The organism is Pseudomonas anguilliseptica, from assembly GCF_900105355.1.
Taxonomy (GTDB): Bacteria; Pseudomonadota; Gammaproteobacteria; order Pseudomonadales; family Pseudomonadaceae; genus Aquipseudomonas; species Aquipseudomonas anguilliseptica.
Genome location: NZ_FNSC01000001.1, coordinates 857,369 through 971,110 on the forward strand (window position 1 = coordinate 857,369; position 113,742 = coordinate 971,110).

105 protein-coding genes, 6 pseudogenes and 2 riboswitches (2 of these 113 only partly in view) are annotated in these 113,742 nt (G+C 61.5%); of the genes and pseudogenes, 47 read left to right on the forward strand and 64 right to left on the reverse strand.

The genetic code is table 11. The features are described from left to right. On the forward strand, positions 1-893 hold the end of the coding sequence (locus BLW24_RS04095) for a TonB-dependent siderophore receptor (RefSeq protein WP_420875025.1). Its footprint begins 1,066 nt before the window's first position; the window shows 893 of its 1,959 coding nt (coding positions 1,067-1,959); its start codon lies beyond the left edge, outside the window; it ends in the stop codon at positions 891-893. A 17-nt stretch (positions 894-910) separates the two neighbouring features. Then, positions 911-1,615, forward strand: a complete 705-nt coding sequence (locus BLW24_RS04100) for a DUF4198 domain-containing protein (protein ID WP_090377043.1) — start codon at positions 911-913, stop codon at positions 1,613-1,615. 65 nt (positions 1,616-1,680) lie between these two features. Here BLW24_RS04100 and hisC read toward each other — a convergent pair whose 3' ends face one another. From hisC to BLW24_RS04150, 10 genes are all read right to left on the reverse strand, one after another. Continuing rightward, complete coding sequence (gene hisC / locus BLW24_RS04105; protein WP_090377046.1) at positions 1,681-2,733, reverse strand: histidinol-phosphate transaminase; 1,053 nt, start codon at positions 2,731-2,733, stop codon at positions 1,681-1,683. A 58-nt stretch (positions 2,734-2,791) separates the two neighbouring features. Then, on the reverse strand, positions 2,792-4,102 hold the full coding sequence (gene hisD / locus BLW24_RS04110; protein WP_090377049.1) for a histidinol dehydrogenase: 1,311 nt from the start codon (positions 4,100-4,102) through the stop codon (positions 2,792-2,794). 124 nt (positions 4,103-4,226) lie between these two features. Further along, positions 4,227-4,862, reverse strand: a complete 636-nt coding sequence (hisG, locus tag BLW24_RS04115) for an ATP phosphoribosyltransferase (protein ID WP_090377052.1) — start codon at positions 4,860-4,862, stop codon at positions 4,227-4,229. Positions 4,863-4,866: 4 nt separating this feature from the next. After that, positions 4,867-6,132 (reverse strand): UDP-N-acetylglucosamine 1-carboxyvinyltransferase, encoded by a 1,266-nt coding sequence (murA, locus tag BLW24_RS04120; protein ID WP_090377055.1) that lies wholly within the window; start codon positions 6,130-6,132, stop codon positions 4,867-4,869. A 12-nt stretch (positions 6,133-6,144) separates the two neighbouring features. Next, positions 6,145-6,384, reverse strand: a complete 240-nt coding sequence (locus tag BLW24_RS04125; protein WP_090377058.1) for a BolA family protein — start codon at positions 6,382-6,384, stop codon at positions 6,145-6,147. 121 nt (positions 6,385-6,505) lie between these two features. Continuing rightward, positions 6,506-6,814 carry an STAS domain-containing protein gene (locus BLW24_RS04130; protein ID WP_090377060.1) on the reverse strand — a complete coding sequence of 103 codons (309 nt, stop codon included), beginning with the start codon at positions 6,812-6,814 and terminating at the stop codon, positions 6,506-6,508. Next, complete coding sequence (locus BLW24_RS04135; RefSeq protein ID WP_090387625.1) at positions 6,811-7,443, reverse strand: MlaC/ttg2D family ABC transporter substrate-binding protein; 633 nt, start codon at positions 7,441-7,443, stop codon at positions 6,811-6,813. The genes BLW24_RS04130 and BLW24_RS04135 overlap by 4 nt, the downstream gene beginning before the upstream one ends. Positions 7,444-7,457: 14 nt before the next feature. Continuing rightward, positions 7,458-7,928 carry an outer membrane lipid asymmetry maintenance protein MlaD gene (gene mlaD, locus BLW24_RS04140; protein WP_090377062.1) on the reverse strand — a complete coding sequence of 157 codons (471 nt, stop codon included), beginning with the start codon at positions 7,926-7,928 and terminating at the stop codon, positions 7,458-7,460. After that, positions 7,928-8,725: a lipid asymmetry maintenance ABC transporter permease subunit MlaE gene (mlaE, locus tag BLW24_RS04145; protein ID WP_090377065.1), complete on the reverse strand. Its 798-nt coding sequence runs from the start codon at positions 8,723-8,725 to the stop codon at positions 7,928-7,930. Before mlaE ends, mlaD begins: the two co-directional genes overlap by 1 nt. After that, positions 8,725-9,534, reverse strand: coding sequence for an ATP-binding cassette domain-containing protein (locus BLW24_RS04150; protein ID WP_090377068.1), 810 nt, complete (start codon positions 9,532-9,534; stop codon positions 8,725-8,727). Before BLW24_RS04150 ends, mlaE begins: the two co-directional genes overlap by 1 nt. 246 nt (positions 9,535-9,780) lie before the next feature. On the opposite strand from BLW24_RS04150, the gene BLW24_RS04155 reads away from it, so the two are divergent. The 10 genes from BLW24_RS04155 (at position 9,781) to BLW24_RS04200 (ending at position 16,919) form a co-directional block, all read left to right on the forward strand. Further along, on the forward strand, positions 9,781-10,755 hold the full coding sequence (locus tag BLW24_RS04155) for a KpsF/GutQ family sugar-phosphate isomerase (RefSeq protein ID WP_090377071.1): 975 nt from the start codon (positions 9,781-9,783) through the stop codon (positions 10,753-10,755). Then, positions 10,755-11,294 (forward strand): KdsC family phosphatase, encoded by a 540-nt coding sequence (locus tag BLW24_RS04160; RefSeq protein ID WP_090377074.1) that lies wholly within the window; start codon positions 10,755-10,757, stop codon positions 11,292-11,294. Before BLW24_RS04155 ends, BLW24_RS04160 begins: the two co-directional genes overlap by 1 nt. Positions 11,295-11,301: 7 nt before the next feature. Next, a complete protein-coding gene (lptC, locus tag BLW24_RS04165) occupies positions 11,302-11,871 on the forward strand; it encodes an LPS export ABC transporter periplasmic protein LptC (RefSeq protein WP_090377077.1) in 570 nt (189 codons plus the stop codon). Next, positions 11,858-12,400, forward strand: a complete 543-nt coding sequence (gene lptA, locus BLW24_RS04170) for a lipopolysaccharide transport periplasmic protein LptA (RefSeq protein WP_090377080.1) — start codon at positions 11,858-11,860, stop codon at positions 12,398-12,400. The genes lptC and lptA overlap by 14 nt, the downstream gene beginning before the upstream one ends. Before the next feature lie 2 nt (positions 12,401-12,402). After that, complete coding sequence (gene lptB, locus BLW24_RS04175) at positions 12,403-13,128, forward strand: LPS export ABC transporter ATP-binding protein (RefSeq protein WP_090377082.1); 726 nt, start codon at positions 12,403-12,405, stop codon at positions 13,126-13,128. 139 nt (positions 13,129-13,267) lie between these two features. Then, on the forward strand, positions 13,268-14,782 hold the full coding sequence (locus BLW24_RS04180) for an RNA polymerase factor sigma-54 (protein WP_090377085.1): 1,515 nt from the start codon (positions 13,268-13,270) through the stop codon (positions 14,780-14,782). A gap of 194 nt (positions 14,783-14,976) precedes the next feature. After that, on the forward strand, positions 14,977-15,285 hold the full coding sequence (gene hpf, locus BLW24_RS04185; protein WP_090377088.1) for a ribosome hibernation-promoting factor, HPF/YfiA family: 309 nt from the start codon (positions 14,977-14,979) through the stop codon (positions 15,283-15,285). Positions 15,286-15,300: 15 nt separating this feature from the next. Then, positions 15,301-15,774 (forward strand): PTS IIA-like nitrogen regulatory protein PtsN, encoded by a 474-nt coding sequence (gene ptsN, locus BLW24_RS04190; RefSeq protein WP_090377091.1) that lies wholly within the window; start codon positions 15,301-15,303, stop codon positions 15,772-15,774. Between the two features lie 2 nt (positions 15,775-15,776). Then, positions 15,777-16,634: an RNase adapter RapZ gene (gene rapZ, locus BLW24_RS04195; RefSeq protein WP_090377093.1), complete on the forward strand. Its 858-nt coding sequence runs from the start codon at positions 15,777-15,779 to the stop codon at positions 16,632-16,634. Between the two features lie 12 nt (positions 16,635-16,646). After that, entirely contained in the window at positions 16,647-16,919 is a 273-nt protein-coding gene (locus BLW24_RS04200; protein ID WP_090377096.1) for an HPr family phosphocarrier protein, read from the forward strand. A gap of 66 nt (positions 16,920-16,985) precedes the next feature. Here BLW24_RS04200 and pmbA read toward each other — a convergent pair whose 3' ends face one another. Further along, positions 16,986-18,332: a metalloprotease PmbA gene (gene pmbA / locus BLW24_RS04205; protein ID WP_090377098.1), complete on the reverse strand. Its 1,347-nt coding sequence runs from the start codon at positions 18,330-18,332 to the stop codon at positions 16,986-16,988. A gap of 103 nt (positions 18,333-18,435) precedes the next feature. On the opposite strand from pmbA, the gene yjgA reads away from it, so the two are divergent. Then, positions 18,436-18,954, forward strand: coding sequence for a ribosome biogenesis factor YjgA (gene yjgA / locus BLW24_RS04210; protein ID WP_090377103.1), 519 nt, complete (start codon positions 18,436-18,438; stop codon positions 18,952-18,954). Positions 18,955-19,104: 150 nt separating this feature from the next. Here the strand turns inward: yjgA and tldD are convergent, their stop codons facing one another. The 8 genes from tldD to mreB all read right to left on the reverse strand — a co-directional run bounded on the left by tldD (position 19,105) and on the right by mreB (position 30,139). Further along, positions 19,105-20,562: a metalloprotease TldD gene (gene tldD, locus BLW24_RS04215; RefSeq protein ID WP_090377105.1), complete on the reverse strand. Its 1,458-nt coding sequence runs from the start codon at positions 20,560-20,562 to the stop codon at positions 19,105-19,107. Beyond that, positions 20,559-21,428 carry a carbon-nitrogen hydrolase family protein gene (locus BLW24_RS04220; RefSeq protein WP_090377108.1) on the reverse strand — a complete coding sequence of 290 codons (870 nt, stop codon included), beginning with the start codon at positions 21,426-21,428 and terminating at the stop codon, positions 20,559-20,561. Before BLW24_RS04220 ends, tldD begins: the two co-directional genes overlap by 4 nt. 85 nt (positions 21,429-21,513) lie before the next feature. After that, positions 21,514-25,347 carry a YhdP family protein gene (locus BLW24_RS04225; RefSeq protein WP_090377111.1) on the reverse strand — a complete coding sequence of 1,278 codons (3,834 nt, stop codon included), beginning with the start codon at positions 25,345-25,347 and terminating at the stop codon, positions 21,514-21,516. A 31-nt stretch (positions 25,348-25,378) separates the two neighbouring features. After that, positions 25,379-26,836, reverse strand: coding sequence for a ribonuclease G (gene rng, locus BLW24_RS04230; RefSeq protein ID WP_090377115.1), 1,458 nt, complete (start codon positions 26,834-26,836; stop codon positions 25,379-25,381). Positions 26,837-26,897: 61 nt separating this feature from the next. Beyond that, positions 26,898-27,518 (reverse strand): Maf family protein, encoded by a 621-nt coding sequence (locus tag BLW24_RS04235; RefSeq protein WP_090377118.1) that lies wholly within the window; start codon positions 27,516-27,518, stop codon positions 26,898-26,900. Between the two features lie 45 nt (positions 27,519-27,563). After that, positions 27,564-28,049 (reverse strand): rod shape-determining protein MreD, encoded by a 486-nt coding sequence (gene mreD, locus BLW24_RS04240; RefSeq protein WP_090377121.1) that lies wholly within the window; start codon positions 28,047-28,049, stop codon positions 27,564-27,566. Next, positions 28,049-29,014, reverse strand: coding sequence for a rod shape-determining protein MreC (gene mreC / locus BLW24_RS04245; protein WP_090377124.1), 966 nt, complete (start codon positions 29,012-29,014; stop codon positions 28,049-28,051). The genes mreD and mreC overlap by 1 nt, the downstream gene beginning before the upstream one ends. Positions 29,015-29,101: 87 nt before the next feature. Further along, a complete protein-coding gene (mreB, locus tag BLW24_RS04250) occupies positions 29,102-30,139 on the reverse strand; it encodes a rod shape-determining protein MreB (RefSeq protein ID WP_090255536.1) in 1,038 nt (345 codons plus the stop codon). Between the two features lie 266 nt (positions 30,140-30,405). On the opposite strand from mreB, the gene gatC reads away from it, so the two are divergent. The 6 genes and pseudogenes from gatC to pcaC all read left to right on the forward strand — a co-directional run bounded on the left by gatC (position 30,406) and on the right by pcaC (position 35,746). Beyond that, entirely contained in the window at positions 30,406-30,693 is a 288-nt protein-coding gene (gene gatC / locus BLW24_RS04255; protein ID WP_090377128.1) for an Asp-tRNA(Asn)/Glu-tRNA(Gln) amidotransferase subunit GatC, read from the forward strand. Positions 30,694-30,708: 15 nt separating this feature from the next. Further along, positions 30,709-32,160 carry an Asp-tRNA(Asn)/Glu-tRNA(Gln) amidotransferase subunit GatA gene (gene gatA / locus BLW24_RS04260; protein ID WP_090377131.1) on the forward strand — a complete coding sequence of 484 codons (1,452 nt, stop codon included), beginning with the start codon at positions 30,709-30,711 and terminating at the stop codon, positions 32,158-32,160. Positions 32,161-32,171: 11 nt separating this feature from the next. Then, positions 32,172-33,620 (forward strand): Asp-tRNA(Asn)/Glu-tRNA(Gln) amidotransferase subunit GatB, encoded by a 1,449-nt coding sequence (gene gatB / locus BLW24_RS04265; RefSeq protein WP_090377134.1) that lies wholly within the window; start codon positions 32,172-32,174, stop codon positions 33,618-33,620. A 165-nt stretch (positions 33,621-33,785) separates the two neighbouring features. Beyond that, positions 33,786-34,156, forward strand: a pseudogene (locus BLW24_RS04270) (septal ring lytic transglycosylase RlpA family protein). Positions 34,157-34,256: 100 nt separating this feature from the next. Then, on the forward strand, positions 34,257-35,345 hold the full coding sequence (locus BLW24_RS04275) for a calcium/sodium antiporter (RefSeq protein WP_090377138.1): 1,089 nt from the start codon (positions 34,257-34,259) through the stop codon (positions 35,343-35,345). Positions 35,346-35,368: 23 nt separating this feature from the next. Further along, positions 35,369-35,746, forward strand: a complete 378-nt coding sequence (pcaC, locus tag BLW24_RS04280; RefSeq protein WP_090377140.1) for a 4-carboxymuconolactone decarboxylase — start codon at positions 35,369-35,371, stop codon at positions 35,744-35,746. Positions 35,747-35,801: 55 nt separating this feature from the next. On the opposite strand, the gene BLW24_RS04285 is transcribed toward pcaC, so the two are convergent. The 3 genes from BLW24_RS04285 to BLW24_RS04295 all read right to left on the reverse strand — a co-directional run bounded on the left by BLW24_RS04285 (position 35,802) and on the right by BLW24_RS04295 (position 38,741). Further along, positions 35,802-36,743: an AEC family transporter gene (locus BLW24_RS04285; RefSeq protein WP_090377143.1), complete on the reverse strand. Its 942-nt coding sequence runs from the start codon at positions 36,741-36,743 to the stop codon at positions 35,802-35,804. Positions 36,744-36,914: 171 nt separating this feature from the next. After that, positions 36,915-37,475, reverse strand: a complete 561-nt coding sequence (locus BLW24_RS04290; RefSeq protein ID WP_090377146.1) for a response regulator transcription factor — start codon at positions 37,473-37,475, stop codon at positions 36,915-36,917. A 12-nt stretch (positions 37,476-37,487) separates the two neighbouring features. Beyond that, positions 37,488-38,741, reverse strand: coding sequence for an ATP-binding protein (locus BLW24_RS04295; protein ID WP_090377150.1), 1,254 nt, complete (start codon positions 38,739-38,741; stop codon positions 37,488-37,490). A 257-nt stretch (positions 38,742-38,998) separates the two neighbouring features. On the opposite strand from BLW24_RS04295, the gene BLW24_RS04300 reads away from it, so the two are divergent. Further along, positions 38,999-39,712, forward strand: a complete 714-nt coding sequence (locus BLW24_RS04300) for an SIMPL domain-containing protein (protein ID WP_090377152.1) — start codon at positions 38,999-39,001, stop codon at positions 39,710-39,712. A gap of 364 nt (positions 39,713-40,076) precedes the next feature. Further along, positions 40,077-41,666 (forward strand): ABC transporter substrate-binding protein, encoded by a 1,590-nt coding sequence (locus tag BLW24_RS04305; protein ID WP_090377155.1) that lies wholly within the window; start codon positions 40,077-40,079, stop codon positions 41,664-41,666. Between the two features lie 59 nt (positions 41,667-41,725). Here BLW24_RS04305 and BLW24_RS04310 read toward each other — a convergent pair whose 3' ends face one another. After that, positions 41,726-42,952, reverse strand: a complete 1,227-nt coding sequence (locus BLW24_RS04310; protein WP_090377159.1) for a M24 family metallopeptidase — start codon at positions 42,950-42,952, stop codon at positions 41,726-41,728. A gap of 168 nt (positions 42,953-43,120) precedes the next feature. Here BLW24_RS04310 and BLW24_RS04315 point away from each other — a divergent pair, with 168 nt between their 5' ends. From BLW24_RS04315 to BLW24_RS04345, 7 genes and pseudogenes are all read left to right on the forward strand, one after another. Next, positions 43,121-43,684 (forward strand): cupin domain-containing protein, encoded by a 564-nt coding sequence (locus BLW24_RS04315; RefSeq protein ID WP_090377162.1) that lies wholly within the window; start codon positions 43,121-43,123, stop codon positions 43,682-43,684. Positions 43,685-43,952: 268 nt separating this feature from the next. After that, complete coding sequence (locus BLW24_RS04320; RefSeq protein ID WP_420875026.1) at positions 43,953-45,524, forward strand: ABC transporter substrate-binding protein; 1,572 nt, start codon at positions 43,953-43,955, stop codon at positions 45,522-45,524. Between the two features lie 212 nt (positions 45,525-45,736). Then, positions 45,737-47,329: an ABC transporter substrate-binding protein gene (locus tag BLW24_RS04325; RefSeq protein WP_090377168.1), complete on the forward strand. Its 1,593-nt coding sequence runs from the start codon at positions 45,737-45,739 to the stop codon at positions 47,327-47,329. Between the two features lie 130 nt (positions 47,330-47,459). Beyond that, positions 47,460-48,470, forward strand: a complete 1,011-nt coding sequence (locus BLW24_RS04330; protein ID WP_090377171.1) for an ABC transporter permease subunit — start codon at positions 47,460-47,462, stop codon at positions 48,468-48,470. A gap of 10 nt (positions 48,471-48,480) precedes the next feature. Continuing rightward, positions 48,481-49,383 carry an ABC transporter permease subunit gene (locus BLW24_RS04335; protein ID WP_090377173.1) on the forward strand — a complete coding sequence of 301 codons (903 nt, stop codon included), beginning with the start codon at positions 48,481-48,483 and terminating at the stop codon, positions 49,381-49,383. 10 nt (positions 49,384-49,393) lie between these two features. Next, positions 49,394-50,015: pseudogene (locus BLW24_RS04340) on the forward strand (ABC transporter ATP-binding protein); the annotation flags it as partial. A gap of 76 nt (positions 50,016-50,091) precedes the next feature. Further along, positions 50,092-51,183, forward strand: coding sequence for an IS630 family transposase (locus BLW24_RS04345; RefSeq protein ID WP_090375546.1), 1,092 nt, complete (start codon positions 50,092-50,094; stop codon positions 51,181-51,183). A 48-nt stretch (positions 51,184-51,231) separates the two neighbouring features. Here BLW24_RS04345 and BLW24_RS04350 read toward each other — a convergent pair whose 3' ends face one another. The 3 genes from BLW24_RS04350 to BLW24_RS04360 all read right to left on the reverse strand — a co-directional run bounded on the left by BLW24_RS04350 (position 51,232) and on the right by BLW24_RS04360 (position 56,029). Next, a complete protein-coding gene (locus tag BLW24_RS04350) occupies positions 51,232-53,964 on the reverse strand; it encodes an EAL domain-containing protein (RefSeq protein WP_167360320.1) in 2,733 nt (910 codons plus the stop codon). 51 nt (positions 53,965-54,015) lie between these two features. Next, positions 54,016-54,909, reverse strand: coding sequence for a tripartite tricarboxylate transporter substrate-binding protein (locus BLW24_RS04355; protein ID WP_167360321.1), 894 nt, complete (start codon positions 54,907-54,909; stop codon positions 54,016-54,018). A gap of 214 nt (positions 54,910-55,123) precedes the next feature. Further along, positions 55,124-56,029 carry a tripartite tricarboxylate transporter substrate binding protein gene (locus tag BLW24_RS04360; RefSeq protein WP_208600136.1) on the reverse strand — a complete coding sequence of 302 codons (906 nt, stop codon included), beginning with the start codon at positions 56,027-56,029 and terminating at the stop codon, positions 55,124-55,126. Between the two features lie 192 nt (positions 56,030-56,221). Here BLW24_RS04360 and BLW24_RS04365 point away from each other — a divergent pair, with 192 nt between their 5' ends. Continuing rightward, entirely contained in the window at positions 56,222-57,343 is a 1,122-nt protein-coding gene (locus BLW24_RS04365) for a GGDEF domain-containing protein (protein WP_090377182.1), read from the forward strand. Between the two features lie 33 nt (positions 57,344-57,376). On the opposite strand, the pseudogene BLW24_RS04370 reads toward BLW24_RS04365, so the two are convergent. From BLW24_RS04370 to pbpC, 8 genes and pseudogenes are all read right to left on the reverse strand, one after another. After that, a pseudogene (locus BLW24_RS04370) lies at positions 57,377-57,607 on the reverse strand (chemotaxis protein); the annotation flags it as partial. Positions 57,608-57,752: 145 nt separating this feature from the next. Continuing rightward, complete coding sequence (locus BLW24_RS04375; protein ID WP_090375326.1) at positions 57,753-58,733, reverse strand: IS5 family transposase; 981 nt, start codon at positions 58,731-58,733, stop codon at positions 57,753-57,755. Positions 58,734-58,773: 40 nt separating this feature from the next. Continuing rightward, complete coding sequence (locus tag BLW24_RS27365) at positions 58,774-59,307, reverse strand: methyl-accepting chemotaxis protein (protein ID WP_477742883.1); 534 nt, start codon at positions 59,305-59,307, stop codon at positions 58,774-58,776. 180 nt (positions 59,308-59,487) lie between these two features. Then, positions 59,488-60,048, reverse strand: a pseudogene (locus BLW24_RS27370) (cache domain-containing protein); the annotation flags it as partial. A gap of 179 nt (positions 60,049-60,227) precedes the next feature. After that, the gene (locus tag BLW24_RS27375) at positions 60,228-60,491 is read right to left on the reverse strand and encodes a hypothetical protein (RefSeq protein ID WP_430736453.1); all 264 of its coding nucleotides are present in this window, start codon (positions 60,489-60,491) and stop codon (positions 60,228-60,230) included. Positions 60,492-60,622: 131 nt separating this feature from the next. Continuing rightward, a complete protein-coding gene (locus tag BLW24_RS26350) occupies positions 60,623-61,006 on the reverse strand; it encodes a type 1 periplasmic-binding domain-containing protein (protein WP_244161081.1) in 384 nt (127 codons plus the stop codon). After that, on the reverse strand, positions 61,007-61,537 hold the full coding sequence (locus BLW24_RS26355) for a type 1 periplasmic-binding domain-containing protein (RefSeq protein WP_244161082.1): 531 nt from the start codon (positions 61,535-61,537) through the stop codon (positions 61,007-61,009). 206 nt (positions 61,538-61,743) lie between these two features. Then, the gene (gene pbpC / locus BLW24_RS04390) at positions 61,744-64,113 is read right to left on the reverse strand and encodes a peptidoglycan glycosyltransferase PbpC (protein WP_090377185.1); all 2,370 of its coding nucleotides are present in this window, start codon (positions 64,111-64,113) and stop codon (positions 61,744-61,746) included. Positions 64,114-64,461: 348 nt separating this feature from the next. On the opposite strand from pbpC, the gene BLW24_RS04395 reads away from it, so the two are divergent. After that, positions 64,462-65,949: a M4 family metallopeptidase gene (locus tag BLW24_RS04395; protein WP_090377188.1), complete on the forward strand. Its 1,488-nt coding sequence runs from the start codon at positions 64,462-64,464 to the stop codon at positions 65,947-65,949. Between the two features lie 154 nt (positions 65,950-66,103). Continuing rightward, on the forward strand, positions 66,104-66,397 hold the full coding sequence (locus BLW24_RS04400) for a hypothetical protein (protein WP_090377189.1): 294 nt from the start codon (positions 66,104-66,106) through the stop codon (positions 66,395-66,397). 194 nt (positions 66,398-66,591) lie between these two features. Here the strand turns inward: BLW24_RS04400 and BLW24_RS04405 are convergent, their stop codons facing one another. Then, positions 66,592-71,514 carry an alpha-2-macroglobulin family protein gene (locus BLW24_RS04405; protein WP_090377192.1) on the reverse strand — a complete coding sequence of 1,641 codons (4,923 nt, stop codon included), beginning with the start codon at positions 71,512-71,514 and terminating at the stop codon, positions 66,592-66,594. A 185-nt stretch (positions 71,515-71,699) separates the two neighbouring features. Between BLW24_RS04405 and BLW24_RS04410 the strand changes: the two genes are divergently transcribed. The 5 genes and pseudogenes from BLW24_RS04410 to ispA all read left to right on the forward strand — a co-directional run bounded on the left by BLW24_RS04410 (position 71,700) and on the right by ispA (position 75,856). Then, positions 71,700-73,073 carry an MATE family efflux transporter gene (locus BLW24_RS04410; protein ID WP_208600137.1) on the forward strand — a complete coding sequence of 458 codons (1,374 nt, stop codon included), beginning with the start codon at positions 71,700-71,702 and terminating at the stop codon, positions 73,071-73,073. Next, positions 73,060-74,079, forward strand: a pseudogene (locus BLW24_RS04415) (sensor domain-containing diguanylate cyclase). Before BLW24_RS04410 ends, BLW24_RS04415 begins: the two are co-directional and overlap by 14 nt. A gap of 27 nt (positions 74,080-74,106) precedes the next feature. After that, entirely contained in the window at positions 74,107-74,562 is a 456-nt protein-coding gene (locus BLW24_RS04420; protein ID WP_090377198.1) for a DUF2214 family protein, read from the forward strand. 164 nt (positions 74,563-74,726) lie between these two features. Then, positions 74,727-74,972, forward strand: a complete 246-nt coding sequence (locus tag BLW24_RS04425; protein ID WP_090377201.1) for an exodeoxyribonuclease VII small subunit — start codon at positions 74,727-74,729, stop codon at positions 74,970-74,972. Then, on the forward strand, positions 74,969-75,856 hold the full coding sequence (ispA, locus tag BLW24_RS04430) for a (2E,6E)-farnesyl diphosphate synthase (RefSeq protein ID WP_090377204.1): 888 nt from the start codon (positions 74,969-74,971) through the stop codon (positions 75,854-75,856). Before BLW24_RS04425 ends, ispA begins: the two co-directional genes overlap by 4 nt. Before the next feature lie 564 nt (positions 75,857-76,420). On the opposite strand, the gene BLW24_RS04440 is transcribed toward ispA, so the two are convergent. The 3 genes from BLW24_RS04440 to BLW24_RS04450 form a co-directional block, all read right to left on the reverse strand. Beyond that, positions 76,421-76,681 (reverse strand): polysaccharide deacetylase family protein, encoded by a 261-nt coding sequence (locus BLW24_RS04440; protein WP_090377208.1) that lies wholly within the window; start codon positions 76,679-76,681, stop codon positions 76,421-76,423. Positions 76,682-76,691: 10 nt separating this feature from the next. Further along, complete coding sequence (locus BLW24_RS04445) at positions 76,692-77,399, reverse strand: polysaccharide deacetylase family protein (protein ID WP_167360322.1); 708 nt, start codon at positions 77,397-77,399, stop codon at positions 76,692-76,694. Between the two features lie 174 nt (positions 77,400-77,573). Beyond that, positions 77,574-79,217 (reverse strand): VWA domain-containing protein, encoded by a 1,644-nt coding sequence (locus BLW24_RS04450; RefSeq protein ID WP_167360323.1) that lies wholly within the window; start codon positions 79,215-79,217, stop codon positions 77,574-77,576. A gap of 298 nt (positions 79,218-79,515) precedes the next feature. Between BLW24_RS04450 and dxs the strand changes: the two genes are divergently transcribed. Continuing rightward, a complete protein-coding gene (gene dxs, locus BLW24_RS04455; RefSeq protein ID WP_090377217.1) occupies positions 79,516-81,411 on the forward strand; it encodes a 1-deoxy-D-xylulose-5-phosphate synthase in 1,896 nt (631 codons plus the stop codon). A gap of 66 nt (positions 81,412-81,477) precedes the next feature. Next, a riboswitch (cobalamin riboswitch) is annotated at positions 81,478-81,689 on the forward strand. Positions 81,690-81,789: 100 nt separating this feature from the next. After that, positions 81,790-83,694, forward strand: coding sequence for a TonB-dependent receptor domain-containing protein (locus BLW24_RS04460; RefSeq protein ID WP_090377220.1), 1,905 nt, complete (start codon positions 81,790-81,792; stop codon positions 83,692-83,694). An 85-nt stretch (positions 83,695-83,779) separates the two neighbouring features. Here BLW24_RS04460 and BLW24_RS04465 read toward each other — a convergent pair whose 3' ends face one another. The 13 genes from BLW24_RS04465 to nrdR form a co-directional block, all read right to left on the reverse strand. Then, complete coding sequence (locus BLW24_RS04465) at positions 83,780-84,577, reverse strand: cobalamin-binding protein (protein ID WP_090377223.1); 798 nt, start codon at positions 84,575-84,577, stop codon at positions 83,780-83,782. Then, complete coding sequence (locus BLW24_RS04470; RefSeq protein WP_090377226.1) at positions 84,577-84,993, reverse strand: MFS transporter; 417 nt, start codon at positions 84,991-84,993, stop codon at positions 84,577-84,579. The genes BLW24_RS04465 and BLW24_RS04470 overlap by 1 nt, the downstream gene beginning before the upstream one ends. Further along, positions 84,990-85,610 carry a GTP cyclohydrolase II gene (gene ribA / locus BLW24_RS04475; RefSeq protein ID WP_090377229.1) on the reverse strand — a complete coding sequence of 207 codons (621 nt, stop codon included), beginning with the start codon at positions 85,608-85,610 and terminating at the stop codon, positions 84,990-84,992. Before ribA ends, BLW24_RS04470 begins: the two co-directional genes overlap by 4 nt. 122 nt (positions 85,611-85,732) lie before the next feature. Further along, positions 85,733-86,380, reverse strand: coding sequence for a retropepsin-like aspartic protease family protein (locus BLW24_RS04480; protein ID WP_090377232.1), 648 nt, complete (start codon positions 86,378-86,380; stop codon positions 85,733-85,735). Positions 86,381-86,397: 17 nt separating this feature from the next. Then, a complete protein-coding gene (locus BLW24_RS04485; RefSeq protein WP_090377235.1) occupies positions 86,398-87,126 on the reverse strand; it encodes a substrate-binding periplasmic protein in 729 nt (242 codons plus the stop codon). Positions 87,127-87,142: 16 nt separating this feature from the next. Further along, positions 87,143-87,673, reverse strand: coding sequence for a phosphatidylglycerophosphatase A family protein (locus tag BLW24_RS04490; protein ID WP_090377238.1), 531 nt, complete (start codon positions 87,671-87,673; stop codon positions 87,143-87,145). After that, entirely contained in the window at positions 87,666-88,634 is a 969-nt protein-coding gene (thiL, locus tag BLW24_RS04495; RefSeq protein ID WP_090377241.1) for a thiamine-phosphate kinase, read from the reverse strand. Before thiL ends, BLW24_RS04490 begins: the two co-directional genes overlap by 8 nt. A 234-nt stretch (positions 88,635-88,868) precedes the next feature. Continuing rightward, on the reverse strand, positions 88,869-89,360 hold the full coding sequence (nusB, locus tag BLW24_RS04500; RefSeq protein ID WP_090377244.1) for a transcription antitermination factor NusB: 492 nt from the start codon (positions 89,358-89,360) through the stop codon (positions 88,869-88,871). Then, positions 89,357-89,833 carry a 6,7-dimethyl-8-ribityllumazine synthase gene (gene ribH, locus BLW24_RS04505; protein WP_087515564.1) on the reverse strand — a complete coding sequence of 159 codons (477 nt, stop codon included), beginning with the start codon at positions 89,831-89,833 and terminating at the stop codon, positions 89,357-89,359. Before ribH ends, nusB begins: the two co-directional genes overlap by 4 nt. Before the next feature lie 51 nt (positions 89,834-89,884). Then, positions 89,885-90,979, reverse strand: a complete 1,095-nt coding sequence (gene ribBA / locus BLW24_RS04510; protein WP_090377247.1) for a bifunctional 3,4-dihydroxy-2-butanone-4-phosphate synthase/GTP cyclohydrolase II — start codon at positions 90,977-90,979, stop codon at positions 89,885-89,887. Positions 90,980-90,991: 12 nt separating this feature from the next. After that, on the reverse strand, positions 90,992-91,654 hold the full coding sequence (locus BLW24_RS04515; RefSeq protein WP_090377249.1) for a riboflavin synthase: 663 nt from the start codon (positions 91,652-91,654) through the stop codon (positions 90,992-90,994). A gap of 167 nt (positions 91,655-91,821) precedes the next feature. Continuing rightward, positions 91,822-91,981, reverse strand: a riboswitch (FMN riboswitch). 117 nt (positions 91,982-92,098) lie between these two features. Then, positions 92,099-93,214 (reverse strand): bifunctional diaminohydroxyphosphoribosylaminopyrimidine deaminase/5-amino-6-(5-phosphoribosylamino)uracil reductase RibD, encoded by a 1,116-nt coding sequence (ribD, locus tag BLW24_RS04520; protein WP_090387627.1) that lies wholly within the window; start codon positions 93,212-93,214, stop codon positions 92,099-92,101. 2 nt (positions 93,215-93,216) lie between these two features. Next, positions 93,217-93,681 (reverse strand): transcriptional regulator NrdR, encoded by a 465-nt coding sequence (gene nrdR, locus BLW24_RS04525; RefSeq protein WP_090377252.1) that lies wholly within the window; start codon positions 93,679-93,681, stop codon positions 93,217-93,219. Between the two features lie 116 nt (positions 93,682-93,797). Here nrdR and BLW24_RS04530 point away from each other — a divergent pair, with 116 nt between their 5' ends. The 3 genes and pseudogenes from BLW24_RS04530 (at position 93,798) to trxA (ending at position 95,840) form a co-directional block, all read left to right on the forward strand. Beyond that, complete coding sequence (locus BLW24_RS04530) at positions 93,798-94,253, forward strand: YbaY family lipoprotein (protein ID WP_090377255.1); 456 nt, start codon at positions 93,798-93,800, stop codon at positions 94,251-94,253. After that, a pseudogene (locus tag BLW24_RS04535) lies at positions 94,250-94,896 on the forward strand (class I SAM-dependent methyltransferase). The gene BLW24_RS04530 and the pseudogene BLW24_RS04535 overlap by 4 nt, the downstream one beginning before the upstream one ends. A 71-nt stretch (positions 94,897-94,967) precedes the next feature. Next, positions 94,968-95,840: a thioredoxin gene (gene trxA / locus BLW24_RS04540; protein ID WP_090377258.1), complete on the forward strand. Its 873-nt coding sequence runs from the start codon at positions 94,968-94,970 to the stop codon at positions 95,838-95,840. Positions 95,841-95,969: 129 nt separating this feature from the next. Here the strand turns inward: trxA and BLW24_RS04545 are convergent, their stop codons facing one another. Continuing rightward, a complete protein-coding gene (locus BLW24_RS04545; protein WP_090387628.1) occupies positions 95,970-96,308 on the reverse strand; it encodes a hypothetical protein in 339 nt (112 codons plus the stop codon). Between the two features lie 126 nt (positions 96,309-96,434). Between BLW24_RS04545 and BLW24_RS04550 the strand changes: the two genes are divergently transcribed. From BLW24_RS04550 to BLW24_RS04565, 4 genes are all read left to right on the forward strand, one after another. Further along, positions 96,435-97,010, forward strand: a complete 576-nt coding sequence (locus BLW24_RS04550; RefSeq protein ID WP_090377261.1) for a DUF2796 domain-containing protein — start codon at positions 96,435-96,437, stop codon at positions 97,008-97,010. Positions 97,011-97,057: 47 nt separating this feature from the next. After that, positions 97,058-97,768, forward strand: coding sequence for an ABC transporter ATP-binding protein (locus BLW24_RS04555; RefSeq protein WP_090377264.1), 711 nt, complete (start codon positions 97,058-97,060; stop codon positions 97,766-97,768). A 145-nt stretch (positions 97,769-97,913) separates the two neighbouring features. Further along, the gene (locus BLW24_RS04560) at positions 97,914-99,179 is read left to right on the forward strand and encodes an ABC transporter permease (RefSeq protein ID WP_090377268.1); all 1,266 of its coding nucleotides are present in this window, start codon (positions 97,914-97,916) and stop codon (positions 99,177-99,179) included. Positions 99,180-99,187: 8 nt separating this feature from the next. Then, the gene (locus BLW24_RS04565; RefSeq protein WP_090377271.1) at positions 99,188-99,709 is read left to right on the forward strand and encodes a DUF3299 domain-containing protein; all 522 of its coding nucleotides are present in this window, start codon (positions 99,188-99,190) and stop codon (positions 99,707-99,709) included. 266 nt (positions 99,710-99,975) lie between these two features. Here BLW24_RS04565 and BLW24_RS04570 read toward each other — a convergent pair whose 3' ends face one another. From BLW24_RS04570 to BLW24_RS04595, 6 genes are read right to left on the reverse strand one after another with little or no spacing between them, the layout of a single operon-like run. Beyond that, positions 99,976-101,073 carry a tetratricopeptide repeat protein gene (locus tag BLW24_RS04570; RefSeq protein WP_090377274.1) on the reverse strand — a complete coding sequence of 366 codons (1,098 nt, stop codon included), beginning with the start codon at positions 101,071-101,073 and terminating at the stop codon, positions 99,976-99,978. 1 nt (position 101,074) lies between these two features. Continuing rightward, positions 101,075-101,758: an energy transducer TonB gene (locus BLW24_RS04575; RefSeq protein ID WP_090377277.1), complete on the reverse strand. Its 684-nt coding sequence runs from the start codon at positions 101,756-101,758 to the stop codon at positions 101,075-101,077. Then, on the reverse strand, positions 101,758-102,168 hold the full coding sequence (locus tag BLW24_RS04580; protein WP_090255761.1) for an ExbD/TolR family protein: 411 nt from the start codon (positions 102,166-102,168) through the stop codon (positions 101,758-101,760). Before BLW24_RS04580 ends, BLW24_RS04575 begins: the two co-directional genes overlap by 1 nt. A 10-nt stretch (positions 102,169-102,178) precedes the next feature. Further along, positions 102,179-102,727, reverse strand: a complete 549-nt coding sequence (locus BLW24_RS04585) for a MotA/TolQ/ExbB proton channel family protein (protein WP_090377279.1) — start codon at positions 102,725-102,727, stop codon at positions 102,179-102,181. Then, positions 102,720-104,066: a MotA/TolQ/ExbB proton channel family protein gene (locus BLW24_RS04590; RefSeq protein WP_090377281.1), complete on the reverse strand. Its 1,347-nt coding sequence runs from the start codon at positions 104,064-104,066 to the stop codon at positions 102,720-102,722. Before BLW24_RS04590 ends, BLW24_RS04585 begins: the two co-directional genes overlap by 8 nt. Next, positions 104,063-104,833: a DUF3450 domain-containing protein gene (locus BLW24_RS04595; RefSeq protein WP_090377284.1), complete on the reverse strand. Its 771-nt coding sequence runs from the start codon at positions 104,831-104,833 to the stop codon at positions 104,063-104,065. Before BLW24_RS04595 ends, BLW24_RS04590 begins: the two co-directional genes overlap by 4 nt. 241 nt (positions 104,834-105,074) lie before the next feature. Between BLW24_RS04595 and BLW24_RS04600 the strand changes: the two genes are divergently transcribed. Continuing rightward, positions 105,075-105,764: an OmpW/AlkL family protein gene (locus BLW24_RS04600; RefSeq protein WP_090377287.1), complete on the forward strand. Its 690-nt coding sequence runs from the start codon at positions 105,075-105,077 to the stop codon at positions 105,762-105,764. A gap of 56 nt (positions 105,765-105,820) precedes the next feature. Here the strand turns inward: BLW24_RS04600 and BLW24_RS04605 are convergent, their stop codons facing one another. Genes BLW24_RS04605 through BLW24_RS04620 form a run of 4 tightly spaced genes read right to left on the reverse strand, consistent with a single transcriptional unit; the run spans position 105,821 to position 109,556 of the window. After that, a complete protein-coding gene (locus BLW24_RS04605) occupies positions 105,821-106,756 on the reverse strand; it encodes an NAD-dependent epimerase/dehydratase family protein (protein WP_208600138.1) in 936 nt (311 codons plus the stop codon). Then, the gene (locus BLW24_RS04610; RefSeq protein ID WP_090377293.1) at positions 106,749-107,633 is read right to left on the reverse strand and encodes a sugar nucleotide-binding protein; all 885 of its coding nucleotides are present in this window, start codon (positions 107,631-107,633) and stop codon (positions 106,749-106,751) included. Before BLW24_RS04610 ends, BLW24_RS04605 begins: the two co-directional genes overlap by 8 nt. Before the next feature lie 22 nt (positions 107,634-107,655). Continuing rightward, complete coding sequence (locus tag BLW24_RS04615; protein WP_090377296.1) at positions 107,656-108,150, reverse strand: single-stranded DNA-binding protein; 495 nt, start codon at positions 108,148-108,150, stop codon at positions 107,656-107,658. Between the two features lie 17 nt (positions 108,151-108,167). Next, positions 108,168-109,556, reverse strand: a complete 1,389-nt coding sequence (locus tag BLW24_RS04620) for an MFS transporter (RefSeq protein ID WP_090377299.1) — start codon at positions 109,554-109,556, stop codon at positions 108,168-108,170. A gap of 135 nt (positions 109,557-109,691) precedes the next feature. Here BLW24_RS04620 and uvrA point away from each other — a divergent pair, with 135 nt between their 5' ends. Then, positions 109,692-112,526, forward strand: coding sequence for an excinuclease ABC subunit UvrA (uvrA, locus tag BLW24_RS04625; protein ID WP_090387629.1), 2,835 nt, complete (start codon positions 109,692-109,694; stop codon positions 112,524-112,526). A gap of 57 nt (positions 112,527-112,583) precedes the next feature. On the opposite strand, the gene bfr is transcribed toward uvrA, so the two are convergent. Both bfr and BLW24_RS04635 read right to left on the reverse strand, forming a co-directional pair. Further along, entirely contained in the window at positions 112,584-113,048 is a 465-nt protein-coding gene (gene bfr / locus BLW24_RS04630; RefSeq protein WP_090377302.1) for a bacterioferritin, read from the reverse strand. A gap of 161 nt (positions 113,049-113,209) precedes the next feature. Continuing rightward, positions 113,210-113,742: the 3' portion of an IS5 family transposase gene (locus BLW24_RS04635; protein WP_090375775.1), read on the reverse strand. Its footprint extends 448 nt past the window's final position; the window shows 533 of its 981 coding nt (coding positions 449-981); its start codon lies beyond the right edge, outside the window — the gene reads right to left on this strand; the stop codon is at positions 113,210-113,212.

Genomic DNA, 113,742 nt, shown 5'->3' on the forward strand with positions numbered 1-113,742 from the left:
CCAAGCCGGCCATCGTCAATCCCAACGATTTCTTCGAGCATACCGAGAGCTATGCCCTCAACCTGCAGGATCAGATCCGCTTCAGCGAGCGCCTGAGCGGTTTGCTTGGCGCGCGCTTCGAACGCTATGAGCAAACCGCGCTGAACCGCAGCACGCGGGTCAGCAATGAGCAGAACAAGGATGTTGCCACCGCCCGCTCGGGCCTGCTCTATCAGCTGACGCCACAGGTCGGGGTGTTCGCCAACGCCTCCACCTCGTTCAAGCCCAACAGCATCAGCAGCCGAGGTACGGTGTTCAAGCCGGAGAAGGGCCTGGGCTATGAAACCGGGTTCAAGCTCGACCTGCTTGATAGCCGCCTGGGTGCAACCATTGCGCTGTTTCATATCGACAAGGAAAACGTGCTGACCGCCGACCCGGCCAATCCAGGCGACAGCATCGCGGCCGGCAAAGCGCGTAGCCAGGGCCTGGATATGCAGTTCAGCGGCCAGCTCAGCGATGCCGTGCGCATCATTGGCGCCTACGCCTTTATCGATGCCGAAGTCACCGAAGACAACAGCCTGCCGGTGGGTAGCAAGCTGCTCGGCGTCGCCCGCCACAGCGGCAGTTTGCTCACTGTCTACCAGTTTCAGGACGGCGACCTACGCGGCTCGGATATCGGCGCCGCATTCAACTATGTAGGGGATCGCTCGGGGCAAGCCGGCAGCGACTTCGAGTTACCGGCCTACAGCACCGTCGACCTCTTGGCCCGCTACCAGGCCATTGAAGCCCTGAGCATCGGCCTGAACCTCAATAACCTGTTCGACCGCGAGTACTACGAGCGCGCCTACAACAGCGTCTGGGTCATGCCCGGTGACCCGCGCAACCTCAGCCCCAGCCTGACCCTCAATCTCTAAACCACAAGGAACCCACCATGCATATTGCCAAGCCCGCCCTGCTCTCCGGGCACGTCCAGGCCCACGACCTGTGGATCGAACAACGTCTCGGTCATATCGAAGCCATCTACGGCCACGGCGCGGAAGACAACGCCTTCAAGGCCGAGAAAATCAGCGGTGCCTGGGCTTATAACCGCGCCGGCAAGATGATTCCGGTCACCGTTCAGCGCCTGGAGGATCATGCCCGCCTGCAACCGCTGAAAACCCCGGCGGTACTTGGCGTGGAACTGGACAACGGCGCCTGGTCACTTACCCCGGACCAGCAGTGGATTAACCAAGGCCGCAGCCAAGTACCGAACTCGACCGAGTCGTTGCACACCTTCAAGTACAGCCTGGCGATCTACCAGGAAGGCGCCAAGTTGCCGAAGCTGGATCAGTTGAAGATGGTCATCCTGCCGGAAGTCGACCCGCTCAAGGTCGGCCCCGGCAAGCCGCTGGCGGTACGTGTGCTGGTGGATGGCAAGCCAGCTGCCGGGGTCGAGCTGGTCGGTGACTACCGTGGTGCGCCGCACCAGGTCAGCGCCACCACCGATGCCGACGGCCGCGCCCAGGTGCTGGTGCGCAACGAAGGGCTGAATATCATCAGCGCCTCCATCAACCTGCCAATCAAAGGCGACAAGGATATCGAGACGCGCGGCTTGTTTACCTCGCTGACCTTCCTTGGCCAGGCGCACCACGAATAACCCGCGCGGTTAAACTGCAGGCCATAAAAAGCCGGAGCACTGCTCCGGCTTTTTATGGCGCCGAATTACAGGCCCTGCAGGGCATCCAGCAGCGCCTGGTTCTGCTCCGGCGTACCGATGGTGATGCGCAAGAACTGGGCAATCCGTTGCTGTTTGAAGTGACGCACGACCACCCCCTGCTCACGCAAACCGGCAGCCAGGGTCGCGCCATCCTTAGCCGGATGGCGGGCAAACACAAAGTTCGCCTTCGAGGGCAGCACCTCAAAGCCCAGCTGCTCCAACCCGGCCACCACCGCCTCACGGCTGTCGATTACCCGCTGGCAGGTCTGCTCGAAGTACGCCCTGTCCTCGAACGCCGCCGCCGCGCCGGCAATCGCCATGCGATCCAACGGGTAGGAGTTGAAGCTGTTCTTGATCCGCTCCAGAGCCTCGATCAAGTCAGGATGACCCACTGCAATCCCGACCCGCAGCCCGGCCAGGGAGCGTGACTTGGACAGGGTCTGACCAACCAGCAGGTTCGGGTATTGAGCCACCAGGCTGATCGCCGTCTCTCCACCGAAGTCGATATAGGCTTCGTCCACCAGCACCACGCTATCCGGGTTGACCTTGAGCAACCGCTCGATCGCCTCCAGCGCCAGCCCACAGCCGGTCGGGGCATTGGGGTTGGGGAAGATAATGCCGCCGTTGGGCCGCACATAATCTTCAACGCGAATCTGGAACTGCTCATCCAGTTCAATCGCCTCAAAGGGAATGCCGTACAGGCCGCAGTACACCGGGTAGAAGCTGTAGGTCACGTCCGGAAACAGCAGAGGCTGGCCGTGCTGGAACAGACCGTGGAAGGCGTGCGCCAGCACCTCGTCGGAGCCGTTGCCGACAAATACCTGGGCGGTGCTTACACCGTAGTAGTCGGCCACCGCCTGCTTCAGGCGATCGCTGTTGGGGTCCGGATACAGACGCAGGTTGTCATTGACCTCGGCCTGCATGGCGGCAATCGCCTTGGGCGACGGGCCATAGGGGTTTTCGTTGGTGTTGAGCTTGACCAGCTTGGCCAGTTTCGGCTGCTCACCCGGCACATAAGGCACCAGGTCTTTGACGAAGGGGCTCCAGAATTTGCTCATCTGCCCTTCTCTCCTCGAATTCGATTCTGGGGTGGCGCGCCTCGCGCGCCCTGAAAACTCAGTTCTTGATGCGGTATTCGGCGCTACGGGCGTGAGCGGTCAGTGACTCGCCACGGGCCAGCACACTGGCCACCTTGCCCAGCTCCGACGCGCCCTCGGCCGAACAGTGAATGATCGACGAGCGTTTCTGGAAGTCGTACACCCCCAGCGGCGAGGAGTAGCGCGCGGTGCCAGAGGTCGGCAGCACGTGGTTGGGGCCGGCGCAGTAGTCACCCAGAGCTTCAGCGGTGTAACGGCCCATAAAGATCGCCCCGGCGTGACGAATCAGCGGCAGGTACTCGTCGGGGTTTTCCACCGACAGCTCCAGGTGCTCCGGCGCAATGCGATTGGCCACTTCAATGGCCTGGGCCATATCGGCCACCTGAATCAGCGCACCGCGACCTTCCAGTGAAGTGCGCGCAATAGTTTCGCGCTCCAGGGTTGGCAGCAGTTTGGCGATGCTCTCGGCGACACGACCGAGGAAGGCGGCATCCGGACTGACCAGAATCGACTGGGCGTCTTCGTCGTGCTCAGCCTGGGAGAACAAATCCATGGCGATCCAGTCCGGGTCGGTCTGGCCGTCACACACCACGAGAATCTCCGATGGCCCAGCGATCATGTCGATGCCGACCTTGCCGAATACATGACGCTTGGCCGTGGCGACGTAGATATTGCCGGGGCCGACGATTTTGTCCACCGGCGGTACGCTCTCGGTGCCATAGGCCAGCGCGGCCACGGCCTGGGCACCACCGATGGTGAATACCCGGTCGACGCCAGCAATGCAGGCGGCGGCGAGGACGATTTCATTGATCTCGCCACGCGGGGTCGGCACCACCATCACCACTTCCGGCACACCGGCGACCTTGGCCGGGATGGCGTTCATTAGCACCGAGGACGGATAGGATGCTTTGCCACCCGGAACGTACAGACCGGCGCGGTCCAACGGGGTGACCTTCTGCCCCAGCACTGTGCCGTCGGCTTCGGTGTAGGTCCAGGAGTCCTGTTTCTGCCGTTCGTGGTAGCTGCGCACGCGCCCGGCGGCTTTCTCCAGAGCGCTGCGCTGCTCCGGGGTGATGCGGGTCAGGGCCAGCTCCAGGCGCTCGCGCGGCAGGATCAGATCGGCCATCGAGGCGACATCCAGGCCGTCAAACTGCTTGGTGAACTCGACCAGCGCTGCATCGCCACGCTCACGCACCGCCTTGATGATATCCAGCACTCGCTGGTTGACCGCGTCATCCGAGACACTTTCCCAGCTCAGCAGATGATCCAGATGCTGGGCAAAGTCCTGGTCAGCGGCATTGAGTCGGCGAATAGCGATAGGAGCGGTCATAGCGGGCCTCTTAAATTGGCAAATGCTCGGGCGTCGCTAGGCTACCAAGCCCACCGTATGGACGCCCGAGATAATTGGCTATGACACGGATAGGCAGACGCGGCGTAATGCCGCGTTGAGGGTATTAGCGGGGGTGTCGCGCTTCAACTGCATCACGCAGAGTGTCGATCAACGCCTGAATGCGCGCATGCTGCATCTTCATCGACGCCTTGTTGACGATCAGTCGCGAGCTGATCATGGCGATCAGCTCCTGAGCTTCCAGACCGTTGGCGCGCAGGGTGTTGCCGGTGTCGACCACGTCGATGATCTTATCAGCCAATCCCACCAGCGGTGCCAACTCCATCGAGCCGTAGAGCTTGATGATGTCGACCTGACGGCCCTGCTCGGCGTAATAACGCTTGGCCACGTTGACGAATTTGGTGGCAACCCGCAGCCGGCCTTTCGGCTCGGGCGCGCCAACTGCACCGGCGGTCATCAGCTTGCACTGGGCAATACGCAGATCCAGCGGCTCATAGAGGCCCTGGCCACCGTATTCCATCAGCACGTCTTTGCCGGCCACGCCGAGATCGGCCGCGCCGTGTTCGACATAGGTCGGCACATCGGTAGCACGCACGATCAGCAGACGCACATCGTCCAGCGTGGTGGAGATGATCAGCTTGCGACTTTTATCCGGGTTCTCGGTCGGTTCGATTCCCGCCGCAGCCAGCAGCGGCAGCGTGTCATCGAGAATCCGGCCTTTGGAAAGAGCAATAGTCAGCATGGTCTTAGCCCGGCACGCGGCGAATCTTCGCCCCCAGCAACTGCAGCTTCTCTTCGATGCACTCGTAACCACGGTCGATGTGGTAAATGCGGTCGATCAGGGTGTCGCCCTCGGCGACCAGCGCCGAAATCACCAAGCTGGCAGATGCACGCAGGTCAGTGGCCATAACAGGCGCGCCTTTGAGGGTTTCGACGCCGGTGACGATGGCGGTGTTGCCTTCGACCTGGATCTGCGCGCCCATACGAATCATTTCATGCACATGCATAAAGCGGTTTTCGAACACGGTTTCGATCACCGTGCCGGTACCCTCGGCAATTGCATTGAGGGCGATAAACTGTGCCTGCATATCGGTGGGGAACGCCGGGTAGGGAGCAGTACGCAGGTTGACGGCTTTCGGCCGCTTGCCGTGCATGTTCAGCTCGATCCAGTCGTTGCCGCAGGTGATTTCTGCACCAGCTTCCTGCAGCTTGGACAGCACCGCTTCCAGAGTGGTCGGGGCGGTGTCCTTGACCTTGACCCGGCCGCCCGTCACAGCAGCAGCCACCAGGTAGGTGCCGGTTTCGATACGGTCAGGCATCACGCTGAAGCGAGCACCGTGCAGGCGCTCAACACCATCGATGGTGATGGTGTCGGTGCCGGCGCCGCTGATTTTTGCGCCCATGGCGATCAGGCAGTTGGCCAGATCGACCACTTCCGGCTCGCGCGCGGCGTTTTCCAGCACGCTACGGCCTTTGGCCAGGGTCGCGGCCATCATGATGTTCTCAGTACCAGTCACGCTGACGGTATCGAAGAAGAAGTGCGCGCCACGCAGACCGCCTTCTGGGGCCCTGGCCTTGATGTAACCGGCTTCGACATCAATGATCGCGCCCATGGCTTCCAGGCCACGGATGTGCAGGTCAACCGGACGCGAGCCGATGGCGCAACCACCTGGCAGAGCCACTTCGGCATAACCGAAACGCGCGACCATCGGGCCGAGTACCAGAATCGAAGCGCGCATGGTTTTCACCAGCTCGTAGGGCGCAACCAGCGTCTTGATCGCCCGCGCGTCAACTTCCACGCTGAGCTTCTCGTCGATGATCGGCTCGATACCCATGCGGCCGAACAGCTCGATCATGGTGGTGATGTCGTGCAGGTGCGGCAGGTTGCAGATGGTGACCGGCGCATCACCAAGCAGGGTGGCGGCGAGAATCGGCAGGGCAGAGTTCTTCGCCCCGGAAATGCGGATTTCGCCATCAAGGCGCACACCGCCGGTAATAATCAGTTTGTCCATGATTCTCTCGGTTTAGGAGCGCGCGGCCCAATCGGCACGGCTGAAGAATTTCATACTCACGGCGTGGATACTTCCATCGGCGATCCAGGCATTGAGGTGAGCGTAGATCTGCTGCTGGCGCTTGACCGGGCTAAGAGCGGCCAATTCGTCACTGATCAGGTTCAGCTGAAAGTTGCAGCCTTCGCCTTCAACTTCCACCTTGGTATCCGGCAATATAGCCTCAAGGAGACTCTTTACTTCTAAGGCCTGCATGCTCAACCTCGATCAATGCATATATTAACGACAGCCGAGCAGACGCTCGCGGGTCGAGCATCATACAAAAAAGCCCCCTGCCTGCGAACCCCGCATTACTGCCAGCCGACCGAAGCCCTGCTCAAGCCTGCAACGGGAGGATTTCCAACAAACCGCAAACGCTGGCGATTTCACGCATGTCTTTGGGCAGGTTACTCACTCTCAGGGTCTTGCCCGCTGCATTGGCGTCACGCATAAACGCCAACAACAGCGACAGCCCGACGCTGCTGGATTTCTCCACACCCGCGCAATCAATCACGCACGCCACCGCCGGACTGACCCTAAGCAGGCGTTCACCTTGCTCACGCAGCGCCGGCGCGCTCAGGTAATCGAGCACGCCGATCAGGCTAAAAACGCCAGGCGACGCCTCACGGATACTGGCTTGACTCACGATGCATCGGCCCCTTGGCGGGCTTTGGCAACGGTCTCGGTCCAGTTGTCGATGACCTTGTCCAGATCGTTACGATTGTCCTGCATGGCCTGGGAGAACTGATCACGGAACAACTTGCCGACGTTGATGCCGTTGATGATCACGTTGCGCATCTTCCAGCTGCCATCGAGGCTGACCATGGTGTAGGACAGCGGATAAACCGTACCCTTGCCGTCCTTGATCTCCATATTTACCGAGGTGCGCTCAGGGTCCTGCTGGCCGCTGACCGGCAGCACGCGAATATCCTGGTTGTTGTATTCCAACAGGGCATTGCCATAGAACTGCATCAGGCTGCGCTTGAAGTTTTCCTGAAAGCGCTGCATCTGCTCGGGCGAGGCCTGACGCGAATAGCGCACCGTCATCACACCACGGGAAATCCCATCGACATCCACAACCGGACCGAGAATGTTGTTCAGGGCGTTGTAAAACGCGCCTGGATCGGTGCGGTACTGCTCCTTGTTAGCCTTGAGGTCGGCCAGCAGCGCAGTGGTGGTCTGCTGCACCACTTCATGAGCAGCCGGAGCTGCCAACGCCTGGAATGAGATGATGGCCAAGCAGATAAACAAACCGTTACGCAGCGTTTTGAACATGTCCATTACCTCTATTAATTAGCCTGGTCTTTGTTGACCGAATTGAGCAGGAACTTGCCAATCAGGTCTTCCAGCACCAATGACGACTGCGTGTCGTGAATGGTGCCACCATCGCGCAGCACTTCTTCTTCGCCGCCCACGCTAATCCCGATGTATTTCTCGCCCAGCAGACCTGCGGTCAGAATCGACGCAGTGGAGTCTGACCGCAGGTTATCCACGGCATCATCCAACACCATGGTGACGCGCCCCATATAGCTGTTGCGGTCCAGATCAATCGCCGTGACCTTGCCGATTGTCACACCAGCCATGGTCACTTTAGATCTGACAGTCAAACCGGCGATATTCTCAAAGTGCGCATACACCTTGTAGGTATTGTCGCTGCTGCCGACAGTCAAACCGCTGACACGCAAGGCCAGCAGTAACAAGGCCAACAACCCGGCCAACAGGAACAAGCCGACACCAATTTCCAGCGTGCGGTTCTGCATCAGAAATCTCCAAACATCAAAGCGGTCAGAATAAAGTCCAGCCCCAATACGGCGAGCGAGGCGTACACCACGGTTTTGGTGGTGGCACGACTAATCCCTTCCGAAGTCGGCTCACAGTCATAGCCTTGGAACACTGCGATCCAGGTCACGACAAACGCAAAGACCACGCTCTTGATCACACCATTGAGCACATCTTCGCGAAACGAAACACTGCTTTGCATATTGGCCCAGAACGAGCCCTCATAAACCCCCAACCAGTCGACGGCGACCATCGCACCGCCCCAGATACCGACCACGCTGAAGATCATCGCCAACAACGGCATCGAGATAAAACCGGCCCACAGCCGCGGGGCGACAATATATTTGAGCGGGTCGACGCCGATCATCGCCAGACTCGACAGCTGCTCGGTGGATTTCATATTGCCGATTTCCGCGGTCAGCGCCGAGCCGGCGCGACCGGCAAACAGCAAGGCTGTGACCACCGGCCCCAGTTCACGCAATAGAGTCAGAGCGACCATCTGCCCCACCGCCTGCTCCGAGCCGTACTTGGCCAGGATGCTGAAGCCCTGCAGCGACAGCACCATGCCGACAAAGATGCCGGACACAACAATAATGGCCAGGGACATCACCCCAACCGAATACAGCTGCTTGATCAGCAACTGAAAGCTATTGCCGGTCGAGCCACGACCAAACAGCGCGCGCAGCAGAAACAGCCCCGACCGCCCCAGCGTGGCGACTACATCAATACCGGCGCGACCGAACAGGCGCACCCGCTCGAGCACAGATGTCTTGCGCATCAGCGCCCCCCCAGAAGATCGTCGCGGTAATTGGCCGCAGGAAAGTGGAACGGTACCGGGCCATCGGGGATGCCCTGCATAAACTGACGCACACGTGGGTTATCCGACGCCATCAACTCAGCCGGCGTGCCCTGACCAAGCACCTGAGTGTCACCGACTACATAGATGTAGTCGGCAATGCTCGCGGTCTCCGCCAGGTCATGGGACACCACGATACTGGTGATCCCCAGCGCATCGCTCAGCAGACGAATCAGGCGCACCAGAACGCCCATGGCTATCGGGTCCTGGCCGACGAAAGGCTCGTCATACATGAGTATTTGCGGATCAAGAGCAATCGCTCGAGCCAATGCCACGCGCCGCTTCATGCCGCCCGACAGCTCATCAGGCATCAGCTCAAGGGCACCACGCAGCCCAACAGCCTGCAGTTTCATCAGCACGATGTCGCGAATCATCTCTTCCGGCAGCTTGGTGTGCACCCGCAGCGGAAAAGCAACGTTCTCGAACACGTCCAAGTCAGTAAACAGCGCACCACTCTGGAACAGCACACCCATCTGTTTGCGCATGTCGAACAAATCGTTGCGCGACAACGTCGGCAAATTCAGGCCATTGACCCAAACTTCACCCTGGCTCGGCTTGAGCTCGGCAGCGATCAAACGCAGCAGCGTGGTTTTGCCACAACCAGACGGCCCCATGATCCCGGTGACCTTGCCACGGGGAATGCGGATATCGATGTTTTTGAAAATATCCCGCTCGCCGCGTTTGAAGCTGACGTTCTTCAGCCCAACTGCATACGGGTTCTCGGCGCTCATCTGGACTCCTTGCTCAACGCTTGCCTGACTGACGTATCGCCCCGAACAAAGGGCACTACTGGTCGTCGAACGTACCGAAAATGGCCGCGAACTATACCATCGCGGCATTCCTCGCCCAAGACGGAAGGTGTTGCCGAAGATAAGCGCCGCACAGTTTCTGCAACCAACTCGCCACTGGAAATACTGGGCAGGCGCACCTTTACCGTTATAATCGGCAGCTTTTAGCCCGTACGCCGCAGAGAAGTCATGAGCCAGCCAACCGATCTGATCCAGTCAGCACAGCGCACCATCCGCCTGGAGCTCGAAGCCATCCAGGATCTGCTGGCGCGCATCAACGGTGATTTCGTACATGCCTGTGAGCTGATTCTCGCCAGCAAAGGCCGCGTGGTCGTGGTCGGCATGGGCAAATCCGGCCACGTCGGCAACAAGATTGCCGCCACCCTGGCCAGCACCGGCACCACGGCTTTCTTTGTGCATCCGGCCGAAGCGAGCCACGGTGATATGGGCATGGTCACCCGCGATGACGTGGTGCTGGCCCTTTCCAGCTCCGGCTCTACCGCAGAAATCGTTACCCTGCTGCCGCTTATAAAGCGCCTCGGCATCACCCTGATCAGCATGACCGGCAACCCGGAGTCGCCACTGGCCAAGGCCGCCGAAGTCAACCTGGACGCCCGCGTATCCCAGGAAGCGTGCCCGCTGAACCTGGCCCCGACCTCTTCCACCACGGTATCGCTGGTACTGGGCGACGCCCTGGCCATTGCACTGTTGGAAGCCCGCGGCTTTACCGCAGAAGACTTCGCGTTCTCCCACCCAGGCGGTGCGCTGGGCCGACGCCTGCTGCTCAAGGTGGAGAACGTCATGCACGCCGGCGAAAGCCTGCCACGCGTCAAGCGCGGCACCTCACTACGCGATGCGCTGCTGGAAATGACCCAGAAAGGCCTGGGCATGACCGTGGTGACCGAGGAAGACGGCCGCCTGGCCGGGATATTCACCGACGGCGATCTGCGCCGCACCCTGGATCGCAACATCGACGTGCGCCAGACCATTATCGATGACGTAATGACCGCCCATGGCAAGACCGCTCGCGCGGAAATGCTCGCGGCAGAGGCTTTGAAAATCATGGAAGACCACAAGATCAGCTCGCTGGTGGTGATCGACGACAACGATCTGCCAATTGGCGCACTGAACATGCATGACCTGCTCCGCGCTGGAGTGATGTAATGAGTACTGACCTGACCAGCCCCGACCTGCTACAACGCGCCCAAGCTATCAAGCTGGCCATTTTCGATGTCGACGGCGTACTTACCGACGGCAAGCTGTACTTCCTCGTCGACGGCAGCGAATTCAAGACTTTCAACACTCTCGACGGCCACGGCATCAAGATGCTGATCAACTCCGGCGTGCGTACCGCGATTATCAGCGGCCGCAAAACTCCAGTCGTAGAGCGCCGGGCGCAAAATCTGGGGATTCAACACCTGTATCAGGGCCGCGAAGACAAGCTGGTAGTTCTTGATGAGCTGCTCGGCGAACTGGGCCTAGACTATGCACAGGCTGCATACCTCGGTGACGACCTGCCCGATCTGCCAGTGATCCGCCGCGTAGGCCTGGGCATGGCAGTCGCCAGCGCCGACGGCTTTGTTCGCCAACATGCCCACGGGATTACCCGCGCTCGCGGTGGCGAAGGCGCAGCCCGTGAGTTCTGCGAACTGATCATGCACGCCCAAGGCACCCTTGAAGCCGCTCAAGCCGCTTACCTATAGGCCCACCATGCCCCGCAAGTTATTCAATATTGTTCTGTTCGCCTTTGTAGCACTACTGGTGGCGGCGCTCGGCTACTGGAACCTCAACCCGGATGGCTTTAACGAGCAATCCCGCAGCACTGGGGCTGATAACGCCATCGACTTTTACGCCACCAACACCTACACCGTGCAATACCAGGCCGACGGCAAGCTGCACTACGAACTGACCGCCGACAAGGTCGAGCACGGCAAGGCCAGCGACATCACCCTGATGACCAGCCCGAATATGAACCTGTTCCGCGGCACTGAGCTGCCCTGGAAAATCCGCAGTGAGCGCGGTGAAGTGTCGCCAGGGGGGGCTGAGGTCGAGTTGATCGACAAGGTGCGCGTCGAGCGTACCGACGCCAAAGGCCGCCCGACCATCCTCACCACCAGCCGCCTGACCGTATTCCCCGAGAAGGAATATGCGCAGACCCAGCAAGCCGTTAGAATCGACGCGGCCAATGGGGTGACCACGGCAAAAGGAATGAAAGCGTACATGAATGACGGCAGGATGCTCCTGCTGTCCAACGTAAGAGGTCAGCATGAGGCTCGTTAACACCCTCCCCCTACTACTCAGCCTCAGCGCCGCACTCGGAAGTGTCAGCGCCTGGGCTCTGCCATCCGACCGCGAACAGCCAATCCGTATCCAGGCTGACAGCGCGGAGCTGGATGACAAGCAAGGCGTTGCTGTCTATCGCGGTGACGTAGTTATCACCCAGGGCACCATGAAGGTCACCGGCGACACCGTGACCATCACCCAGAATGCCCAGGGCGATGTCGAGGTATTTACCTCCGTCGGCAAGCCGGCCTACTACGAGCAACTGCCGTCAGCCGACAAGCAGATCGTCAAGGCCTACGGCCTGACCATCCAGTACTTTATGGCCAACGAGCGCGTGGTACTGATTGATCAGGCCAAGGTGATTCAGGAAGGCAACACCTTCGAAGGCGAGAAAATCGCCTATGACACCCAGCGCCAGATCGTCAACGCCGGCCGCGCCACAGGCACCAATGTCACTGCGCCACGTCCGCGCATCGACATGGTGATCCAGCCGAAGAACAAACCAGCCGACCAGCAGGCGCAGTAATAATGGCCACATTGAAAGCCCAGCACTTGGCCAAGAGCTACAAAGGCCGTCAGGTCGTGCGCGACGTCAGCTTGAGCATCGACAGCGGACAGATCGCCGGCCTACTTGGCCCCAACGGGGCCGGTAAGACCACCTGCTTCTACATGATCGTTGGCCTGGTTCAGGCCGACCAGGGCCGCGTGCTGATCGACGATCTCGACGTCAGTCATCAGCCCATGCATGGCCGCGCTCGCGCCGGTATTGGCTACCTGCCGCAGGAAGCCTCGATATTCCGCAAACTAAGCGTGGCCGACAACATCATGGCCATCCTGGAAACCCGCAAGGACCTAGATGGCGCTGCACGCCGCAAGGAACTTGAGGGGCTGCTGCAGGAATTCCATATCAGCCATATCCGCGACAACCTTGGCATGAGCCTGTCTGGTGGTGAGCGCCGCCGCGTGGAAATTGCCCGCGCTTTGGCGACCAACCCCAAGTTCATCCTGCTCGACGAACCCTTCGCCGGTGTCGACCCGATTTCCGTGGGCGATATCAAGCAGATCATCCATCACCTCAAGGCCAAGGGCATCGGTGTATTGATCACCGATCACAACGTGCGCGAGACCCTGGATATCTGCGAAACCGCCTATATCGTCAGCGATGGTCAACTGATTGCAGAGGGTGATGCCGAGACTATTCTGGCCAACCAGACAGTCAAAGAAGTTTACCTGGGGCATGAGTTCCGGCTGTAACCACAGCTTTTCTCAAGCCGGCTGCAGCCAAGGCTAGGCAAAACCCTTAAAGTCAGGCATATAATTTGCTTCCTAGTGGCGCTTTTTTGAAAACGCCCTGTAGTGGATTGCGCACAGACGCCGGTAAATAAGGTCTGCAATGAAACCATCGCTAGTCCTGAGAATGGGCCAGCAGCTGACGATGACGCCGCAGCTGCAACAGGCCATCCGCCTGCTCCAACTGTCGACCCTGGATCTGCAGCAAGAGATCCAGGAGGCCTTGGAGTCCAACCCGATGCTCGAACGCCAGGAAGATGGCGATGATTTCGACAATTCGGACCCTATGGCCGATGGTGCAGAAAGCGCCAGCCCCAGCGAACAGCCCGAAGCGCCCTATCAGGAAACCAACTACCAGGAAGCCACGCAGACCGTGGACAACCTGGAAGAAGGTGATTGGGGCGAACGTATTCCTAATGAGCTGCCCGTCGATACCGCCTGGGAAGACATCTACCAAACCAGCGCCAGCAGCCTGCCCAGCAGCACCAATGACGACGACGAGTGGGATTTCACCACACGCACCTCCAGCGGCGAGAGCCTGCAAAGCCACCTGCTATGGCAGCTCAACCTGGCGCCTATGTCCGACAAGGATCGCCTGATTGCGGCCACCCTGATCGACTGCATCAATGACCAGGGCTACCTGGAGGAAAGCCTGGAAGAAGTCGTCGAAGCCTTCGATCCGGAACTGGATATTGAGCTCGACGAAGTCGAAGCCGTGCTGCACCGCATCCAGCAGTTCGAGCCTACCGGCATCGCCGCGCGCAACCTGGGCGAGTGCCTGCTCCTGCAACTGCGCCAGCTGCCGGCGAAAACCCCATGGCTGAGCGAAGCCCAGCGTCTGGCCAGCGACTACCTTGATCTTCTCGGCAGCCGCGACTACAGCCAGCTGATGCGCCGCATGAAGCTCAAGGAAGATGAGCTGCGCCAGGTTATCGACCTGATTCAAAGCCTCAACCCGCGCCCTGGCTCGCAAATCGAATCCAGTGAGCCGGAATACGTGGTGCCCGATGTAATCGTGCGCAAACACAACGAACGCTGGCTGGTGGAGCTCAACCAGGAAGCTATGCCACGCCTGCGGGTCAACGCGCAGTACGCCGGTTTTGTGAAGCGCGCCGACTCCAGCGCCGACAACACTTTTATGCGTAACCAGCTGCAAGAAGCGCGCTGGTTTATCAAAAGCCTGCAAAGTCGTAACGAAACTCTGATGAAGGTTGCCACGCAGATCGTCGAACATCAGCGTGGTTTCCTCGACTACGGCGATGAGGCGATGAAACCCCTGGTGCTGCACGATATTGCTGAAGCTGTGGGCATGCACGAGTCGACTATTTCGCGGGTGACCACACAGAAATTTATGCACACCCCGCGCGGTATTTACGAGCTGAAATATTTCTTTTCCAGCCACGTCAGCACCTCCGAAGGCGGCGAATGCTCGTCCACGGCGATCCGCGCCATCATCAAAAAACTGGTCGCCGCGGAAAATGCGAAAAAGCCGTTGAGTGACAGCAAGATCGCTGGTTTACTGGAGGCACAGGGCATTCAAGTAGCCCGCCGCACGGTCGCCAAGTACCGTGAATCCCTCGGAATAGCGCCTTCCAGTGAGCGCAAACGATTGATCTAAGGCGGCACGAAGAAGGAAGACAGATCGCACTGCACAGAACACTCCCGGCCACGCCTTTTCGCAAAAGCAGCCATACTGCCAACAAGCAATTAGCGGCCGTGCCAGGCTCGTTCTGTCAGAGTCTTCCACGCCAAAGTGTTCCGGCGGCAGGCCTCTCGCCTGCCTCTTACACACGGCAACAAGGAGAAAGCGGTATGCAAGTCAACATCAGTGGACACCAGCTGGATGTGACCGACGCCCTGCGCGACTACATCGCCGAAAAACTCGGCCGATTGGAGCGCCACTTCGACAAGATTACCAACGTGCAAGTCACCATGGAGGTCGAGAAGCTCAAACAGAAAATCGAAGCGACCCTGCACATTGCCGGCGGCGAAGTCGTCGCCAATGCCGAACATGAAGACATGTACGCAGCCATCGATCTACTGACTGATAAACTCGACCGACAACTCATCAAACACAAGGAAAAACAGCTCGACCGTCAACAGGGCGCTATGGCCCGCTGACATCGTCTATCTCCTATGATCCGACTTGAAACCATCCTGCCCCCCGGCCGTTCCCTGGTGAACGTGCCGGGCGGCAGCAAAAAACGTGTCCTCGAACAGATTGCCAACCTGGTGGCGCGCGAGCTGCCTGACCTGGATGGCCAAGACATCTTCGAAAGCCTGATTGCCCGGGAAAAACTAGGCTCGACCGGTTTCGGTAATGGCATTGCCATTCCGCACTGTCGCCTGCCCGGTTGCACCGCGCCGATCAGTGCCTTGCTGCGCCTGGACTCCGCCGTAGACTTCGACGCCATCGACGGCGCGCCTGTGGACCTGCTGTTTGTCCTGCTGGTGCCCGAAGCGGCCACCGATGCTCACCTAGAGCTGCTTCGGCAGATCGCCAGCATGCTAGACCGCAGCGATGTGCGCGCCAGCCTGCGCCAAGCCGAAAGCAGCGAAGCCCTGTACCAGGTGGTCGTGGACGTACAAAGCCAACTCAACCGAGCCTGAGCATGCGCCTGATCATCGTTAGCGGTCGCTCCGGCTCCGGGAAGAGCACCGCCCTCGATGTACTTGAGGACAACGGTTTCTACTGCATCGACAACCTACCGGCCGGCCTGCTACCTGAACTGGCCGAGCGTGCTCTGCTGCACACAGAGCTACTGCACCCACAGGTCGCAGTGTCGATTGATGCACGCAACCTGCCGAGCCATCTCAAGCGCTTTCCCGAGCTGCTTGACGAAGTTCGCGCACGGCATATCAAGTGTGATGTGATCTACCTGGATGCTGACGAAGAAACCCTGCTCAAGCGTTTCTCGGAAACCCGCCGACGTCACCCACTGACCAACGAGAGCCGCTCGCTGGCGGAAGCCATCGCCGATGAAAGCCTGCTGCTCGGGCCGATAATCGATCTGGCCGACCTAAAAATCGACACCACCCACCTCAATCTGTATCAGCTGCGCGACAGCCTCAAGTTGCGCCTGCTCAATCAACCTGAGCCCGGCACTGCGTTTCTGATTGAGTCCTTTGGCTTTAAACGCGGCATGCCGGTGGATGCTGATCTGGTATTCGATGTGCGCTGCCTGCCCAATCCCTATTGGAAGCCGGGCTTGCGCGATTTCTCTGGGCTCGACCAGCCGATAGTCGACTACCTCTCGGCCCAGGCCGATGTCGAGGACATGTACCAGGACATCCTCGCCTACCTGACCAAATGGCTACCACGCTTTGCTGCCAGCAACCGCGCCTACGTTACGGTGGCGATTGGCTGCACCGGCGGCCATCACCGCTCGGTGTACCTGGCCAACCGCTTGGGCGAAACCCTCAAACCCATCCTGAAAAACGTTCAGACTCGCCACCGCGACCTCAGTTAAGGAATTGCCGCGATGCCCGCCTGCGAAATCACCATTATCAACAAGCTTGGCCTGCACGCCCGCGCAGCGGCCAAGTTTGTCGGCGTCGCCGGGCGTTTTCCCTGCCAGGTCAAGGTCGGCCGCACCCCTGAGAGCCTGGTCGACGGCAAAAGCATCATGGCGGTGATGATGCTCGCTGCAGGCAAAGGCACCGCCGTGTACCTGCACACCGAAGGTGAGCAAGACGACGAGGCACTGCAAGCCCTGAGCGAGCTGATCAACAACTACTTCGACGAAGGCGAATAGCTGATCGAGAGACAATAAAAAGGGGCTGAACGCCTACGCGACAGCCCCTTTTTCATACACGCGGAATCAACTGCCAGCCACCGTCATCCGCTCGATCAGCACTGAACCGGTGCGGATATTGCTGCGCAGCTCCAGATCATTACCGACTGCAACAATCTGCTTGAACATGTCACGCAAGTTGCCAGCGATGGTGACTTCCTGCACCGGGAACTGGATTTCGCCGTTCTCCACCCAGTAACCACCGGCGCCGCGCGAATAGTCACCGGTGACCATATTCAGCCCCTGGCCCATCAGTTCGGTCACCAGCAAGCCACGCCCCATACGCTTGAGCAGCGCCTTCTGGTCTTCATCGCCATGGCTGACAAACAGGTTATGCACGCCGCCGGAGTTGGCGGTGCTGGGCATACCCAGCTTGCGCCCGGAATAGGTGCCGAGCACATAGGACAACAGTTCACCGCGCTCGACAAATGATTTGGCGTAAGTCGCCAGACCGTCACCATCGAAGGCTGCACTGCCAAGCGCACGAGGAATATGCGGGCGCTCATCGATCTTCAGCCACTCGGGGAACAGCTGTTGGCCGAGGGAACCTTCAAGAAAGGATGATTTACGGTATAAATTGCCGCCGGAAATCGCCGCCAGGAAACTACCAAACAAACCTGTCGCCAACTCGGCGGAGAACAGTACTGGCACTTCACAGGTCGGCACCGGACGCGCGCCCAAACGACTTACCGCACGCTCGGCAGCGCGGCGGCCAATGCTGCCGGCATCGGCCAGCAACTCGCCCTGGAGATTAACGTCGTACCAGTAATCGCGCTGCATCTGTCCGCCATCCTCGGCGATCATCACGCAGCTCAGGCTGTGCCGCGTGCTGGCATAGCCGCTGACAAAGCCATGGCTATTGCCGTAGACCCGGCAACCCTGGTGGGTATTCAGCGTGGTGCCATCGGCGTTCTTGATCCGCTGATCGACCGCAAAGGCCGCTGCCTCGCAGCTCAAGGCCTGCTCGATGGCCTGCTCCGGCGTGATCGACCAGGCGTGATACAGATCCAGCTGCGGCAGCTCACGGGCCATCAGCGCAGCATCGGCCAGGCCAGCGCACTCATCTTCGGAGGCATGCTTGGCAATCGCCAGGGCCGCCGCGACGGTTTCGCGAATCGCTGCCTCGCCACTCGCCGAGGTGCTGGCCGAGCCCTTGCGCTGACCGACATACAGGGTGATGCCAAAACCCTGATCGCGGTTGAACTCGACCGTTTCCACTTCACCCTGGCGCACCGTGGTGGACAAGCCCTGTTCCACCGAGACGGCCACCTCGCAGGCACTCGCGCCCTGTTTTTTGGCCTCGGCAATAATCTGCTCCACCTGCGCCTGCAAATGCGGCACAGCCTGGGGGCCGACGATGTCTACTGCACTCATAAGAACTCCTGAACGATAAGCGGCAAACGCGGCCACACAGGCCAGACGCTTACAGCTGGAAACTTGCTGCTATCATGTTGGCGTTTTCCACTGGACCGCCACCATGTCTGAATACCTTGACGACTTCTCCGGCGAGAAGAGCAAAACCCAGGTCAAGCGCGAGTTACATGCGCTACAGGATCTGGGGCAACGCCTGACCACCCTGAAACCCGACCTGCTAAACAAGCTGCCGCTGACCGACGAGCTGCGCCGCGCGCTGGCCGAAGCGCCCAAACACACCGCCAACTCCGCGAAGAAGCGCCATGTGCAGTTTATCGGCCGCTTGATGCGCGACCAGGATATCCCCGCCATCCTGACCCTGCTTGACCAGCTGGACGCCTCAACGCGCCAGTACAACGAACGCTTTCACAACCTGGAGCGCTGGCGCGACCGCTTGCTCAACGGCGGCGACGACACTCTGGAAAAATTCGTCGGCGAATACCCCGACGCCGACCGCCAGCACCTGCGTCAGCTGATCCGTCAGGGCCAGCACGAACTGGCGCAGAACAAAGCGCCGGCCGCTTCCCGCAAAATCTTCAAGTACATCCGCAAGCTGGACGAAACCCAGCGCGGCTTGCGCTAACTCCATTCCAGACCGCAACCCGTAGGTTGGGCTGAGCTCCGCGAAGCCCAACATTGCAATCGCAAACAACCACAACGCATACAAGCGTGACCGCCGAGCGGAGCGCTACGCGCTCCATGTTGGGCTTCGTCGCATGCTCCTCAACCCAACCTACGCCCCTGTCCCGCCTACCGTAATCGCATCAATCCTCAGCGTCGGCTGGCCCACGCCAACCGGTACCGACTGGCCGTCCTTGCCGCAGGTGCCCACGCCGCTATCCAGCGCCAGATCGTTACCAACCATCGACACCTTGCTCATGGCTTCCGGGCCATTGCCGATCAGGGTGGCACCTTTGACCGGCGCGGTGATCTTGCCGTCCTCGATCAGGTAGGCCTCGCTGGTGGAAAACACGAACTTGCCACTGGTGATATCGACCTGACCACCGCCAAGGTTGGCGCAGTAGATGCCTTTCTTCACCGAGCGAATGATTTCTTCCGGGTCGCTCTCACCGGCCAGCATGTAGGTATTGGTCATGCGCGGCATCGGCAGGTGCGCGTAGGATTCACGGCGACCGTTGCCGGTGCACGCCACGCCCATCAGGCGGGCATTCAGCTTGTCCTGCATATAGCCCTTGAGCACGCCGTTCTCGATGAGGGTGGTGCACTGAGTCTGGGTGCCCTCATCGTCCATGCTCAGGGAGCCGCGACGCTCGGCCAGGGTACCGTCATCGACGATGGTGCACAGGCTGGACGCCACCTGCTCGCCCATACGCCCACTATAGGCCGAGCTGCCCTTGCGATTGAAATCGCCTTCCAGGCCATGGCCGACCGCTTCGTGCAGCAGCACGCCAGACCAACCGGCGCCCATCACCACCGGCATCGTGCCAGCCGGTGCCGGAATCGCGTCCAGATTGACCAACGCCTGGCGCAGGGCCTCACGGGCATAGCCCATGGCGCGCTCTTCGTTGTTGCTGGTCTGTTCGAGGAAGTAGCGGTAATCGGTACGTCCGCCGCCACCATGGCTGCCGCGCTCGCGGCGACCGTTCTGCTCAACGATCACGCTGACGTTAAAGCGCACCAGCGGGCGGATATCCGCACCCAGGCTGCCGTCGTTAGCCGCCACCAGAATGCGATCCCAAACCCCAGCGAGGCTAACGGAAACCTGCTTGATTCGCGGATCGAGGGCGCGAGTGGCGACGTCGATGCGCTTGAGCAGCTCGACCTTTTCCGCTCGACCCAGCACATCCAGCGGATTGTCCTGAGCATACAGCGGTTTGACCAGGGGGCTGCTGAACGCTTGCACGCGGCCGTTCTGCCCCGCGCGGGCAATCGAACGGGCGGCACGTGCCGCCTGGCTCAAAGCATCGGCGGTGATCGCATTGCTGTAGGCAAAACCGGTTTTCTCACCGGACTGGGCCCGCACGCCGCCCCCCTGATCGAGGTTGAAACTGCCTTCCTTGACGATGCCATCCTCCAGCGCCCAGGTTTCCGAAACCTGGCTCTGGAAGTACAGGTCAGCCGCATCGATTCCCGGCCCGGCCAAGTCAGCCAGGACCGCGGGCAGATGCTCAATGGTCAAACCGCCCGGCCCCAGCAGATGTTCACTGACGGATACCAACATAGTGCTCATTGTTCAATCTCATTTATGACTGTTGCGCCTGGCAGCCGTGGTTCGGCTGCCGCAAAAAATCGTTTATGCCGTGCCACCGGCATGCGCTGGCGGATCGCCGCCTGTTCGGCCGCATCACGCTCGGCCAGCAGTACGCCCGACCCCTGCGGCAGTTCGGCAAGCACGCGCCCCCAAGGGTCGACCAGCTCCGAATGGCCAAAGGTCTCGCGCCCACCTGGATGAGTACCGCCCTGCCCGGCCGCCAGCACATAGCACTGGGTTTCGATGGCCCGTGCACGGGTCAATATCTGCCAATGCGCTGCGCCGGTAACCGCAGTAAATGCCGCCGGCACGCTGATCAGCTCCGCTCCCTCAGCGCGTAGAGCGCTGTACAGTTCAGGAAAGCGCAGGTCATAACACACCGTCATGCCCAACCGCCCAACCGGTGTATCGGCTACCACCACCCGGCTGCCGAAGGCGTAATCATCAGACTCGCGATAGCGGCCGTGGCTGTCGCTGACATCCACATCAAACAGGTGCAGCTTGTCATAGCGGGCCACGCGCTGGCCGGCATTATCGATCAGCAGCGAGCAGGCGTGAGCCTTGGTGTCGGGCTCGCCATCCGGCGGTAAGGCCAAGGTGCCTGCGACTATCCACAGACCCAGGTCGCGAGCAGTTTGCTGCAGCCAGGGCAGAATCGGCCCCTCACCCAGCGCTTCGGCACGCCCCAGCGCGGCCTGATCACGCCGGCCCATGGCGGCGAAATTTTCCGGCAGCACCGCCAGCCGCGCACCTTGCTCAGCGGCCTGCTCGAGCAACTGCCGAGCCTGCGCCAGATTGGCCAGTACATCGGCCTGGCTGACCATTTGAATGACTGCGAAGGTCATGACTGCCTTTATCTCAATGCCGGTATGGCTTCAGCTTACAAGCCATACCGGCAGACTGCACGGCTGCATATCAGCCGCGCGGGGATTACTGAGGTTTTTCGAAGGGTTTGTCGAAGCTGATATCTGGGTTCTGCCAGGCGCCCTTGACGTCGTACTGCACACTGGCAAAGCGCGCCACGCGGTCACCCAAGAGCTTATCGGCAATAAACAGCGCCCCGCCGATGGCCGGTGCACCGACTATCAGCGCAGCCAGTGGCAGGTTGTTGGTCACCGGCAAGGTCACCAATAACTTGGCATCAATCCGATCATTGGCCATATCCAGGGTGCCATTGAGTTCCAGATTGCTCGACGGCCCGGTCAGGGTGATTGGCTCGCGAGTAACGAAGACGCCGTTATCAGCTACCAGCAACCCCTTGACCCGGTCATAACTCAAGCCTTTGCCGAGCAGATCGGAGAAGTCCAAACGCAGGCGCCGGCCAATAGAGTTGAAGTTCAGCAGACCAAATACGCGCAACGCCGACGCGGGCCCCTCCACCTCAGAGAACTGACCTTTGCGCAGCGAGGCATCCAGCGTGCCGCTGAAACGTTTCAGGCCGAACCAGGCAGGCGAGCCTGGCCAATTACCATCAACATCCATATGAAATTCGCGGCTGCTGGCGGTCGGCGCAAAGCCCCAGGCGATCAACACATCGGCCAGATCGGCGCCTTCCATGCGTCCCTTGTAGCTCGTGCGCACGCCACTTGCGGCGTTTAGCCAGGTGGCGCGGCCGCCAATCTTCAGGCCTTTGAGATTGAGGTCCAACTCACTGAAATGCACACCGGAGTTGACCGGGCGCGCCTTGAGTGCCCAACTGCCTAGCGGCTCAATGCCCTGATAGACCTCGGCAATACGCACGTCCAGCGCCGGGAAGCTGCTCGGATCGACACTTGCCAGCGGATCAGGGGCCTCGACCACTGGTTCGCCTGCGGCCTTCTTCTCTGCCGCCGGGAAGCGCAGATAGTCGAGCGTCAGCGCAATCGGCAGCTCACGGGCATCCGGCAAGCCGACCTGGCCTTTGAGCTGCGGGCTGTCGAGGCTGACCGCCCAGGTTGCGGCATCGCGCTTAAGTGCCACGTCCAGCGCATCCAGGCTGATGCCAAAGCCGGTGAAGCGGCCGATGCGCAACTGGGCATCCTTGAACAGCCGCTGCGCATCACCGATTGGCACGCTGGCATAGGGCTGCAATACCTGCTGCCAGGCCGACCAGTCCAACTCTGCCACGCGCCCGCGCAGACGCAAGCCCTGACTGGTGGGCAGGCTGGCCGGGCCGTCAGCCAGGCGAATCTCGCCACGCCCCTGGTTGAACTGGCCGGGGCTGGCGGCGAAGGTCAGGCTCAGCAACTCGGCGTAATCCAGCCAGTAGCGCTGCTCACGGCTCCCCAAGGTCATGCGCCATTGCGTCGCGCGCTCCTCGGCAGCGGTCTTGCCGAACGGCGCCGGCAACGCCAGCGTCGCGCCTTTAAGGCTGGAATTGACCAGCATCTGACTGTCGGCGCCGTCCAGGGTCAGACTGAGGCTATATGGCAGGTTGCCACTGACCGGCAGCGGCTGAGTCACGCCCAGCCAGGTACTCAGCTCCTTGACGGCGATCTGCCCATTGGCCTCGATGCGGCTGCGCGCTTTGCCGCGCGCACCCTCGGCCAGGGCCTTGGCACGTACTGCGTGCCCCAGCACCTGGGCGCGAATATCCGGAGCACTGAGCCCACTGGCGGTGTTGTAGCGGAATGCGCCCTTTAGCTGACTGAATTGCAGCGGCGGACTAGGCAGGCTGAGCTGCGCGCTTTCAGTCGCGAAATCCACCACCACTGCCGGAGCCAAGCCCTTGCGCAGCGGCAGATCGAGCTTGAGCTTGCCAGCCAGCGCCCCTGCGCCAGTCCAGCCTGCGAAAGTCTCTGCGGTGCCAATCGGGGTCTGCTGCAGGATATGCAGGGCATCATCCACGTTGCTGATCAGGTCACTGGTCAACAGTAGTCGCGGCGGCTGACCCGGCAACGAAGTGGCAATCAGCGCCTGGGCATTGCTCACCTGGCTATCGAGGATACGCCCTTCAGCCAGTTCGACGCGCACACCGCTGTCCTCGATCAACACCTTGCCACGGCCCTTGCGCAGCGACGGCCAACCGGGCTGAAAGGCCAGCTCCGCGTCATGCACGGCGAAGAACAGACTGATGCTGCGCGAGGCATTTTCCGCGCCCTTGTTCAGCGAGCCCTGGTACTGGAAATAGCCTTCATCAACCGCGCCACCACGGATGGCACTTTTCAGCCAGGCATCCAGATCGGCACTCATTCCCGGCGCGCGACTTGGCAGGTATTTCTCGGTGAAACGCGCATCGCCGTTACGCAGACCGACGCGCAGGTCCATATAGTCTTCTTGCGTCGGGTCGAAGCGCAGGCGAATCAGGAAATCACCAGCGGCCGACCCCTCCTCACCCAGTACCTGCAGATACGGGCTGCGCAGGGTGAAGGCCTCCTCATTTATCTGCCAAGTCAGCAGGGCATTGGCTTTCTGGTAGTGCCAGGGTTTGGGAAACAGAGTGTCGAGGTGCAGGGAAAAGTCTTCGCTATCGACGCGCAGTTCACCCTGGCTTAGATCACCACTGACACTGCCACTGACATTCTCTGCGGCAGGCGAGCCGTGCCATGCAGCAAAGCCGATGCGCTCCAGATTGGCCGAGAACTGCAGACGCTTGCTATCGGTCAGGCGCGGCCGGTAGTCGAGCTGAATATTGCGTAGCGCGCCATGCGGCTTGAGCTGCTCAAGCAATGCCAGAGCTTTTTCCGGCAATGGCGCAAGCCCCGCCACCAGAGGCTGCAGCGGCGCCAAGTCGATGTGATCAGCATTCAGCAGCCATTGCTCTTGCACTTCTGTGTTTTCCGCCTGCTGGGTCAGCGCCAGGCGCACTTCGCCCCAGCGCTGCTCGCCACGGCTGAAGGCCAGGTCATCCAGCACCAGCTTGAAACCGAGATCGGTACGGCTGAAATAGGCATTCAGCGCCAGATTACTCAGCTCTGCCGACTCGCGCTCGGCGTAGCCGGCCTTGAGCTGCGGCACGTGTAGACGGCTAACAGCACGCTGCACGCCGCCCTTAGCCCAACTCAGCCAGACCTCACCACCCAGCTGCAACTGCTCAAGCCGCCATTGCGCCAATAGGCTCGCCGGCATCCAGGCAGCCCAATCGCTCTGAGGCAGGCTCAAGTACAGCTCGGCTTCGGCCTCTTGCCAGCGTTTGGCATTGATCCGCGTGCGCAACTGCAGGGCCAGCGGCTGGCCATCGGGCAACAGCAAACGGCCATCCAGACGCTGTCGAGCGCTGCCGTTGCGCAGCGTGAGGTTTACATAGGTCAAGGTTCGCGCGGGGTGATCGAAGGCCTGCACGGTCACCTGGCTGTTAAACAGCGACAGGCGCTTGACCATCTGCGACTGCGTCAGCACCTGATTCAGGTCGAGCGGCGCCCGATCACTGCGTTGCGGCAAGCCCTTGAGCGACCAACGACCGTCCTCGCTCTGCTGCACCACCAGCTGCACGCCATCCAGCTCAAGCCGGGCGATGCGCAACTGCCGCGCCAACAGGCTGGCCAGTACATCCGGCACCACGCGCACCTGATCCAGCTGCAAGGCACCAGCCCCCTCACCGACCGCCACATCATGCGCAGTCAGCACCGGGGAGAAGCCTTGCCAGAGCCCTTCCAGCGCACCGATCTGCACCGGCATGGCCAGCGCTTCACGAGCCTTGTCTTCGGCTTCCAGGCGGTATTCGGCGACCAGCGGCACAAGCTCGCGGCCAAGGCTGACATACAGCGCCGCCAATACCAGCGTCAAAGCACATAGCCCCAATGCCATACGCAGCAGCAGGGTAACCCAGCGCGTCAACGCTGCCATTCAGTTCACGTCCAGGCGATAAGCGCGCATATCAGAGCAACACCACATCGTACTGCTCCTGGGAATACATGGTTTCAACCTGGAACTTGATGGTGCGGCCAATAAAGGCTTCGAGATCGGCGACGTTACCCGACTCTTCATCGAGCAGGCGGTCGACCACTTTCTGATTGGCCAGCACGCGATAACCTTCCGGCTGATAGGCCCGCGCCTCGCGCAGAATTTCGCGGAAGACTTCGTAGCAGGTGGTCTCCGCCGTTTTCAGCTTGCCACGCCCCTGGCAGGCGCTGCATGGTTCGCAGAGCACCTGCTCGAGACTTTCGCGGGTGCGCTTGCGGGTCATCTGCACCAGGCCCAGCTCGGTGATGCCGATGATATTGGTCTTGGCATGGTCACGCTCCAGCTGCTTCTCCAGGGTGCGCAGAACCTGGCGCTGGTGCTCTTCATCTTCCATGTCGATAAAGTCGATGATGATGATCCCGCCGATATTGCGCAGGCGCAGCTGCCGGGCAATCGCGGTGGCGGCTTCCAGGTTGGTCTTGAAGATGGTTTCTTCCAGCGTGCGATGGCCGACGAACGCGCCGGTATTCACATCGATGGTACTCATCGCCTCGGCCGGATCGATGATCAGGTACCCGCCGGACTTGAGCGGCACCTTGCGCTCCAGGGCCTTCTGGATTTCATCCTCGACGCCATACAGATCGAAGATCGGCCGCTCACCGGGATAGTGCTCCAGGCGGTCGGCGATTTCCGGCATCAACTCATCGACGAACTGGGTGATCTTGCCGAAAGTCTCCCGCGAGTCGACGCGAATCTTCTCGATCTTCGGGTTGACCAGGTCACGCAGGGTGCGCAGCGCCAGGGACAAATCCTCGTAGATCACCAACGGCGTAGGACCAACTTTCATCTGCGTGGCAATCTGCTCCCACAGACGGCGCAGGTAACGGATGTCGGCAAGGATTTCATCCGCACCAGCGCCATCAGCCGCCGTACGCAGGATAAAACCGCCGCTTTCCTCGATACCTTCGGCCGCCACGCAATCGGCCACCACCTGCTTCAGGCGCTCGCGCTCGGCTTCGTCCTCGATCTTCAGCGAGATGCCAACGTGGGCCGTGCGCGGCATATACACCAGATAGCGCGAAGGGATCGACAGCTGGGTGGTCAGGCGCGCGCCCTTGCTGCCAATCGGGTCCTTGGTGACCTGCACCACCAGGCTCTGGCCTTCATGCACCAGGGCGCTGATGCTTTCCACGGCTGGGCCTTCGCGGCTGGAGATCTCCGCGGCATGAATAAACGCCGCACGCTCCAGGCCGATATCGATAAAGGCCGCCTGCATGCCCGGCAGCACGCGCACCACCTTGCCCTTGTAGATATTGCCGACGATGCCACGCTTCTGCGTGCGCTCAACGTGCACTTCCTGCAATACGCCGTTTTCCACCACCGCCACGCGCGATTCCATCGGCGTGATGTTGATCAGGATCTCTTCACTCATGCGCTCATCTCTTCTGAGATAAAGCTGAAAGCCCAGGGACTGCGCCGATAATGGCGGTCACTCACCCGCGACCCGCAACCTCTTGACTGTGATCTGACAGCGACTGCCAGCACGGAATAGCAAATTCTGCGAGCAACGCAGCAGTTTCACACAGCGGCAACCCCACCACTGCCGAATAACTGCCTTGCAACTGGCTGACAAACACTGCGGCCAGGCCCTGAATACCGTAACACCCGGCCTTGTCCTGCGGCTCGCCGCTGGCCCAGTAGGCCTCGACTTCGACCTGAGTCAACGCGCGGAAGGTTACCTGGCTTGTGACCACCCGCGACTCCAGCCGTTCGCGACTGACCAGCGCCACGGCCGTCAGCACCTGATGGCTACGTCCGGACAGAGCATTCAAAGTCGCCAACGCATCGTCGCGGTCGACAGGCTTGCCGAGAATCCGCCCATCGAGCACCACCGCCGTATCGGCGCCGAGCACCACGGCATCCGCAGTATCGCTCAATGCAGCCAGCCCGGCTTGCGCCTTGGCGCGAGCCAGTCGCTCTACATAGGCGATTGGCGACTCATCTGGCAATGCATTTTCATCGACGGGGGCGATTTGCGTGAGGAAGGGCACAGCAACTTGCGTCAACAGTTCACGCCGACGCGGCGATCCGGAGGCGAGATAGAGGGTGGCCATGCTGACTTCTCCCTGTCGGATAAACGCAAGGCCCAGCGGCCTCGCTTAATTGACGCCCAGACGCTGATGCAGCCCGCGCCGCAACGTGCAGACCCAGGGCCAGAGCAAGGCGCTGACCAGCGCCGGCAAGACAAACGCCAGGGTTGGCGGGCGACTGCCGGTCAAGGCGTTCAACCACAGCTGCACCAGCTGCGCCAGACCGAACACCACCATTAGCACGGTACTTTGCTGCCACATGGGGAACATGCGCAAACGCTGATGCAGAGTCAGCACCAGAAAGGTAATCAGGGTCAGGATCAGTGCATTCTGACCCAGCAAACTGCCATTCAGCACATCTGCCAACAAGCCAATGACCCAGGCCGTGGTCATACCCACGCGATGCGGCAACGCCAGCACCCAGTAGGTCAGAAACAGCGCCAACCAAAGCGGTCGGCCCAGTTCCATGAACTTGGGCATGCTCGACACGCTAAGCAGCAGCGCCAGGGAAAACGTCAACCAGACCACCCAGATATTGCTTGATCGTGCGGCCATTATTGCGCTGCCTCCGGCGGATTGGCGGGCGCCACTGGCGCGTCAGCCGCAGGTTGCGAGGGTTGCGCCTGCTGCAGAATTTCACGATCCAGGGCTTCCTGCGCCTGCGCCTGCGCCGATTCGGTCGCGCGCTGCTCCGGCGTACGCGGATCAGTAAACACCAGCAGCATGTAGCGACTGCGGTTCAACGTAGCGGTGGGCACCGCACGAACAATCGCAAAAGGCTGGCCAGAGTCGTGGATCACCTCGGAAACCATGGCCACCGGATAACCGGCCGGGAAGCGCTGACCGAGACCGGAACTGACCAGCAGATCACCTTCCTTGATATCCGCCGTATCGGCAACATGGCGCAACTCCAGACGTTCCGGGTTACCGGTACCGCTGGCGATGGCGCGTAAGCCATTGCGATTGACCTGCACGGGAATGCTGTGGGTGGTGTCCGTCAATAACAACACCCGCGAGGTGTAGGGCATGACCTCGACCACCTGGCCCATCAGGCCACGGGCATCCAACACTGGCTGGCCCAGAACTACGCCGTCCTTCTCACCTTTGTCGATCAGGATGCGGTGGGTAAAGGGGTTGGGATCGATACCAATCAGCTCGGTGGCCAGCACTTCGTCATCGACCAGGGCGGCCGAATTGAGCAGCTCGCGCAGACGCACGTTCTGCTCGGTGAGGGCTGCGAGCTTCTGCAGGCGGCGCTGCATCATCAGCTGCTCAGCCTTGAGCCTCTCGTTCTCGGCGGTCAGCTCGCTGCGCGTGCTGAGTTCCTGAGTCGCGCTCTCCCATACCCGCACCGGCAAGCGACCGACCCAGTAAACCGGCTCGACAATCAGACCCAGCTGCGCGCGCAGCGGCTGCAACAGAGTGAAGCGCGCATCGACCACCATCAGCGCAGCCGACAGCACAGTGAACACCAGTAGGCGCACACCCAGCGAAGGACCTTTGGCAAATAGTGGTTTGATCGGCAGCTCCTCACAGCGTCAGGCAGCAAAACAAAAGCTGCAAGCGGGGAACCCCGGCTTGCAGCTCAAGACTTGGAGCGGTCGCGCTTATTCCGAGGACAGCAGGTCCATGGTGTGGCGATCCATCATTTCCAGAGCCTTGCCGCCACCGCGTGCTACGCAGGTCAGCGGGTCTTCGGCGACGATAACCGGCAGGCCGGTTTCCTGCGACAGCAGTTTGTCCAGATCACGCAGCAGCGCGCCACCACCGGTCAGCACCAGGCCACGCTCGGCGATGTCGGAGGCCAGTTCTGGCGGCGATTGCTCCAGCGCGCTTTTCACCGCCTGGACGATGGTCGCCAGGGATTCCTGCAGCGCTTCCAGCACTTCATTGGAGTTCAGGGTAAAGCTGCGCGGAACACCTTCGGCCAGGTTACGGCCACGGACGTCAACTTCACGCAGTTCGCCACCGGCGTAGGCGGTGCCGATTTCCTGCTTGATGCGCTCAGCGGTGGATTCACCGATCAGCGAACCATAATTGCGGCGCACGTAGGTGATGATTGCTTCGTCGAAACGGTCGCCACCGACGCGTACAGACTCTGCGTAAACGACACCATTAAGGGAAATCAGCGCGATTTCAGTGGTACCACCACCGATGTCGACGACCATCGAACCGCGGGCTTCTTCAACCGGCAGGCCGGCACCGATGGCAGCCGCCATTGGCTCTTCAATAAGGAACACTTCACGGGCACCGGCGCCGAGGGCCGACTCACGGATGGCGCGACGCTCTACCTGAGTGGATTTGCACGGCACACAGATCAGCACGCGCGGCGATGGCTGCAGGAAGCTGTTTTCGTGAACCTTGTTGATGAAGTACTGCAGCATCTTTTCGCAGACGCTGAAGTCGGCGATCACGCCGTCTTTCATTGGGCGGATAGCGGCAATGTTGCCCGGGGTACGGCCGAGCATGCGTTTGGCTTCGGTTCCGACCGCCACCACGCTTTTCTGGTTACCGTGGGTGCGAATAGCAACGACCGACGGCTCGTTCAGCACAATGCCGCGCTCGCGAACATAAATCAGGGTATTGGCAGTGCCCAGGTCAATCGACAGATCGCTGGAAAACATGCCACGCAGTTTTTTGAACATGGGATAGGGACCCTAGGCAACGCGTGGGTAAAGGCGAAGCGCGGTAAAGGCGCTGCTAAAAAGTGCGGCAAACTCTAACAACGACAGGGATTTTGAGCAAGGCACCAATATGTTAGATTGCCGGCTTTTCCGGGCTTTAAGGTCCATCATCGCGGCCTTTGACCGCCACCTGTCACGATCTGTTCCCTGCGCACCCGTGCATGGCGACCCGTTCACATTTCCAAAGGCGGCCAGCGACTGCGCTGCTTTATATAGGGAGAAACCTGATGGCGCTTGAACGCTCCGACGTGGAGAAAATCGCTCATCTGGCCCGACTGGGCCTGAATGAAGCCGATATCCCGGCTACCACCGAGACCCTCAATAACATTCTCGGCCTGATCGATCAGATGCAGGCCGTCAACACCGACGGCATCGAGCCACTGGCTCACCCGCTGGAAGCCACTCAGCGCCTGCGCGCCGACCAGGTCACCGAACACAACCAGCGCGAGGCCTATCAGGCTATCGCTCCAGCCGTGGAAAACGGTCTGTACCTGGTTCCGAAAGTCATCGAGTAAGGGAAACGCCCAGCCATGCATCAACTGACTCTGGCAGAGATCGCCCGCGGACTCGCCGACAAGCAATTTTCCGCCGAAGAGCTGAGCCGCAGCCTGCTGGCGCGCATCAAGCAGCTCGACCCGCAGCTCAACAGCTTTATCAGCGTTACCGAGGAGCTTGCGCTGGAGCAAGCCAAAGCGGCCGACGCACGCCGCGCGGCTGGCGAGAGCGGCGCCCTGCTCGGCGCACCGATCGCCCACAAGGATCTGTTCTGCACCCAGGATGTACTGACCAGCTGCGGCTCGAAAATCCTCAGCGGTTTCAAGGCCCCGTACAACGCCACGGTGGTGGAGAAGCTCGCCAGTGCCGGCGCCGTAACCCTGGGCAAGCTGAACATGGACGAATTCGCCATGGGCTCGGCCAACGAATCCAGCCACTACGGCGCGGTGAAAAACCCCTGGGGCCTGAGCCGCGTCCCCGGCGGCTCCAGCGGTGGTTCGGCCGCTGCAGTGGCCGCACGCCTACTGCCGGCTGCCACCGGCACCGACACCGGCGGTTCGATCCGCCAACCGGCAGCGCTGACCAACCTCACCGGGATCAAGCCAACCTACGGCCGCGTCTCGCGCTGGGGCATGATCGCCTACGCCTCCAGCCTCGATCAGGGCGGCCCACTGGCTCGCACCGCAGAAGACTGCGCCCTGATGCTGCAGGCTATGGCTGGTTTCGACAGCAAGGACAGCACCAGCGTCGATCAGCCGGTCGACGACTACCTCGCCGCACTAAGCCAGCCCCTGACTGGCCTGCGTATCGGCCTTCCGAAGGAATACTTCGGCGCCGGCCTCGACGCGCGTATCGGTGAGAAGGTGATGGCCGTGGTCGAAGCGCTGAAAAAGCTCGGCGCGACCGTCAAGGAAATCAGCCTGCCGAATATGCAGCACGCGATTCCGGCCTACTACGTGATCGCTCCTGCCGAGGCCAGCAGCAACCTGTCGCGCTTTGACGGCGTGCGCTTTGGCTACCGCTGCGAGAACCCGGTGAACCTCGAAGATCTGTACAAGCGCTCACGAGGCGAAGGTTTCGGCGCAGAAGTGAAGCGCCGGATTATGGTCGGCACCTATGCGCTGTCCGCCGGTTACTACGACGCCTATTACCTCAAGGCGCAGAAGATTCGCCGGCTGGTCAAGAACGATTTTGTCGCCGCCTTCAATGACGTCGACGTGATCCTCGGCCCTACCACGCCAAACCTGGCCTGGAAGCTCGGCGAGAAAAACAACGATCCAGTCGCCGCTTATCTGGAAGACATCTACACCATCACCGCCAACCTGGCCGGCATCCCCGGCCTGTCGATGCCTGCCGGCTTCGTCGATGGTTTGCCGGTCGGCGTGCAACTGCTCGCCCCTTACTTCCAGGAAAGCCGCCTGCTCAACGTCGCCCACCAGTACCAACAGGTCACTGACTGGCACACCCACGCACCGAGCGGATTCTGAGGACGACTGATATGCAATGGGAAACCGTAATCGGGCTGGAGATTCACGCTCAGCTCAGCACCCAATCGAAGATTTTCTCCGCCAGCGCTATCGCCTTTGGCGCCGAACCCAACACCCAGGCCAGCCTGGTTGACCTCGGCATGCCCGGCACCCTGCCGGTGCTCAACGCCGAAGCGGTGCGTATGGCCTGCAAGTTCGGCCTGGCGATTGATGCCGAAATCGCCCCGCACAACATCTTTGCGCGCAAGAACTACTTCTACCCGGACCTGCCCAAGGGCTACCAGACCAGCCAGATGGACCACCCCATCGTCGGCAAGGGCTTCCTCGATATAACCCTGGAAGACGGCACCAGCAAGCGCATCGGCATCACCCGCGCGCACCTGGAAGAAGACGCCGGCAAGAGCCTGCACGAAGACTTCCACGGCATGAGCGGCATCGACCTGAACCGCGCCGGAACTCCGCTGCTGGAGATCGTTTCCGAGCCGGACATCCGTTCGGCCAAGGAAGCCGTAGCCTATGTGAAGGCGATCCATGCTCTGGTGCGTTACCTCGGTATCTGCGACGGCAACATGGCCGAAGGCTCGCTGCGCTGCGACTGCAACGTCTCGGTACGGCCCAAGGGCCAGGCCGAGTTCGGCACCCGCGCCGAGATCAAGAACGTCAACTCGTTCCGCTTTATCGAAAAAGCCATCAACCATGAAGTGCAACGGCAGATCGAGCTGATCGAGGACGGCGGCAAGGTGGTGCAGGAAACTCGCCTGTACGACCCGAACAAGGACCAGACGCGCTCCATGCGCAGCAAGGAAGAAGCCAACGACTACCGCTACTTCCCCTGCCCGGACCTGCTGCCGGTGGTGATCGAGCAGAGCTTCCTCGACGAAGTGCGCGCCAGCCTGCCGGAACTGCCGGTGCAGAAGCGCGAGCGCTTCGAGGCGCAGTTCGGCCTGTCCGCCTACGACGCCACGGTGCTGGCCGCCAGCCGCGAACTGGCCGACTACTTCGAGGCCGTGAACGCGGTGTGTGGCGACGCCAAGCTGGCCGCCAACTGGGTGATGGGCGAGCTGTCCAGCCTGCTCAACAAGGACAACCTGGAGATCGAGCAGTCGCCAGTCTCCGCCGACCAGCTGGGCGGCATGATCCTGCGCATCAAGGACAACACCATCAGCGGCAAGATCGCCAAGATGGTCTTCGAGGCCCTGGCCGCCGGTGAAGGCGCAAGCGCTGACGAAGTGATCGAGAAGAAGGGCCTTAAGCAGGTTACCGACTCCGGCGCCATTGAAGCCATGCTGGATGAAGTGCTGGCCGCCAACGCCGAACAGGTCGAACAGTACCGCGCCGCTGATGAAGCCAAGCGCGGCAAGATGTTCGGCTTCTTCGTCGGCCAGGCCATGAAGGCCTCGAAAGGCAAGGCCAACCCCGGCCAGGTGAACGAACTGCTGAAGAAAAAGCTCGAAGGCTAAGCCCCCGGCTGCTCTAAGAGCATGCCAACGCATGCGTAGGCCCGGCGAGCGACCGACCATGGATGGTCGGGCCGGCACTCCCTACAAGCCAAGGATGGCTTGCTCTATCAACGCCGGGTCAGCCCGGCGTTGTTTTGTCTGCCGCCAATCTGCCCAGGAGCCACCATGCGCCTGTTACTGATCGCCATCACCAGCCTGCTGCTCAGCGCCTGCGCCAGCCAGGGCCAGGTCGACCCGCAGGGCTACCGTGCCGAGGGCCAGGCGTCCTATTACGGCGCGCGCCACCACGGCAACAAGACCGCCAGTGGCGAACGTTCGACCAGAATGCGCTGACCGCCGCGCATCGCAGCCTGCCGTTTGGCAGCCGGGTACAGGTGACCAACCTGCGCAACGACAAACGTGTGGTGGTGCGCATCAACGACCGCGGCCCCTATGCCAAGAAGCGCATCATCGACCTTTCGCAAAAAGCCGCCGAACAGCTGGATATGCTGCGCGACGGCGTGGTGCCGGTGCGCGTGGAACAACTGGCCGACTGAACACATCTGTTTACAAAGAAGCCGTAGACAGCACCGCTCAGCCTCTGGCGCCGCGCAAGCCGATGATTAAACTAGCGCGACTTTTATGGAACCCCTAGCAATGACCCTGATGACCTTTGTTTATCTGATCGCCGGCCTGGTGCTGCTGGTCGCCGGCGCCGAGGTACTGGTACGCGGCGCGGCCAAACTCGCCGCACAGTTTGGTATTCCACCGCTGATTATCGGCCTGACCGTAGTGGCGTTCGGTACCAGCGCCCCGGAAACCGCCGTCAGCGTGCAAGCGGCATTCAACAATAGCGGCGACCTGGCCATTGGTAACGTAATCGGCAGCAATATCGCCAACGTGCTGCTGATTCTCGGCCTGACTGCAGTGGTTGCGCCGCTGATCGTCTCGCGCCAGCTGATCCGCCTGGACGTGCCGATCATGATCGGTGCCAGCCTGGTGGTTTATGCCCTGGCCTGGGACGGTAGCCTCAGCCGCCTCGATGGCGCCCTGCTGTTTGCCGGTGTAGTGACCTACACCGGCTTTCTGATTGTCAGCTCACGTCGCGACAAGAGCAGTAATGAGGATGACGAGTTTGCCAAGGAGTTCGGCCTCAACGAGCCGGCCAAGCCCTACGCCTGGGCCATCAATCTGGGCCTGATCATTGCCGGCCTGGTACTGCTGGTCAGCGGCTCCAACTTTCTGGTCGAGGGCGCGGTGACCATGGCCCGCGCCCTGGGCATTTCGGAGCTGGTGATCGGCCTGACCGTGGTCGCCATCGGTACTTCGCTGCCAGAACTGGCCACCTCGATCATGGCGGCCATCAAGGGCGAGCGCGATATCGCCGTGGGCAATATCGTCGGCAGCAATATCTTCAACCTGCTCTGCGTACTGGGCCTGGCTTCGCTGGTTTCGCCGCAGGCGATCAACGTCGCCGCCAACGCCCTGGCCTTCGACTTCCCAGTGATGATTGCAGTAGCCGTGGCCTGTTTGCCGATCTTCTTCGCCGGCTACCGCATCAACCGCTGGGAAGGCCTGCTGTTCCTCGCCTATTACGTGGCCTACACGGTCTACCTGGTGCTGTCGTCGACTGGCCGGCCGTTCGCCGAAGTGTTCGGTGATGCCCTGCTCGGTTACGCCCTGCCACTGACCGCCGTGACCCTGGTGATCATCGCCGGCCGCGCCTGGCACAAGCAGAAAGCCTGACGGCCCACTGGGAGGAAAGCCGCATGAGTGACAGCCACGAGCAAGGCCTGAAAGTCCGCCGTGAGGTGATGGGTGACGCCTTTGTCGACCGCGCCCTGGGTAACGCCACGGACTTTACCCAGCCGCTGCAGGACTTCGTCAACGAGCACGCCTGGGGCGGCGTATGGACCCGCGACGGGCTGGACCGCAAGACCCGCAGCCTGATCACCCTCTCGGCACTGACCGCGCTGAAATGCCCACAGGAACTCAAGGGCCACGTGCGCGGTGCGCTGAACAACGGCTGCACAGTCGAGGAAATCCGCGAAACCTTGCTGCATTGTGCGGTGTATGCCGGCGTGCCGGCCGCCATTGATGCCTTTCGTGCGGCCCAGGAAGTGATCGCCGAGGTTCAGCAGGCCTGATTGCAAGCAAACAGAAAGCCCGGCATTGCCCGGCTTTTGTATGCCCGCGCGACGGCTAGATCCAGCCCGCCCACTGCAGCACGAACAGCCCGAGGTTGGTGGTCACCACCGTGGCCAGAGTGGTCAGCACAATGATCGCCGCCGCCAACTGATGGTTGCCGCCCACCGCCTTGGCCATGACAAAACTGGCTGCCGCCGTGGGACTGGCAAAGTAGAGAAAGAGAATCGCCAGATCAGCATCGCGAAAGCCCCACAACCAGGCGCCCAGGGTGGCCAGCAACGGCAGCCAGAGCACCTTCATCAGGCTTGAACTGATCGCCATGCCACTGCTCTCACGCAGCGATTCCAGAGTCAGGGTGCCTCCAATGCAGATCAACGCCAGCGGCAGGCTCATCTGCGCAAAATATTCCCCGGAGGTCAGCAACCAGTCCGGCAGGGGAATCTGCCAGGCGGCAAAGGGAATGGCCGCCAGCACGCCAATGATCAGCGGATTGCTGAGGATGTTCTTGGTCAGACTCCAGACATCGGTCTTGGCCTCCGGGCTGTAGATCGCCAGAACAATCGCCGACAGGGTGTTGTAGCTGAGGATCACCACCCCGCCGAGCACCGCGCCGACCGACAGGCCGTAATCACCGTACATGCTGGTGGCCAGCGCCAGGCCGATAATGCCGTTGTTGCCGCGAAATGCGCCCTGGGTGTAGATGCCGCGATCCGCCTCTGGGCAACGCAGGATTGCCCACCCCCAAGCCAGCAGAAAGCAGCCCAGGGTCGCCAACACGAAGTACAGCAACAGCGCCGGCTGTAACGCAGTATTCAGGTCGGCCTTTACAATCCCGAGAAACAACAGGGTGGGCAGCGTGCCGCGAAACACCAGCGCCGATGCGGTATTGATAAAGGCCGTATCAATCAAGCCCAGACGCTTGAGCGCCACGCCAAGAAACAGCATGGAGAACACCGGGGCGGTAACGCTGATGGTTTGCTGAACGACGGCGAGCATGGCAGCCCCTGACCAGTTAGATAGGGGGCTAATGTAACAAGGCTTACCGGCGGAAAGCTTTCAGCAACCTTTCATGCAAGAAAAAACCGCTGAGCGCGCTTTTCAACGCAGCGCAGCGCAGCGACGGCCCGCAGGGTGGCCATCACTAGAAGACAGGCTTAAAAACAGCCTTTAACGGCGTACCGGACGCTTCTGCAACTTGCGCTGCAAGGTGCGCCGATGCATGCCCAGGGCGCGGGCGGTGGCGGAGATATTGCCTTCGTGCTCACTGAGCACGCGTTGAATATGCTCCCACTGCAGGCGATCCACCGACATCGGATTTTCCGGCACCAGGCTTTCCAGATCGGCATGCTGGGTCAGCAGCGCGGCCAGCACATCATCGGCATCGGCCGGTTTGCACAGGTAGTTACAGGCGCCACGCTTGATCGCCTCCACCGCCGTGGCAATGCTTGAATAGCCGGTCAAGATCACCACGCGCATTTCGGCGTCCAGCTCCAGTAGCTTGGGCAGTAGCACCAGACCGGAGTCGCCTTCCATCTTCAGGTCAACCACGGCGTAATCCGGCAGATCCTGCTCAGCCAGAGCCAGGCCTTCCTCCGCCGAACCGGCGGTGGACACACGCAGGCCGCGCCGACTCATGGCGCGAGCCATCACGCGGGTGAAAGTCGGATCGTCGTCGACCAACAGCAGGTGCGGTTGTTCTTCGCCTTCGAACAGCACTTCGTCGCTCATTCGCGTAGTTCCTTAAGCTCGGCCATAGGCGCGCGGCAATTTCAGCTCGGTGAGCGTGCCGCCTTCTTCGTGGTTATACAGTTTAACCGTGCCGCCGGCACGGGTGACGCTGGCCTGGCTGAGGAACAGGCCCAGACCAAAACCCTTGCCCTTGGTGGTGAAAAACGGCCGCCCCAGTTGCTCGGCAATCGCCAGCGGCACACCGGCGCCAAAGTCACGAATGCTCAGGCGCAGCCACTGGTGATCCCAGTCCAGGCGAATGTCCAGCTTGTCCGGGCAGGCGTCGGCCGCGTTATTCAGCAGGTTGAGCAGAGCCTGAGTCAGATCGGCCGGCGGCATCATCTTGGGCGGGGCGCCACGGCCCAGGCACTGGTAGCGATAACTGGCTTCCGGGCGCATCAGGTGCCAGCGATTGAGGGTGGTTTCCAGCCACTCGACGGACGACAGCTCGATCACCGCCTGACGGCGATCTGCTTCGGCGGCACGCACCAGGTGTTGCAGGGTTTCCTTGCATAGCTTGACCTGCTCCTGCAGCACCGCCAGGTCCTCTTGAAGGGTCGGCTCCTGATGCTCGCGGCGCAACTCCTTGATCAGCACGCTCATGGTCGCCAGCGGCGTACCCAACTCATGCGCAGCTCCAGCGGCCTGAGTCGCCACGGCGAGCAGCTGCTGGTCACGCAAGCCTTCTTCACGGCGCTCGGCGCGCAGTTCTTCCTGATGGCGCAACTCCTCGGCCATCTTCGCCACGAAGAAGGTGATCAGCCCAGCGGCCAGGGCAAAGCTCAGCCACATACCGTAGATCAGCAGGCTTTCCCGTGGCCCCGCCGGCAACTCCAGCGGGTGCGACCAGACCAGCAGAAAGGTGTACCCACCCAGCGCCAGGCCGGACAGGGTGATGGTGTAGAGCCAGGGTAAGGTCGCTGCGGCAATCGTCAGCGGCACCAGGTAATAGGAGACAAAGGGGTTGGTCGAGCCACCCGAGTAATACAGCAGCAGGCTGTGGATGATCAGGTCGCAGCCCAGCTGCACCGCATATTCCTGCTCGGTCACCGGCCAGGGCCCACGCAGACGCAGGGCGGTCAGCAGACACAGCACCAGGGAAATACCGAGGGTGACACTCAGCTCCAGCCAGGGCAGCGGCAACGCGCCAGACTTGTAGGCCAGCCCCACAGAACCGGCCTGCGCGGCCAGCACCAGAATACGGATCAGGGTCAGGCGCCAGAGGTTTTGCCGGCTCGCCGACAGTAGCTGCACAGGTGCGAGCATAGAATCTCCAAGTTGCTCATTCAGCGAGCCGCAGGAGTATAACCAAGCCTCTGTACAGCCAGCTGCGGCAACACGCCGCAGCAAGCCAGCTGCAAGGCAAATTGCACGGAGCCACGTTCAATAGCGTGCAAGGTGACCGCTATAAATAACCAGCCGTAAAAATGTGGAACCGGATTTAACCCGTTCAGTCTGATAGCTACGTCTACCCTCTGGAAAGCCGCGCATACCCCATGCGCCCAACATATAAAGGAATCGTCATGCTGCCATTGTCTCGCCTCGCCACCGCCCTGCTGCTGAGCACCACCACCCTGCTGAGCGCCACGGCCATGGCCGAAGAAGCGCGCTATAACCAGGTCGCACTGCGCGCCGAGGTCACTCAGGAAATTGCCCACGACCTGATGCACGTCACCCTCTACAGCGAAGCCCAGGACAGCGACCCAGCCGCCCTCGCCGCGCAGATCAGCAAGACCCTGAATGCCAGCATCGCCCAGGCGCGCAAGGTCAAAGGCGTCAGCGTCGCCTCCGGCAGCCGCAACAGCTACCCGGTGTACGACGACAAAGGCCAGAAAATTACTGCCTGGCGCGAGCGCGCCGAGCTGCGCCTGGAAAGCGCCGATTTCAGCGCACTGTCCAAGCTCACCGGGGAAATGCTGCAAACCCTGAAGATGGGCGGAATGAACTTCAGCATCGCCTCGGACACCCGTAAGACCCACGAAGACGCCCTGCTCAAGGACGCCGTGGCAGCCTTCAAGGCCCGCGCGCAACTGGCCACCGAAGCGCTCGGCGGCAGCGGTTACAAGCTGGTCAGCCTGAGCCTCAACACCGGCGGTTTCCAGCCTCCGATGCCGATGCGTATGGAGGCCATGAAAGGTGCGGCGATGATGGATGCGGCGGCGACACCGGAGATCGAAGCCGGCACCAGCCAGGTCAACATCAACGCCGATGGCGTAATCGAAGTGCAGATGCCCTGAGGATCGCTGCGCGTCGGCCCTGCTGCGTTAAAAACAGGCTCGGAATGCTCATGTACAGCTCGTACACTCCGCGTCCTCACCTGTTTTTGCCTTGCATGACTCTAGCTCGCAAGACTTTGAGCAGGCCCCAAAGAAAAGCATCAGCTGCTACAAACAGAAGCAGCGCCGTTATCCGACGATAGCGGCGCCTTGCCATGTTTTTCTCGTACTTTTATAGATATGCGACACCAACATACTGTTGCGTCGTCATTCCTGTTCTCTCTGCGACATGCCACTTGCCTACGGCATACGCCCTGCATAGCTTCTTCCAAGGCCTCCATAAGAGGCTCCTCAGGATCACAACCACAATAACCATGAGGTCACTATGCGTAAGAACGCCGTCATCCAGGCTTTACTCGCCGCTGGGCTGATCGCCAGCACGCCACTTGCCAGCGCCGCCGGCAACCTGGTGTTCTGCTCCGAAGGCAGCCCTGACGGGTTTGACCCGGGCCTGTACACCACCGGTACCGATTTCGATGCTGCAGCGGAAACCGTGTTCAACCGCCTGAGCCAGTTCGAGCGTGGCGGCACTGCAGTCATCCCCGGCCTGGCCGAGAAGTGGGACATCAGCGAAGACGGCCTGAGCTATACCTTTCACCTGCGCCCGAAGGTGAAATTCCACACCACCGAATACTTCACGCCGAGCCGCGACTTCAACGCTGATGACGTGCTGTTCACCTTCCAGCGCATGCTCGACAAGGATCACCCGTTCCGCAAAGCCTACCCGTCGGAGTTCCCCTACTTCACCGACATGGGTATGGACGCGAACATCGCCAAGATCGAAAAACTCGACGACATGACCGTCAAGTTCACCCTTAACGAAGTCGACGCCGCCTTTATCCAGAACCTGGCGATGAGCTTCGCCTCGATCCAGTCCGCCAAATACGCCGATAGCCTGCTCAAGGCCGCCGATATCAACCAAAAGCCCATCGGCACTGGCCCGTTCGTGTTCAGCCGCTACCAGAAGGACGCGGTGATCCGCTTCAAGGGCAACAAGGAATACTGGCAACCAGATGAGGTGAAAATCGACAACCTGATCTTCGCCATCAACACCGACGCCTCGGTGCGCATGCAGAAGCTCAAGGCCGGCGAATGCCAGGTCACCCTGTTCCCACGTCCGGCGGATCTGGATGCGCTGAAAAAAGACCCGAACCTGGACATGCCCGAGCAGGCCGGCTTCAACGTCGGCTATATCGCCTACAACGTCACCCACCCGCCGTTCGACAAACTCGAAGTGCGCCAGGCGCTGGACATGGCGGTGAACAAGCAGGGCATCATCGACGCGGTGTACCAGAGCGCCGGCCAGCTGGCGGTCAACGGCATGCCGCCGACCCAGTGGTCCTACAACGACAGCATCAAGGACCCCGCCTACAACCCGGAGAAGACCAAGGAACTGCTCAAGGCCGCCGGCATTAAGGAAGGCACCGAAATCACCCTGTGGGCCATGCCGGTGCAGCGCCCGTACAACCCCAACGCCAAACTGATGGCCGAGATGCTCCAGGCCGACTGGGCCAAGGTCGGCGTCAAGGCCAAGATCGTCACCTACGAGTGGGGCGAGTACCTCAAGCGCTCCAAGGCCGGCGAACACGACGCCATGCTGATCGGCTGGAGCGGCGACAACGGTGACCCGGACAACTGGCTGGGCACTCTGTACGGCTGCGACGCAGTGGACGGCAACAACTTCTCCAAGTGGTGCTTCGAGGACTACGACAAGCTGATCAAGGCCGCCAAGCGCACCACCGACGTGGCCGAGCGCACCGAGCTGTACAAGCAGGCTCAGGTGATTCTCAAGCGTGAAGTGCCGATCACCCCGATCGCTCACTCCACGGTCTATCAACCAATGAGCAAAACGGTTGAGGACTTCCGCATCAGCCCGTTCGCGCTGAACTCGTTCTACGGCGTCGGCGTCAAGTAACCACCTCGGCAATAAAAACGGCGGCCAATGGCCGCCGTTTTTATTTACTGCAACAGCACTTATCCCAGACCGAACGGATCATCCAGCGAATGGCTCGGCGCAGTGAACCAGCGCGGCCCATCGGCACTCATGTAGAAGTGATCCTCCAGACGCACGCCGAACTCGCCCGGCACGCAAATCATCGGCTCATTGCTGAAGCACATGCCCTCGGCCAACGGCGTCAGATCGCCGCGTACCAGATACGGCCCCTCATGGATATCCAGGCCGATACCGTGGCCAGTGCGATGCGGCAGCCCCGGCAATTTGTAGTCAGGCCCCAGGCCCGCCGCTTCCAGGGTGCGCCGCGCCGCTGCATCCACCGCCTGGCAGGGCTGACCGAGCTGCGCGGCCTCGAATGCCGCAAGCTGCGCGGCTTTCTCAATATTCCAGAAGTCGCGCTGACGCTGGCTGGGCTCGCCGAAGACATAGCTGCGGGTGATGTCCGACAGATAGCCATGCACCTGGCAACCGGTGTCGATCAGCACCATGTCGCCCTGCTTGAGGGTCTGCGCGTGTTTGACCCCATGGGGAAAGGCACTGGCCGGGCCAAATAGCACGATGCAGAACGTCGAACCTGCGGCGCCGACAGCGCGATGCGCCTGCTGGATAAACTCGGCGACCGCCGTGGTGCTGATACCTTCATGCAGCATACTGGCGACGGCTTTATGCACCTCGAGAGTCATATCCTTGGCACGCTGCATCAGGGCCAGCTCCGCCGCTGATTTGCGCTGCCGGCAGTAAGCGCTGACCACCGCTCCATCGACAAACTCGTAGCCTCTGGCCAGGCGGCGTATGCCGTCGACCATAAAGAACGCCAGCGTCGGACAGAGGCCGATTTTCACTGGCTGCTCTGGATCGGCCGTGATACCCATCCGCTGCAGGGTGTCGAGCAGCAACTGATAGGGGCTTTCGTGCTCCTGCCAAGTATTAATGTCGCCAGCAAGCACCTGAAAATCGCGAATCGTCCCGACTTCGAACGCCGGGGCCAGATATTCCAGCGGCCCATCAGCGGGAAGGATGGCCCCCACCATGCGCTCACTGGGATGCCAGCGCACACCAGTGAAATACTGCAGATTGCTGCCTGCGTTGATAAACATCGCGGCAATACCTTCGGCCTGCATCCGCGCCTGGGCACGACTCACTCGTGCCTGGTATTCACCAAGCGCGATGGGTTGCGCGCCATCCATCATGTTGTGCAGCCCGGCAAGCGCCTGTTGCGGCGTACAACCTCCGACACCGAGGGTCATCTCGCGCTCCTTTGTATGGATTGTGATTTGGCTGCGCGAAATTTAAGTCCAGCTTAAATAGAGCGCAACGATTATTTTAGTAACACTTAAATTCCAAAGCATTGTCCGACGACTTTTCTGCACGATGCCAAACGGTATACTGGCGCTCTTTCAGCATGAGCCAGGGTTATGACCGCAGATCGCATCGGAGAACGTTTGCGCCGCTATCGGCGGGCCGCGAAGAAGACCCTGAATGAAGTCGCGAGCGAGTCGGGGCTTACCGCCAGCTTCCTCTCCCAGGCCGAGCGCAACCTGACCGGCATCTCGATTTCCTCATTGGCCAGCATCGCCAAGTCACTCGATATTCCGCTCAATGTGCTGTTCGACCAACCGCCTCAACCCGAGCCCGACTCCCACCAGGGCGAGCGGGTGCGCTACACCATCGAAGGCCAGCCCCTGGCCTATGAACGGCTGTCCAGCAGCTTTCCAGGCAACCAGTTGAACGCGGTGAAAATGAGCATGCCTGTCGGCTATCAATCCGAACTGATCGCCCATGAAGGTGCCGAATTTGCCTACGTGTTGTCCGGCAAGATTCTCTACACCATCGACGGCCGCCAATACCCATTGAGCGCCGGCGACTCGGTGCACTTCGATGCCGGCAAAGCCCACCGCCTGGCCAATGTCGGCAGCGACGTAGCGGAAATGCTGGCCATCACCACCCTGAGCCTGTTCGACGACCACAGCACGCCCTGACCCCGCACACTGCTACTGCTCTAGCACAATGTCGCGACAACCGATGTTAGTGGCGCTTAATTTTTGTTGACCTCAATTTCAGCATGACTTAATTTCGAGCGCGACAGGTTGCTGAGCGATTTCGCTCCACCGCAGCTCTGGGCCGGCCTCTTCACCCAACAGGCCGGAACGCAGCGGTGCTGATCACAGCCCACGAGGCTGGCCCTCAATGACGCCCAAAAAAAGAATAAATGAGGTATTCATGCGCACTCACACGTCCATCCAGGCCATGCTCGTTGCCGGACTGCTTCTCGGCTCGACATACGCATCCGCCAGCAACCTCGTGTACTGCTCCGAAGGCAGTCCCGGCGGTTTCGATCCCGGCCAATACACCACTGGTACCGACTTCGACGCCGCCTCGGAAACCCTGTTCAACGGCCTAGCCCAGTTCGAGCGCGGCAGCACCCTGGCCGTACCGGCCCTGGCTACCGAGTGGCAGGCCAGTGAAGACGGTCTCAGTTACACCTTCAAGTTGCGGCCTGGGGTGAAATTCCACAGCACCGAGTACTTCACCCCCAGCCGCACCTTCAATGCTGATGACGTGGTGTTCACCTTCCAGCGCATGCTCGACAAGGATCATCCGTTCCGTAAGGCCTACCCGACCGAGTTCCCGTACTTCACCGACATGGGCCTGGACAAGAACATCGCCAAGGTGGAGAAGGTCGACGACCTCAGCGTGCGCTTCACCCTGAACAATGTGGACGCGGCCTTTATCCAGAACCTGGCGATGAACTTCGCCGCCATCCACTCCGCCGAATACGCAGACCAGTTGCTCAAGGCCGGCAAAGCCGCCGACATCAACCAGAAGCCAATCGGCACCGGCCCCTTTGTCTTCAACCGCTACCAGAAAGATGCGCAGATTCGCTTCAAGGGCAACAAGGACTACTGGCTGCCGGAAGATGTGCAGATCGACAACCTGATCTTCGCCATCAACACCGACGCCTCGGTGCGCGCGCAGAAGCTCAAGGCCGGCGAATGCCAGATCACCCTGAACCCGCGCCCGGCGGATCTCGCCGCACTGCAGAAAGACCCTAACCTGCAGGTGCCCAGCCAGCCTGGCTTCAACCTGGGTTACATCGCCTACAACGTGACCCGCGCGCCATTCGACAAAGTCGAAGTGCGTCAGGCGCTGGACATGGCCATCGATAAACCGGCGATCATCAGCGCGGTCTACCAGGGTGCCGGGCAACTGGCGGTCAACGCCATGCCGCCGACCCAGTGGTCCTATGACGAAAGCATCAATGCCATCCCGCAAGACATCGAAAAAGCCAAGGCCCTGCTCAAGCAGGCTGGCGTGGCCGAAGGCACCAAGATCACCCTGTGGGCCATGCCCGTACAGCGCCCGTATAACCCCAACGCCAAACTGATGGCCGAAATGCTCCAGGCCGACTGGGCAAAGGTCGGCATCCAGGCAGAGATCGTCAGCTACGAGTGGGGCGAGTACATCAAGCGCGCCCATGCCGGCGAGCACGACGCCATGCTGATCGGCTGGACCGGCGACAACGGTGACCCGGACAACTGGCTGGGCACCCTGTATGGCTGCGATTCGGTCAATGGCAACAACTTCTCCAAATGGTGCGATGCTGGCTACGACAAGATCGTCAAGCAGGCCAAGGCCGTTACCGATCGCGCCGCCCGCAGCGAGCTGTATCAGCAGGCGCAACAGATCATCCAGCAACAACTGCCGATCTCCCCGATCGCGCACTCAACGGTCTACCAGCCCATGCGCAACAGCGTAAAAGGCTTCGAGATCAGCCCCTTTGGGCGCAACAGCTTCTACGGCGTCAGCAACACACGCTGAGAGCGGCATCAACGGCGGGCCTGAGCGCCCGCCGAACACCTAATAAAAACGACTGTATTCCTCCTCCGGCAACCACCGGCTGAGTGTTTCTTAGCTGCCAAAACGTTAGCAAGAGTGCGCTTCCCAAGCGTTGCCGAGGCTGTTTCGCCCCGCCAACAGATAGTCCGCAAAGCACTCCTTGCCTGATAAAAAGCCGTTACAGGAGCCAACAGATGACATTCGCCCTTCGCGCCAGCATTGTTTTGAGCCTCGCCTTCGCCTGCGCGGCCGTCCAGGCAAAACCATTGGTGGTGTGCACCGAGGCAGCGCCGGAAGGCTTCGATATCGTGCAATACACCACGGCGGTAACCGCCGATGCGACATCTGAAGCGCTGTTTGATCGCCTGGTGCGCTTCAAGCCCGGCACCACCGAAATCGAACCGGCCCTGGCCGAGCGCTGGGACATCAGCCCGGACGGACTGAGCTACACCTTTCACCTGCGCAAGGGGGTGAAATTCCACAGCACGCCCTGGTTTACCCCCAGCCGCGAGATGAACGCCAATGATGTGCTGTGGAGCATCCAGCGCCAGCATGATCCCAAGCACCCTTGGCATGCTCAGGCCAACCGCGGTTTTCCGTATTTCGAGGCCATGGAGTTCGGCAAGCTGATAGCCCGCATCGAGAAACTCGACGAGCACAGCGTGCGCTTTGTACTCAATCAACCGCAGGCGCCCTTCCTCGCCGATCTGGCCATGGGTTTTACCTCGATCTATTCCGCCGAGTATGCCGAGCAGCTGCTCAAAGCCGGCAAGCAGGAACTGCTCAACAGCCAACCGGTCGGTACCGGGCCATTCGTGCTGCAGCGCTACGCCAAGGATGCTCAAGTGCGCTACACCAGCCATCCGGACTACTGGGATGGCGAACCGGCTTCGGAAAAGCTGCTGTTTGCCATTACCACCGATCCCAATGTGCGCATCCAGAAGCTGCGCTCCGGAGCCTGCAACATTGCCCTGTATCCACGCCCCTTCGATATTCCGGCGCTCAAGGCCGACGATAATCTGAAGGTGCTGGAGCTTGATTCGCTGTTGACCGCCTACGTAGCCCTCAACGTGCGCCACAAACCATTGGACGATGTGCGCGTGCGCCAGGCGATCAACCTAGCCTTCGACAAGCAGGCCTACCTCGGCGCGCAATTCGGCGCCGAGGGGGCCAGCCCGGCCATCGCACCCTATCCGTCGACACTGCTTGGCTATGACAATCAGCTTGAGGACTGGCCCCATGATCCTCAGCGCGCCCGTCAGCTGCTCGCAGAGGCTGGCCACGCGGATGGCATCAGCCTGTCAATCTGGACCCGCCCAGGCGGCGGCCCCACCAACCCCAACCCATCACTCGGCGCACAGATGCTGCAAGCCGACCTGGCAGCGGTCGGCATCAAAACCGACATCCGCGTGATGGAGTGGGGCGAGCTGATCAAACGGGCGAAAAATGGCGAGCATGACCTGGTGTTTATGGGCTGGGCCGGCGACAACGGCGACCCGGACAACTTCCTCACGCCCAACCTGTCCTGCGCCGCCGCGCAGAGCGGCGAGAACCAGGCAGGCTGGTGTGATGCCGAGTTCGACCGACTGATCATCCAAGCCAGGGAAACCACCGAGCCGCAGCAGCGCGCTGCGCTCTACCGCCAGGCACTGGCGATTTTCCACCAACAAGCACCGTGGATTCCCCAGGCCCACCCCAAGCAATTCAGCGCGGTCAGCCGTGATGTCGAGGGTTTTACCCTCAGCCCCATGGGCTCGAATAATTACGCCAAGGTAAAGCGGCACTGATTCTGCAAGCAGCACTCAAAACAGGGTTACTGCCGCGCACCAGCCGCGCGCCAGTAGCAGATCGACACAATATGCCAGCGGCCCACGTAGCCGTTGGCGCGAATGAACTGATGCGGAGTAACAAAACCCCATGTTTGCTTTTATCGCACGCCGCCTGGGATTGCTGATTCCCACCTTCTTCGGCGTTACCTTGCTGACCTTCGCGCTGATCCGCATGATCCCCGGCGACCCGGTGGAAGTGATGATGGGCGAACGCCGCGTCGACCCGGAAATGCACGCCCAGGCCATGGAACGCCTCGGGTTGAACAAGCCGCTGTATGCGCAGTATTTCGACTATATCGGCCAGCTGGCCCAGGGCGACCTGGGTGAGTCGCTGCGCACCCGCACCAGCGTCTGGGATGAATTCACCACGCTGTTTCCCGCCACCCTGGAATTGTCCCTCGCCGCCTTGCTGTTCTCCGGCACCCTGGGGCTGATCGCTGGGGTGATTGCTGCACTGAAACGGGGCTCACTGTTCGACCATGGGGTGATGGGCATTTCGCTGGCCGGCTACTCCATGCCGATTTTCTGGTGGGGCCTGCTGCTGATCATGTTCTTCTCAGTGTGGCTGGGATGGACGCCGGTGTCCGGGCGTATCGATCTGCTCTACGACATCCCGCCAGTCACCGGTTTTATGCTGATCGACACCCTGCTCAGCGACGAAGAGGGTGCATTTGTCGATGCCCTGCGCCATCTGATCCTGCCGGCCATCGTGCTCGGCACCATTCCACTGGCGGTCATCGCACGGATGACTCGCTCAGCGATGCTCGAAGTACTGCGCGAGGACTATGTGCGCACTGCACGCGCCAAGGGCCTGTCACCGGCCCGCGTGGTGTTCGTGCATGGCCTGCGCAACGCACTGATCCCGGTACTCACGGTGTTCGGCCTGCAGGTCGGTACGCTGCTGGCAGGTGCGGTACTGACCGAAACCATCTTCTCCTGGCCGGGCATAGGCAAATGGCTGATCGAGTCGATTGGCGCGCGTGACTACCCGGTGGTGCAGAACGGCATTTTGCTGATCGCCTGCCTGGTGATTCTGGTCAACTTCGTGGTGGACATCCTCTACGGCCTGGCCAACCCACGCATCCGCCATCAGCGCTAAGGAGAGCCCAATGACCACGCAAGCCACACTCGACCAATCGCTGTTCTACCCCTCACCACTCAAGGAATTCTGGCAAGCCTTCGCCCACAACAAGGGCGCAGTCGCCGGGCTGGCGTTTATGGTCCTGCTGGTGATCTGCGCGCTGTTTGCGCCGTGGATCGCCCCGCACGACCCCAGCGAGCAATACCGCGAGTTTCTGCTCACCCCACCGGCCTGGCTGGAAGGTGGCCAGCTGCAGTTTCTGCTGGGCACCGATGAAGTGGGCCGCGACCTGCTGTCGCGGCTGATCCATGGCGCGCGGCTGTCGCTGCTGATCGGCCTGGCCTCGGTACTGATGTCGTTGATCCCCGGCATTCTTCTCGGGCTGGTTGCCGGGTTCTTCCCGCGCCTGCTTGGCCCGTCGATCATGCGCCTGATGGACATCATGCTGACCCTGCCCTCGCTGCTGCTGGCAGTGGCCATCCTCGCCATCCTCGGCCCTGGGCTGATCAACACCATCTTCGCCATCGCCATCGTCTCACTGCCTTCCTACGTGCGCCTGACCCGCGCCGCAGTGATGGGCGAGCTGAATCGTGACTACGTCACTGCCGCACGCCTGGCCGGCGCCAGCCTACCACGGCTGATGTTTATCACCGTGCTGCCCAACTGCATGGCGCCACTGATCGTGCAGGCCACCCTGAGCTTCTCCTCGGCGATTCTCGATGCCGCTGCCCTGGGCTTTCTCGGCCTCGGCGTACAACCGCCGACGCCTGAGTGGGGCACCATGCTGGCCTCGGCGCGCGACTATATCGAGCGCGCTTGGTGGGTGGTCAGCCTGCCGGGCCTGACCATTCTGCTCAGCGTGCTGGCGATCAATCTGATGGGCGACGGGCTGCGCGATGCACTCGACCCGAAACTCAAGAATGCGCAGTGAGGAACCCCGCATGAGCCTGTTGGATATCAAAAACCTCAGCGTGCGCTTCGGCGACGCCACTGCAATCCCGGTGGTCGACGGCCTCGACCTGTGCGTGGAAAAGGGTGAAGTGCTGGCGATTGTCGGCGAGTCCGGTTCCGGCAAATCGGTGACCATGATGGCGCTGATGGGTCTGATCGACGCCCCCCTGCATCGTCACCGCCGACAGCCTGCAGTTTGACGGCACCGACATGCTGCGCCTCAAGGGCCGCCAGCGTCGGCATATCGTCGGCAAAGACCTGTCGATGGTCTTTCAGGACCCGATGACCGCACTCAACCCCAGCTTTACCGTGGGCTTCCAGATTGAGGAAGTGCTGCGCCAGCATCTCAATCTCAAAGGCCAGGCCGCCCGCCAACGCGCGCTGCAGCTGCTCGACCGGGTAGAGATCCCTGCCGCCGCCAGCCGCCTGAATGCCTATCCGCACCAGCTGTCTGGCGGCATGAGCCAACGGGTGGCGATTGCCATGGCAATTGCCGCCGAGCCCAAACTGCTGATCGCTGACGAACCGACTACGGCGCTGGATGTGACCATTCAGGCGCAGATCATGGATCTGCTGGTCAACCTGCAACGCGAAGAGGACATGGGCCTAGTGAACTGTCTGTAAAATTCGTTAATCCAATGCCGGGCCAGTATACTGCGCGCTCTATCGTCATGAATTGAGCTCCCATATGGCCCGGCCAGCAGCCCCATTCTTCTTGAGTCCCAGTGATGCCGACATGCTGCAAGGCTGGTTACGCATGGGATCGCTGCCTCAGAGCATCGGCCAGCGGGCCAGAATTCTGTTGCTGCTGGCCAACGGTCTCACGCCCAAGGAGATCAGCGAGCAGCTGCAAGTCTCTGCGCCAGTGGTCTTCAAATGGCGTAAACGCTACCAGGAGACCGGTCTGGAGGGGCTGAGTGACCTGCGGCGCAGTGGAGCGCCTCGCAAGCTCAACGAAGCGAAGATCAAGGAAATCCTGACGCTGACGACCCAGCGAGTACCGCGCGAAGCTACCCACTGGAGCCTACGGTTGATGGCCAAGTACGCTGGGGTCAGCATCTGGCAGGTCGCACAGGTGTGGGCTGCTGCCGACCTCAAGCCGCACCGGTTGAAAACCTTCAAGATCAGTAACGACCCGCACTTTGCAGACAAAGTGGTCGATGTCGTCGGGCTCTATTTGAATCCGCCCGACAACGCCCTGGTGCTATCTGTTGACGAAAAAACACAGATCCAGGCGCTGGACCGCACACAGCCCATGCTGCCGCTCAAGCCCGGGCAGATTGAGCGGCGGACGCATGACTATAAGCGCCACGGTACGGCCAGTCTGTACGCAGCCTTTGACATCCTGACGGGTAAGGTCATCGGCCGTATCACCCAGCGGCACAGGGCCAAGGAGTTTTTGGAGTTCCTTCGACAGATCGACCGCAGCACTCCCGCCGAGCTGGACCTGCATGTAATTCTGGACAACAGCTCGACTCACAAGACCGCTGCCGTCAGGGAATGGCTGGAGAAGCATCCCCGTTTCAAGCTGCACTTCACACCGACCAGCGCCTCGTGGCTGAACGCCGTGGAGGGCTGGTTTGCGCAACTGGAAAGACGGGCGCTTTATCGTGATGCCTTCAGCAGCGTGGCTGACCTGAGAGCGGCGATACGTCGCTTCATTGAGGCTCATAACGAACATTCGGCTAAGCCGTTCCGCTGGAGCAAAACGGCTGAGTCGATTATCAGCTCCGTGCATCGAGCAAAGCTGGCTGTAATTCGGAATGAGTTATTGGATTAACCAGACAGGCCACTAGGTGTTGCGCAATGGGCGGCCGCTTCCAGTCGCCTAGCTAGCGTTGACCGGCTGCCCTGCAAACAACTGTTCCAGCGGCACTGGACGACCGAAGTAGTAACCCTGAAAGCGCGTGCAGCCAAAGCTGCTCAGGCGCTCGGACTGCTCCAGGGTTTCCACCCCTTCGGCAATCACATCCAGTTTCAGCGCATGGGCCAGCGAGACGATGGTGCGGGCAATATCCGCATCCAGTGGGTCACTCAACAGGTCGCAGACAAACGAACGGTCGATCTTCAGCTGATCCAGCGGCAGGGTCTTGAGGTAGGACAGCGACGAGTAGCCGGTACCGAAGTCGTCCAGGGAAAAGCGCACGCCGTGAGCCTTGAGTCGGGCCATTTTGGCGATCACCGCCGCGCGACCATCGAGCAGCATGCTCTCGGTAATTTCCAGCTTTAGCCGGCTCGAGTCGCAGCCGCTGCGCTGCACGATATGCAACACCTGCTCGACAAAATCAGCCTGCTGCAGCTGTTTGGTACTGACATTCACCGACAGACTGAGGTGCCGGGTTTGCGCCCGTCGCCCCCACTGCGCCAGCGTCGCGCAGGCAGTTTCCAGCACCCATTCGCCCAACGGCAGAATCAGACCGCTGCCCTCGGCCACCGGAATGATTTCCCCCGCCGCCAACAGGCCGCGCTCCGGGTGTTGCCAACGCAGCAGCACTTCCGCGCCCTGCAACCCCTCACGCTGATCGATCTGCGCCTGGTAATAGAGCACAAACTCGCTTTTCAGCAGCCCCTGGCGCAGGTCACTTTCCAGGCTGGCGCGCTGCACCACCCGCAGCTGCATCTGCGGTTCAAAGAAACAGCAGGTGTTACGCCCCTGCGCCTTGGCCTGGTACATGGCCAGGTCAGCCTGTTTCAGCAGGTCATCCAAGGGTTCGCCAGTGCCGTTGAACATGGCGATGCCGATGCTCAGGGTGCTGAAATGCTCGATCTCGCCCATGCGGAACGGCTGCCGCAAGGCCAGCAGAATCTTGCTGGCAATCGCCTCGGCCTGCTGCGCCGCATGCACCGGCTCCTGCCCGAGGTTTTCCAGCAGGATGACAAACTCATCACCGCCGATGCGCGCCACACTGTCGCTTTGCCGCACGCAGCTGGTCAGGCGCTCGGCGACCTGCTGCAACAGCTGGTCGCCAATATCGTGGCCACGGGCATCGTTCAGCGTCTTGAAGTCGTCTAGGTCGATAAACAGCACCGCCCCGCGCTGCTCGCTGTCCTGGCTGGCCAGCAAGGCGTACTCCAGGCGCTCGCGTTGCAAACGGCGGTTGGGTAGATGGGTCAGCGGATCGTAATAGGCCAACTGTTCGATGCCCTGCTCGGCGGCTTTGCGTTGGGTGGTATCGGTCAGGGTGATCACGTAGTTGATCAGCTGCCCATCGGCGCCGCAGCGCACCGCTGCAATGCTCGCCCACTGCGGGTATTCCTGGCCATTCTTGCGCCGTCCGGGCATCTCCCCCTGCCAGGCGCCGTCATGCGCCAACGCGGCGAGCATGGCATCACGCACGATGTCGAAACTGCCCTGCGCCAGCATGTAATCCAGGGTGCTGCCGACCACCTCACGTTCGCTGTAGCCAGTCATGCGGGTGAACGCCGGGTTGGCGCGCAGCACCACATGCTCGGCATCGGTGACCACCATGCCTTCGGCCGATTCGAACACCGTGGCAGCGACGTGCAGGTCTTCGACCATGTGCTGCATCGCCACACCAACGCGGTTGTATTCATAGATGCCGGTCGGTTGAAAGCGCACCCCCCGGCCGCCGGCCTGGGTGGCTTCGATAAAGCCGAGCAACTGGTTGATCGCCCGATCATGGCTAATGCGCAGCAGCCAGGCGGCCGCCAGCAGCAGCAGTAGAAAACCGCCACTGAGGATTAGAAATGATTGCAGGTAGCTGTCGTAGATCGAAGCAAAGCGACTGTCGGAAACCCCCAGCACCAGCCAGAACGGCTCTTCGACACCCGCCAGGCTGATAGGAAACCGCTGCACATAAAGCCCCTGGCCATCGCGCGCCAGATCATCCAGGGCTTTATCACCAGTGAGCCCAAGCTCGCTGTCGCCCTGCCAGACCAACGGCTGCTGGGCGTGCCCGAGCACTAGCAGATCGAGCTTGGTGCTGGCACTCAGCTCGCGAATAAACGTGCGGTTCTGCCCCAGGGCCAGGCCGACGAACAGATAGCCGCGCAGCTGCACGGTGGCCGGATCGAAGATCGCCGTGGCCTTGATCAAGGCGCTCTGCTCCCCGGCCTGCACCAGTGTCCAGCCGTGGGCGTAATGAATCGGCGAGCGCAACGACGCCACCAAAGGTTTGATGTCATGCAGCGGCAGGCCGGCATCCATCACCAGCTTGCCGGTCGGATCAAGCAGGAAGAACACCTCCAGGCGCGCATCAATATTGGCGTCCTGAAACATAAAGGCCACTTCTGCGGCGATTTTCTCAACCGGCATAACCTGCTCGGACAAGGCGCTGACGGTACGCCGCGCCGAAGCGCTGTGCAGATACACCTCAAGCAGCTGCAGGCGGTTATTGATCAGGCCGACGGTGGTGCGCTGGTATTGCGCCAGGCTATTGCGGATTTCACTCTGCAGGTTGGCCTCGGCCGTGCGCAGCGCGTAAACCATCACCACCGTGATCGCCACCATGCCGAGCATGCCAAACAGCAAGGCAATCCGCGTCGAGAACTTCAGCTCCCAACGTGCCGCTTTCGGCATGTGATTCTTGCGACTACTCATCTGCATCCGCGCCTCAGGGTCACAACACAGTCAGCTAATCCCTGTCGGTGCCTACTGCAATCCGATGTCATCAATCAGTGTTCGGTCCTCTTGCATCTGCCTAACCAGCATAGGTTTGATCTCATCGCCGCGCATAAACAGCACCGGCTGGCGAATGCGTTGCTCGGTGACTTCAATAAAACGCGGAGCCTTGGCCGCGACCGCCAGGGCATCGGCCAGTATCTCAACCTGCTCGGCCGGGGTATTGGCCGGCACCATAACGATGCGCATGGTATGCAGGCCCAGGTCGTAACCCAGCTCGCGTAGGGTCGGCGCATCGGGGTAGTCCAGCAGGCGGGTATCGGCCAGGCTGGCCAGTACCCGCATTTCGCCAGACTCGGTGTAACCCGGATGGGTGCCGCCGCTGTAGGCAAACACGGCATCGCCGGAAAGCACCAACGGTGCCATCCCAGCACCGCCCGAGGTCGGCACAGTGCGTAACTCCAGCCCTTCGCGCTTGGCCAGGGCGCGGATAATCAGACGATCTTCCGCGGCCTGGCTGACATAGATCTGCCCCGGCGTGGCGCGCAGATAGGCCAGCAGCCCAGGCCAATCCTGGATGCCACGCTTAGAACCGGTGACAAAAGCCGGCTGCTCCAGCGAAAGCCCTGCCACGTAGGTAAAACTGTCCGGATCATAAGAGGCTGGCGACAGCAGCGGCGCAATGCTGACCACCGACGAGCCGCCGAACTGGAACACATAGCCCTGCTCAATACTGCTGGCCAGCATCGACGCAGAGGCCGCGCCGCCGGCACCGGGAATGTTGCTGACCGTGATCTTCTGCCCCAACTGCTCTTCCAGCACGGTGGCCAGCACCCGCCCCTGCAAATCGGTGCTGCCACCTGCGGCATAACCGGTGATCATGGTCAGCGGCAGCTCCGGAAGCTTGCCGCCTGAACCTGCCACGGCAACAACCCCAGGCAGCCGCTCAACAACAAAAAACGCAGGAATGCCATGGTTCACCTCGTGCACTGATCAACAACCACCCGCTCAGCCAGGAACACGCCCAGCACCTTTTTGGCGCACCCCGCAGACCTTACATCGGCCAGCAACCCGCAGGCCCGTTGGTGCACGATCAATACGCCAGGCGATGCAACTTGCGCGCCCATCAGCCAGGCTTTTACTGAGCACCAACCTCCTCGATCAATTGCCGATAAGCCTGCACCTGTTGACTCAGCATGGCCTTGACCTCGCCGCCCGGCATAAAGCGAATAGGCTGGCGGATGCGTGTTTCGGTCACCTCGATAAAGCGCGGGTCACGTACCGCCGCCGCCAGAGCATTGAACAGGATGCTCACCTGTTCCGCCGGCGTGTCGGCCGGCACGGTGACAATTCGCACCGCATGCAAGGCCAGGTCATAGCCCAGTTCGCGCAGGGTTGGTGCATCGGGATAGCCCAGCAGACGCTCTTCGGCCAGGCTGGCCAGCACCCGCATCTGTCCCGATTCGGTATAGCCGGTATGAGTGCCCCCGCTATAGGCAAAGAACACCTCGCCGGAAATCACCAGCGGGGCCATGCCCGCGCCGCCAGAGGTGGGCACAATGCGCAGCTGTAACCCCTCGCGTTTGGCAATGGCGCGGGTCAGCAAGCGGTCCTCGGCAGTTTGCGTGACATACACCTGGCCAGGGTTATCGCGCAGGTGCTGGAGCAGGCTCGGCCAATCGGTAAAACCGCTCTGTCCGCCCGTGACATAGGCTGATTGATCCAGTGACAGGCCGGCTACATAGGTAAAGCTATCGAGATCGTAGGAGGTCGGCGCGAGCAATGGGGAAAAGCTGATGGTCGAAGAAATACCGTACTGGAAGACATAACCCTGCTCGGCGCTACTGGCCAGCATGGCTGCCGCCACCGCCCCGCCAGCACCAGGCAGGTTGTTCACCCTGACCGGCTGCCCCAATTGCTCCGCCAGCACGTCGGCCAGCACCCGCCCCTGGATATCGGTGCTGCCACCAGCGGCATAGCCAATGATCATGGTCAGCGGCCGCTCAGGGAAGGTCGATGCCTGGCTGTTCAAAGCCAAAAACATACACAACACCGCCCAACAACTGCGTCTATTCATCACCACCACCTCCACACCTGGCAATACCGCACGAAGGTCGCAAAAGCTGTAACCCCGTTCTATGGTTTTAGCCCACAGGGGCGCGATAGCAATCTGACAGCTTTTTCAAAAGCAAAAGGGTTATGCTGCGATCAAGCCGTTATTTTGTGATCGCAGACCATGACTGAAGCCCAAGTCCCCCGCCAGCCAGACGCCTTCGTCCTCTGGCGCGAAGCGCAGGACACACGCATCCGTTCGCCACTTGGCGGTATTTATTACCTGCTGGCGTGGCTGCTGACCTGGATGTTCAGCGATGCCCCAGGCGCACTGGTGCTGCCGGGCGTCGTCGGCATCGCTCTGTTTGCCCTGCTGCTGGCCTTGCGCGTGCTACATCGCCTGCCTCAGGAGCAGAGCAACGAAGCACTCAGTCGCTGGCTTAACCTGCACTGGAGCCTGATTCTGATCACCGCGCTGGGTTGGGGGCTGGCCCACGCCCTGGCGCAGCACAATCCGCTGTTCAGCAGCTCGGTGAGCATCGCCACCCTCAGCACCATTGCCTTCAGTACCGCACTGGTCTTCAACTTCGCCATGCGCAAGAAGCGTGCAATGCTCGCTCTGCTGCTGATTTATCTGCCGGGGCTGCTGACCCTGGCACTGACATGGCGCGAGCAGTACGCCATCCTGATCACCTTGAGTTTCTATTTGAGCTACCTGCTGCTGGTGCTGAACCGCAGCCACCGCGAGTACCACAACACCCTGGCCCTGGAACTGCAGCTACTTGACCAGCAGGAACGCCTCGAACACCTCAGCCGCACCGACAGCCTGACCCAGCTGGGTAACCGCTATCAGTTCAACAGCCTGTTCCCGGTGATGGTGGCCAACGCCCAGCGGCAGAGCCAGCCGTTGTCACTGGTACTGCTGGATATCGACTTCTTCAAGCGGATCAACGACGAGTACGGGCATGCCTGCGGTGATAGCTGCCTGAGTGACTTTGCCGAACGCATGCGCCAGAACTTCCGCCGCGACAGCGACGCGCTGCTACGCCTGGGCGGTGAAGAGTTCGGCGTCCTGATGCCCAACACTCCGCTGGAACAGGCACGCCTGCTGGCCGAGCAGTTTCGTCTGGAGCTGGAACGTGAAGGATTCAATGTACCCGGAGCGATTCTGCCGCTGACCGCGAGCCTTGGGGTGGGGTGTTATGACATGCGCCGCGACAACAGCGCTGAAGGCTTTTTCAAGCGCGTCGATGATGCGCTGTATCAGGCCAAGGCCGCCGGACGTAACCGCCTGGAGCTGGCCTGAATGCGGCGGCACGGACGTGCCGCCGGCATAGACTTACAAACGGAAGCTACCCATCTGCTTGGCCAGATCATCGGCCAGGCCGCGCAGGGTCTGGCAGTCCTCTTTACACACCTGCACCTCACCGGCGGTGGCATGGGCCAAGTCGGCGATACCCTGCACGTTGCGGTTGATCTCTTCGGTCACCGATGACTGCTCCTCAGTGGCGGTGGCCACTTGGGTATTCATGTCACTGATGCGTTCAATCTGCTCGGTAATCGCGCTAAGGATCCTCTGAAGTAGCCATGCATTTCTGGCTGACGTCAGCCTCTGCTGATTTCGAAAGTGATAAATCGATCAAAAACGATCAGATTACCGGCTCATTTCTGTGTTTTTAGCCGCCGCGAGCACCTCGCGGCAGCCATTTCCAGCATTACGGGCGCACCTCTCCTGCATTCGTCAGTAAATGTCGGCGCGCCATCCACAGATTTGACAGCGCGAATAAAGTCACCAGTTGCGCCGTGTTTTTGACCAGGCCACGGAAGCGCGTCTTCACATAACCGAACTGACGCTTGATCACCCGAAACGGATGCTCGACCTTGGCTCGCACTTGGGCCTTGGCCTTCTCGATTTTGCGCTTGGCTTTGTACAGCGCGCTGCGCTTACCGAGTTTCTTGTAAGTGCTACGCCGTGCTGCAACCTGCCAGATCACTTGACGGCCCTCATGCTCGGGGCGCTTCTCGACACCGGTATATCCGGCATCGGCCCCCACCATGTTTTCCTCGCCGTGCAGCAGCTTATCGACCTGGGTGACATCCGCCACGTTGGCGGCAGTACCCACCACGCTGTGCACCAAGCCAGACTCGTCATCCACCCCGATGTGCGCCTTCATGCCGAAGTAATACTGATTGCCTTTCTTGGTTGAGTGCATCTCAGGGTCACGCTTACCGTTCTTGTTCTTGGTTGAACTCGGCGCGTTGATCAGCGTGGCATCGACGATGGTGCCTTGGCGCAGCGACAAACCACGGTCACCCAGGTAGCCATTGATCACGGCCAGGATGCCGGCAGCCAGTTCGTGTTTTTCCAGCAAGCGGCGGAAGTTGAGGATGGTGGTTTCGTCAGGAATGCGCTCCAGAGTCAGCCCGGCAAACTGGCGTAGGATGGTGGTCTCGTACAGCGCCTCTTCCATCGCCGGATCGCTGTAACCGAACCAGTTTTGCATCAGATGCACTCGCAGCATCGCCATCAGCGGATAGGACGGTCGGCCGCCTTCACCCTTTGGATAATGCGGCTCGATCAAAGCGATCAACCCTTTCCATGGCACTACCCGATCCATCTCGATCAGGAACAATTCTTTGCGGGTCTGCTTGCGCTTGCCGGCGTACTCGGCGTCGGCGAAGGTCATCTGCTTCATCGGAAAACTCGGCGGGTGGAGTGCGGATATTTTGCCAAAATCAGGAAGTCTTTTTCAGACCATCCCTAAGCGATTGCCCCGGCCGCTGACTCGCTTCGACGCCAGTGCCCGTGGCACGCTGGCCGGCATGCATGGAACTCACGGCCGTTTCCGCGCCCTGCTTAAGGCGCTGAATCATCTGCTGGATTTCATCGGTCGAGCTTTGCGTGCGGCTGGCCAGGGTGCGCACTTCGTCGGCTACCACGGCAAAACCACGGCCCATTTCACCGGTGCGTGCCGCTTCGATGGCGGCGTTGAGTGCCAACAGGTTGGTCTGCTCGGAGATTCCGCGGATCACCGCCAGCACCTGATCAATCGAGGCCACCTGCTCGGCCAGCTCGCTGACCGCCGCCGCACCGCCGATATCGGCGGACATACTCTCGATATGGCTGATCGACTGGCCAACCACCTTGCGCGCCTGCTGCGCTTCATCACGCGCCGACGGCGAGGCATGTGCAGCACTGCTGGCATTCCGGGCGATTTCCTGCACGGTCAGGCCCATCTCGTGCACCGCAGTGGCGACCATATCGGTCATTTCCTGTTGCTGACTGGAGCGCCCGGCGGTGTTGTCGACCACCTGCGCCACCTGACTGACCGACGCGCGCAAACGCTCACTGGTAGCCAGCACATCGCTGATCAGGCTGCGCTGACCACCGATAAAGCGGTTGAAGCCCCGGGCCAGATCGCCCAGTTCATCCTCGCGGGACTCATCCAGACGACGGGTCAGATCGCCGCCGCCACCGCCAATCTCCACCAGTGCAGCGGTCACCTGACGAATCGGCCGGACCAAACCACGCGCCAGTAGCACCACCAAACCGAGGAACAGCAAGGCCACGCCTACCCCGATAGCGCTGGTCATCAGCAGCGCCTGGCGAGCCTCGGCATAGATTTCCGCTTCCGGCACCTCGCTGACCAACAGCCAGTCCAGACTGGAGAGCTTCTGCGCCACGGCCAGATAGGTTTCACCATCACGCTCGAAGCGTACCGCCTTGCCACCGCTGCCCAACAGCTCGTCAGCCGGCGCCTTGCCAAACAGTTCGGCGAGGTGGCCACTGCCGCTCAGGTCAGCCTGTGGGTGCACCCTGACCTCGCCCTGGGCATCAATCAGAAAAACCTGACCGCGCTCACCAAAACGAAAGTCGCGGATCATTTCCGACATGGCCTTGAGGCTGAAACCCAATCCGGAAACGCCGAGGGTTTTGCCACCCTGCTTGATCCGCTGGTTGATAAACAGGGTCGGCAGGCGCGTGCCCTTGTCGATGTCGATTTCCAGCACCTGGTCGCGGCTGCTGTCGACCGGTTTTTAGAACCACTGGTTTTCCGGCTGATCACCCGAGCCAGGCCCGCACCGGTGAAATAGTTGCCGCTGTCCAGCACGGCAATCGAAGTGGTCAGGGCGTTCTGCTGCTCGCGCACGCCCTCCAGGTAACGTGCCACGGCATCGCGCTGGCCTTCCTACTCGCCGGCCGCCAGCCAGTCCTGGATAAAGGCGTTGCCGGCAATCCCGGCATTGGCGGTGATTGGCGCGGTCAGCACCCGCTCCAGATCGTTACGAATCGCCAGCACCCGCGCCGGCAAGGCCTCTTCGACCAGAAAGCGCTCGGTCAGGCGATTGACCACTGTGGAGTAGACGCCTACCACGATCAGAATGCTGGCGAGCAGGGCGGCGCCCATGCTGAGAATTAGCTGCCACTGGATGCTGCGTTTCCACAAGCCCATGGAGGTTACCTTCTAGTTATTATTTGAAAACATAGGCTGAATACAATTTTGTATACAAACTCAATTATCCGGCGACGTATAACCGCTATCGGCTGCGCCGGCTGCTGACTTTAACCAGCGCCGAGAACAACTCAGCCCACCTGCCGCCAAAGCCGCAGATAAGCATCTTCATGGCTGAAGTCCAGTTCTATGCTGAGGTCGTCCGACTCCTGCAGCACCTGCGGGGTGATCAGCAGAGGCGGTGTGACAAACAGGCTCGGCGGCTGGCCGGCAAAGGCTCGGTTCAGTTCATCCACCAGCTGCCAACCTTGCATGCCCAGCGGCTCGGCGACGGTGGCGACCTGCTGGGACAACCCCGAGTGGATGCGCCCCAGCGCCTTGGCCGAGCCATCGCCAGCGGAAATATTGCGAATGTCCTTACGCCCGAGGGCATTGAGCGGCACATTGATATGGTCGAAATACACATCGTTGATTGCCAGGGTATGGCTCCACTCAGCACCGAAGCGGCGCTGCAACTAGCGCACACGCTCATCCATGCCCTTGCCGGCACTGGCAATCGGCAGGTCTTCGACGCTCAGCACCTTGCACTGCGCGCACGCTTCCAGACGTTGCACCATGCGTTGGGTCTTGGCGGTGGCAATGGCGAACTGGCTGTCGGTGAACAGCACCACACCGATCTGGCCGTCACGCATGGCGTACTCTGCAGCCAGGTCGGCCACCTGCAGGGGGTCGCTGGTGATATTGCTGAACAGCTTGTCTGTAGGCCCCGGCCGATCCCCGGCGTGCCAACCGACCAAGGCGATCTCGCGGTCTTGAAAGGCTTGATGCAACTCCCCCAGGTAACCCGGCTCGAATCCACCGAGCACTACGCCATCGGGGTTACGCTCAAGCACCTCAGCGGCCAGCCGCTTGATCTCCACCACATCGCCACGGCCATCCACCGCATGCACCCGCCAACCCAGCAACTTGGCCGCGCGCTCAAAGCGGCGGAATACGCCGACGACCCCACCGTTGCGGAAGTCCGCCGCAATAAAGCTCACCTGCATGCCGCTGCGTGCGGGCGGCGCCTGTGTCGGCCCGGCCCACTCACTCGCAATAAGCAGTGCACTGAACAACAGCCCACTAAGGCAGATAGCGGCTGCGTATCTATATCTCGCCATCGCATATCCCTGCGCGACCGGTCGGCAGACGACTGTGCCAACCTTCACCTAACAGCGTAGTCACTCATGGCCAGGACACCCTGCCGCGCGTTTCAGTCCGACAGGCTGAACTCAACACGCGCGGTCTGCCCGCTTTCGTCCAGCACACTGAGCTGATACTGCCCGTTGCGCGCGAAGGCGTGATTGAAAAGCGCATCGGCGCTGGTTTCGGCAATCGGCTGACCGTCGACAAACCACCAGCGCCGGCCGCTGCCGCCCAGTGCAGACAGACGCAAGCGCAGCGCTTCGCTACTGCCGGCCGGGCGACGCAGATGATCCCCCTCACGCACGCCGACAATCGACAGCGGTGCAACGACTGGCGCATGCCGCGGCGGGCACTGCGGATCAGCCGCCGGCAAGCGCGCACTGCGACGTTCGCGGCGCGGCAACCAGGGTTCCAGCGGCGCAGGCCACAAGGCCAGGCTTTGTGCCGTCGCCCCCGGGCAACTGGCATCCACGCGCAGCCCAGCGGCATTCACCCAGATGCTCTCCTGCAGCCCCAAACCCAGAGGCTGATCCTGCGCCGGCAAGGTCGGTGGCGTGGTGCCGTCAAGGGTCCAGGCAAAGCGCTGGCGCCGGCAATTGGGGTCACGATTGTCCAGCGGTTGACCCTGCGGCCAGCAGATCGCCGCCACGCCGACCGAGGCCGGCTGCGGGTCAATCGGCAGGGCAATACCGCGCTGACTGTCGCGGTTGACTAGCAGATCATGCACCTGCAGCAGCAGTGGCGCCGCCGAGGCTAGACCAAACTGCCCAGACACCGGGGTGCCATCAGGGCGACCGATCCAGATGCCAATCAGATAACGCGGCGCCACACCAATCGCCCAGGCATCACGAAAGCCATAGCTGGTGCCGGTCTTCCAGGCCAGGCTCGGGCGCTGCACCAACTGCGCACGCGGGTCACGGTCCGGACGCGCCTGACCGCTGAGAATGCGCCGCACGATCCATGCCGAGCCTACCGACAGCAAGCGCCGCTCATGCAAGCCATCCTGCGGCTGAAAGCGCAGCCGTGCGGCCATGCCGCCGCGGGCAAAGGCACTGTAACCGCTGACCAGTTCCTCCAGCCGGCTGCCGGCCCCGCCGAGAATCAGCGCCAGGTTGGGTTCGGCCAGCGGCGGCAGCAGCAAGGGCACCCCGGCGCTGCGCAGCTCTCCGGCAAAGCGCTTTGGCCCATAGGCTTCCAGCAGTTGCACGGCAGGCAGATTGAGTGAGGTGGCCAGCGCCTCGCTGGCCGACACCGCGCCGCTAAAGCCGGCGGCAAAGTTGCCTGGGCGGTAATCGCCATAGCGCCGTGGCACATCCTGCAACAGCGATTCGGAATGGATCAGTCCTTCATCCAGCGCCATCCCGTAGAGAAAGGGTTTCAGCGTCGAACCGGGCGAGCGCACGGCGTTGATCATGTCGACATGACCAAAGCGTTTGGCATCGCCGATATCCACCGATCCCAGGTAGGCACGCACCGCCATGCTTGGCTGCTCGACCACCAGAATCGCCGCCGAGGTGCGCTCCGGCAGCCGTGCACGCCAACCCAGCAGCAGGTCTTCCAGGCGGCGCTGCAAGGCGGCATCGATAGTGGTGCGAATCAGCGGCGGACTGCTGCGGGTGTTCAACCGCCGCGCCAGCAGCGGCGCCAGGCGTGGTTCCTGACGCGGCGCCAGCAGCACTGGTTCCTCCAGCGCATCATTGATCGCCGATTGCGGCCACACCTGGAAACTGGCCAGACGCTTGAGCACTTTGTCGCGCGCGGCCTGGGCCCGCCCGGGATGGCGATCCGGACGCAAACGGCTGGGCGCCTGCGGCAGCACCGCGAGCAGCGCGGCTTCGGCGCGGGTTAGCTGACTCGGTGCTTTACCCAGATAAGCCCAACTGGCGGCCGCCACCCCCTGCAGCGTGCCGCCAAACGGCGCGCGGTTGAGGTAAAGGGTGAGGACTTCATCCTTGGACAGGTGCCACTCCAGCTGCAGCGTGCGCCACAGTTGCTTGAGCTTGCCGCTGTAACTGCGCGCATGCGGATCGAGCAGGCGCGCTACCTGCATCGACAGCGTGCTGCCGCCCGAGAGCACGCGCCCGCCACTGAGGTTCTGCCAGGCCGCGCGGCCCAGCGCCAGCGGGTTGACCCCAGGGTGCTGATAAAACCAGCGATCCTCATAGGTCAGCAGCGCTTCCAGGTAATAGGGTGACACCTCACTGGGGGTGACCGGATAACGCCACACGCCGTCATGGTCAGCAAAACGCCACAGCGGCGCACCGTCCTCGGCCAGCACCACGCGGGCCAGATCATCGCCTGGCAAAGGCAGTGGAAAAAGCCGGTCGGCCACTAGCAGAATCAGCAGCAGGCACAGCGCAATAGCCAGCCAGGGACGGCGCAAACACCTCAGCACGACCGCGCGCGCTGCTATCAACCGACCCTGCCCAGAACGCATAGCGCCTCTCTCAACACACATCCCTGAAGCGCCGCACTATACGCGGCAACGCCCAATATTTCTGGCCACCGCTGGCAACTCGCGACCTAACGCGCAGATGCACAACACCCGGGAAGAACAGGCCATATCCGCCAGAACATACGAGCAAAAGTACCGCGCTAGAGCTGTTTGCGCCCATTGTTATCTTTTTGCGTCATTTTTTGATATTCGTATTTTTGACGCCTATACCTTGGGTTCGCTGTTAACGCTTGGCTACCCGCCGCACCGAAAACAGTGAAAAGCCGTTATCGCCATAAGGCAACGGGCTATTCACGGAGCCATCCTCCGCTTCCCAATGGAGCTACATCAATGCATAGGAAGATCTTCCCGAAAACCTTGCTACTCGCCGCACTGGTTTCCCCCGCCGGCACCTTCGCCGCAGAACTGATTGATCTCTCAACCCTGCCAACCCGCCCCGGTATAGCCGGCGCCGGCGACATCCATGATGACCTTGGGCTGCAGCCGGATGAGCTGAACGCCACCCTGAGTGCACAGCTGCCTGGTGGTGCCCAGGTCGTGCGCTACCAGCAGTTCTATAAGGGCATCCGGGTGTGGGGCGAAGCCATCACCGAGTTTACCGACGGTAGCCAGCCCCTGCGCAGCGGCCGCCTGGTGAGTGACATCAGCAGCGACCTGGTACGCGATGCAACGCCAACGCTCAGCGCCAAACAAGCCCTGGAAATGGCCAAAAGCCTGAAAGCCAGCGGCCTGCCGAGCGAGAACGAACAGAGCGAACTGGTTGTGCGGCTCGATGCGCAGCAGCGCGCACAGCTGGCATACGTGGTGTCGTTCTTTGTCCCTGGGGCCAAACCCTCACGCCCGTTTTTTATGATCGAAGCCAACAGCGGCGAGCTGCTCGATCAATGGGAAGGCCTCAATCACGCGCAGGCAACCGGCCCAGGCGGTAACCTGAAAAGTGGCCGCTACTTGTATGGCACGGACTACGGACATCTGTCGGTCAACAACAAGTGCCAGATGAACAGCGGCAATGTCATCACCGTCAACCTCAACCACAGCCTGAACAACAGCAGCACCACGCCCTTCCAGTTCGCCTGTTCGTTCAACGACTTCAAGAGCATCAACGGCGCGTTCTCGCCGCTGAACGACGCGCACTATTTCGGCAACGTGGTGTTCCAGATGTATGGCAACTGGTTTGGCGGCCTGCGCCCGCTGCTCAACCGCAAGCTGTATATGAAAGTGCATTACGGCAACGGCTATGAAAATGCCTTCTGGGACGGTCAAGCGATGACCTTCGGCGATGGTCGCAATCGCTTCTACCCATTGGTATCGCTGGACGTTTCCGCCCACGAAGTCAGCCATGGCTTTACCGAGCTGCATTCGGGATTGGTCTACAGCAACCAGTCCGGCGGCATCAATGAGGCGTTCTCCGATATGGCTGGCGAAGCGGCCGAATACTTTATGAAAGGCAAGAATGACTGGAAGGTCGGCTACGACATCTTCAAAGGTGACGGCGCCTTGCGCTATATGGACCAACCCAGCCGTGATGGCCGCTCCATTGACCACGCCGACAAGTACCGTGCCGGTATGGATGTCCACCACTCAAGCGGGGTGTATAACCGCGCGTTCTACCTGCTCAGCCAGAAAATCGGCTGGAATACCCGCAAAGCGTTTGAAGTGTTTGTCGACGCCAACCGTTTCTATTGGACGGAAACCAGCGACTTCAACCGCGGCGCCTGCGGCGTGATCCAGTCGGCGCAGAACCGCAGCTATGGCTCTGCCGATGCCATTGCCGCCTTTGCTGCAGTGGGTGTCAGCTGTCCAACCCTGCTGAACTGAAACGGGCTACACCACAAGCCCCTGTCTCGCTGAGGCAGGGGCTTTTCTATGCCCGGCGCTGGCAGGTCATGCTCTGTAGCGCTGTCATTCCGCCCAATGACTGGCACACTGGCGCGCAGCAGCAATCAACGCAGAGTCGAGTGGAACGAGAACTATGGGTGTAGAAGGTTTTTTTGAATCCCTGGGCGAGGCGGTTGGCTCGGTGATCCGCTTTATCGTCGAAGGCTTGAGCGGCTTCTTCGGCATGCTCGGCGGCGCGGTCAGCAGCTTTATCACAGGCATGTCCAAGGCCTTGGGGGTGACGCCATCATTGCTCAGCATCGTGGTTCTGCTGGCCGGTCTGTGGCTGCTGTACCTGGCCGTACGCGCCTTTATCCGCCGCTCGATAATTGCCGGGGTGATCTGGCTGGTGCTCGGATTGTGGCTGCTGAGCGGTCTGATCAGCTAAGTCACTCAGGCGAAACAACAAGGCCCGCCAATTTGGCGGGCCTTGTGCGTTCTAAGAACCTGTTTCGGATCTCGCGAGCTAGAGCGAGACAAGGCAAAAATGGCCGAGGAAGCGGAGTTTACGTGCTGTAAATGAGCATTCCGAGGCCATTTTTAACGCAATATCGCCGACGCGCAGCAGATCCGAGACTGGTTCTAGCGCTCCTTAACTACCAGACGCCCTGGCGTGGTACCCAGGGCCTGCCAGTTCGGCCGGTACATCGACTCCACTTGCGGTGGCGGCACGCGGTAGCTGCCAGGGGTAACGGCGCGGGCCAGGTACAGCAGATGGGTGGTGTCGTAGCCGTTTACATCCAGCGCCGCGACGTAGCGATCCCCCCGGAACTCTTGATGCTTGAGCGCCGCATTCTGCATCGACTCACGCCACGCTTTCACTGCACTGCTGGCATCGTCCAGGCTGGCCGAACTTTTCGCCAGGTTCTGGTTTTCCAGCTCCAGGCCCGCCGGCAACAGGTCGACCACCAGGGCATCCGGTACGCGCTGCTTGGCGGATACGGCCAGGTGCACCAGCACCAGCTCGCCACTCTGCAGATTGCTCAGATCCAGCGGCTGGCCATCCATGCCCAGGTACTCGCGGTAGATGCTGAGATTCTCGCCACCGGCTGCAGGGGCCTGACGCGGGTACCCGGACAGCGTCAGCTGTTGATACAGCGGCGTGTCGCCCGGTTTGTCCGCCGAATTGCTGATGCTCAGCGGCGCCGCCAGATCACTGCCATCGAGCTTGAGGCCCGGCTGGGCATTGCTCAGTTCGAAGGCCAGGCTGCCGCTTTGCAGCGCGGCGCTCCAGCTCGGCTCTGGTTTGCTCAGCAGATTGCGCCCAGCCAGGTACAGCGAATTGCGTTCCTGGGTCGACAGCCACTGCTGCCCGGCCACTTCGTCAGCCAGGTTGAACAACCGCTCTTCACGGCGATTTTTCGCTAGGTCATGCTCTTCGAGCAGCGCCAGAATCAGCGCCTGATCGCGCAGCGGGCTGCCGTAGTCGGCCAGCCAGTTATTGCTCTCACGACCACGGGCCAGGCCGGCGCTCAGCAGTTCATCGGCACGCGGCTGATCGCCCATTTTCTGCAGCGCCACGGCCAGGTGCACCAGCGGCAAGCCGGACAGTGCATCGCTGCGCCGTTCATACAGGCTACGCAAGGCACCCAGCGGCGCCTGTTGGCTGCGTGCCAGCACGTAACCGGCGTAGGCCTGCACGGCAAAGCGGCTGTGGTTGGCGTTGTCGCTGTAGTTGACCTCGATCAGGTGACGCTCCTGCAGGTAGCGCAGCAGGCGTTCGTTGGCTTTTTTCAGCGCCTCTTCCGGCACGCCGAAGCCCTGCTCGCGGGCACGCAGGAGGAAGTCGCTGACGTAGGCAGTCAGCCAGTATTCCTCATCACTGTCCGCGCCCCACAGACCGAAACTGCCGTTGTAGCGCTGCATGCTCAGCAGGCGCTCGATGCCCAGTTCGATGGAGCGCTTGCGTTGCTCATCCGGCTCAGCTTCCACGCCCAGGCGCTTGAGCGTGGCCGCATCGGCGTACAGCGACGGATACAGACCACTGGTGGTCTGCTCCAGACAGCCGTACGGATAGGCCTTGAGTGCGCGAATCTGCTCGCCAAGATTCAGCGGCGGCCTGCTGGAAATCGCCAACTGTGCTTCCAGACCGGCAGCCTCGAAACGGCTCAGGGCATCAGCCGGCAGCAGCCAGCTGTCACCTTTTAGCACCGCACGGAAATGCTGCAGCTGCGCCGGGTAGGCCGGGCGAATGCCCAGGGTCCACTCTCGGCTGAACGGCGGCAGATCCTCACCGGGCAGGGCCAGGCCGTTGACACTAACCTTGACACGCCCTTGGCCGTAACCGCCCAAGGCGGTGACCGGAATGCGCAGGATGGTGCGCTGACCATCGGCCAGGGTGATTGGCGCTACCGCTGCACCGGGGTTCTGCGCCAGACGCAGCTGGCCTTCGGCACTCATTTGCACATCGAGTTTCTGTTCACGCCCGGACAGGTTGCTCAGGTCCAGGGCCAGGGTGGTTTCATCGCCCCCGGCGAGGAAGCGTGGCGCGGATAGCTCGGCAATCAGCGGCGCAGCGACCACCGTCTTGCCTTCGCCCATGCCGTAATGCTCATCGGTCCAGGCTTGCGCCATCAGCCGTAGTTCGCCGTTGAAGTCGGGGATAGCCAGGCTGACTTCGCCTTCACCCTGCTCATTCAGCTTCAGCGGCTCACTCTGCAGGGCGACGATCAGCACGCTGGTATCCGGCCGCTTGCCGCCACCGGCCAGCGCCGCGTCACCACCGAAGGCCAGTTTGGCCACCCGACCTTGCCCTGCCTCGATCAGTTGCCCGTAGATATCCAGCTGATCCGCGCCGTAGGCCTTACGGCCAAAGAAGTTGGCGAATGGATCGGGCGTGGCGTACTCGGTGATATTGAGAATGCCGACATCCACGGCGGCCACCAGCACCTGCGCCTGTTTCGGGATGCTGCCGTCGGCGTTGCGCGCCTGCACCTTGACCTTCAGAGGCTGATTGGGGCGCATCTTTTCCGCAACGGTGAGGGTCAGCGCCAGTTTGCGCGGCGCACGTTCCAGCGGCAGGTGCAGCAGGCCGACCGCACGTTTTGGCGTGGCATTGCTCTTGCGCTCGCCGGGACGGATCACCAGGGCGCTGACATACAGGTCATGGCGTGCCCAGTCCTTGGCAATCGGGATATCGAAGCTCTTGCCCTCGGCCGGCACTTCGATTTCCTGCCACCACAGCGGTCCTTCGCTGGATTCCACCATCAGGTAGCCCTTGCCCGCAGCAGGCGGGGTGACGGTGACCTGGGCGGTGTCGCCATCGACGTAAGCCGGTTTATCCAGCGCCAGTTTGACCTGATCCGGGCGCACGGCGCCGCCGTCGGCGTTGTCCTGCCAGCGGTAGCCGGCCCAGAAGCGCATGCTGCTGAGCAGGCCGGTCTGGCCGTCGATTACCTCGATGCGATACGGGCCCCACTCCACCGGGAAACTGATCTTGGCAGTACCGCCGGCAGCGACCTTGAGGTTTTCTTCGTTAAGGGTGAGGAATTTCTCGGTGTAGTTATGGCTCCAGCCATCGCTCTCGGAGAAGTTCCAGAAATAGTCGCGGCGCTCACGGATCAGGCGCACGCTGAGCTGATCGGCTGCCAGCTTGTTGCCCTCGGCATCGGCCACCAGCACTTCGAACTCGGCCAGGCTGTCGGCGTCCACTTCTTCGCCGTCAAACAGCCCGCGCACACCTGGCAGACGCTCGGCCGGCCACACCGGCTGAACAACCCGCCGGGTAATCGCCCGACCACCGGACTCCTGCAGGCTGGCTTGCAGAATCAGACGCAGCGGCGATTTGGCATCGGCCCAGCGGCTCTCGATATCCAGGCTGGCCTTGCCCTGCTCGTCCAGGCTGGTTTCATCCAGCTCGATGTCCTCGCTCAGCTCTTCTTCGGTAACCGAACCGAACTGATAGCCCGGCAGGCTGGCCACCGCCTCACGCAGCGGACGGACATAGAGTTGCCCGCTGAGGCGATTGCCGGCTGCCGGGGCGCCATACAGATAGCGTCCGGTGACCTCGAACTGGGCGTTCTCCGCAGGTGTATAGGGCTCTTCACTGCCCTTGAGTTCCAGCGCCATACGTTCCGGCAGGAAGTCTTCCACAGAGAACTCATACAGCTGCTGGCGACCATCGCCGAGGTCGAACAGCAGCTGCCAGCGCCCGGTCGGCGCTTCATCGGCCAGTTGCAGCTGGTACTGATACAAACCGGCGTCATCGGCCTGCCAGACGAACTTGCGGCTGACCTGCTCATCCGGACGGCGCACTTCGACATTTACCGGCTGGGCTTTTACCGCGCGGCCATCGGCATCGCGCAGCAGGCCGTTGAGCAGCACGGTCTCGCCCGGGCGATAAAGATCACGCGGGCCAAATACGAAGAACTGCAACGGGTGGGCGACAGGCCCGGCAATGTCGAATTCAGCCAGGTCCAGCGCCGCGGTGTTCAGGCGCAGCAGGCTGGTCTGTTCACCCTGGTGGGCCAGCAGCACTTCGGCCTTGGGCGGCAGCGGCAGTTCACCATGGCCGGCACCATCGGTTTTGCCTTCGGCCAGCACCTGGCCTTCTGCGTTGAGGATTTCCAGGCGCACATCACCCAGCGCTGCCCCCCCGGCCAGGGCCTGGGTGAACACATCGATACGGTTCTGATAACGCCGTACGGACAGACCTATATCACTCAGGGTGAACAGCGTGGCCGGCTGCGAATAGTTGTAGCTGCCGGCTTCACGCATCACCGCCAGGTACACGCCGGGCTGCTTGAACGGCTCCAGGCCAGCAATTGGCAGCAGCAGGGTTTCGCGGGTATTGCGCGCCGGGTTCAGGTCAAAGCGGCCGCCATAGACCAGGTCCGCCATCGGCAGCAGACTGCGGGCTTCCCAGTTATCCAGATTGCTCGAGCGGCCCCAGCGGTTAAGGAAGGCCGGTAGCGACTCGGGCTTGATGCGGAAGAACTCGACATTGATCTTGTCCACGTTCAGCGCGATTACCGGCAGGCCTTCGGCGAGGCGCGTGGGCAGCAAGGAGCCACGGCTGGCGAAGCCGACGCTGGCTTGCAGGTCGCGGGTTTCCAGGCGGGTAACCTGCTCGGCGGCGAGGCTTTTGCCATTCAGCCCGAGCAACCCGGAATCCACCGTCAGCACCAGCTTGCGCTGCGGCTCCAGATGGCGCAGGCGCACCTCCATCAGGTTGTCGCTCAGTTCCCAGGCACCGTCGACCTTGCCGCTTTTGCTATCGACCAGGTGCATGCGCTCGGCGAGCTTCTGCTCGGGATCAAGCGGCACCGAGAAGCTGATCGACAGCGTGCTGGCGCCTTCGAGCTGCACTTCCGAGACATCCACCACCGTCAGTTCGCGGCCGGCGTATCGCTCGGCCAGCGCCTTGCGGTCAACCGTCGGTTTGGCCGTCTCGCTGCTGACAGGGGTGGCTTGGGTCGCCGTTACTTCGGCGGGCCCAGAGGTGGATGAATCACAGGCGCTGAGCAGGCTCAGGACAAGTGCCAGAAGCAGTCCATTCTTCGGCATTGCGGGCTCCAACAAGGGTAGGTGCTGAGGCCTGACACTATAGTCGAGGCGCTAACCGACCACTAAGTGTGCAGCTGCAAAATTGCTGGGCAGCGCACGCCAGTCGATCAGTGTTTAATAACCCGCCTGTGACATGCGCCCGCGCATTTCGTTGCAACCATCGCCAATCAAGTTTGAGAGCACACTTGTTAAACGCCATACGCGATGCCTGGCAGCACACGCCTACCCATAAACGGGTGTGGGCACTGGCTGCGCCAATGATCCTCTGCAACCTTTCGGTGCCGCTGGTGGCGCTGGTCGACAGTGCGGTGATCGGCCATCTACCGCACGCCCACCAATTGGCCGCCGTGGCCGTAGGCGGCAGCCTGTACACCCTGCTGACCTGGGCAGTGGGATTTCTGCGCATGGGCACCACCGGTTTCAGCGCCCAGGCGGCGGGCCGCGCTGATGGCGGCGCGCTACGTCAGGTGCTGCTGCAGGGCTTGCTGCTCGGCGTGCTGCTGGCGTTCGTTTTGATCAGCCTGGCCATCCCCTTGAGCAGCGCCGCATTAGCGTTGATGCAGCCCTCGGCGCAACTCGATGAGATGGCGCGTAGCTATCTGTATATCCGCCTGCTCGGGCTACCCGCAGCGCTGGCCACCTATGCCCTGGTTGGCTGGCTGCTGGGTACGCAGAACGCGCGCGGGCCGCTGGCCATTCTGCTGACCACCAATCTGCTGAATGTTGCCCTCGATCTGCTGTTTGTCCTCGGCCTGCACTGGGGCGTGGCCGGCGCGGCCTGGGCCTCGGTGATTGCCGAATGGAGCGGTGCGCTGCTCGGTCTGTACCTGGCCCGCCGCGCCTTGCGTGCCTATGCCGGCACGCTGGACTGGGCAGCGCTAAGCCGCTGGCTGAACTGGCGACCGCTACTGGCGGTAAACCGCGACATCTTTATTCGCACCCTGGCACTGCAGGCGGTGTTCTTTCTGATCACCGTACAAGGCACCCGCCTGGGCGATGCCACCGTGGCAGCCAACGCCCTGCTGCTCAACGGCCTGCTCCTCGCCGCCCATGCCCTCGATGGCCTGGCCCACGCACTGGAGGCGCTATGCGGACATGCCTTGGGCGCCCGTGATCGCAGCGCGCTGCGCCGCACGCTGATTGTCGCCGGCGGCTGGTCGCTGTTCGCCAGCCTGGGTTTTGCGCTGTTCTTTCTACTCGGCGGGCACTGGTTTATCAGTCTGCAGACCAATATCGCGGCGGTGCGCGAAACCGCATTCGTCTACCTACCGTACCTCGCCCTGCTGCCGCTGATCGCAGTCTGGAGCTACCTGCTCGACGGTCTGTTTATCGGTGCCACCCGCGCCCGCGAGATGCGCGATGCCATGCTGCTGGCCCTGCTGCTCAGTCTGCCGCTGGCCTGGGCCCTGCAGCCACTGGGCAATCAGGGCTTGTGGCTGGCCTTCCTGAGCTTTATGGGACTGCGCAGCCTGTGCCTGGGTGGCTATGCTTACCGCCTGACCCGTGCCGACCACTGGTTCGCCCCTAGCCAATCAGGAGCCCCTTATGCTCAGCCCTGAAATGCCCTGCGATGAAGTCTTGCGCCAGCAGATCCTCGATGACAACGAGTTGATCGATACCCCTGCCGACCCCTATCTGGATACCCTGGTGCGGGTGGTGCGCGAAGTCTTCGCGGTAAAAACCGTGCTGATCAGCCTGATCGACCATGACCGCCAGTGGTTCAAATCGCGCATCGGCCTGGAGATCAGCGAAACTCCACGGACCATCTCCTTCTGCGCCCACGCGATTCTCGGCACCCAGCCACTGATCGTCGAAGACACCCATAACGATCTGCGTTTTCACGACAACCCGGTGGTGATCAACAATCCGCAGATCCGTTTCTATGCCGGGCAACCGCTGTTTTCCCAGGAAGGCCAGCCGCTGGGCACCCTGTGCCTGATCGACCCGGCCCCACGGCAGCTGACGGGCAAGCAGGTGCGCCTGTTTATCGACATGGCGACCCTTGGTCGAGGGCTACCTGAAGCTGCGCCACGTCAGCGAGCAGACCGCGCAGCTGCGCGCGGCGCTGAGCCGTGAACAGCGCAAGACCATGCTCGACCCGCTGACCCAGCTATGGAACCGCGCCGGCCTCAACCACTTTCTGCCCAGGCAGCAGGCACAGGCCGACGACCTGGGCTTGCAGCTCGGCGTGCTGTTCTGCGACCTGGATTACTTCAAGAAGGTCAACGACAACCACGGCCACGCCGCTGGCGATCAGGTGCTGTGGGAAACCGCCCGGCGCATCAGCGCCGCCGTACGCCCGCAGGATGTAGTGACGCGCAGCGGCGGCGAGGAGTTCGTGGTGCTGCTGCAGGTGCACGACCAGCATGAATTGCTGCTGATCGCCGAGCGCATTCGCAGCGCCCTGAACAAGGAGCCGATGAGCATCGACGAGCTGCAGCTCAACCTGACCATCAGCATCGGCGCAGCCCCCAGGAACCACCACCCGCCACCATGAACCGCGCCGACCAGGCGCTGCATCAGGCCAAGGGCAATGGCCGCAACCGAGTCGAACTCGCCAACTGACCCTCCACACCAGACAAGGGAAACCCTATGGGCCAAGCGCTTGCTGCCTACCTGCATTACCTGTCGATCTTCCTGCTGTTCGCCCTGCTCAGCATCGAGCATGTGCAATTCAAACTGCCGCTGGACCTGCGCCGCGCGCGCAGCCTGATCATCACCGACATCGCCTACGGCATCAGCGCAGGCCTGGTGCTGTTCACCGGTCTGGCGCGGGTGCTCTGGTACGGCAAGGGCCTGGACTACTACCTGGGCAACAGCCTGTTTCACGCCAAAGTCGGCCTGTTTATCCTGGTCGGGCTGATCTCCGTGGTGCCGACCTTCGTCTTCCTCAACTGGCGCAACAGCCTCAAGGCTGGCGAAGTGCCGCAGGTCAGCCCCGCCAAGGCGCGGATGGTGATCATGGTGATTCGCCTGGAACTGTTGCTGCTACTGGCCATCCCATTACTGGCGGTGCTGATGGCACGCGGTTATGGCGTGATCGGCTGACGCCTGAACAGACCAGCAAGCCTGTGGGAGGCGCTTTAGCGGCGAACGGATGTCGCGGCTAAAGCCTCACAAGCCCAGAAAGCGCCTGCTGATTTGCCCGCACGGCATGGCTCTGCTAGTGTCGCGCCGGTTCCGATTCCCCGATCTACCCCGAGATATCCGCCATGGCCGCCCGCAAAAAAGCCACGCTCGACTTCGAGCGATCCCTGACCGATCTGCAGAACCTGGTCGAGCGTCTGGAAAACGGCGAGCTGTCGCTGGAAGACTCGCTGACCGCCTTCGAACAGGGCGTGCGCCTGACCCGCGATTGCCAGACTGCCCTGGCTCAGGCCGAACAGAAAGTGCAGATCCTCATGGAGCGCGACGGCGAGCTGGAGGAAGCTCCCTTCGACGCGGACCAGCAGGCATGATTGCGGCCTACCAGAGCAGCTGCCAACGCCGCGTCGATGCCGCCCTGGAAAACCTCCTGAGCAGCCCACGTCCGGAACTGGAACGTCTTTACGCCGCCATGCGCTACAGCCTGTTCAATGGCGGCAAACGGGTGCGCCCGCTGCTCGCCTACGCAGCCTGCGAAGCCCTCGGAGGCGAACCTGAGCGGGCCAACGCGGCGGCCTGCGCAGTGGAGCTGATCCACGCCTATTCCCTGGCGCATGATGACCTGCCGGCAATGGACGATGACGACCTGCGCCGCGGCCAGCCGACTACCCACATAGCCTTCGATGAAGCCTGTGCGATTCTCGCCGGTGACGGCCTGCAGAGCCTGGCGTTTGAAGTGCTCAGCGATGCCACACACAACCCGCATGACGCCGAGTTGCGTCTGGCCATGCTCAGCACCCTGGCGCGCGCTGCTGGCCCGGCCGGCATGGTCGGCGGACAGGCCATCGACCTCGGCTCCGTCGGTCAGACTCTCGACCAGAACGCCTTGGAAATCATGCATCGACACAAGACCGGCGCATTGATCGAAGCCAGTGTGCAGCTCGGCGCATTGGCCAGTGGCAAGGCCGATGACCACGCACTAAAAGCCCTGCACACCTATGCGCGGGCTGTCGGCCTGGCGTTCCAGGTACAAGACGACATCCTCGACGTGGAAAGCGACACCACCACACTGGGCAAGACCCAGGGCAAGGACCAGGCCAACGACAAACCCACCTACCCTGCCCTGCTCGGCCTCGACGCCGCCAAGACCTACGCCCTGGAGCTACGCGACCAGGCCCTGCACGCCCTGCGCCCATTCGACCAGGCCGCCGAGCCGCTGCGTGATCTGGCGCGCTATATCGTCGAACGGCGCAGCTAGCCCAGCAGCGCCATCAATACCTGCCCGCTCAGCCCATGAAGATTGCTTCACCCGACAGCCAAGCACCCTAAGATGAGCGCTTCGCAATTTCGGAGCCGCGCCCCATGCACCTCGGCCATCGCCTGCTCGTCGTGGCATCGAGCTCAGCCTCACAGCGCAGGCCCCGAGCACGGCAAGCCGGTGTGGCTGCTGCAAGGTCTTCCCGAATGCTGGTACGCTGACATCCGCAGCTCGAGGTGGCGGCGGCCGGTCATGACGGCCTAGAACCTGGCGCGACTGAAGCCGCAGCGGGTTAAGGCGCTCGGTGCCCTTCGACGGCCTACCGAAACGTCCGGCCATCGAGATTATGCGCAAGGCCTACGCCGGCCGCGTCCACTACATCCTGTATTTCTGGCAGCCGGGCGGCCTAGGCAGGGCTGGACGAAGACATTGGCCGCAGCCTGCACCTGGAGCGCCACGACCTGCCCGGTTCCGGCCACTGGTTGCAGACCGAATGCGGCGTACAGGTCAGCGAACTACTGCTGGGGTTTCTAAGCCGGCATTACTCCGCCAACTGAATACCACTCAGCGAAGGCCTGCAGCCCCGAGCAAGGCATGACAGTCCTCCAACATCACCCCACTACTGCGCATGAACTGATGCAACTCAGGCAAAATCTGGCGAGCCTTGGGGTGGATGTCGTGGAACAACACGATGCCCTTGCGCCACAACAGCATCAGCGTCATCAGGCGATCCTGCATCGCCGCGGGCTGCATCTTGGCGTTCCAGTCCTGAGAGTCGATGTTCCACAATACGACACGCCCGTCATGGCTCTTGAGGTAAGCCACCAACTCCGGGTTACGCTGGCCATAGGGGGGGGGGGGGGGGGGGGGGGGGGCGAAACCACAGCCCCAGCTCAGGGGCATCAGGCTGAACCTGGACGATCAAATCTCGGGTTCGCTCCAGCGAGTCCTGCCACTGCGCGAGCTTCTGATGCGCCACATGGCGATAGCCGTGCGACGCCAGGCATTGCCCCGCGTACAGCGGGGTCAGGTTCTGCAACGGTTGCTCTGCTGCGCGGCGCTGCAGATTTTCCCCAAGCACAAAGAAGAAAGCACCGATACCCTCAGTCTGTAGCCATTGCTGTAAGTGCTCGGTCTCCTGATTGGCCGATGGGCCGTCGTCGAAGCTCAGGATGAACTGACGATCCGCCAGTTCATTGCCTGTCAGCTCACGCTCGTCCAGCCGGTCGATCTCGCTGGTAATCGCTGGAAACAATGCGGCCAGGCGCACCTGCTCATAGAGGTAGGTGGCATGGAAGCGCTCCGCTGCAACCTGCCAACGTACATCGCCAGGCGTCGAGACGGGCTGGGCAGCCGCTGCAAGCAATGCGGCCCAGTCATCGGCCGTGGCACCCGCCGCACGATAATTTTCCAGCAAACGCTGGCGACTCTGCTCGAGCCAGCGCTGTACAGAACCCACGTTGGGATTCTTCACGCCGGTAAAGCTGATCAGTGCATCGCGGCCATCCAGCGGATGTGCGCTGCATAACCCGCACGAAGACAAGGATTTCCTGACGCGATGCAGCATCAAAACGCGCCGCGCTGTCGATGGCTTCGGGCCACAGACTGCGGTCGTAGCTTGCCACTCGCTCAGGCCCGGCCGCCCAGGCACCGAGCGAAAGGCTCAGGTACAACAACCCGAGCCCTCGGCCGAGGGTCTTGATCGAAGCCCCCATGATCAACGCCCCAAGCGTTCACGCATGCGAGTGATGGCCGTATCGTAAACCTTGTTCTCCTTGTTGCTCTTGGCCCAGATGAAGTTCTGCAAGGCCTGCTCGTATTGATGCTGCGCTTCGAAGATACGGGCGATGTTGTAGTAGGAGCTGGCCAGAACGGTAGAACGCGAGCTGCCACGGGCAAAGGCGATGGCCTGACGGTTGGCCCATATCGCATCTGCCAGCTTGTTCTGACGCTGGAAGGCCAGTCCCAGATTGCTATATGCCTGGGCATAGGTGGGGTCGTTCTTCAAAGCCTCGCGGTAGTAGAACACCGCATCGTCGTATTTCTTCTCGTGATAGAGCTTTTCGCCCTGACGGTTCTGCTCCAGCGCCAGCTTTGCCGTCCGAAGGATGTCATGCGCCCTGGCGATGGGCGCGATCAGCTTGTCGCCACTGAACAGTTCAATTTCAGCCAAGCCATTCTCACCCGCATCTGCCGCCTCCAGTACCACCTTGAAGCGCGAAACCTCGATAGCCTCAGGCAACGTGAAGACCTGCCGAGACTTGCCCACTTCGAGGACATAGAAACGCTTGGCATCGTCATTGATCAACACGCCGACCTTCTGCACCGAACTGCCTTGCGGAAGGCTCAGGGCGAACCTGTCGATCTTCACCGGAACGCTGAAGTTGAGTGCCGCCCACTCGCCAACACCACTGCCGGTGATGCCTTCGGCCCAGGAGCTGGCAGAATTGCCATCGACCAGATTGTGCGGTGCGAAGCGGCTATCGATGCCACGTCCGGCATCGGCACGCGAAGACGCCGTGACCCAGCTAGGCGCCTGATACTGCGACACGCCACGCCCTTCTGCCGCCCCCTTGACCTCGACGTCCAAGGCACGCCAGGTGTTGTCGAAGTCCGGGCGGCTGGAGCGTAGGGTCAAGCGATAGTTGCTTGCGGAACCGCCGGCGATCTGCTCGATGACGCGCTTGAATTGCCCGGAATCCTTGTCGTAAAAGCTGCCAGCACGGCTATCGGCCAACCAGCGGTATTCGTCCAGATTGGGGCCGACCACATTGAGTACCGCATCCAGTTTGTCCAGATCGGCCAGAACATCATTAGCGGTGCGAGCCGTCACATTGTCAGCACTGTGAAAAGGCGCATCGGTAATCAGGATGAATACCTTGCGCCGCTCAGGATCATGGCTGAATTCGGTAGCGGCATAGTGCAGCGCATCCAGTGCGTTCTCTGGCTCGTCCCCACCGCCATCTGCACTCAGTGCGGTAACCGAGCGCTTGAAGTCGTCCGCAGATGTCGTGAAGTCCACCTTGCTGTTCAGCTCGTCACCAAACGAGACCAGCGCGAAACGATAGTCGAAACCGGACGCCTGCACGATATTGGCGAACTCCAGAGTACGCTGGATCAGCCCATCGATCTCCTCGGCCATACTGCCGGTGTCATCGAAGACGAAGACGAAGACGAAATCAACACCGCGAGTATCGGCCGAGATGGGCGCCACACTCTCCACACTCAGGACATCGCTCGGTTTGAGGTCTTCCATCACCACAAAATCTGCCGGGAGCAGGCCACTGATCGGCGCGCCGCTCTTGGCATCTCGTACGTTGACGTCGACGCTGATCAGCGGAAAGCGACTGGATAAGAACATCGGCCTTGTTAGCCGCCTGAATGCTACCGGCGAGCAGGCAGAGGGAAAATGCAGAAAGCACAGCGCAACGCTGAAACATGACGGCTCCTTGTCGAGATTATTCCTTGCCCCTGAAGCGGGGTGGTGCGCGATTCTTGATGCAAGCCCCAGGCGTTGGCAACAAACGCCTGAAAGACAAAGGCAGCAACGCGAGAAAACTGCAAAGCGCATCACAACTGCATCGGATTACTGCGCATTGGGCTGTTTTCCTAGCATCAGGTAAACTGCCGCATCTTTTACACCTATAACGATCTGCCTGATGCCGACGACCTTCCACGAGATTCCCCGTGAGCGCCCGCTGACGCCCCTTCTAGACCGCGCCAATACGCCGGACGAGCTACGCCGCCTGGGCGAAGCCGAGCTGGAAACTCTGGCCGACGAGCTGCGTCAGTACCTGTTGTATACGGTCGGGCAGACGGGCGGGCATTTCGGCGCGGGCCTCGGGGTGATCGAGCTGACCGTGGCCCTGCATTACGTCTTCGACACCCCGGATGATCGCCTGGTGTGGGATGTCGGCCATCAGGCCTATCCGCACAAGACCCTCACTGGCCGCCGCGAACAGATGGGCAGCCTACGGCAGAAGGACGGTATCGCCGCCTTCCCGCGCCGCTCGGAAAGCGAGTACGACACCTTTGGCGTTGGCCACTCCAGCACCAGCATCAGCGCCGCCCTCGGCATGGCCATCGCTGCGCGCATTCAAGGCAGCAAACGCAAGAGCGTCGCGGTGATTGGCGACGGCGCACTGACCGCCGGCATGGCCTTCGAGGCGCTGAACCACGCCAGCGACGTCAACGCCAATATGCTGGTGATCCTCAACGACAACGATATGTCGATCTCCAAGAACGTTGGCGGTCTGTCCAACTACCTGGCCAAGATCCTCTCCAGCCGCACCTACGCCAGCATGCGCGAGGGCAGCAAGAAGATCCTCTCGCGCCTGCCAGGCGCCTGGGAGATCGCGCGCAAGACCGAAGAACACGCCAAGGGCATGCTGGTGCCCGGCACCCTGTTCGAGGAGCTGGGTTGGAACTATATCGGCCCGATCGACGGCCATGATCTGCCGACCCTGCTCGCCACCCTGCGCAATATGCGCGACCTCGATGGCCCGCAGTTTCTCCATGTGGTGACCAAGAAGGGCAAGGGCTTCGCCCCGGCCGAAGCCGACCCGATCGGCTACCACGCGATTACCAAGCTGGAGCCGATCAACGCGCCGGCCACTCCCAAGCAAGCCAGCGGGCCGAAATACTCCAGCGTATTCGGCCAGTGGCTGTGCGATATGGCCGCGACAGACCCGCGTCTGGTCGGCATCACCCCGGCGATGAAGGAAGGCTCCGATCTGGTGGCGTTCAGCGAACGCTATCCCGAGCGCTATTTCGATGTGGCCATCGCCGAACAGCACGCGGTGACCCTGGCCGCCGGCATGGCCTGCGATGGCGCCAAGCCGGTGGTGGCGATCTATTCCACCTTCCTCCAGCGCGCCTATGACCAGCTGATTCACGACGTGGCCGTGCAGCACCTCGACGTGCTGTTCGCCATCGACCGCGCCGGCCTGGTCGGCGAAGACGGTCCGACCCACGCCGGCAGCTTCGATATTTCCTACCTGCGCTGCATCCCCGGCATGCTGGTGATGACCCCGAGCGATGAAAACGAACTGCGCCGCATGCTGACCACCGGCCACCTGCTCAACGGCCCGGCCGCCGTGCGCTACCCACGCGGCAGCGGCCCGAATGCCACCATCGAGCCAGGTCTGGAGCCACTGGAAATCGGCAAGGGCGTCGTTCGTCGCCAAGGCAGCAAAGCAGCCTTGCTGGTATTCGGCGTACAACTGAGTGAGGCGCTCAAGGTGGGCGATGCACTCGACGCCACCGTGGTCGACATGCGCTTTGTCAAACCGCTGGATGAGGCCCTGGTACGCCAGCTGGCAGCCAGCCACGAACTGCTGGTGACCATCGAAGAAAACAGCGTGATGGGCGGTGCTGGCAGCGCAGTCAGCGAGTTCCTCGCCCACGCGAACATCCTCAAGCCAGTGCTGCACCTGGGCCTGCCCGACTACTACGTCGAGCACGCCAAACCGGCGCAGATGCTTGCCGAATGCGGGTTGGATGCCACCGGTATCGAAGCCGCCATCCGAGCGCGCCTCGCCAGCTTTTCTGCATGAGCACCGCTCATCCAGAGCTGAGCCAGGCTTGCTTGTAATTCATCCACCCGCGCATTAAGGTGCGCGGCGTTTTACTTCCGTCAAGGTGCGCCCTTCCACAGTGAAGCGGCGTTAAACGGGAAGCCGGTGCGTTCTGACGAACCATCCCGGCGCAGCCCCCGCAACGGTAATCGACCGCAGAGCCGTTCTGCACGTCACCTCAACGCCACTGGGTCATCCGGGAAGGCGAGGCGGCGCACGTCGAGAGCCCGGAGACCGGCCTTGCAGGATGTGACTGGTGTTGCGGAGGGCATCACCGTCAAGCTCAGGCTGCGCCCGCGCGCCCGTTCTTGCCCCTGCCCTTCTCAAAAGTCGTTCGACCTTTTGAGGATTCTCTACGTGAAATTGTCCCGTCTTGCCCTGGCTGTGGCGCTGCTGCCGCTGGCTGCTCATGCCGAATCAACCGATAACCATCAGGACGCGCTGAAATTACCAGCACTGGTGATCACCTCCGGTCGCCAAGTCGAAACCCGCCAACAGGCTACTGCTGCCACCTCGGTCTTCACTCGCCAGGACATCGAACGCCTGCAAGTAAGTAGCGTGCCCGAACTGCTAAATCGTGCACCCGGCATTTCTATCGTGCAGAACGGTGGTCGCGGCAGCCTGACCAGCGTATTTATCCGCGGTGCCAATGCCAACCAGACGCTGGTACTCGTCGATGGTGTACGCCTCAACGCGGCAGCCAGCGGTCTAGCCCGCCTGGAGTTTATAAGCCCCGAGCAGATAGAGCGGGTTGAGGTGGTGCGTGGGCCGCGCTCGGCGCTTTATGGCGCCGACGCCATCGGCGGGGTCATCCAGATTTTCACGCGCCGTGGCGAAACTGGCCTGCAGCCGCGCCTACGCCTGTCTGCAGGCACTCAGCAGACCTTCGAGCGCAGCCTTGGCCTTTCCGGTGGCAACGAACAGACTCGCTTCGACCTGGGTGCCAGCCTCGACGAAAGCGCAGGCTTTGACCGCTCCAATGACTCCCGAGGGCGCGATGGTGACCACGATGGCGTACGCCGCAAAGCCCTAAACCTGAGCCTGGAGCATCGCTTTCATGAGCGCCTGACGGGCGGTTTCAATTTGCTCGATCAGCGCGGCGAAACCGAATACGACGACCTGTTCAGCTTCGATCCGGGTAACCCCAGCGAACGCTTCAGCCTATCCAGCGTCGCGGGGCACTTGGAAGCTCAGCTTCTGGACACATGGAGCAGTCGCGTGGAAATTGGCCATATCGAGGACAAGAGCGACAACCGTGATGACTTCAATGCATCGAACAATTTTGCCTTCAACACCTACCGCGACTCCGCCAGTTGGCTGAACACCCTGACCCTGGGCGAGGCGCATCAGCTGCTGCTAGGCGCGGACTGGTATGAAGACCGCCTAACCAGCAGCACCGCTTTCAGCGAAAATGAACGCTGGAACCAGGCAGCTTTCGCCCAGCATCGTTTCCAGGGTGATGGATTCGCCACCGAATTGGGCCTTCGTCATGACGACAACGAACAATTCGGCAGCGAAAGTACGCTAAACGCGGCGCTGACCCTCAACCTCAGCCAACAACTGGATCTTTTGCTCAGTTATGGTGAAGGCTTCCACGCACCGACTTTCAACGATCTGTACTTCCCAACGTCAGCGTTTTACGGCGGCAACCCGGACCTCGCACCTGAGCACTCGAAAACCTATGAAGTGCAATTACGCGGCGAGCATCTGAATACCCTCTGGAGCCTTGCCGCCAACCGCACCGAAGTAAAAGACCTGATTACCGTGGTAAGTGACCCAGTGACGTTCTTCAGCCAGCCACAGAACGTCAGTCAAGCACGCCTTCAAGGCCTGGAGCTTAGCCTTGAGCGAAACCTGCTGGGCTGGCAGGCCGTATTGTCCGCCGGCTGGGTCGATCCGCGTGACCGTGAAAGTGGGCATACCTTACCGAGACGCGCCAAGCGCAGCCTCAACCTGGATCTTGACCGTCAGTTCGGCGATTTTGGCGCAGGCCTGACCTGGCAAGCGGTATCCAGCCGCTACGACGACGCTGCGAACACACGCGAAATTGCTGGTTATGGCCTGCTCGGCCTACGCGGCAGCTGGAAAATGAGTAAAGAACTGCAATGGCAGGTGAAAGTCGACAACCTGCTAGGCAAGGCTTACAGCCAGGCCACCTACAGCCGCCCGGACGATGCGTTCTTCAACAGCGTGACGCGTTATGGCTTTCGAGAGGAAGGTCGCAGCGGGATGCTATCGCTGACCTGGACACCCGACCTTTAAGAGGTGGGCGTATGCAGCCGCTCGGCTGCATACGACTTAAAACCAACGCATCACAAGCTAACCTCTACGAGCAGGAAAACCCCGGTCAGCGCGCCTCAGCCAACCGCTCACACAACGTCCCCACCGCCCCCAGCATCTGAAAGCTCGGCCGCTCCAGGCCAGCATCCGGCACCAACCACAGCTGTTTACGCTTAACTGCGGCTACCCCCGGCCAGATGCGCCAGGCATCCAGCTGCCCCTGCACGCCCGCCAGAATCACCTCGGGATTACGCTGCAGCACTGCCTCCACGCTAACCTGTGGTGCGGGCAAGGTGAGTTCGGCAAAGATATTCTCGGCCCCGCAGATACGCAGGGCATCGCTGATAATCTGCTGGCCGCCAATGGTGTACAGCGGCGTATTCCAGACCTGATAGAACAGGCGCAATGGCTGCTTGCGCTGATAACGCTGACGCAGCGCGGCCAGGCCGCTATTGAATTGCTGATGCAACTGCCGGCCTCGCTCAGCGCGGCCAACTCGCATACCGATTTCGATGAAGTTCTCCGCCAGATCAACCAGTTTGCGCGGCTCGACGATCAGCAGGGGAATCCCCATACGCTGCAGCTGCTGGCGTTGTGCGCTGCTGATGCTATCGGGCCAGAGCAGCACCAGATCGGGTTGCAGCTTGAGCAGGCTTTCTAATTCAAGCTGGCCGTAACGGCCCACAGAAGGCAACTGCGCCGCCGCTGCTGGCCGCTCGCCGCCATCGAGCAGGCCGACCAGCAGCTCGCCCGCATCCAGCTCCAGCATGATTTCAGTCAGGGAGGGTGCCAAGGTCACCACCCGTTCGACCGCCGTGGCGGGCAAAGCCAGCAACAGCAACAAACCGAGAGTGGTGGCGCGCATCAGGCGAGTTGGCGGGGAATGCGGTAGAGATACAACAGAACGATGCTGGAAATCGCCAGAAGGATCAGCGGAATCGCTTCCAGGCCAGCGAATACCGCGATGGCGGCAATCCAGGCCGGCATCGCCGCACCGAGAAAGGCCAGGCGACGCACACGTGCCAGCTCAAGCCAGGCATCGTGTTCATCTGCTGTATCGAGGGCTTTTTCCGTGGCCACCAGCGCGCGTTTGTAGGCGCTGAACAGCGGCAGGCTGACAAACATCGAAGCGAGGCCGGCGATAAACAGCGGCATGGTCAGCAGGCCGGTTTTCTGCTCGGCACCAAACAGCAGGTTGAGCACAAACAGCGGCAACAGGGTCACGGCCAGTTGCCGCCACCACTCCAGCGCCAATCGACGGCGCACTTCGCCGCGCGTCACAGGCTTTCCTCAACCTCGCCCTGATGCAGGCTGCCGAGCATATGCCCGAGTTTGCCGGCCTTGGTCGCGAGGTATTTTTTGTTGTGCGGGTTGTGATCGATCTGCAGCGGCACGCGGGTCGCCACATTGATACCCATATCGCCCAGCGCCTTGACCTTACGCGGGTTGTTGGTCATCAGCTTGAGCTGGGTGATGCCCAGGTGATCGAGCATCGGCAGGCAGATCGCGTAGTCACGCTGATCGGCACCGAAACCCAGGCGTTCATTGGCCTCAACGGTATCGGCACCGCCGTCCTGCAACTCATAGGCGCGGATTTTGTTCAGCAGACCAATGCCACGGCCTTCCTGACGCAGATAGAGCAGAACACCGCGGCCTTCACTAGCAATCGCACGCAGCGCCGCTTCGAGCTGAAAACCGCAGTCGCAACGCAAGCTGAACAGCGCATCGCCGGTCAGGCATTCGGAATGCAAACGGCCCAGTACGGGCGCGCCATCGCCCACATCACCAAAGGTCAGGGCTACATGCTCCTTGCCAGTGGCCTCTTCGAGGACGCCATGCATGGTGAATACGCCAAAGGGCGTAGGCAGCTGGGAGGCGGCGACAAACACGACGGACACCGGATGCTCCTAAAGAAAATGGGCAGGAATAATCAGGCCGGCATTGTAACAGCAGGCCTTGGCAGCCGCTTAGCCTGAATTACTGATGATAAGAATCGAGCCAACGCGAGATGATAAACACGCTAGTATTTGGACTCCAGCACCAGCACATCCTGTTCAACCTTCCAGCCAACCCGGCTAAGGAAGCTCATGCCAAGCAAGGCCTCGGTAGGCGAACCTCCTTCCAGCACCACGGCCTCGACACCCAACACCTCCAGCTCACCGACCTTCACCCGATCCAGCGTTACGCGCCAACCACGCGCAGTACCGCTGGCGGTGTTGACCTGCAAGGGCGCACCAATCACTCGGTAATCGATCCCGAGGCGGCGCGCATGCTCATCATTCAAGGCGACTGAAGTGGCACCGGTATCCACCAGAAATTGGATGGACTGACCATTGACCGAGCCTGCGATCCAGTAATGCCCACCAATGCCTTTCGCCACACTGAGCTGCTTTTTCTGCGCTTCGGCAAAACCGTCACTGTACTCGCGGCTCAGGCTGTAACTGCGTTCGACACCATCGACACGCAACACCGCGCCACGGCTGTCGGCGCTGACCACCACTACGCCGCCTGGGCCAACCTGGCCGACTTTGACCAGCTTGCGCTGGCCATCGACATTCAACACCGCCGCGCCAGGGAACAGGCCGACAACCCGTACCTGGGTGGCCGCCATCACGCCACTGCCAAGTAGCAGTGGCAGGCTCAATAACAGTATTTTCAAGGCGTACATGGAGCGTCTCGCACAGGTTAGTCAAATGGGTAAGGTTGCTGCCAACGCTGAAAAATCGGCCGCAGGCTGCCGTCCGCCACCAAACTATCCATGCGTGTGTCAAACAGTTCGGCCAGAGTTCGGCCACGCGGGGTATCGGCAAAACCCAGGTAGACCGGTAGTTTGGTCAGCTGGGTGACACGGTAGCGCTCGGGCTGACTGGCCGTGCTCAGCACATCCTCAACTTCGGTCAGGGCATCGAGATAGAAATCCACATGGCCGATTTCCAGCATGCCGAGGATACCGCTATGGCGGAGCACTTCGCGGTACTGGCGCAAATTTGGCAGATAACGCTGGTATTCATAGCCGCGCATCCAGGCTAAGCGGTATTCGCCAAGGGAATCCAGGCTAGGGATGGGTTTATCCCGCAAGCCCAGTGCAGCAATCTGATCAAAGTCGTAGTTCCAGCGCGGATAGAACACGCCCTGCTCGACTTCATTCAGGTAAGAGCCCGCCCAGGCATCGGCAGCGCCGCGCTGCACCAGGCCGATGGAGCGGGTGTAAGGCACGCTCTGGATATCCAACTGCACGCCAGCCGGCTCGAATACAGCGCGAAAAATCTCCCAGGCCATCCCGCTGCCATCGGCATGGGTATGCCCTTCCCAGGTTTCGCTGGCAATACGGATCTGCGCAGGTTCAACGGCGCACAGTGGCCCGCTGACAACGCTTATCACCAGCCACAGCAACCACCGACAGCAGCCGCCCATTAGCTATCCCTTTTGATTACCAACCCAGCGCCGCAGCCAGCCCATTGGCCCAGCCCCAGACGATCAACTGCAGGGCCATCCAGGCGAACACGCCGGCAAGCACGTCATCAAGCATGATGCCGACACCGCCGTGCACGTGCCGATCGATCCAGCGGATCGGCCAGGGCTTGAGGATGTCGAACACACGGAACAATAGAAAGCCTAGCAGCAGCCAGCCCCAGCCGTCCGGCACCAGCCAGAGGGTGATCCACATGCCGACCATCTCATCCCAGACAATGCCTTCGTGGTCGTGCACGCGCAGGTCATCGGCTACCTTGCCGCATAGCCAGAAGCCAAACAGCATGGTGATGCCAAGCATCAGCCAGTAACCCCAGTCAGGCAGCATCTGCAACAGCGGAATAAACGGCAACGCTACCAACGAACCCCAGGTGCCTGGGGCTTTCGGCAAGGTGCCGGAGCCAAAGCCGAAGGCCAGGAAATGCCAGGGGTTACGCCAGACCGAAGGCGGCACGAACTCGGCGGGGATTTGCTTGGGATGATCAGTCACTGGCACTTCCAAAATGTTGATAGCCGCTGTGTGGCTGCTGCACGGGCTGGCCTTGCGAGTCCAGCAGAGTAACGCCCTGGCCGGCCACAACACGACCAATAACTCGCACAGGCCAGCCTGCCTGCTGCAAATCCGCCAGATACTGCTCAGGCAGAGTGAATGCCAGGCGGTAATCATCGCCACCACTTAATGCGCACTGACGCGCCGCCGGCGCCCCAGCAAACGCCAGCAAGGCGGCGGACATCGGCACCTGAGCCTGCTCAATCAGCAACTCAACGCCGGACGCTGCGGCGATATGGCTACAGTCAGCCAACAAGCCATCGGAGATATCCAGCGCGGCCGTGGCCTTACCGCGCAGCGCCAGGCCCAAATCGAGCTGCGGCATGGGCGACCAGTAGCGCGCCAGCAACGGCTCGGCCACTGCGGGCTCGGCTTGGCGCTGCCCGAGCACCAGCGGCAAGGCACCAGCAGCATCGCCCAACTCACCACCGACGCAGAGCAGATCACCGATTTGCGCGCCCTTGCGAGTCAGCTCCATGCCAGTCGGCACGCGGCCGAACACGGTCAAGGTGAGACTCAAGGGACCACGGGTGGTGTCGCCGCCGATCAGGCGAATCGCACAGTGCTGCGCCATCTGATCCAGACCAGAGGCGAATGCCTGCAGCCAATTCGGCTCGGCACTGGGCAGGGTCAAGGCCAGGGTAAAACCGACAGGAGTAGCGCCCATGGCGGCCAGATCACTGACCGAAACGCCAAGCGCACGTTGCGCCAGCAGAAACGGGTCGGACGATTCAGGGAAATGCACCCCAGCGACCAGGGTGTCGGTAGAAATGGCCAACTGCTCGCCAGCTGGTACCTGCAGCAGGGCGCAGTCGTCGCCGATGCCCAATGCCACACCTTCGCCAGCCTGCGCACAGGACGCAGCGGCGAAGAACTGACGGATCAGCTCGAACTCACCCATGAGATGGCAACGATCTGCTGCGCATCGGTCCTGCTGCGTTGCAACGACCAACGGGAGTAACAGCCGAAGGCTGGCCCGAAGGGCGAGCGAAGCGAGTCAAAGCAGACTCGGAATGCTCATGTGCTACAGCACACTCCGCCTCCTCGCCTGCTTTGACCAGCCGGAGGCTGTTACTACGTAGCGCCTTGCAGGACTCTAGCTCGCAAGATCGTAAATCAAGCATCCAAACAAACCTTAACGCTTGTTAGCGCGAACTTCATCCGCGCGTAGACGCGGTGCCAGCTTGTCCAGCACGCCATTGACGAACTTGTGCCCGTCGGTGGCGCCAAACACCTTGGCCAGCTCGATGCCTTCGTTGATCACCACGCGATAAGGGATATCGATGCGGTTTTTCAGCTCGTAGGTCGACAGACGCAGGATCGACAACTCCACCGGGTCGATCTCGTCCAGCGGACGGTCGAGCAGCGACTCGAACGCGCCATCGATCTCGGTTTTCTGCCGCGGCACGCCGTGCAGAATCTCATGGAAGTAGGCACCGTCCACGGCAGTGAAATCGTTATCGACGCGGAACTGCGCTTCGATCTCGTTCAGCGATTGCCCAGCCATGTGCCAGGAGTACAGCGCCTGCATAGCCAGAGTGCGCGCCTGACGGCGCGCGAGTGTCTTGCTGCTAGGGCCTTTCTTCGGCGCTTGTGGCTGCTGCCCGTTACCGTCGTTCTGGCTCACTTGGCCTCCAACTGCGCCAGCAGGCTGACCATTTCCAGGGCGGACAAAGCAGCTTCCGCACCTTTGTTGCCGGCCTTGGTGCCGGAACGCTCAATGGCTTGCTCGATGGAATCGACAGTCAGCACGCCAAAGGCAACCGGTACGCCGAACTCCATGGACACCTGGGCCAGGCCCTTGGTGCATTCGCCAGCGACGTATTCGAAGTGCGGAGTGCCACCACGAATCACGGCACCAAGGGCGATGATGGCGTCGAAATCACCACGCTGGGCGACTTTCTGTGCCACCAGCGGGATTTCGAAGGCACCCGGCGCGCGGATGATGGTGATGTCGCTTTCGCTCACGCCATGGCGCACTAGGGCATCAACTGCGCCGCTTACCAGGCTTTCGACAACGAAGCTGTTAAAGCGGCCGACGACCAGTGCAAAGCGGCCCTTGGGGGCGATAAAAGTACCTTCGATGGTCTTCAGGGTCATAACGCGTCTCGTCTATTTAAAGAGCCGGGCCGCCAGCGGCGACCCTTGGGATTATTTGGAGGGCAAGTATTCTACAACTTCCAGATCGAAACCGGATATTGCATTGAACTTCATCGGCGAACTCATCAGGCGCATCTTGCGCACGCCGAGGTCGCGCAGAATCTGCGAACCGGCACCGACGGTGCTGTAGGTGGTCGGATTGGCGACTTTCGCCTCACCACCCAACTGGCGCTCCAGGTGAGCCAGCAGATCTGGCCCGGCCAGCGGGTTGCCCAACAACAGCACCACGCCGCTGCCATCCTTGGCCACTTCGGCCATGGCTGCACGCAGACTCCAGCGGCCCGGCTGGTTGACCATAAACAGGTCGCGCAGCGGGTCCATGTTGTGCACCCGTACCAGCGTTGGCTCTTCCGCGCAGATTTCGCCCAGGGTCAGGGCCATGTGCACGTCGTTCTCCACCGAGTCACGATAGGTCACCAGATTGAACTGGCCCAGCTCGCTGTCGAGCACCTGTTCGCTGACGCGCTCAACGGTACGTTCGTGGATCAAGCGGTAGTGGATCAGGTCAGCAATGGTGCCGATCTTGATGCCGTGCTCGGCAGCGAAGACTTCCAGCTCAGGGCGACGCGACATGGTGCCGTCGTCGTTCATGATTTCGCAGATCACCCCACTCGGCTCGAAACCGCCCATACGCGCCAGGTCGCAGGCCGCTTCGGTGTGGCCGGCACGGGCCAGCACACCGCCAGGCTGAGCCATCAGCGGGAAGATATGGCCAGGGCTGACGATGTCGTCGGCCTTGGCGTGCTTGGCGGCGGCGGCCTGCACGGTACGCGCGCGGTCGGCAGCAGAGATGCCGGTGGTCACGCCTTCTGCGGCCTCGATGGAGACAGTGAACTTGGTGCCAAAACCGGAACCGTTGCGCGGCGCCATCAGCGGCAGTTTGAGGGTTTCGCAGCGCTCGCGGGTCATCGGCATGCAGATCAGGCCACGGGCGAAGCGCGCCATGAAATTGATATGTTCGGCGGTGACGCACTCGGAGGCGATGATCAGATCGCCTTCATTCTCGCGGTCCTCGTCATCCATCAGGATGACCATCTTGCCGGCGCGGATGTCTTCGACCAGTTCTTCGATACTGTTAAGAGCCATGCTGGCGATTCCTTATTTGTTCAGGTAGCCGTGTTCGGCGAGAAAACTTGCAGTCATGCCCGAGGCCTTCGGTTCGGCGGCCTTGTCACCGAGCAGCAGACGCTCCAGGTAACGGGCCAGCAGGTCGACTTCAAGGTTGACCTGACTGCCAGGGCGATAATCGACCATGATGGTCTCAGCCAGGGTATGCGGCACGATGGTCAACTCGAACTCGGCGCCATTGACCGCATTGACCGTCAGGCTGGTGCCATCAACGGTGATCGAGCCCTTGTGGGCGATGTACTTGGCCAGCTCGCGCGGCGCGCGAATGGTGAACTGCACGGCGCGAGCGTTATCGGCGCGGGCGACAACTTCACCAACGCCATCCACATGGCCGCTGACCAAGTGCCCGCCAAGGCGACTGGTAGGCGTCAGCGCCTTCTCCAGATTGACCTTGCTACCGGCTTTCAAGCTGATAAAGGCGGTATGCGCCAGAGTTTCGCGGCTGACATCGGCCCAGAAACCATCACCCGGCAGCTCCACGGCTGTCAGACATACGCCATTGACCGCAATGCTGTCACCGAGCTTGACGTCACCAAGATCCAGCTTGCCGGTTTCCACATAGACCCGCACATCGCCACCCTTGGGCGTCAGCGCGCGGATGCTGCCTATGGCTTCGACTATTCCGGTAAACATGCCACCCCCTGCGTCGCGCCCACGGCAAAGCACTGGCGGATAACGCCAGAAGTCCGAGGCACGGAGTAAAAATCAGACATCTAAGCCAACTCCTGTTTTATAAAAAACAGGGCGCGTTTGATCGATAGGGATTTCGAGGCACGCCTGAGCACGCCTTGTTGAGGCAATCCCGCTCTCTCTTTATCCGGACTTTAACCGTCGGCCCCGGAATCACACCGGGTCTGCTGACCTTGCCCAGTGGTTTACACCACCCTGACAAGCGCTCGCGGGCTAGGCTTTGCAGCCATTACCGCCGGTGGGGAATCACACCCCGCCCTGAGAACGTTACGGCTACTTGCGCAACCGAGACGCGTTTTACCACAAATTGCCGACGCCCTGCATCGGCAAACGACAGCCTGAATGGTGTGCCATCGCTAATGACTTGTCATCGCTAATGGCCGCCCATCAAACAGCCGGCTGAGGTACCGCGATAATCCGCCAGTCATCACCGACTGCGCGCATCTCGACTATTTTCAGCGCAGGGGCATCGGCCATCCGCGCTAACGGCAGGTCGAGCAACGGCCGCGCACTGGACCCAAGCAGTTTGGGCGCCACAAACAGCTGGTACTCATCCACCAGGCCCAGACGGGCAAACGCCCCGGCCAGACGCGGCCCGGCCTCCACCAGCACCTCATTAGCGCCACGACTGGCCAGTTCGACCAGCAGCCGACGCAAGTCAACATGCCCGTTGCTGCCCGGTACGGCCAATAGTTCGTGTCCATCGTCCAGATAGCGATCACGCGCCGAAGCCGCCGCGCAGGTCGCCACCATGGCGGCACCAGCCTGAAAGAACGGCACGCTGAGCGGCACGCGCAAACGCCCATCGACCAGCACTCGCAGCGGTGGACGAGTCTGCGCCAGGGCTCTCAGCTCGGCGCCCAGGCCCAGCTCATCGGCGCGCACAGTCAGGCGCGCATCATCAGCCAGCACCGTGTCGGCACCGGTCAACACCGCGCTGGAACGGGCGCGCAGGCGCTGCACCGCGGCACGCGCGGCCGGGCCGGTAATCCACTGGCTTTCGCCGCTGGCCATGGCAGTGCGCCCATCCAGGCTCATCGCCAGCTTGACCCGCACAAACGGCAGGCCTTGTTCCATTCGTTTGATAAAGCCGGCATTCAGCGCCCGCGCTTCAACCTCGAGCACGCCGCTCTGCACCGCAATACCGGCGTGCATCAAGCGCAGCAGGCCATCACCACCGACCTGCGGGTTAGGGTCCTGCATGGCGGCTACGACGCGGGTGATACCGGCATTGATCAGCGCATCGGCGCACGGAGGCGTGCGCCCATGATGGCTACAGGGTTCCAGGGTGACGTAGGCGGTTGCGCCACGGGCCTTTTCGCCGGCCTGGCGCAGCGCGTGTACTTCGGCGTGCGGCTCGCCTGCGCGGGCATGCCAGCCTTCGCCAACAATGCGCCCATCACGCACGATCACGCAGCCAACGCGCGGATTGGGGTGGGTGGAGTACAGGCCTTTACGGGCCAGCTCCAGCGCGCGAGCCATAAAGGCGTGATCTGAATTCATCGTCAACCTTTGACAGGTTCGCGGGACAGACGGTCGATTTCCTCACGGAACTCGTTGAGGTCTTGAAAGCGGTTGTACACCGAGGCAAAACGGATATAGGCGACTTCATCGAGCTTCTGCAGCTCCCCCATGACCAGCTCACCGAGCACCAGCGATTTGATCTCGCGCTCGCCGGTGGCGCGCAGCTTGTGTTTGATATGGGCGATGGCCGCTTCCAGGCGCTCGATACTCACCGGACGCTTCTCCAGCGCACGCTGCATACCAGCGCGCAGCTTGTCTTCATCGAAGGGTTGGCGACTGCCGTCCTGCTTGATCAGACGCGGCATCACCAGTTCGGCGGTTTCAAAAGTGGTGAAACGCTCTTCACAGGCCTGGCATTCACGCCGACGACGCACCTGCTCACCCTCGGCAACCAGGCGCGAGTCGATCACTTTGGTGTCATTGGCACCGCAGAAGGGACAGTGCATAAATAAAGCTAGCCTTAGGACGAAAGAGGCCATGGTAGCGCATCCCGCGGGCAAGACAAGCCGAGGGCTTTGCGGTATACAGGCGCCCATGCAAACCAGCGAAGTTGATGCCTACCATGAAAGCCCCTAAGCCGCTGCAACCGCTGATTCTTGTGAGTCTGACCGCGCTGCTGGCGGCCTGCGCCAGCGACAGCCCGCCGCCCGTAAAACCCACCTTGCCCGCCCCTGTTCAAGCCCCTGCGGACGTGGCGCCACTGCCGGCCTATCAGCGCGAACTGAGCGGCAGCCTGATGAATGTACCCAACGCAGCGGATATCGAGCTGGCCCTGCTGGCCGTCGATCAACGCGGCCGGCCGCAAGCGCTGCTGGGCAATATCCAACTGCGCGGCACCGGTAACCCGCTAGCGTTTCGCTTGCCGTTCAATCCGGAAACCTTCAACAAGCACAGCCGCATTGAGCTACACGGCCGCGCCAATCAGGCCGGCCGGCTGATTCTGCGCCTGCCTGCACAGCCCATTGCGCGCAGCGAAACCCAGGCCCTCGGCAAGTTGCGCCTGGTGCCGGCGCCATGACCGCACCGGCCGAATTGCAGGCTGCGCTCAGCGAACTGCTGGGTGACGCCCAGCTCAGCACGCAAACCCTGCCCGGCACCGCGATCAAGCTGTGGCTGATAGACCCAGCCAATATGGATCGCTGTTTTAGCCCGGAAGAAACCCGCCTGATCCTCGAAGAACCGCCCTACTGGTGCTTCTGCTGGGCTAGCGGTCTAGTGCTGGCGCGCTGGCTGGCCGAACACCCCGAGTGGGTAAGTGGCAAGCGCGTGCTGGATTTCGGCGCAGGCTCTGGCGTGGCGGCAATTGCCGCAGCCAAAGCCGGAGCCCTGGAAGTGGTGGCCTGCGACCTCGACCCACTGGCGATTGCGTCCTGCCAGGCCAACGCCAAGTTAAACGATGTGGAGCTGAGCTACTCGACGGACTTCTTCGCCGAGGCCGACCGCTTCGACCTGATTATCGTCGCCGACGTGCTCTACGACCGCGCTAACCTGCCGCTGCTCGACCAGTTCCTCAGCCGTGGACGTGGAGCGCTGGTGGCAGATTCGCGGGTGCGCGACTTTCAGCACCCGCTGTATCAGCGCCTCGGCGTGCTCGAAGCCTGTACCTGGCCGAGCCGGCTGAGTTTCGCCATGTCAGCCTGTACCACGCCGAGCGCAGCTAGCAGCCCTTGTATCCATCAGACCCAACCCGCATTTATAGTCCATCCCTTTTTTCGCAGCGCCGAGACCGATCATGAGCACTTCCCCTTACATCGTTGATATCGCAGGCAGCGCCAGCTTTGAACAGCTGGTGATCGAGAACTCCTTCCAGAAGCCGGTACTGGTGGATTTTTGGGCCGAGTGGTGCGCGCCGTGCAAAGCACTGATGCCGCTGCTGGCGAAGATCACCGAGGAATACAACGGCGAACTGCTGCTGGCCAAGGTCAACTGCGATATCGAGCAGGACATCGTTGCGCGCTTCGGCATCCGCAGCCTGCCGACCGTGGTGCTGTTCAAGAATGGCCAGCCGGTGGACGGCTTTGCGGGTGCGCAGCCGGAGTCGGCGATTCGCGAGATGCTCAAGCCGCATGTGGCCGAACCAGCTCCTGCGGCTGCCGACCCGATGGAAGCGGCGCAGGCGCTGTTCAGCGAAGGCCGCTTTGCCGACGCCGAAGCGCTGCTCAAGGTGCTCCTGACAGAAAACAATGAACACGCTGCCGCACTGATTCTCTATGCGCGCTGCCTGGCTGAGCGCGGCGAGCTGGGCGAAGCCGAAGCGGTGCTGGGCACAGTCAAAGGCGATGAACATAAACAGGCGCTGGCCGGTGCCCGTGCGCAGCTGACCTTCCTGCGCCAGGCCAGCGAGCTGCCGGACGTCGCCAGCCTGAAAACCCGCCTGGCGCAGAACGCCGATGATGATGAAGCGAGCTACCAGCTCGCGATCCAGCAACTGGCGCGTCAGCACTACGAACCGGCGCTGGAAGCCCTGCTCAAGCTGTTTATCCGCAACCGCAGCTACGCAGACGGCCTGCCACACAAGACCCTGCTGCAAGTCTTCGACCTGCTGGGCAATGACCACCCGCTGGTCACGGCCTACCGTCGCAAGCTGTACCAGGCGATTTACTAGACAGCCCCTCGCGGCCAAGGCCCCTCCCACGAGAACAGCGAGTCCTGTGGGAGGGGCTGGGCGACACACCGTTTTAGCCGCGATAGGCCAGGTGTTCGATCACCTACCCCGGCGCTGCGTCAGCACCTATTAACCCACCCAGTGATAGATCGGCGCATCAACGCCGGTTTCCATGCGCACCTGCGCGCAGTGGCGCAACCGCACCAGCAGGCGCTTACCCGCCGCCTCACCACCCGCCAGACCGGCCAGCTGCCCGAGCAGCTGCGGCCCGTCGATCTGCCCCGCCTGGCGCAGCAACTCCAGCGTGGTTTGCCACAACGCATCATTGGTCACTGGCGCGGCAGCTACTGTCGGCGCAGGTGCCGCCTCAAGGCTCACGTGCTGAGCCAGTTGCGCCCAATCCTGCGTATCCAGCTCAACCGTCAGGTCCACCGGCCAGGCACCGATCTGCCCACGAATTCGCACCATCATTCTGCCCTCAGCTAATCAGCCGCCATGCTCCCACGTCCATTGCAGGTCGCCAAGCAAGGCTGGCCATGCACACCATAAAGTTGTTATAACGTAACAAGTAATTTCCCCCAAACGGAGACCACCATGCGCCGCCTGCTACTTGCCCTGCCTTTCGCCCTACTGCCCTTTGCCGCCCTTGCTGCTGAACACAGCCATGAACACGACCATGATCACGCCGAGCACGGCAGCCTGGATGCCCATGAACATGGCGCGGCACAGCTGAATGTGGTGCTTGACGGCAAGATGCTGCACTTGCAGCTGGATAGCCCGGCGATGAACCTGGTGGGCTTCGAGCATGCCGCCAAGACTGACGCCGACAAAGCCAAGGTTGCAGCTGCGCGCAGCCAGCTGCAACAACCGCAGGCGCTGTTCGGCGTGAACGCTGGCGACTGCAATATCAGCAAACAGGAGCTGGAAAGCCCACTTTTTGCTGAGCATAAGCACGAAGAACACCATGAGCACGACCATGGCAGCGAGCACAGCGAGATCCACGCGCACTACAGCCTCGACTGCCAGAAGCCTGAAGAACTAAAACAACTCGACCTCGGCGAGCTGTTCAAGCGCTTCCCCGCCACCGAGAAAATTCAGGTACAACTGATCGGCCCGAATGGCCAACTGGGTCTGGAGCTGACGCCCGCACAGCCGACCCTGAGTTTCTAACCACCTTTTTGCAGCAGAACGGCCGGGGTAACCCGGCCGCTTACTTTATGAGTTCAGCCCTGATCCAACTGTCCCACCTCGGCTTTGCCTGGCCCGGCCAGCCCGAGCTGCTGGACATTGACACGTTCACCCTGCAACGCGCCGAAAGCCTGTTTCTCAAAGGCCCCAGCGGCAGCGGCAAGACCACCTTGCTGGGCCTGCTCGGCGGCGTACAGAAACCCAATCGCGGCAGCATCCGCCTGCTCGATCAGGACCTCAGCGCACTGTCCGCCAGCGCCCGCGACCGTTTCCGCGTCGATCACACCGGCTACATCTTCCAGCAGTTCAACTTGCTGCCGTTTCTCTCGGTGCGTGAGAACGTCGAGCTGCCTTGCCATTTTTCCAAACTGCGCGCCAGCCGCGCTGTGCAGCGCCATGGCAGCGTGGCCAAGGCCACCAACGCCCTGCTCGCCCACCTGGGCTTGCACCAGCCGGAGTTGCTGCAGCGCCGCGCCGGTGATCTGTCGATCGGCCAGCAACAGCGCGTGGCGGCGGCGCGTGCGCTGATCGGCCAGCCTGAGTTGGTGATCGCCGATGAACCCACCTCGGCGCTGGATGCGGATGCCCGCGAAGCCTTTCTCGAACTGCTGTTCGCCGAATGCCGCGAAGCGGGCTCCAGCCTGCTGTTTGTCAGCCACGACCAGAGCCTGGCGCGCTTATTCGACCGCAGCCTGTCGCTCGCCGAGCTGAACAAAGCCACTCGCCCCGCAGACCATTGAGAAACTACCTACGTTGTCGATACGGCGTTAAAAACAGACTCGAAATGCTCATTTACACCAGTAAACTCCGCTTTCTCCCCTGTTTTTGCCTTGTCTCGGCTGCCTCGCCTACGTTTCTCAACGGCCTGCTCACGGAGATTTAAGGATGTATCTACTGCGCCTCGCCCTCGCCAGCCTGGGCAACCGCCGCTTTACCGCCTGGCTGACGGTGTTCGCCATCGCGCTCTCTGTATGCCTGTTGCTCGCGGTCGAGCGGGTACGCACCGAAGCTCGCGCCAGCTTTGCCAACACCATCAGCGGCACCGACCTGATTGTCGGTGCGCGTTCGGGCAGCGTGAACCTGCTGCTTTATTCGGTATTTCGTATCGGCAATTCCACCAACAATATTCGCTGGGACAGCTTCGAGCAGTTTGCCAAGCACCGTCAGGTCAAATGGGCCATCCCGATCTCGTTGGGCGACTCGCACCGTGGCTATCGGGTAATGGGCACCAGCCCGGCGTACTTCGAACACTATCGTTATGCCCGCAGCCAACAACTGCAGCTGAGCAGCGGCCGCGCCTTTGCCGATGATCCGTTTGAAGTGGTGCTCGGCGCGGAAGTGGCGCAAGCGCTCAATTACCAGCTCAATCAGGAACTGGTGCTGGCCCACGGCGTGGCCACCATCAGCCTGGTCAAGCATGACGACAAACCGTTCAAGGTGGTCGGCATCCTCAAACGCACCGGCACCCCAGTGGACCGCACCCTGCATATTTCCCTGGCCGGAATGGAAGCCCTGCACGTCGACTGGCAGAACGGCATGCCGGCACGCGGCGCGGCCAAAGTCAGTGCCGAGCAGGCGCGGGCCATGGACCTGCAACCCAAGCAGATCACCGCCTTTCTGCTAGGCCTCAATAGCAAGATTGCCACCTTCAGCCTGCAACGGGAGATCAACGAATTTCGTGGCGAGCCGCTGCTGGCAATCCTCCCTGGCGTGGCGCTGCAGGAGTTGTGGAGTCTGATGGGTACCGCCGAGAAGGCGCTGTTTGTGGTTTCACTGTTCGTAGTGCTAACCGGGCTGATCGGCATGCTTACGGCGATTCTCACCAGCCTGAACGAACGCCGTCGGGAAATGGCGATTCTGCGCTCGGTCGGCGCACGGCCCTGGCATATCGCCAGCCTGCTGATCGTCGAAGCTTTTGCCCTGGCCTTGGCTGGCGTACTGCTCGGTTTGCTGTTGCTGTACCTGGGCATCGCCGGGGCGCAGGGCTATGTGCAGGCGAATTACGGCCTGTACCTGCCACTGAATCTGCCAACCCGCTATGAGTGGACGCTGCTCGGCGCTATCCTGAGCGCCGCCCTGCTGATGGGCTGTGTACCGGCCTGGCGCGCGTACCGCCAGTCCCTGGCCGATGGCTTATCGATCCGTTTATGAGGCTTTACATGCACCGCTCTCTGCTCGCCACTCTGCTGCTTACCCTGGCCCTGCCGCTGGCTGCCGCCGAGGTGCGCGAGCTGACCTGGTCGGAAATGGTCCCGGCCGACGCACCGCCACAAGTCACTGAACCGGCACCGATCCACGACCTCTCGCAGCTGGCCGACGCACTCGCCGAATCCGGCCCGGCGGCCATGCAGCAATCGCCTGCCGCGCCGGTGGTGCAGGCGCTGGATGGCCAATCGGTAAAACTGCCGGGCTATATCGTGCCGCTGGATGTCACCGATGAAGGCCGGGTGACCGAGTTCCTGCTGGTGCCGTACTTCGGCGCGTGCATCCATGTACCGCCACCGCCGTCGAACCAGATCGTCCACGTCACCAGCGAGCTGGGTGTGCTGCTGGATGCGCTGTATCAGCCGTTCTGGATCGAAGGCCCGCTCAAGGTTGAACAGACCAGTAGCGAACTGGCCGAAGCGGGCTACCAGATGGAGGCGGAAAAGATTTACGCCTATGAGCTGCCGGATAGCTGAGGACCTATTTACGATCTGCTGCGCGTCGGCCTTGCTGCGTTAAAAAAAGGCTCGGAAAGCCCTTGCGGCTAACGCGCTTTAGCGCGACCCGAAGGGCGAGTGAAACGAGTAGTGCTCATGTACAAAAGTACACTCCGCTTCCTCGCCTATTTTCGCCTTGCAGGACTCTAGCTCGCGAGATCGTAAACAGGCTCTAGGCAGCCCAGAGGACAAAAAAGCCAGACTCCAGGTCTGGCTTTTTATTGGGCGTAACCAGTCGGTAGCAACTAGCCGGCGCTGGCGATGCGCTTGTCACGCTGATAACTCAGCTCACTCTCCGCCCACTGGCGCCGGGCGCGCACCTTGCTGCGTTCGGCACCGGCACGTTCGGCCTTGGCCAGGGCGTCGAGTCCGGCTTGCCAGCGCGCCTGCTCCAGTTCCAGCTGGGCCAGGTGCAGCCAATGCTTGGCCGCGCCCGAGCGTTGCGCCAGGTCACGGAACACCAGCGCGGCCTGACCCCGTTCACGGGCTTGCCACCAGAGCAGCCCCAATCGTTCCTCACGGGCACTGGTGCGCGGCAACAGGCCCTGATCGAGCATGCCGGCGAGCAGCTTGGCGCCCTGCCAGGGTTGATCGGCCGCGCCGGCCAGCAGCACCAGGTTATCCAGCTCGCTTTCGCTGAACCGCAGGCCCTTCTGGTAGGCGGCGCGCAAGGTCGCCAACGACTTGTCATGGCTTCCGCTCAGCTGCTGCAAGGCCGCCAGCTGACGCCAGCCCTGGCTGTTATTCGGCTGGCGTGCGAGCAACTGGCGCTGCCAGCGCTCGGCGGCTGGATAGCGTTTAACGTCCGCATTTATTGCGACTAAGAACTGCAACCAGCTGTCGGCGGCCTGCGGATTGGCCTGCACATAGCGCTCGGCCAGCGGCAGCGCCTTGGCCGGCTGGCCGAGGCCCTGATAGGCCTGCACCAGCATCTGCAGCACCTCTTCATTGGCGTTGGCCTGCCCCGGCGCGAGCAGGGTCACGACGCGGGCGTAGCGGCGCTCGACCAGATTCAGGCGGGCCAGGTTCAGCTCTTCGGCAGCCTGCAGCTCGGCATCCAGCTTGCCGCTCTTCAGTACCTTTTCCAGCAACTCGATGGCCTGGGCATTCTGCCCCTCGGCCCAGGCCAGATAACCGCGGCTGCGCCACAGCAGCGCTTCTTCCAGGCTACCCGGCGTGCCCTTGGCGGCATCCAGAGCACGGCGCGCGGCGGCGTAGTCGCCTTTCTTCTGTGCGGTCTGCGCCGTATCCAGCGCGCGAAACACGCCCGGATCAACACTCTGCCCAGCGGCATGCGCAGCACCTGCGCCACACAGCGCGATCAGCAACAGTAGTCGATACATATCAGCGACCTCCTTCCAGGCGGAAGTACAGGGTTTTCACTGCTTCACGGGCCACTGCCAGGCCGCTCTCGGTACGCGGTGCAAAACGCCAGCGCACGGCGGCGCGGCGCGCTTCGCGTTCAAATACGTTCTGCGGGCTGGCTTCAATAACGCGCAGGTTTTCCACCGCGCCAGCACGATTGATGGTGAACGCCAGTTTCACATGCCCCTCAATGCCGCGCTGCAAGGCGTAGCGCGGGTAATCCGGGCTGACATCGTTGAGCGGCATCACTTCACTTTCCGGGCCGCCGGGCTGACCACCGGCATCGCTCGGGGCGGGCGCACTGGGCGCCGAGGCGCCTGCCGCCAGACCAGTCAAACTCGGCGTCGGCGCGCTGTTGACGGCGATGCCGCTGCTCAGGCTCGGCACGGGCAGATCCAGGGCCGGCAGGTTGGCGCTTGGGGTAGCCGTCATCGGCGTAGACGGCGTTTGGGTTTGCGGCGGTTGCGCTTGCGGCGGTTGCGGTGCCTGCTGGCGAGTGCGCGTCGCGGTATCGCTGGAGTCGCCGTCGAGACGGACGAAATTGGCCACCGTCAGCGGTTCCTCACTCGGCTTGCTGCTGGGCGGCGCGACCATGTAGAGCATCAGGCCGAACAGCGCCAGCGCCATCACACAGGCCGCGACAAAAGACAGTGGCAAACGCATCAAAGCGCTCCCGCCGTAGCGGCCAAGGCCACGTCATGCACACCGGCCAGGCGCGCCTGATCCATCACCTGCACCACCAGGCCGGTACGCGCGTCCTGATCCGCCTGCACCACCACGGCGCCGTCCGGCTGGTCGACGCGCATGCGCTCGACATGGGCGCGCACGCTGCGTACGTCGACGACTTTCTTGTCCATCCACACCTGCCCATCGGCGGTGATGGCGATAAGGATATTGCCTTTGTCCTGCGGGCTGGCGGTTTCCGCCTGGGGCCGCTGCACTTCGACGCCGGCTTCCTTGATAAAGGAGCTGGTGACGATAAAGAAGATCAGCATGATAAAGACCACGTCGAGCATCGGCGTCAGGTCGATGCCGGTGTCTTCGTCTTGCTGGTGGTGACGGCGCATTCTCATGTGTCGAATCTCAGTCGTGACGCAGCTGGTCAGCCAGCCGCTCTAGGGCCCGGCGCGCATCGCGTTCGAGGCGCGCCAGGCTGAACAATCCACTAATCGCCAAGACCATGCCGGCCATGGTCGGCAGAGTCGCCTGCCAGACCCCGGCCGCCATGCCACGCGGGTTACCGGTGCCATTGATGGCCAGCACGTCGAACACCGCGACCATGCCACTGACCGTGCCGAGCAAGCCCAGCAGCGGGTACATCGCCACCAGGGTCTTGCTCAAGCGCAGCGGGCCGAGCAGGTGCTGCTGCGCCTGGGCCAGCCAGGCACTGCGCACCGCGCGCTGCCAGTTGCCAGTGTCATCGCTCAGCACCTGCTGCCAGGCCTGACGGCGCTCGCTGACCCACTCCGGGAACACCCGGCGCATGTACCAGAAGCGCTCGAATACCAGGGTCCAGAACACCACGCACAGGCCAGCCAGCGCCCACATCACCACGCCACCGGCGCTCATGAAGTCGAGCAAGGCATGGCCGCTGTCGACCAGGCGCAACCACAGCGCCAGCCAATCAGTCACGGCGCGGCGCCCCGGACAGGTGCAGGGCAATCAGCCCGGCGCTTTGCTGTTCGAGCAGTTGAATCAGCCCCTTGCTGCGGCTGGCCAGCAGGGTGTGCAGGAACAGCAGCGGAATCGCCACCACCAGCCCCAGCACCGTGGTCACCAGCGCTTGCGAGATACCGTCGGCCATCAGCCGCGAATCGCCACCACCGCCCTGGGCAATCGCCTGAAAAGTGACGATCATCCCGGTCACGGTGCCGAGCAGACCGAGCAGCGGCGCCACGGCGCTAAGCAGCTTGAGCAGGCCCTGGCCTTTCTCCAGCGGCGGGGTTTCCAGCAGGATCGCCTCGTCGAGTCTCAGCTCCAGGGTTTCCAGATCCGCCAGCTGCGGTTTCGGCCCCAGCACACCGATGATCCGTCCCAGCGGGTTGTCGGCACGCGGCGCGCTGAGGTCATGCATCTGCGCACTGACGCCACGGCCTACGCGGGTCAGGTAGACCATGCGCCAAACAGCCAAAAGCAGACCGAACGCACCGAGCAGGAGAATCACCCAGCCGACCAGGCCGCCCTGCTGTACGCGATCCCACAGACCAGGCTCGCGCTGCAACTGCGCCAGCAAGGTGCCACGGCTGGGGTCCACCGGCAGGCTGGCGACTGCGGCGCTGCTGTCCAGATAATCCGCGACCTGGCCCAACCCGGACGGCTGACGCGGCGGCGCCAGCAGCTCGCCAGCATCGGCGTCATACCGCAGGAAGGCATCGGCGCCGTAGGCGGAAAACGCGCCGACCCGCAGTACATCCTGCGCATTGCGCGTGCCGTCGGCAGCGACCACCGGCAATTGCAGTTGTTCAACCCGGCCGCTGGCGGTGAGGTCTTCGAGCAGCAGCATCCAGTAGCCATCGAGGTCGGCGGCAGACGGCAGCGTGCGGCTTTCGGCCAGCGCCTTGAGGCGCGCCAGGCGCTCGGGGTACTGGGCGTTGAGCAGGCTGTCCTGCCACTGGCCGGCGACATCACCGGCACTCTGGCGGACCACGCCAAACAATTCGCCGAGATGACCGGCGCGCTGGCTGAGGAGTTTTTCCTGTTCGGCCAATTCGGCCTCCTGACGATCAAATTCGGCCTTCAGTCGCTCGGCTTCGGCCTTCTGTGTGGCCAGGGCGCTGCGCGCAGTGGCCAGCAGTTGGGCACGCTCGCCGCGCTCGGCAATAAAGGCCTGCTCGCGGCTTTGCATGGCGCTGACTTCAGCCGCGCGCTCACTGCGAATACGTTGCAGTAGTTGATCCGGGCTCAGCGGCTCGGCAGCGCCAGCCAGGGTGGGCAGCAGGGCCAGGGTAAAGGCGAGAACACGACGATTCATGGCTTGGCCTCCAGCGCCAGGGTCTTCACGGGCAGGTCAAGCACGGCCGGGGCCTGCTCCTGGCGGGCAATCGCAATGGCTTGCCGCAACGGGCGGCGGGCGCTGCCGTCGAGCAGCTGCCAGCTGCGGGTTTGCGGGTTCCACCAGCCACTTTCATGACCATCGAGGGTCTGGAAATACAGCATCACACGGCCCAGACGGAGGAACTCGACGCTACGCGACGAGCCTTCACTCGGCAGCTCACCGCGCCAGGCTTCCAGGGTGCGGCCGTAGTCGCTCTCCACCTGATAAGCCTCAAGGATGCGTCGGTATTTCTCGGCCAGGCTGACATCCGCACGCGGCAGCAAGTCCTGCAACTGGGCCAGGCGATCGCTGCGCTCATCCGGCAGGAACGGCAGGTCAGCGGCAATAAACTCACCCAGTACCTCGACCATGCGGCGCATCTGTGGCGTTACCGCCTCCTGAGTGCGCTCGATGCCATCCAGCTGCTGCTGATAGCCAGCCAGCTCTTTGCGCTGCGCGGCTACCAGCTCGCGTAACTGAGCGTTATAACCTTGCAAAGCCTCGGCCTGCTGCAAGGCATTGCGATACTCGGTGAGCATTTCCCGACTGGCATCATCGAGTTGCTCGACGCGCGCCTGCGAGGCCTTGGCATCAGCGGCCAGTTGCTGACTTTCATCCAGCGCGGCATCCAGAGGAGCCGCTGCGAGCGACGCACTGGCCAGAACCAGAGCGACTGCCAGCAGGCGCTTCGGCAGAGGGATCATGGGGCATTCCTTGTTAAGAGAACGTGCATAAAGAGAACCATTATCAACTGCCTCACACCTCTCAAGCAACCCGCGTGAAGCCCTCAGTGAGGGCAAAAGCGCGGCACACCACGCCTCTCATGGCCTGCAAAAGAATATTTAGATAGCTAGCTACTTTATTGAGCTGGATCAACAGTCGTTTTATCCGCGCCCCTAACATCGTACTCAGCCAATACGAACCGATGCTTTATGGGAGCACATCATGCGTACTTCACTGTTTACCGCTTCACTGCTGGCCCTGGCCATTGCCGCCCCACTGGCGCACGCGCACCAGGCTGGCGACATCATCGTGCGCGCCGGTGCCATCACCGTTGATCCGCAGGAAAGTAGCAGTGACATCTGGGTTGGCGCACTCGGCACTGATCTAGCCGGCACCAAAGCGACCCTGGACAGCGACACCCAGCTGGGCCTGAACTTCGCTTACATGCTGACCAACAACATCGGCATTGAGCTGCTGGCGGCCACGCCGTTCAGCCATAACGTCGGCGTTAAAGGCATGCCTGGTGGTGGTTTCGCCGGCCTGAATGGCAAGCTGGGCGAACTCAAGCAACTGCCGCCGACCTTGAGCGTGGTGTACTACCCAATGGATTCCAACTCGGCTTTCCAGCCCTATGTCGGTGCGGGTATCAACTACACGTGGTTCTTCGATACCAAGCTGAGCAGTGCAGCGGAAGACAAAGGCTTTAGCGGCCTGGACATGAAGGACTCCTGGGGCCTGGCCGCGCAGGTAGGCATGGACTACATGCTGACCGACAACATCATGCTCAACGCCCAGGTGCGCTACATCGATATCGAAACCACCGGTACCACCCACATCCTGGGTGACAAGGTGAAAGTCGATGTGGACGTAGACCCGTTCGTTTATATGGTTGGCCTGGGCTACAAGTTCTAAGCCCTCAGCCATAAAAAACCGGCCCTCGCGGCCGGTTTTTTTATGGCGTCACACACTCAGCCTTGCGTCAGCAGACGGCGCAACCCTTCGCGCATCGTTGTCGCAGCAGGCAATTGGTAATGCGCTTGCAAACGCTGGTTGTCAGCCCGCGAATGACGAATATCGCCGGCGCGCGGCGCCTGGTAACTCACGGCCGGCAAGCCACCGCACAGCTCACCGAGTTGCGCGAGCAACTGATTGAGGCTAACCGCCTGATTCCAGCCGACGTTCACCGCCCCCTCCACCACCTGCGGAGCAGTTAACGCCTGGGTCAGCAACACGACTAAATCTTCGATATAGAAGAAGTCGCGGGTCTGCTCACCATCGCCGAATACGCTGATCGGCAAGCCCTGCTGGACGCGCTGGGTGAAGATACTGATCACCCCGGAGTACGGCGAGGACGGATCCTGACGCGGCCCGAAGATATTGAAGAAGCGGAAGATCGCCGGCTCCAGGCCATGCTGGCGGCGATAGAAATCCAGATAATGTTCACTGGCCAGCTTGTCTGCGGCATAGGGCGTCAGCGGCGCCTTGGGCGTGGCCTCATCAATCGCCAGACCTTCGCCATTATTGCCGTAGACCGCCGCGCTGGAGGCAAACAGCACACGCTTGACGCCATGCAGACGCATGGCCTCGCAGACATTCAAGGTGCCAACAAAATTACTCTGATGAGTCGCCACCGGATCATCCACCGAGGCCTGCACCGAGGCCACCGCTGCCAGGTGCGCAACCGCCGCACAACCGGCCACCGCCTGCGCGACCACAGCGGCATCGGCCACATCGCCCTCAATAAACCGCAACTGCGGATTATCCAGCGGCAGATTGGCCAGTTTGCCCATCGACAGGTTGTCCAACACCCGCACGGGATAACCCCGCGCCAGCAGCGCATCAACCAGATGCGAGCCAATAAAGCCGGCACCGCCGGTCACCAGAACAGGGCGCAAATTAGACATGACGGTAATAACGATCCAGTAGGCTCGGCAAGCCCGAGCGCCAGGCACGCGGCTTGATGCCGAAGGTGTGAAGAATCTTCTTACAGGACAGCACCGCATGCTGCGGTTCTTCAGCCGCATCCGGACGCGCGCTGTGCGCCTGCGGACTCACCTCATCGACCAGATTGCTGCGGAAGTTGCGCGCTTCGCTCAACACCGCCTGCCCCAGCGCCAGCGAAGTGGTCGCCTCATGCCCGCCGTAATGGTAGGTGCCCCACAGCGGCGTCTGGCAATCCAGTTGCTTGAGTACGGCGAGAATCACCCGCGCCGCATCATCGACAGGCGTTGGGTTGCCGCGCCGATCATCGGCCAGCAGCAGCGGCTCATCGTGCGCGGCGCGAGTCAGAAAGCGCCCGAGCAGGCCATTGGCGCTGTCATCCAGCAACCAGCCGAAACGCAGCAACACATGCCGCGGGCAGATCGCCCGCACGCGCTGCTCGAAGCGCCACAGCGCCTGACCACGCACGCCCAGCGGCACCGGTTCTTCCTTCTCGCTGTAGGCAGTCGCCCGCGAACCATCGAAAACGCGGTAGCTGGACGGCTGCAGCAGGCGGATCTGGTGATGCTGACAGAGCTCGGCCAGGCGCTCGACAGAATGCTCCTGGGCAGCAAACTGCACCTCACTGACCACTTCGGCCTGGAACCAGCCGAAGTAGTACGCAAGGTTGATCAGGGCATCGGGGCGAGTGTCGTCGAGCAACTGGGTCAGGCTGGCGGGGTCCCAGCCTGACTCCGGTGGACGCGGCGCGAGAAAGCCAATGTCCTCCTCGGCGCCAAGGCGAATCAACGCCTGCCCCAGCGCATTACCGCCACCCAGCAGCATCAGCCGCATACGCATGATCGAATGCTAACTCAGCAGATCAGAACGGGATGTCATCATCGAAGCTGTCGAAATCCGCAGCAGGCTGAGGTGCTTGTTGCGGTGCCGGGCGCGGAGCTGACTGCTGTGGCTCGCGCTGCGGCGCAGGACGCTGCTGACGCGGAGCGGAGTCGCCGCCACCGGCGCTATCCGGACGACCGCCAAGCAGCTGCATGGTGCCCTGCATGTCGACGATGATCTCGGTGGTGTAGCGCTTGATGCCGTCTTTTTCCCACTCACGGGTCTGCAGTTTGCCTTCGATGTACACCTGAGAACCTTTGCGCAGGTATTCGCCGGCAATCTCGGCCACCTTGCCGAATAGCGACACACGGTGCCATTCGGTTTTCTCGACCTTCTGACCGGTCTGCTTGTCGGTCCACTGTTCGCTGGTCGCCAGGCTCAGGTTGGTGACCGCGTTGCCGCTCGGCAGGTAACGGGTTTCCGGGTCCTGTCCGCAGGTACCGACCAGAATGACTTTGTTAACCCCACGGGCCATAACGTTCTCCTAGGCTTTCAGCACGCCACCGGCGCCGGCTCTATGAGGCGCTCAAGGGACGTGCGGTCCAATTGTTGGGTATCCACTTTGATATAGATGGCCGCTTCGTCGCGCACCACTACGGCATCCGCCACTCCGGGCACAGCCTGTAAACGCTCGGCCAATCCCGCCTCTTGCAATGCCGCAGCTGAAAGCGGCAGACGCAGGCTGGTGACATACGGCGGTTCGCGCATAGTAACAGCAAAGGCCAGCCAAAAAAGCGCCAGCAAGGCACAGCCCGCAAACACACCCGACAGGCTGTAGTGCTGATACAACCAGCCACCCAAGATGCCGCCAATGGCCGCACCGAGGAATTGGCTGGTTGAATACACGCCCATCGCCGTGCCTTTGCCGCCAGCCGGAGCCACCTTGCTGATCAGCGACGGCAGCGAGGCCTCCAGCAAGTTGAATGCGGTAAAGAACACCACAGTGCCAAGCACCAGCGCACGCAGACTGCTGCCGAACCACCAGAAGAACAGCTCACACAGCAGCAGCACACTGACCGCGCCAAGCAGCACCTGCTTCATCCTGCGTTTTTTCTCGCCATAAATAATGAATGGCACCATGCCGAAGAAGCCCACCAGCAGTGCAGTGAGATAGACCCACCAGTGCTCCTCCTTGGCCAGGCCGCCCTGCTCCACCAGCGCCAACGGCAAGGCAATAAAGCTGGCCATGAGGATCGCGTGCAACACCAGAATGCCGAAATCCAGACGCAGCAGGTCCGCATGCTTGAGGGTCGGCAGCAGTGCCTGTTGGTTCACCCCGGACTCACGATGCTGCAACGGCCCGGCAGAGCTCGGCACCAGACCGGCGACGATAACGATGCCCAGCAGCGCCATAGCCGCAGTAGCGAGAAACAGACCAGAAAGGCCAAAAGCACGTGTCAACAACGGGCCAACCACCATGGCTACGGCAAACGATAGACCGATGCTCATGCCGATCATGGCCATGGCCTTGGTGCGGTGTTGTTCACGGGTCAGGTCGGAGAGCAGCGCCATCACCGCAGCGGAAATCGCCCCGGCGCCCTGCAGAATGCGCCCCGCGATCACCCCGTAAATCGAATCGGCATTGGCCGCCAGCAGGCTGCCGGCAGCGAAGATCAACAGACCGACATAGATCACCGGCCGTCGGCCGATGCGGTCACTGAGCATGCCAAATGGAATTTGCAGAAACGCCTGGGTCAGGCCGTAGGCGCCTATCGCCAGGCCGATCAACGCCGGCGTGCTGCCCTGCAACTCCATGCCATAGGTGGCCAGCACCGGCAGCACCATAAACATACCGAGCATGCGGAACGCGAACACCAGCGCCAGGCCACCGGCCGCACGGGTTTCGCTGCCGCTCATGCGCTCGCTGTGCAGATCATGCATGGAAAAGGCCCTGTCGAAATAGGCGGCGATTCTAGCAGCACTCAAACCATGCGGCACAGCAGCGACGCTTTGCCGCGCCCGCCTCCCGAGCCGTATACTCGGTGGTTTTCCGCCCGCCATGCGAGGCCGTTGTTTGTGGACAAGATTCTGATCCGGGGTGCACGCACCCATAACCTGAAAAACATCGACCTGACCCTGCCGCGCGACAAGCTGATCGTGATCACAGGCCTGTCCGGTTCCGGCAAGTCATCCCTGGCCTTCGACACTCTCTACGCCGAGGGTCAGCGCCGTTATGTCGAATCCCTGTCGGCCTACGCCCGACAGTTCCTGTCGATGATGGAAAAGCCCGATGTCGACACCATCGAAGGCCTGTCGCCGGCGATCTCCATCGAGCAGAAATCCACCTCGCACAATCCGCGCTCCACTGTCGGTACCATCACCGAGATCTACGACTACCTGCGCCTGCTCTACGCCCGCGCCGGTATTCCACGCTGCCCAGACCACGATCTGCCGCTGGAAGCGCAGACCGTCAGCCAGATGGTTGACCAAGTTCTGGCCCTGCCCGAAGGCAGCAAGCTGATGTTGCTAGCCCCGGTGATTCGCGAACGCAAAGGCGAGCATCTGGCGATCTTCGACGAGCTGCGCGCCCAAGGCTTCGTTCGCGTGCGGGTCAACGGCAAGATTTACGAGCTGGACGAACTGCCGAAGCTCGACAAGCAGAAAAAGCACAGCATCGATGCCGTGGTCGACCGCTTCAAAGCCCGCGGCGATCTACAGCAGCGCCTGGCCGAATCGTTCGAGACCGCACTGAAGCTGGCCGACGGCCTGGCCCTGATCGCACCAATGGAAGGCGAGGAAGGTGAAGAAATCATCTTCTCCGCGCGTTTCGCCTGCCCGGTGTGCGGCCACTCGATCAGCGAGCTGGAGCCCAAGCTGTTCTCCTTCAACAACCCGGCCGGCGCCTGCCCGACCTGCGACGGCCTGGGCGTGAAGCAGTTCTTCGACACCAAGCGCCTGGTCAATGGCGAACTGACCCTGGCCGAGGGCGCGATTCGCGGCTGGGACCGGCGCAATGTCTATTACTTCCAGATGCTCGGCTCTTTGGCCGCGCATTACGGCTTCAGCCTGGAAGTGCCTTTCGACGACCTCAGCGCCGAGCACCAGAAGTGCATCCTGTTCGGCAGCGGCACGCAGAACGTCGACTTCAAGTACCTGAATGACCGTGGCGATATCGTCAAACGCTCACACCCCTTCGAAGGCATCGTGCCCAACCTGGAGCGACGCTACCGCGAGACCGAATCCACCAGCGTGCGTGAGGAGCTGGCCAAGTTTCTCAGCACTCAGGCCTGCCAGGATTGCCGCGGCACCCGCCTGCGCCGCGAAGCACGCCATGTATGGGTCGGTGAGAAGACCCTGCCGGCGGTCAGCGGCCTGCCGATTGGCGACGCCACCGAGTATTTCGGCAGCCTGACACTACCCGGCCGCCGCGGTGAAATCGCCGAGAAGATCCTCAAGGAAATCCGTGAGCGCCTGCAGTTTCTGGTCAACGTCGGCCTCGACTACCTGACCCTGGATCGCAGCGCCGACACCCTGTCTGGCGGCGAGGCGCAGCGTATTCGCCTGGCCAGCCAGATCGGCGCAGGCCTGGTCGGGGTGATGTATATCCTCGACGAGCCGAGTATCGGCCTGCATCAGCGCGACAATGAACGCCTGCTCGGCACCCTGAAACACCTACGCGACATCGGCAATACGGTGATCGTGGTCGAGCATGACGAAGATGCCATCCGCCTGGCCGACTACGTGGTGGATATAGGCCCAGGCGCCGGCGTGCATGGCGGACAGATTGTCGCCCAGGGCACCGCTGCCGAAGTCATGGCCCACCCCGATTCGCTGACTGGCAAATACCTCTCCGGCCGGGTGAAGATCAAAGTGCCGGCCAAGCGCACGCCACGAGACAAGAAACTCTCACTGAAGATCAAGGGCGCGCGCGGCAACAACCTGCGCAATGTCGACCTGGAAATCCCGATCGGCCTGCTCATTTGCGTCACCGGCGTGTCCGGCTCGGGCAAATCGACCCTGATCAACAACACCCTATTCCCGCTCAGCGCCACCGCGCTGAATGGCGCGACCACCCTGGAAGCCGCTGCCCACGACAGCATCGACGGCCTGCAGCATCTGGACAAGGTGGTCGATATCGACCAGAGCCCGATCGGCCGCACACCGCGCTCGAACCCGGCAACCTATACCGGGCTGTTCACGCCGATCCGCGAACTGTTCGCCGGCGTGCCGGAATCACGCTCGCGCGGTTACGGCCCAGGGCGCTTCAGCTTCAACGTCAAGGGCGGTCGCTGCGAAGCCTGCCAGGGCGACGGTTTGATCAAGGTAGAAATGCACTTTCTGCCGGATATCTACGTGCCCTGCGACGTGTGCAAGAGCAAGCGCTACAACCGCGAAACTCTGGAAGTGAAGTACAAGGGCAAGAACATCACCGAAGTCCTCGACATGACCATCGAGGAAGCACGCGAGTTCTTCGATGCTGTGCCGGCCCTGGCGCGCAAGCTGCAGACACTGATGGATGTCGGCCTGTCCTATATCAAGCTGGGACAAAGCGCGACGACGCTGTCCGGCGGCGAGGCGCAGCGGGTCAAACTCTCCCGCGAGCTGAGCAAGCGCGATACCGGCAAAACCCTGTATATCCTCGACGAACCGACCACCGGCCTGCACTTCGCCGATATCCAGCAGCTGCTCGACGTGCTGCACCGCCTGCGCGACCACGGCAACACCGTGGTGGTGATCGAGCACAACCTGGACGTGATCAAGACGGCCGACTGGCTGGTGGATCTCGGCCCGGAAGGTGGCTCCAAAGGCGGGCAGATCATCGCCGTCGGCACGCCGGAAGAAGTCGCCGAAATGCCGCAGTCGCACACTGGCTACTTCCTCAAGCCGCTGCTGGAACGTGACCGCGACTAAGACCGCGCACAAGAAAAAGCCCCGCATGTGCGGGGCTTTTTCTTGGCCGAATAATACTTACATCTGCGTCTGCAGGTAGTTCTCCAGGCCCAGCCTATCGATCAACCCAAGCTGAACCTCCAGCCAGTAGGCATGATCTTCTTCGGTGTCCTTGAGCTGCACCAGCAGGATGTCGCGAGTCTGGTAATCCTGATGCTGTTCGCACATCGCGATGCCTTTGCTCAGGGCCCCACGCACGTGATACTCCAGCGCCAGGTCAAGCTTGAGCATCTCCGGCACGCTCTGGCCGAAGCGGAAGCTGTCAGGAACCATGTCCGGCGAGCCTTCAAGAAACAGAATGCGCTTGAGGATGGCATCGGCATGCTGGGTTTCCTCTTCCATCTCATGATTGATCCGTTCGTACAGCTTGCTGAAACCCCAATCCTCATACAGGCGCGAATGGACGAAGTACTGATCACGGGCAGCCAGCTCGCCTTTGAGCAGCACCTTCAGGTAATCGATGACTTCTATATGGCCTTTCATGGGTATTTTCCTTAGGGATGGTCTGAAGTAGCCCTGTATTTCCGGTCAACTTCAGCCTCCGCTGATTTTGAAAGCGGAAAACTGATCAAAAACGATCAAGTCATCCGCTCATTTCGGTGTTTCTGGCCGCCGCGAGCACCTCGCAGCGGTCATTTCCCACATTACAGGCGCACCTCTCCTGCATTCGTCAGCAAATGTCGACGGGCCATCCACAGGTTCGACAGGGCGAACAGCGTTACCAGTTGTGCGGTGTTTTTGGCCAGGCCACGGAAACGCGTCTTCACATAACCGAACTGACGCTTGATCACCCGGAACGGGTGCTCGACCTTGGCGCGAACTTGCGCCTTGGCCTTCTCGATCTTGCGCTTGGCTTTGTACAGCGCGCTGCGCTTACTCAACGTGTTGTACGTACTGCGGCGGGCTGCGATCTGCCAGATCACTTCACGGCCTTCATGTTCTGGCCGCTTCTCTACGCCGGTGTAACCCGCGTCGGCACCCACCATGTTTTCTTTGCCGTGTAGCAGCTTGTCGACCTGAGTAACGTCTGCAACATTGGCTGCCGTGCCGACCACGCTATGCACTAAACCCGACTCGTCATCGACGCCGATGTGCGCCTTCATGCCGAAGTAATACTGGTTTCCCTTCTTGGTCTGGTGCATTTCCGGGTCACGCTTACCGTCCTTGTTCTTGGTCG

What these genes read in the sequence shown, in the direction of transcription:
- BLW24_RS04290 (WP_090377146.1), bottom strand. Translation starts at nt 37,475, where the DNA reads ATGAGCGACGAAGTGCTGTTCGAAGGCGAAGAACAACCGCACCTGCTG.
- hisC (WP_090377046.1), bottom strand. Translation starts at nt 2,733, where the DNA reads ATGAGCAAATTCTGGAGCCCCTTCGTCAAAGACCTGGTGCCTTATGTG.
- hisD (WP_090377049.1), bottom strand. Translation starts at nt 4,102, where the DNA reads ATGACCGCTCCTATCGCTATTCGCCGACTCAATGCCGCTGACCAGGAC.
- ribH (WP_087515564.1), bottom strand. Translation starts at nt 89,833, where the DNA reads ATGACCCTGAAGACCATCGAAGGTACTTTTATCGCCCCCAAGGGCCGC.
- BLW24_RS04425 (WP_090377201.1), top strand. Translation starts at nt 74,727, where the DNA reads ATGGCCGCCCGCAAAAAAGCCACGCTCGACTTCGAGCGATCCCTGACC.
- nrdR (WP_090377252.1), bottom strand. Translation starts at nt 93,681, where the DNA reads ATGCACTGTCCCTTCTGCGGTGCCAATGACACCAAAGTGATCGACTCG.
- BLW24_RS04275 (WP_090377138.1), top strand. Translation starts at nt 34,257, where the DNA reads ATGACCCTGATGACCTTTGTTTATCTGATCGCCGGCCTGGTGCTGCTG.
- BLW24_RS04345 (WP_090375546.1), top strand. Translation starts at nt 50,092, where the DNA reads ATGGCCCGGCCAGCAGCCCCATTCTTCTTGAGTCCCAGTGATGCCGAC.
- yjgA (WP_090377103.1), top strand. Translation starts at nt 18,436, where the DNA reads ATGTCTGAATACCTTGACGACTTCTCCGGCGAGAAGAGCAAAACCCAG.
- BLW24_RS04400 (WP_090377189.1), top strand. Translation starts at nt 66,104, where the DNA reads ATGGGTGTAGAAGGTTTTTTTGAATCCCTGGGCGAGGCGGTTGGCTCG.
- BLW24_RS04420 (WP_090377198.1), top strand. Translation starts at nt 74,107, where the DNA reads ATGGGCCAAGCGCTTGCTGCCTACCTGCATTACCTGTCGATCTTCCTG.
- BLW24_RS26355 (WP_244161082.1), bottom strand. Translation starts at nt 61,537, where the DNA reads ATGCAGGTGAGCTTTATTGCGGCGGACTTCCGCAACGGTGGGGTCGTC.
- BLW24_RS04550 (WP_090377261.1), top strand. Translation starts at nt 96,435, where the DNA reads ATGCGCCGCCTGCTACTTGCCCTGCCTTTCGCCCTACTGCCCTTTGCC.
- BLW24_RS04610 (WP_090377293.1), bottom strand. Translation starts at nt 107,633, where the DNA reads ATGCGTATGCGGCTGATGCTGCTGGGTGGCGGTAATGCGCTGGGGCAG.
- BLW24_RS04155 (WP_090377071.1), top strand. Translation starts at nt 9,781, where the DNA reads ATGAGCCAGCCAACCGATCTGATCCAGTCAGCACAGCGCACCATCCGC.
- BLW24_RS04295 (WP_090377150.1), bottom strand. Translation starts at nt 38,741, where the DNA reads ATGCTCGCACCTGTGCAGCTACTGTCGGCGAGCCGGCAAAACCTCTGG.
- bfr (WP_090377302.1), bottom strand. Translation starts at nt 113,048, where the DNA reads ATGAAAGGCCATATAGAAGTCATCGATTACCTGAAGGTGCTGCTCAAA.
- rng (WP_090377115.1), bottom strand. Translation starts at nt 26,836, where the DNA reads ATGAGTGAAGAGATCCTGATCAACATCACGCCGATGGAATCGCGCGTG.
- BLW24_RS04600 (WP_090377287.1), top strand. Translation starts at nt 105,075, where the DNA reads ATGCGTACTTCACTGTTTACCGCTTCACTGCTGGCCCTGGCCATTGCC.
- dxs (WP_090377217.1), top strand. Translation starts at nt 79,516, where the DNA reads ATGCCGACGACCTTCCACGAGATTCCCCGTGAGCGCCCGCTGACGCCC.
- lptA (WP_090377080.1), top strand. Translation starts at nt 11,858, where the DNA reads ATGAGGCTCGTTAACACCCTCCCCCTACTACTCAGCCTCAGCGCCGCA.
- BLW24_RS04330 (WP_090377171.1), top strand. Translation starts at nt 47,460, where the DNA reads ATGTTTGCTTTTATCGCACGCCGCCTGGGATTGCTGATTCCCACCTTC.
- BLW24_RS04570 (WP_090377274.1), bottom strand. Translation starts at nt 101,073, where the DNA reads ATGTATCGACTACTGTTGCTGATCGCGCTGTGTGGCGCAGGTGCTGCG.
- BLW24_RS04465 (WP_090377223.1), bottom strand. Translation starts at nt 84,577, where the DNA reads ATGCGCGCCACCACTCTCGGTTTGTTGCTGTTGCTGGCTTTGCCCGCC.
- BLW24_RS04285 (WP_090377143.1), bottom strand. Translation starts at nt 36,743, where the DNA reads ATGCTCGCCGTCGTTCAGCAAACCATCAGCGTTACCGCCCCGGTGTTC.
- lptB (WP_090377082.1), top strand. Translation starts at nt 12,403, where the DNA reads ATGGCCACATTGAAAGCCCAGCACTTGGCCAAGAGCTACAAAGGCCGT.
- BLW24_RS04595 (WP_090377284.1), bottom strand. Translation starts at nt 104,833, where the DNA reads ATGATCCCTCTGCCGAAGCGCCTGCTGGCAGTCGCTCTGGTTCTGGCC.
- BLW24_RS27375 (WP_430736453.1), bottom strand. Translation starts at nt 60,491, where the DNA reads ATGGGCTTGTGGAAACGCAGCATCCAGTGGCAGCTAATTCTCAGCATG.
- mlaD (WP_090377062.1), bottom strand. Translation starts at nt 7,928, where the DNA reads ATGCAGAACCGCACGCTGGAAATTGGTGTCGGCTTGTTCCTGTTGGCC.
- BLW24_RS04565 (WP_090377271.1), top strand. Translation starts at nt 99,188, where the DNA reads ATGCACCGCTCTCTGCTCGCCACTCTGCTGCTTACCCTGGCCCTGCCG.
- BLW24_RS04555 (WP_090377264.1), top strand. Translation starts at nt 97,058, where the DNA reads ATGAGTTCAGCCCTGATCCAACTGTCCCACCTCGGCTTTGCCTGGCCC.
- mreD (WP_090377121.1), bottom strand. Translation starts at nt 28,049, where the DNA reads ATGGCCGCACGATCAAGCAATATCTGGGTGGTCTGGTTGACGTTTTCC.
- BLW24_RS04405 (WP_090377192.1), bottom strand. Translation starts at nt 71,514, where the DNA reads ATGCCGAAGAATGGACTGCTTCTGGCACTTGTCCTGAGCCTGCTCAGC.
- BLW24_RS04225 (WP_090377111.1), bottom strand. Translation starts at nt 25,347, where the DNA reads ATGGCAGCGTTGACGCGCTGGGTTACCCTGCTGCTGCGTATGGCATTG.
- tldD (WP_090377105.1), bottom strand. Translation starts at nt 20,562, where the DNA reads ATGAGCACTATGTTGGTATCCGTCAGTGAACATCTGCTGGGGCCGGGC.
- BLW24_RS04135 (WP_090387625.1), bottom strand. Translation starts at nt 7,443, where the DNA reads ATGTTCAAAACGCTGCGTAACGGTTTGTTTATCTGCTTGGCCATCATC.
- BLW24_RS04615 (WP_090377296.1), bottom strand. Translation starts at nt 108,150, where the DNA reads ATGGCCCGTGGGGTTAACAAAGTCATTCTGGTCGGTACCTGCGGACAG.
- BLW24_RS04150 (WP_090377068.1), bottom strand. Translation starts at nt 9,534, where the DNA reads ATGAGCGCCGAGAACCCGTATGCAGTTGGGCTGAAGAACGTCAGCTTC.
- BLW24_RS04200 (WP_090377096.1), top strand. Translation starts at nt 16,647, where the DNA reads ATGCCCGCCTGCGAAATCACCATTATCAACAAGCTTGGCCTGCACGCC.
- BLW24_RS04480 (WP_090377232.1), bottom strand. Translation starts at nt 86,380, where the DNA reads ATGTACGCCTTGAAAATACTGTTATTGAGCCTGCCACTGCTACTTGGC.
- BLW24_RS04590 (WP_090377281.1), bottom strand. Translation starts at nt 104,066, where the DNA reads ATGAATCGTCGTGTTCTCGCCTTTACCCTGGCCCTGCTGCCCACCCTG.
- ribD (WP_090387627.1), bottom strand. Translation starts at nt 93,214, where the DNA reads ATGAATTCAGATCACGCCTTTATGGCTCGCGCGCTGGAGCTGGCCCGT.
- BLW24_RS04395 (WP_090377188.1), top strand. Translation starts at nt 64,462, where the DNA reads ATGCATAGGAAGATCTTCCCGAAAACCTTGCTACTCGCCGCACTGGTT.
- BLW24_RS04450 (WP_167360323.1), bottom strand. Translation starts at nt 79,217, where the DNA reads ATGTTCTTATCCAGTCGCTTTCCGCTGATCAGCGTCGACGTCAACGTA.
- gatC (WP_090377128.1), top strand. Translation starts at nt 30,406, where the DNA reads ATGGCGCTTGAACGCTCCGACGTGGAGAAAATCGCTCATCTGGCCCGA.
- hisG (WP_090377052.1), bottom strand. Translation starts at nt 4,862, where the DNA reads ATGCTGACTATTGCTCTTTCCAAAGGCCGGATTCTCGATGACACGCTG.
- BLW24_RS04485 (WP_090377235.1), bottom strand. Translation starts at nt 87,126, where the DNA reads ATGGGCGGCTGCTGTCGGTGGTTGCTGTGGCTGGTGATAAGCGTTGTC.
- BLW24_RS04160 (WP_090377074.1), top strand. Translation starts at nt 10,755, where the DNA reads ATGAGTACTGACCTGACCAGCCCCGACCTGCTACAACGCGCCCAAGCT.
- pmbA (WP_090377098.1), bottom strand. Translation starts at nt 18,332, where the DNA reads ATGAGTGCAGTAGACATCGTCGGCCCCCAGGCTGTGCCGCATTTGCAG.
- murA (WP_090377055.1), bottom strand. Translation starts at nt 6,132, where the DNA reads ATGGACAAACTGATTATTACCGGCGGTGTGCGCCTTGATGGCGAAATC.
- BLW24_RS04310 (WP_090377159.1), bottom strand. Translation starts at nt 42,952, where the DNA reads ATGACCCTCGGTGTCGGAGGTTGTACGCCGCAACAGGCGCTTGCCGGG.
- BLW24_RS04365 (WP_090377182.1), top strand. Translation starts at nt 56,222, where the DNA reads ATGACTGAAGCCCAAGTCCCCCGCCAGCCAGACGCCTTCGTCCTCTGG.
- BLW24_RS04605 (WP_208600138.1), bottom strand. Translation starts at nt 106,756, where the DNA reads ATGTCTAATTTGCGCCCTGTTCTGGTGACCGGCGGTGCCGGCTTTATT.
- BLW24_RS04545 (WP_090387628.1), bottom strand. Translation starts at nt 96,308, where the DNA reads ATGGTGCGAATTCGTGGGCAGATCGGTGCCTGGCCGGTGGACCTGACG.
- trxA (WP_090377258.1), top strand. Translation starts at nt 94,968, where the DNA reads ATGAGCACTTCCCCTTACATCGTTGATATCGCAGGCAGCGCCAGCTTT.
- thiL (WP_090377241.1), bottom strand. Translation starts at nt 88,634, where the DNA reads ATGGGTGAGTTCGAGCTGATCCGTCAGTTCTTCGCCGCTGCGTCCTGT.
- BLW24_RS04375 (WP_090375326.1), bottom strand. Translation starts at nt 58,733, where the DNA reads ATGAAGCAGATGACCTTCGCCGACGCCGAGTACGCCGGCAAGCGCAAG.
- pbpC (WP_090377185.1), bottom strand. Translation starts at nt 64,113, where the DNA reads ATGCGTTCTGGGCAGGGTCGGTTGATAGCAGCGCGCGCGGTCGTGCTG.
- BLW24_RS04235 (WP_090377118.1), bottom strand. Translation starts at nt 27,518, where the DNA reads ATGGCCACCCTCTATCTCGCCTCCGGATCGCCGCGTCGGCGTGAACTG.
- BLW24_RS04180 (WP_090377085.1), top strand. Translation starts at nt 13,268, where the DNA reads ATGAAACCATCGCTAGTCCTGAGAATGGGCCAGCAGCTGACGATGACG.
- BLW24_RS04335 (WP_090377173.1), top strand. Translation starts at nt 48,481, where the DNA reads ATGACCACGCAAGCCACACTCGACCAATCGCTGTTCTACCCCTCACCA.
- BLW24_RS04125 (WP_090377058.1), bottom strand. Translation starts at nt 6,384, where the DNA reads ATGCAGGCCTTAGAAGTAAAGAGTCTCCTTGAGGCTATATTGCCGGAT.
- ispA (WP_090377204.1), top strand. Translation starts at nt 74,969, where the DNA reads ATGATTGCGGCCTACCAGAGCAGCTGCCAACGCCGCGTCGATGCCGCC.
- hpf (WP_090377088.1), top strand. Translation starts at nt 14,977, where the DNA reads ATGCAAGTCAACATCAGTGGACACCAGCTGGATGTGACCGACGCCCTG.
- BLW24_RS04325 (WP_090377168.1), top strand. Translation starts at nt 45,737, where the DNA reads ATGACATTCGCCCTTCGCGCCAGCATTGTTTTGAGCCTCGCCTTCGCC.
- BLW24_RS04620 (WP_090377299.1), bottom strand. Translation starts at nt 109,556, where the DNA reads ATGCATGATCTGCACAGCGAGCGCATGAGCGGCAGCGAAACCCGTGCG.
- lptC (WP_090377077.1), top strand. Translation starts at nt 11,302, where the DNA reads ATGCCCCGCAAGTTATTCAATATTGTTCTGTTCGCCTTTGTAGCACTA.
- BLW24_RS04575 (WP_090377277.1), bottom strand. Translation starts at nt 101,758, where the DNA reads ATGCGTTTGCCACTGTCTTTTGTCGCGGCCTGTGTGATGGCGCTGGCG.
- BLW24_RS04220 (WP_090377108.1), bottom strand. Translation starts at nt 21,428, where the DNA reads ATGACCTTCGCAGTCATTCAAATGGTCAGCCAGGCCGATGTACTGGCC.
- BLW24_RS04305 (WP_090377155.1), top strand. Translation starts at nt 40,077, where the DNA reads ATGCGTAAGAACGCCGTCATCCAGGCTTTACTCGCCGCTGGGCTGATC.
- mreB (WP_090255536.1), bottom strand. Translation starts at nt 30,139, where the DNA reads ATGTTCAAAAAACTGCGTGGCATGTTTTCCAGCGATCTGTCGATTGAC.
- BLW24_RS04360 (WP_208600136.1), bottom strand. Translation starts at nt 56,029, where the DNA reads ATGTTTTTGGCTTTGAACAGCCAGGCATCGACCTTCCCTGAGCGGCCG.
- BLW24_RS04100 (WP_090377043.1), top strand. Translation starts at nt 911, where the DNA reads ATGCATATTGCCAAGCCCGCCCTGCTCTCCGGGCACGTCCAGGCCCAC.
- ribBA (WP_090377247.1), bottom strand. Translation starts at nt 90,979, where the DNA reads ATGGCTCTTAACAGTATCGAAGAACTGGTCGAAGACATCCGCGCCGGC.
- BLW24_RS04320 (WP_420875026.1), top strand. Translation starts at nt 43,953, where the DNA reads ATGCTCGTTGCCGGACTGCTTCTCGGCTCGACATACGCATCCGCCAGC.
- gatA (WP_090377131.1), top strand. Translation starts at nt 30,709, where the DNA reads ATGCATCAACTGACTCTGGCAGAGATCGCCCGCGGACTCGCCGACAAG.
- gatB (WP_090377134.1), top strand. Translation starts at nt 32,172, where the DNA reads ATGCAATGGGAAACCGTAATCGGGCTGGAGATTCACGCTCAGCTCAGC.
- pcaC (WP_090377140.1), top strand. Translation starts at nt 35,369, where the DNA reads ATGAGTGACAGCCACGAGCAAGGCCTGAAAGTCCGCCGTGAGGTGATG.
- BLW24_RS04350 (WP_167360320.1), bottom strand. Translation starts at nt 53,964, where the DNA reads ATGAGTAGTCGCAAGAATCACATGCCGAAAGCGGCACGTTGGGAGCTG.
- mlaE (WP_090377065.1), bottom strand. Translation starts at nt 8,725, where the DNA reads ATGCGCAAGACATCTGTGCTCGAGCGGGTGCGCCTGTTCGGTCGCGCC.
- rapZ (WP_090377093.1), top strand. Translation starts at nt 15,777, where the DNA reads ATGCGCCTGATCATCGTTAGCGGTCGCTCCGGCTCCGGGAAGAGCACC.
- ptsN (WP_090377091.1), top strand. Translation starts at nt 15,301, where the DNA reads ATGATCCGACTTGAAACCATCCTGCCCCCCGGCCGTTCCCTGGTGAAC.
- BLW24_RS04300 (WP_090377152.1), top strand. Translation starts at nt 38,999, where the DNA reads ATGCTGCCATTGTCTCGCCTCGCCACCGCCCTGCTGCTGAGCACCACC.
- BLW24_RS04580 (WP_090255761.1), bottom strand. Translation starts at nt 102,168, where the DNA reads ATGAGAATGCGCCGTCACCACCAGCAAGACGAAGACACCGGCATCGAC.
- BLW24_RS04530 (WP_090377255.1), top strand. Translation starts at nt 93,798, where the DNA reads ATGAAAGCCCCTAAGCCGCTGCAACCGCTGATTCTTGTGAGTCTGACC.
- BLW24_RS04515 (WP_090377249.1), bottom strand. Translation starts at nt 91,654, where the DNA reads ATGTTTACCGGAATAGTCGAAGCCATAGGCAGCATCCGCGCGCTGACG.
- BLW24_RS04560 (WP_090377268.1), top strand. Translation starts at nt 97,914, where the DNA reads ATGTATCTACTGCGCCTCGCCCTCGCCAGCCTGGGCAACCGCCGCTTT.
- BLW24_RS27365 (WP_477742883.1), bottom strand. Translation starts at nt 59,307, where the DNA reads ATGACCGATATGGTCGCCACTGCGGTGCACGAGATGGGCCTGACCGTG.
- BLW24_RS04315 (WP_090377162.1), top strand. Translation starts at nt 43,121, where the DNA reads ATGACCGCAGATCGCATCGGAGAACGTTTGCGCCGCTATCGGCGGGCC.